The sequence below is a fragment of the Streptomyces sp. NPDC107454 genome (assembly GCF_055582885.1).
The window spans coordinates 286682-397328 of the sequence record NZ_JBVJPA010000012.1; the positions used below are offsets into that span (position 1 = coordinate 286682).

The following is a 110647-nucleotide window of genomic DNA, read 5'->3' on the forward strand; positions in this document are numbered from 1 at the left end:
GTGGACCAGGTCCTTCGAGGAGTACGCCTTGAAGCTCGTCCCGCTCCAGCCCGCGTAGCCGTCCGTCGTCGGATAGATCCAGTACTAGCCGTCCAGGTAGTGGACGTCCGGGTCGGCGTTGAGGCCGGACAGGACCGGGCTGCGGTCGGGTACCGCCTCGACCGTCCAGGTCCGGCTCGTCCCGTCCGGGGCCGTCACGGTGTAGGTGCGCGGGGTGCGGAAGTCCCGCGGTGTGCCCGGGGCCGGGCTGACCTTCGCGCCCGCGCCGACCGCGAGGGTGGGGGCCAGGTGCCTGAGGTCCGCGTCCGGCTTCATCGGCAGGACGGCCTTCGAGGCCGACTCGGTGACGATCGCATACCCGTTCTGGCCCTTCGCGGTCGCGTCCACGACCGAGGTGCCGGTCACCGGGTAGGCGGCCAGCAGCCGGTCGTACTCCGCCCGCGTCACCGGCATCACCGTGCCGTGCCGGGGGCTCGCGGGCAGCTGGTAGTTCGTCGACATGGTCCACTTGCCCGAGTCGAGGTCGGTCGTCTCGAAGGGGACGTAACCGCGGCTGCCGTACTCGTCGATGAACAGGTACCACTTGTTCTCGGTGTTGGACTTGAAGACCGTCGGGCCCTCGCCGCGGTCGATCGAGCCGCTGCCGATGCAGTCGGAGACGAAGTCGTACCTGGTGTTCGTCAGGGAGGTCGACTTCTCGCCGGTGATGAACTTCGAGCAGGGGCTGGAGGAGCTGGGATCGCGCTCGTCCTTGGTGTAGCGGTAGTAGCTGCCCTTGTTCTTGATGACCGTCGAGTCGATCACCGAGTAGCCCGGGTCGTCCCAGACCTTCGGCTCGCTGAAGGTGCGGAAGTCCTTCGTGGTGGCGTACAGCATCTTGTTGTACGTCGATCCGGTGTGGTCCGGGTCGTCGTCGGCGTACAGCTTGGACGCCCAGAAGACGACGTACTCACCGAGCGAGTCGTCCCAGTAGGCCTCCGGCGCCCAGGTGTTGCCCGCGCTGTCGGGGGCCACCTTCACCAGGCGCTGGTCGGTCCAGTGCACCAGGTCGGTGGATTCCCAGATCATGATGGACCTGCTGCCGTGCCGCTGCACGTAGTCCCAGCTGCCGCTGGAGTTCTGGTACATCTTCAGGTCGGTGGCGATGAGGAAGAACTTGTCGCCCTTGGGGGAGCGGATCACGAAGGGATCGCGCAGCCCCTTCTCGCCGATGGTGGACGTCAGGACGGGATTGCCCGCGTTCAACTCCCGCCAGTGCAATGGGTCGTTGCCGCGGCTCAGGGCGTAGCGGATCTGCTCGCCGTCGGCCGTGCCCTCGCCGGTGAAGTAGGCGAAGAGATAGCCGGCGTACTTCGGTTCGTTCACGTGCGATGCTCCCGATGGTGACGGTGACGCGGGGCTCGGTGGGGCGGCCAGCAGGCCCAGGAGGAGCGCGAGGACGGGGATCAGGAGCGCGCGGGCGGTGCGGCGTCGCATGACACATCCTGTCGGAGACTGGTGGATTCTGTGGGGGAAGCGCTCTCGGAGTGTTGCCAGTGGGGGACAGCGCGTCAATTGATGAAGGCGGCATGACGGCCGGCGAAAGTTTCGACCTTTTTCGTGAGCCCCCGGCAACGTTTCCCGCCACCGCGGCGACCAGTGAGCAGAAGCGGGCCGGGGCGGCCCCTCCGGCCCGCTTCGTCTCCCGTCCCCCTAGGAAAGGAACGCCCCGTGCTTCTGAGCACCGGACGCCACCGCAGGACCCGTACGCTCTCGATCGCCGCGGCGGTGGCCGTCGCCGCGGGAGCGGGTGGCGTCTACCTCGGCCTCGCGAACAACGGCTCGGCGCAGGCCGCCGCCACCACGGTCACCGTCTCCACCACCGCGCAGCTCCAGACGGCCGTCGCGAATGCCGCCGCGGGCACGACCATCCAGGTGCGCGGCGGCACGTACTACCCGACGGCCACGCTGAAGTCGACGGCGAACGGCACCGGTTCCACGCGGATCACGCTCACCGCGTACGGCAGCGAGAAGGTGAAGATCGACGGTTCCAAGCTGGCCGCCGGTTCCTGGCTGGCGGGGATCTACGGCGACTACTGGACCGTCCAGAACATCACCTGGCAGAACTCGCCCGCCCAGGGCTTCGTCGCCACCTCCTCCGTCGGCGGCGTCTTCAAGAACCTCGTCACCGCGAACAACGGCGACTCGGGCTTCACGCTGCGCGGCGACGGCACGACCGGCAACCTCGTGCAGAACCTGGACAGTTACGGCAACTACGACGCCGCGAACCACGGGCAGAACGCCGACGGCATCGCCATCAAGTTCGGCTCCGGCACCGGCAACAAGGTCACCGGCGCGCGCCTCTACAACAACGCGGACGACGGCCTCGACCTCTGGCAGTTCTCCTCGCCCATCACCATCGAGCACTCGTGGTCGTACGGGAACGGCAAGAACCGCTGGAACGACTCCGCCTTCGAGGGCAACGGCAACGGCTTCAAGCTCGGCGGCGGCGGGGCCTCGGTCGCCCACGTCGTGAACAACGACGCCGCCTGGGACAACGCGGGCAACGGCTTCACCGAGAACTCCAACACCGGGGCCATCGTGCTCAACCGCAACACCGCCTACGCCAACACCGACGCGGGCTTCTACTTCGCCACGGGCAAGGCGCGGCTCGCCAGGAACCTCGCGGTGAGCAACAAGGGCGGCCTGGACAAGCTCGGTTCCGCCACGGTCTCCGCGGCCAACAACTGGGACAGCGGCACCTCGACGCCGTCCTTCAGGTCGACGGACGCGACCACGGCGTACGGTGCCCGCTCGTCGAGCGGTTCGCTGCCGGCGACCACGTTCCTGACGACGGGCTCGACGACCATCGGCTCGACCATGAACTGACGTACCCACGTACTGACGTACGAGGGAAAGTGAACGCCCCCGCCGGTCGTCACCGGCGGGGGCGTCCCTCTGACTGGCTCCGAGGGGGGCTCAGGCCAGCAGATCCCTTACTTGTACGTGATGTCAGATGACGTGAACCTGCAGAAGGTTCCGTCCGCGCCGGTGCCGAGTTCGGTGGGCTCCTTGCCGCTGCTGTTGCCCTTGAAGCGCACGCAGGTCTTGAGCTTCTTCTTGGTGTCGCCGGTGACACGGATCTTCGACAGCGTCGCCGTGTCACCGAAGTTGGAGTTGATGCCGACCAGCGCCTTGCCCGGAGCGGTCGCGTCGATGTCGCTGAGCACGATCGTGCGCTTGACTTGCGTCTTGCAGTTGCCGCAGGAGCGCGCCAGCTTGCCGAAGTTCTCCACGTGGAAGCCGGTGATGGAGAGCGTGCCGGCGCCGTTGAACTGGAACACCTTGTCGGAGGCCTTCTGCGCGCCACCGCCGATCACGTTGTACTTCGCGGACGACGCCTTGCCCTTGAAGGTGGCCGCGTCCTCGCCGACGTCCAGCCACCACACGTTCTGCAACGTGCAGCTGCCCAGGCAGTGCACGCCGTCGGCGGCCGGGGTGCCGATGATGACGTTCTTGAGGACCGCGCCGTCCTTGAGCTCGAAGATCGGGCCCTGGTTCTCCGACTGGTCGGAGGTGCCGAGGGAACCACTGCCGAAGAACTTCGTCAGCTTGCCGTCGTAGGTGCCCGAGACCGAGATCGTCTTCGAGACGGCCTTGCTGCCCTTGGCCGTCGGCCAGACGGAACTCGCGCCCGCGGTGCTCAGCATCGACGTCGTGACGAGCGCGGCCCCGGTGATGCCGAGCGCGATGACCCCACCGATCACGGACCGCCGCCCGGTGAGGCGGCGACGGTGCCGGACGCGCTGTTCAACTCGTGCAGTCATGAGGCGGATTTCCTTGCGGGGAGGGGACGTGTTCGTCTCCTGGTCGCCGCAGGTGAGGAAAGGGTTGCCGCCGTCCGCGGGTTTTTCCGGGGCGATTTTCTACGAGTCGCCGTCGGTGCCGCTCGCGGCGGCGAAGTCGCCCGCCACCGACGGCGTCCCGTCCGCGCTCCTCGCGTCCGCCGAGTAGCGGTCGTCCTTGGCGTCCCGGCCGCCGCGGGTGTGGTTGTACTGGCCCGCGAAGACCCACTGGCCGGCCGCGAGGGTGTGGCCGTCCTTGAGCACCCAGGTGTAGACGAGGAAGCCGTCCTTCTCGGTGACCGTCGTCGTGAAGTCGCTCTCGGGTGCCGAGCGCCAGGAGCCCGCGTCGCTGACCCCGCCGGTCTGCCGGATCTTCAACTCGACGGTGAGCGAGCTGAGTTTGCCGGCGTTCTTCAGGGTCACATTGCTCTGCGCCCAGAAGTCGTTGCTGTGCGGATCGACCGAGCCGTCGGACCACAGCGAGCCGTCCTGGTTGCCCGCGGCGGGCGCCTTGGGAGCGGCGGGCGAGGAGTGCGCGGCCGAGGCGGTGTCCGAGGGGGAGGCGCTCGCCTTCCCGGACGGCTTCGAGGCACCCGAGGTGTGCGAGGGGTGCGGCACGACGGGCGCGCGGCTCGTCGCGTCCGGGGAGACGACCGGGGTCGGCGAGACCGCGACCGTCTGCTGCGGCGGGCTGTTCTCCTGCACCGCCGCGGCCACCCAGTAACCGCCGACCGCGAGGACGCCCGCCACCGCGGCCGTGGCGCCGACGATCCGTCCCCAGCCGAGCACCGGCGGACGTGCCGCGCGCCGGGGACGACGCTCGGCGGCGCCGGACATCCCGCGCTCGACCCGGGCCAGGATGCGCGCGCGGTCGGGCACATGCGCCTCGGCCGCCTCGTGCAGCCCGGCGCGCAGCTCGTCGTGCACGTCCTGCGCCTTCCTCATCGGTCCCTTCCTCCGGCTCCACCCGTGGGCAGCACACTTGCGTGCACCCGCATCGGGGCCTCTTCGGTGCCGAGGAGCCGCTTCAGTTCGGCCATGCCCTTCGACGTCTGGGACTTAACCGTACCCACGGAAACACCGAGGGCGAGCGCCGTGTCCTTCTCCGAGAGGTCGAAAGCGTGCCGCAACACAACACATGCGCGCTTACGGAACGGCAGCCGGCGCAGCGCCTCCTGGACGTCGATCTTCCCCGCTATGTCGGGGTTCTCGGTCTTGTCCTCGCGCTGCGACCAGAACAGTGTGATCCGTCTGCGCTCGCGCACCGCGCTGCGGATCCGGGTGCGGGCCAGGTTCGCGACGACACCGCGGGCGTACGCCACCGGGTGGTCGGCCGCGCGCACCCGGTCCCAGCGGTGCCACAGCGCGAGCAGCGCGTCGGCCGCCAGATCGTCGGCGGCGTCCGCCTCGCCGGTCAACAGATGGGCGAAGCGGGCGAGTTCGGCATGGTGCCGCTCGAAGAAGGCGTGGAACTCCACGGAGGCTGCGTCGTCGACGACAGTGCCCACGGCTACCTCTCCTTGCTGCGGCTTTTGAGCAACCGGTGCGGGTGCGTGCGTATACGGCCCCCGTGCGCCACCCGTGAAGGAATGGTGCCCCTGTGGGGCGAGATGCGTGAGCGTACCAGCGATGCGTACAGGGCTTCGAACAGCGTATGGCGGGCCGAACTCGATTCCGTAACACGGCGAAAACCTGAAAGCGGTTCAACGCGGGAACAATCCAGCCAGCATCCGCACACCCAGCACGCAGGCCACAAGGAGTAGCAGCCATGTCCGAAACCCAGAAGGTGGCCGACCGGCCAAGTGCCGCGCCACCAGCGGCGAACAGCGTCGACCGGTTCTTCAGGATCTCCGAACGGGGCTCCACCTTCGGCCGGGAGATACGCGGCGGATTCGCCACGTTCTTCACCATGGCCTACATCCTTGTCCTGAACCCGATCATCCTCGGCAGCGCCAAGGACAAGTTCGGCCACCAGCTCGACAGCGGCCAACTCGTCACGGCCACCGCCCTGGTGGCCGCGGTGATGACCGTCATCATGGGCGTGGGCGGCAATCTGCCCCTCGCGATCGCCGCGGGCCTCGGTCTGAACGCCGTCGTCGCCTTCCAGATCGCCCCGCTGATGAGCTGGCCCGACGCGATGGGCCTGGTGGTCATCGAAGGCGTGATCATCTGCGTACTGGTCCTCACCGGACTGCGCGAAGCCGTCATGAACGCCATCCCGCAACCGCTGAAGCACGCCATCGGTGTGGGCATCGGACTCTTCATCGCCTTCATCGGCTTCGTGGACGCCGGTTTCGTCAGCCGCATCCCGGACGTCGCGAACACCACCGTGCCGGTGCAGTTGGGCGCGACCGGTTCGCTGACCGGCTGGCCCGTGCTGGTCTTCTGTCTCGGCGTGCTGCTCACCATCGGACTGATGGCACGCAAGGTCAAGGGCGCCATCCTGATCAGCATCGTGACGATGACCGTGGTCGCCGTGATCATCAACTCGGCCGCCGACATCAAGAGTTGGGGCCTGACCACGCCGAAGATCCCCTCCGACGTGGTGGCCACCCCGGACTTCGGTCTCGTCGGACACTTCAGTCTGTTCGGCGGCTTCGGCGAGACCGGCGCCCTGACCGTCGTCCTGCTGATCTTCACCCTGATCCTGTCGGACTTCTTCGACGCCATGGGCACGATCGTCGGCATCAGCGCCGAGGCCGGACTGCTCGACGAGGAGGGCAAGGTGCCCGGCATCGGCCGGGTGCTGTTCATCGACGGTGCCGCGGCCGTCGCGGGCGGCGCGGCCTCCGCCTCCTCCAACACCGCCTACATCGAGTCCGCGGCCGGCGTCGGCGAGGGCTCGCGCACCGGCTTCTCGAACCTGATCACCGGCGGCATGTTCGCCCTCGCCCTGTTCCTGACCCCGCTGCTCACCATCGTCCCGCTCCAGGCGGCGGCCCCCGCTCTGGTCGCGGTCGGCTTCCTGATGATGACGCAGGTCAAGCACATCGAATGGGACAGCTACGAGATCGCGATCCCCGCGTTCCTGACCATCGCGGCGATGCCGTTCACCTACTCGATCACCAACGGCATCGGGGCCGGCTTCGTCGCCTACGTCCTGATCAAGGCGGTGCTCGGCAAGATCCGTGAGGTCCACTGGCTGCTGTGGGCCGTGTCGGCGCTGTTCCTGGTGTACTTCGCGATCGATCCGGTGAGGCAGCTGTTCGGCGTGAAGTGACCGTACGGGCATGAAGTGACCGCACGAAGGAAGGGCCGCCCCCAGGTGTGCGGGGCGGCCCTCCGTCGTGCGCGGTGCCTCAGTTCTTCAGCGCCGCCCGCATCATGGCCTTGGCCACCGGCGCCGCCAGGCCGTTGCCGCTGACCTCGGACCTCGCCGCGTCGGACTGCTCGACGATGACCGCCACGGCGACCTCCTTGCCGTTCGAGTCGGACTTCGCGTACGACGTGAACCAGGCGTACGGCGTCTTGCTGTTCTTCTCGCCGTGCTGGGCCGTACCCGTCTTGCCGCCCACGGTCGCGCCGGAGATCTTCGCGTTCGTGCCCGTGCCCTCGGTGACGACCGTCTGCATCGCGGACTGGAGCTGCTCGGCGGTCGTCGAGCTGACGATCTCCCTGGTGTCGGTGATGTCGTCGTAGTCCTTCACCACATTGCCGCTCGCGTCACTGGTCTGCGACACCATGTGCGGCGAGACGAGCTTGCCGCCGTTGGCGATGGCGGCCGACACCATGGCCATCTGCAGCGGGGTCGCCGTGACGTCGTACTGGCCGATGCCGGTCAGCGCCGTGGACGACTTGTCCATGTTCGAGGGGTAGACGCTCGGGTACGCCCGCACCGGCACGTCCTGCGAGCTGTCGTTGAAGCCGAACTTCTCCGCCATCGCCTTGACCTTGTCCTGCCCGAGGTCGACGGCCATCTTCGCGAAGACGTTGTTGCACGAGTACTGCAGCGCCACCCGGATCGAGGCGTCCTTGCAGGGCGCGGAGGCGCTCTCGTTCGACAGGGGGGTCCTCGTGTTCGGCAGCGTGTACGGGTTCGGGCTGTCCGTACCGGCGTCCACGTTCTTGTACAGCCCGTCCTCCAGCGCCGCCGCGGCGACCACCAGCTTGAACGTCGACCCCGGGGGCAGCGGCTGGCGCAGCGCCCGGTTGGTCATCGGCTTGTCCGCGTCCTTCGTCAGCTTCGTCCAGGCGGCCGAGTCACCGGTGCTGAGCTGCGTCGGGTCGTACGACGGAGTGGAGACGACCGCGAGGATCTTCCCGTTCTTCGGGTCGATCGCGACGGCTCCGCCCTTCTTGCTGCCGAGCGCCGCGTACGCCGCCTTCTGCACGTCAGGGTCGATGGTCGTGACCACGTCACCAGGGCTGGCGCGCTTGTTGGTGATCGTGTCGAGGGGGTTCTTCAGCTGGTTGTCCGTACCGTCGAGCAGGCCCTTGAAGACGCCCTCCAGCTGGGTCGCCCCGAACACCTGGGAGCTGTAGCCCGTGACCGCCGCGTACAGACTGCCGTCCGTGTACGTCCGCTTGTACTTGAGGTCGCTGCCCTTCGTCTGCGCGGAGCCGGTGATCGCCCGGCCGGCCACGATGATGTTCCCGAGCGGGTTCGCGTACTGCTCGATCGCGTTCCGTCGGTTGCTCTTGTTCTCCGCGAGTGCCTTGCCGTCGTAGAACTGCACCCAGGTCGCCCTGATCAGCAGGGAGAGCACGAGCAGCAGAGTGAAGACGGCGGTACGCCTGATCGTCTTGTTCATCCCGCTCAGAAGGACGAGCGGAAGGGAGCGAATCGTTCCCTTCCGTCCTGACTTCTCATGCGCTGTTCATGAAGTCCGGCTCAGCCCTCCAGGATGAGCACGACCTCGTCCGTGTCCTCGCCGCGCGCGTGCGCGTATCCCCGGTCGCTCGCGGTGACCTTGAACCCGCACTTCTCCAGGACCCGCCGCGACCCCGCGTTGTCGGCCGCCGCCCGCGCGTGCAGCGGGCGTTCGGGCACCTCCGCCAGCAGGTCCCGCAGCGCGGCCGTCGCGATGCCCCGGCCCCAGTACGCCCGGTCGATCCAGTAGGTGACCTCGCGCTCGCCGGGCTCCCCGTACACCGCGGCGCTGCCCACGACATCGCCGTCCACGAGGATCGTGCGCAGCACGGCGGACGAGGCGCGCACACGCTTCCAGTGGGCGTCGAAGGCGTCACGGTCGGCCGGGTCCCTGGGGGTGAACGCGGCCATCCGGAGGGATTCGGGGTCGTTCGTCTGCCGGTAGAAGACCGGCAGATCGCTGTCGTGGACCGGGCGGAGCGCGATCTCCATGGTTCAGAGCCTCCGGGTGGCGAGCGTCAGCCGGTCGCGGGCGTCGAACAGGGCGTCCTTGACCATCTGCTCGTGCGCGGGGGTGAGCCGGGCCACCGGGACCGAGCAACTGATCGCGTCCCGGGCGGGTGTGCGGTAGGGGATCGCGACGCCGAAGCAGCGCAGCCCCAGCGTGTTCTCCTCACGGTCCACGGCGAAGCCCTGCTCCCGGACCTGGTGCAGCTCCTCGATGAGCTTCTCCCGGTCGGTGATCGTGTGCTCGGTCAGGGCGGGGAGCGTCTCGGGCAGCATCTTGCGGACCTGCTCGTCGGTGTGGGTGGCGAGCAGCGCCTTGCCGAGCGAGGTCGAGTGCGCGGGGAGCCGGCGGCCCACGCGGGTGAAGGGGCGCAGGTAGTGCTGCGACTGGCGGGTGGCCAGGTACACGACGTTCGTGCCGTCCAGACGCGCCAGGTGGATGGTCTCCGTGGTGTCGTCGGAGAGCCGGTCCAGGGTCGGGCGGGCCGCGGCGACCACCTCGTCGCCGTCGATGTACGAGGTGCCGACCAGCAGCGCCCGTACGCCGATGCCGTAGCGCGTGCCCGTCGCGTCCGTCTCGACCCAGCCGAGCTCCACGAGGGTGCGCAGCAGCATGTAGAGGCTGGATTTCGGATAACCGACGGCCTCCTGGACCGCGGCCAGGGAGTGCATACCGGGCCGGCCCGCGAAGTACTCGAGCAATTCCACGGTCCGTACCGCGGACTTGACCTGCGCTCCGCCGCCTGTCTCGCCTGCCGACATCGCCCTTGACCCCCTCGTTCGACGGGAAATAGTCTCCGCATCATATTCACCATCAGAGACAGCGTTCAGTATATCGAACACCGCTGGTGGGTGAGACAAGAACTGCGGCATTACATCTGGAGGGACCCGCGGTGGCAGCAGCACCAGTCTGGAGTGTCGACCCCCGTACCGGGAAGCAGCGCGAGCAGGTTGCGGTGGAGGCCACGGCCCAGGAGGTCGACGAGGCCGTCCGCGCCGCGCACGCCGCCCGGGGGGCCCTCGTCGACCGCACCGTGCGCGCGGCCTTCCTGAGGACCGCCGCGGACCTGCTCGAAGCGGCCAAGGAGCAGCTCGTCGAGGCCGCCGACGCGGAGACCGCGCTCGGCCCGGTCCGGCTCACCGGCGAACTCGCCCGCACCTGCTACCAGCTGCGGGCCTTCGGCGGCATCGTCGACGAAGGCGCGTTCCTCGACGTCGTCATCAACCACCCCGACGACACGGCGACCCCGCCGATCCCGGACCTGCGCCGCTACAAGGTGCCGCTGGGTGTCGTCGCCGTCTACTCCGCCTCCAACTTCCCCTTCGCCTTCTCCGTCGCGGGCGGCGACACCGCGAGCGCGCTGGCGGCCGGCTGCCCGGTCGTGGTCAAGGCCCACCCCGACCACCCGGCGCTCTCCGAGCTGGTCGCGGCCGTACTGCGCCGGGCCGCCGCCCGGCACGACATCCCGGGCGGTGTCGTCGGCCTCGTGCACGGCTTCGAGGCGGGCGTCGAACTCGTCAGGCACCCGCTGGTCGCGGCGGCCGGGTTCACCGGCTCCATCCGCGGTGGCCGTGCCCTGTTCGACGCGGCGGCCGCGCGCCCCGTGCCGATCCCCTTCCACGGCGAGCTGGGCTCCCTCAACCCCGTCGTGATCACCGAGGCCGCGGCGGCCGAGCGCGCCGAGGCGATCGGCGCCGGGCTCGCGGGCTCGATGACGCTGGGCGTCGGCCAGTTCTGCGTGAAGCCGGGCCTGGTCCTGGCGCCCGCGGGCGCGGCGGGCGACCGCCTGGTGAAGTCCCTGACCGACGCCGTCAGCGACACCGACGCGGGCGTCCTGCTGGACCACCGCATGCGCGACAACTTCATCGCGGGTGTCGCCGAGCGCGCCGGGCTCCCCGGCGTAGAGAGCCCGGTGACCCCGGGCTCGGGCGGCGAGCACACGGTGAGCCCCGGCTTCCTGACCGTGCCCGCGCAGAAGCTCGCCACCGAGGGCGAGCACGACCTGCTCCTGGAGGAGTGCTTCGGCCCGCTCACGGTCGTCGCCCGCTACGAGGACGAGTCCGAGGCCAGCGCGGTCCTCTCGCGTCTTCCCGGCAACCTCACCGCGACCGTGCAGTTGTCGGCGGAGGAGGCGGCGGGCGAAGGCCGCGGCGCGGAGATCCTCGCCGAACTGACCCCGCTCGCCGGGCGCGTCCTGGTCAACGGCTGGCCCACCGGTGTCGCCGTCGCCCCCGCCCAGCACCACGGCGGCCCCTACCCGGCAACGACGTCGACCTCCACGTCGGTCGGCGGTACGGCGATCGAGCGCTGGCTGCGTCCGGTGGCGTACCAGAACGCGCCCGAGGCGCTGCTGCCGCCGGAGCTGCGGGACGACAACCCGCTGGGGTTGCCGCGACGCTACGACGGTCACCTGGAGCGGTAGCGCTCCGCGCCTCTTTCGGGGCGCGGCGGTGGGCCTGAGAGGATGGGTGGATGGACGTCGAACTTCCCGAACTTCCTTTCCCCCTCCGTACCTACGGGCCTGACGGGCACTGGTCGCACGAGGACGGCATACTCACCGGCTGGGCCGGCCCCCGTCAGGACCGTTTCGTACCGCCCACCGACGAGGCACTGGACCCCGCCTCCGACGCGCCCCGTCTCCTCGGGGCGCCGGAGGGGGACTTCCAGCTGATCGCCCGCGTCACGGTCGGCTTCGGCGCGGCCTTCGACGCGGGGGTCCTCTACGTCCATGTGGGGGAGCGGGCCTGGGCGAAGCTCTGCCTGGAGTACTCCCCGGACGTGCCCACCGTCTGCACGGTGGTCACCCGGGGGCACTCCGACGACGCCAACTCCTTCACCGTGGAGGGCAGTTCCGTCTGGCTGCGGATCAGCCGCACGGGTCGGGCCTTCGCCTTCCACGCCTCCCGCGACGGCAAGCGCTGGACGTTCATCCGGCTCTTCACCCTGGGTGAGGAGAAGGAGACGTCCGCCGCGCTCGTCGGCTTCATGACGCAGTCGCCGATGGGGGAGGGGTGCGTGGTGACGTACGACGGCATCGAGTTCCGCCCGAACTGGCCCAAGGACCTGAGAGACGGCAGCTGACCGTGGGTGGGGGGCCGGCCGCGCGGCGGGAACCGTGGCCCCCCTCCCGCACGTCCTCCGCTGCATGATCAGCACACCTCACACGACGGGCCCCCTCGTCATCAGAACCGCGCTGCCCAGCGAGGCCGCCGCCATCGCCGATCTCCATGTCCGCGCCCGCGCCACCTACTACGCGGACGGCCTGCCGGAAGACGGCTTCGACTGGATGGCACGCTGGCGCGGTGCCATCGAACGCCCCGACGGCCACGTCCTGTGCGCGGTGCGCGACGGACACCTCGTGGGCATCGCCTCCTTCCGCACCGCGGAGGACGCCCCCGCCGACACCGTGAAGCTCTTCCAGTTCCACGTCGCTCCCGACCGCTGGCGCGAAGGCATCGGCACCGCACTGCACACGGCCTGCGCCGAACAGTGGCGGGCCGACGGCAAGCACACCGCCACCCTCGACGTGCACGTCGACAACGCCCGCGCCCAGGCCTTCTACGCCCGCCAGGGCTGGGTCCCGGACCCGGAGAACCCGCCCGCCGAAGGCGATCACCACCTCTTCATGCGCTACGCCGTCACCGGGGAATGAAACCGGCCGTTTGAACGTTCACCTACTCCCGCCCCGGAGGGGCCCGTATTCGTACGACCTGGAGAGAGCCGAAGACATGCGCGTCGAGATCTGGTCGGATATCGCCTGTCCCTGGTGCTACGTGGGCAAGGCCCGCTTCGAGAAGGCGCTGGACGCCTTCCCGCACCGTGACGAGGTCGAGGTCGTGCACCGCTCCTTCGAGCTGGACCCCTCTCGCGCCAAGGGCGACATCCAGCCCGTGCTCAAGATGCTGACCAAGAAGTACGGCATGAGCGAGGCACAGGCGCAGGCCGGCGAGGAGAACCTGGGCGCACAGGCCGCCGCCGAGGGCCTGGCGTACCGCACCCGGGACCGCGACCACGGCAACACCTTCGACATGCACCGCCTCCTCCACTTCGCCAAGGAGCGGGGCCGCCAGGACGAGCTGATCGGTCTGCTGTACAAGGCGAACTTCGCCGAGGAGCGGACCGTCTTCGACGACGACGAGCGGCTCGTCGAGCTGGCCGTCGCCGCCGGGCTCGACGCCGACGCCTCCCGCGAGGTGCTGGCCGACCCGAAGGCGTACGCCGACGAGGTGCGCGCCGACGAGCGCGAGGCCGCCGAGCTCGGCGCGAACGGCGTGCCGTTCTTCGTCCTGGACCGCAAGTACGGCGTCTCCGGCGCCCAGCCCGCCGAGGTCTTCGCACAGGCCCTGACCCAGGCGTGGGGCGAGCGCCCGCCGCTGAAGCTGATCCAGGACGGTGCCGCCGACGCGGAGGCCTGCGGCCCGGACGGATGCGCCGTACCGCAGCCGTAAGCCGTCCGGCACGGCGGTGAAAGCGCAGGTCGGCGCGGACGTATAAGCAGTCCTTACCGGAACCACGTAAAACTCCGTAATGGACGAGAGATGCCCGGGGCCGCACAGTGGTCCCATGGAGACCTTCGAGAGCCTCGTACGAGCCGAGTTCGCCCCGAAGAACACCTATCTGAACACCGCCGGCTGCGGACTCCTGCCGGCGCGCACGGTCGAGGCCATGCGCGCCGCAGTCCAGTCCGTCGCCGACGGACGGCCGTCCGACATGTTCGACGACGTGGAGGCCGCCCGCGCCGCGTTCGCCCGGCTGGCCGGGGTCCCCGCGGGCCGGGTGGCGGCCGGGGCCTCGGTCGCCGTCTACAGCGGACTGATCGCCGCCTCGCTGCCGCCGGGCGCCGAAGTCCTCACCGCGGAGGACGACTTCAGCTCCGTCGTGAACCCCTTCCACGTCCGTGGCGACCTCAAGCTGCGCGCCGTACCGCTGGAGCGGATCGCCGAGTCCGTGCGTCCGGGCACCGCGCTCGTCGCGGTCAGCGCCGCGCAGTCCGCGGACGGGCGGATCGCCGATCTGGCGGGCATCGCCCGGGCCGCGCGCGAGCACGGGGCGCGGACGTACGTCGACGTCTCCCAGGCCGCCGGCTGGCTGCCGATGGAGGCCGACGCGTACGACTTCGTCTCCTCGGTCGCCTTCAAGTGGCTTGTCTGTCCTCGGGGCGTGGCCTTCCTGGTCGTTCCGCAGGACCTCGGCGGGCTCACCCCGGTGTTCGCCGGCTGGGTCGCGGGTGAGGCGCCCTGGGACAGCTGCTACGGCCCGGTGGCGGAACTCGCCCACTCGGCGCGGCGGTTCGACGAGAGCCCCAGCCTCTTCTCGTACGCGGGCGCCCGGCACTCGCTGGAGCTCATCGAGGAACTGGGCGTGGCGAACGTACGCGCCCATGACCTCGCCCTCGCCGACCGTTTCCGCGCCGGGCTCCAGGGGCTCGGCCACGCGCCGGTGGCCGCCCCCGCCTCGCCGATCGTGTCCGTGCCCGGACTCGGCCGACGGCAGTGGGAGCTGAGCGAGGCCGGGGTCGAGGTCTCCGACCGGGCGGGCAACCTGCGCGCGGCCTTCCACCTGTACAACACCCCCGCCGACGTCGACCGACTGCTGGACGTCCTGTCCGGCTGACCCCGACGGGGGCTCCTTCACACTCGCGGCCGCGTCACGCTCGCGGTCACGTCACGCTCGCGGTCACGTCACGGGCGTGAAATCACGGGCGCCGATGAACTCGGGCCTGCGGACCGGCGCCGCGAACGGCTCCACCGCCGCGTTCTCCACGCTGTTGAACACGATGAAGACGTTGCTGCGCGGGAACGGGGTGATGTTGTCCCCGGAGCCGTGCATGCAGTTGCAGTCGAACCAGGTCGCCGAACCGGCCCGGCCCGTGAAGAGCTTGATGCCGTGCCGGCCGGCGAAGCGGGTCAGCGCCTCGTCGGACGGGGTGCCCGCGTCCTGCATCTGGAGCGACTTCTTGTAGTTGTCCCGCGGGGTGGCTCCCGCACAGCCGAGGAACGTCTTGTGCGACCCCGGCATGATCATGAGGCCGCCGTTGGTGTCGCGGTTCTCGGTCAGCGCGATCGACACGGACACGGTCCGCATGTTCGGCAGTCCGTCCTCGGCGTGCCAGGTCTCGAAGTCCGAGTGCCAGTAGAACCCGCCGGCCCCGAAGCCCGGCTTGACGTTGATCCGCGACTGGTGGACGTAGACGTCCGAGCCGAGGATCTGCCGGGCCCGCCCGACGACCCGCTCGTCCCGTACGAGCGCGGCGAAGACCTCGCTGATCCGGTGCACCTCGAAGACGGACCGGATCTCCCGCGTGGCGGGCTCGACGATCGAGCGCTCGTCGGCGCGGATCGCCGGATCGGTGACCAGCCGCTCCAACTCGGCCCGGTAGAGGGCGACGTCGTCCTCGCCGATCAGCTCCTCGATCGCGAGGAAGCCGTCACGCTCGTACGCCTGGAGATCGGGCACGGAGAAGGGCCCCGGCGTGCCGGGCGTGCCCCAGACGACCGGCTCCTGGCGGGGGACGGACACCTCGGCGGCGCCGCGGCTGGGGTAGAGATCGGTGACGGTGGCGGGACTGGTCGTGGTGGTCGTGGTCATGGGGCTTCAGACCTCCTCGGGTTCGGTGAGCTGGGGGTCCCCCCAGGCATTCGGCTCTGGGGGAGGGTAGACGCCGTTCTCGTCGTGGTCCTCCCGTCCGGTGACGGGCGGATTGAAGACGCAGACGCACCGGAAGTCGGTCTTGGGGCGCATGGTGTGGCGCTCGTGGCCGTCGAGCAGGTACATCGTGCCCGGCGTGATCCAGTGCGTCTCACCGGTCTCGTCGTTGGTCAGCTCGGCCTCGCCCGCCACGCAGAGCACGGCCTCGATGTGGTTCGCGTACCACATCGACGTCTCCGTACCCGCGTACAGGACCGTCTCGTGGAGGGAGAAGCCCACCTTCTCCTTGGCGAGGACGATGCGCTTGCTCTCCCAGGTACCCGTCGCGGCCTTCACATGCCGGTCGGTGCCTTCGATGTCCTTGAACGAACGGACTATCACGGTGGTGCCGTGCCTTTCTGTCAGACGGTTTCGCGTACGGCGCGGGCGAGGGTGCGCAGGCCCTCGTCGAGCTCGTCGGGGGTGATGGTGAGCGCGGGGAGGAGTTTCACGACCTCGCTCTCCGGGCCGGAGGTCTCGATGAGCAGCCCGAGTTCGAAGGCGCGCTGCGCGACGCGCCCCGCACGCTCCTTCTCGTGGAACTCGAGGCCCCAGACGAGACCGCGACCCCGGTACTCCTTCACGTCGGCGAGGTTCTCCTCGGTGAGGGAGATCAGGGCCTGCTCGATCTGCTCGCCGCGGGCACGGGTCTGCTTCTCCATGGCGGACCCGTCGGACCAGTACGTCTCCAGGGCCGCGGCGGCGGTGACGAACGCGGGGTTGTTGCCGCGGAACGTGCCGTTGTGCTCGCCCGGCTCCCAGATGTCCAGCTCGGGCTTGAACAGGCACAGCGACATGGGCAGCCCGTACCCGCTGATGGACTTGGACACGGTCACGACGTCGGGCACGATCCCCGCCTCCTCGAAGGAGAAGAACGCTCCCGTCCGTCCGCAGCCCATCTGGATGTCGTCGACGATGAGCAGCATGTCGCGCCGCCGGCACAGGTCGGCGAGGGCGCGCAGCCACTCGGGCCGGGCGACGTTGATGCCGCCCTCGCCCTGCACGGTCTCGACGATGACCGCGGCGGGCTGGTTGAGCCCCGACCCCTGGTCCTCGAGCAGCCGCTCGAACCAGAGGAAGTCCGGCACCTGGCCGTCGAAGTAGTTGTCGAACGGCATCGGGGTCCCGTGCACGAGCGGGATCCCGGCGCCGGCCCGCTTGAAGGCGTTTCCGGTCACGGCCAGCGAGCCCAGCGACATCCCGTGGAAGGCGTTGGTGAAGGACACGATCGCCTCGCGCCCCTTCACCTTCCGCGCCAGCTTCAGCGCGGACTCGACGGCGTTGGTGCCCGTCGGCCCCGGGAACATGACCTTGTACGGCAGGTCGCGCGGCCGTAGGACGAGGTTCTGGAAGGTCTCGAGGAAGGCGCGCTTGGCGGTCGTCGACATGTCGAGACCGTGGGTGACGCCGTCGCGCTCCAGATAGTCGATGAGGGCCCGTTTGAGTACGGGGTTGTTGTGCCCGTAGTTCAGGGACCCCGCACCGGCGAAGAAGTCGAGGTATTCGTGCCCGTCCTCGTCGGACATCCGGCTGCCCCGGGCCCGGTCGAAGACGGTGGGCCAGCTGCGGCAGTAGCTGCGCACCTCCGACTCCAGGGTCTCGAAGACGCTCAGGTCGGGCTGGATGATGCTCACGGCGAATCGCTCCTCGGTGCGTGGGGGAGGGGGAGAAGTCAGGGGGAAGCCAGGCGGATGTCCGGGTCGGCCGGGGGCCCGCCCGGGTTCAGCCGGGGAGCGGACCGATCCGGTAGAGCACCTCGGGGTCGTGCGGTCCGTCCGGGAACTGCCCGGTCTCGAACAGCACTTCGTGCTCGACGCGTGCGCCGTGGCGTCGCGCGTACGAGGTGAACAGGCGCTCGGAGGCGGTGTTGCCGGGCGTGATCGTGGTCTCGACGGCGGTGATCGTCCGCTGCTGCGCGACCCGTGCGGTCAGCCCGTCGAGCAGGGCCGCGGCCAGTCCGCGTCCGCGGTGGGCGGCGTCGACGGCCACCTGCCACACGAGCAGGGTGCCCGGGCGCTCGGGCCGGACGTACCCGGTGACGAAGCCGACGGGCACGCCGTCCGCGTCGCGCGCCACCGCCGACGTACCGGCGAAGTCACGGCACCACAGCAGATAGCTGTACGAGGAGTTCAGGTCGAGGGTTCCGGAGTCCTTGGCGATATGCCAGAGCGCGGCTCCGTCCGCCACCTTCGGACGGTCGATCCGAAGGCCCTCCGGCATTTCCAGGAATTCCGCTTGCAGGTCTGCTTGTGCGGCGGTCATGCGGATTGAATTTACCGAGGGAAATCTCGAATTGCATCGTCGTCCGGGGTTACGTACGACGTCCCGTTATGTTATCACGCGCCCGTGAGAGTCCGGTGCTGCGCGTGATGTAAAGGGATGGTTTGCCCGGAAAATAGGGGAGGAAGTGGACGCGTTGTGGAGTGCGTCACAGACACGTAATCGCCACGAGACGTGCCCGAATTACGTCGGTCGGCGTTCGCGAAATCTTTGCGTTTAGGGACCGGGAAATCGGGCAGAAGAATACGGGAAGCTAATATTCGACTTAATGCAAGAATAAGCTTGGCGAGCGCCTCGTCAATTGATGTATTGATTGAGCCCGCCACGGGAGAAAGGGTGGGCGGGGGCTTGACCGATGGCCGGGACGCAGCCCCGCCCTCAGGGGCGCGGGGAACTGCGTGACCAGCCCCCGCCCACCCGCGGCCGGAGAACCCACCCGGGGTCCGGGGCGGAGTCCCGGGTCCGGGGCTAGGACCACGCCTTCGTCGTCGCGCGGCGTGCCGCTTCCAGGTCGGTCATGAGGCCGGACTCGGCCATCGCCGCCCCCAGCGCCGCGAGGCAGGAGTGCACGACCCCCGGCGTCGCATCGGGACCGTAGTGGTTCACCCGGATCATCTCCTTCGCCAGCGCACCCCCACCTACGACCAACGGCAACACCGGATCCGCGGCCAACGCCTTCGCGACCAGCACCCCCGCGTCGACCCCGGACGGCGCCCGCAAGGTCGTGGCGACCGGCGCCGCGTCCCCCGCCTCGTACACGTACGGTTCCAGCCCGCCACCGAGAGCGACCGCCCCCGCCCGCGTGGCCGCCGCCGCCAGGGCGTGGCGGCGCATCACCGCGTCGAGCCCCTCCGCCTCGATCCGCTCGACACACGCCTCCAGCGCCAGCATCTCCAGCTGCGCCGGCGCGTGCAGCAGCGCCTTGCGCCCGCCGTCGACCCACCGCTCCTTCCAGTCCAGCAGGGAGAGGTAGGACCGACGCGGTGCCCCGGGATTGGCGGCCATCCGCGCCCACGCCCGCTCGCTCACGGACACGGCCGACACTCCGGCAGGACCGCCCATCGCCTTCTGCGCCCCGATCACGCACAGGTCGACTCCCCACGCGTCCGGCAGCACCGGCTCCGCGCCGATCGAGGCGACGGCGTCCAGATAGAACAGCGCGCCGTGCGCACGCACCACCTCGCCGATCTCCGCGACGGGGTTCGTGTTGCCCGTCGCCGCCTCCGCGTGCACCAGCGAGACGAAGTCGATCGCCGGATGCTCGGCAAAGGCGTCACGCACCTGCGCGGCCGTCACCGCCGTGTGGAACGGCACCGCGAGATCGATCACCGTCGCCCCGCAGTCCCGCAGCCAGTCCCCGAAGGTCTGCCCGTACGGCCCGGTGATCACGTTGAGCGCGGTGGTGCCGGGCCCGGCCGTGGCGCGAATGGCACCCTCCAGGGGCAGCAGCGCCTCGCCCTGCATGATCACGACGTCCTGCTCGGTGGAGAGCAGTCGCGCCACGCGGTCCTCGATCGCCGCGAAGTGTGCGGCGCTCAGCGGGGCGAGGTCCAGGAAGGGATGGGTCACGGCGGTGCTCTCTTCGCTCACGGGTTCCAATGCGCAGCCCCGAGCGTATCCGGCGCCCTTGTCCCGCCTGTAGCGATCCTCGGTCGTAGGGGCGGACACCCCCAGGTCATACGGCCGGACGGGCCCACGAGGCATGACTTCCGAGGCCGAACGGCCCAACAGCCATCGGATTGGTTTGAGTGAGTCAAACTTTTCCTTATAATCGGAATCCCCCCTTCCCCCCACAGGAGGTCTCCGTGAACTCGGTCCTCGCCCGCCGGACGCGCATTCTGGCCGCCACCACCGCCACGGCCGGGCTGCTGCTCGTGGCCGGCTGTTCCTCGGGCGGCGGAGGCGGCCAGAGCAGCGCCAAGGGCGTTCCCCTGGTCAAGGCGGGCCAGGTCACGACCTGCACCCACCTCCCGTACCCGCCGTTCCAGTCGGAGATCAACGGCAAGGTGCAGGGCTTCGACGTCGCGCTGATCGACCTGGTCGCTGGGGACCTCGGTGTGAAGCAGGCCATCGTCGACACGCCCTTCGAGAACTTCAAGACGGGCGCGTTCCTCAACTCCGGCCAGTGCGACCTCGCCGCGGCCGGCATGACGATCACCCCGGAGCGCAAGAAGAACGTCGACTTCTCCGACCCGTACTTCGACGCCACCCAGGCCGTCCTGGTCGACAAGAAGAGCGGCGTCAACTCCCTCGCCGACGTCAAGGCCAAGGGCAAGAAGCTCGGCGCCCAGGCGCAGACCACGGGCGAGGAGTACGCGGCGAAGCAGGGCTTCGACTCGGTCTCCTTCGAGTCCTCCGACGCGGTCCTCAACGGCCTGCGCACCGGCCAGGTCCAGGCCGTCATCATCGACTACCCGGTCGTCCAGGGCTGGCTGAAGGACAAGGCCAACGCCGAGGCCTTCAAGGTGGTCGACAACCTCAACACCGGTGAGCAGTACGGCTTCACGGTCAAGAAGGGCAACACCAAGCTCCTCGCCGAGATCAACAAGACGATCAAGCAGGCCAAGGCCGACGGCACGTACAAGAAGCTCTACGAGAAGTGGATCGGCCCGTACCCCGCGTCCGCGGCCACCGTCTCCCCGTCCGCCTCATGAGTGATGCCGACGCACGACTCCAGCCCCGGAAGTCCGGCCTGACCCGGCGCCAGAAGCGCGCCCTCTCGCGCGGCGCGCAGTACGTCGTCTTCGTCGCCGCCGTGATTGCCTTCGCGGTCGCGGCGGACTGGGGGCGTCTGAAGAACCAGTTCGCGCAGTGGGACCTGGTCAAGCAGATGTTCCCGGACGTCATCACGCTGGCGCTGAAGAACACCGTGCTCTACACGATGTCCGGCTTCGTCGTCGGTCTCGTGCTCGGCCTGGTCATCGCCCTGATGCGGCTGTCCCCGGTGGGCCCCTACCGCTGGCTCGCCGGCATCTACATCGAGATCTTCCGCGGCCTGCCCGCCCTGCTGATCTTCGTCTTCGTGGGTGTCGCCGTGCCCCTGGCGTTCCCGGGCACGGAGATCCCCGGCGGTACGTACGGCAAGGTGGCGCTCGCGCTCGGCCTGGTCTCGGCCGCGTACATGGCCGAGACGATCCGCGCGGGCATCCAGGCGGTGCCCAAGGGACAGATGGAGGCGGCCCGGTCCCTGGGCTTCTCGCACGCCCGGGCCATGGTCTCGATCATCATCCCGCAGGCGTTCCGCATCGTGATCCCGCCGCTCACCAACGAACTCGTCCTCCTCTTCAAGGACTCCTCGCTGGTGCTGTTCCTCGGGGTCACCCTGGAGGAGCGCGAGCTCACCAAGTTCGGGCGCGACCTGGCTAGCCAGACCGCCAACTCCACACCGATCCTGGTCGCGGGCCTGTGCTACCTGCTCGTCACCGTGCCGCTCGGATTCGTCGTACGCCGCCTGGAGGCCAAGGCCGGGGAGGCCACCAAGTGACCAGCACCAGCACCAGCAGTAGTTCCAGCACCAGCACTCCGGAGATCCACGTCCGGGACCTCCACAAGTCCTTCGGCGACAACGACGTCCTGCGCGGTATCGACCTGGAGATCGGACAGGGCGAGGTCGTCTGCGTCATCGGACCCTCAGGCTCCGGCAAGTCCACCCTGCTCCGCTGCGTGAACCTCCTGGAGGAACCCACCAAGGGGCAGGTCTTCGTCGGCGGCAGCGAGGTCACGCACCCCGACGTCGACATCGACGCCGTACGCCGCCGGATCGGCATGGTCTTCCAGCAGTTCAACCTCTTCCCGCACCTGTCGGTGACCGAGAACCTCACGCTCCCGCAGCGCCGGGTGCTGAAGCGGGACAAGGAGGCGGCGGCCAAGGTCGCCGCCGAGAACCTGGAGCGGGTGGGCCTGTCCGAGAAGGCGGACGCCTACCCCTCCTCCCTCTCCGGCGGCCAGCAGCAGCGCGTCGCGATCGCCCGCGCGCTCGCCATGGGGCCCGAGGTGATGCTCTTCGACGAACCGACCTCGGCGCTCGACCCGGAGCTCGTCGGAGACGTGCTCGCCGTCATGCGCAGGCTCGCCCACGAGGGCATGACGATGATGGTCGTCACCCATGAGATGAGCTTCGCGCGCGAGGTCGCCGACCGGGTCGTCTTCATGGACGGCGGCGTGATCGTCGAGGACGGCGCCCCCGCGCAGGTCATCGGCAACCCGAGCCACGAGCGCACCCGCCACTTCCTGTCCCGGCTGCTGGACCCGGCGATGGCGGACGTCGAGGAGGACAGCGCCCCGTAGGGGAGCGGGGCTGTGACACTGTGCGGCTCCGCCGCGTGGGCGCGACCAGCCGCGAACCACCCGCAGCGGCAGAACTAAGGTTCTCCCCATGAGCGATCAAGCGGTGCTGCATGTGAGAGGCAGGGTGCTCGTCGGCGCCGACGACGTGCGGGACGAGCTGTGGGTCGTCGGCGGCCGGATCTCCTACGAGCGCCCCGGCGCCCGCGACATCCGTACCGTCGAGGGCTGGGCCCTGCCCGGTCTCGTCGACGCGCACTGTCACGTCGGCCTCGACGCGCACGGGCCCGTCCCCGACGACGTCTCCGAGAAGCAGGCGCTCACCGACCGCGAGGCCGGCACCCTGCTCGTCCGGGACGCGGGCTCGCCCTCCGACACCCGCTGGATCGACGACCGCGCCGACCTCCCGAAGATCATCCGTGCGGGCCGGCACATCGCCCGCACCCGCCGCTACATCCGCAACTACGCGCACGAGATCGAGCCGGAGGACCTGGTCGCGTACGTCGCCCAGGAGGCCCGGCGCGGCGACGGCTGGGTGAAACTGGTCGGCGACTGGATCGACCGCGAGACGGGCGACCTCAGTGCCTGCTGGCCGCGCGAGGCCGCTGCGGCGGCGATCGCCGAGGCGCACCGCCTCGGCGCACGCGTGACCGCGCACTGCTTCGCGGAGGACTCGCTCAGGGACCTGGTCGAGGCGGGCATCGACTGCGTCGAGCACGCGACCGGCCTGACCGAGGAGACGATCCCCCTCTTCGCCTCCCGAGGGGTCGCGATCGTCCCCACGCTCGTCAACATCGCCACCTTCCCGCAGCTCGCCGCCGGGGGAGAGACGAAGTTCCCGCGCTGGTCGGCGCACATGCGGGCACTGCACGAGCGCCGCTACGACACCGTGCGCGCCGCCTACGACGCCGGAGTCCCGGTCTATGTCGGCACCGACGCGGGCGGTTCACTCGCCCACGGTCTGGTGGCCGGCGAGGTCGCCGAGCTCGTCACCGCGGGCATCCCGCCGGTCGAGGCGCTGTCCGCGACGACCTGGGGCGCCCGGCGGTGGCTCGGGCGGCCGGGGCTCGACGAGGGCGCGCCCGCCGACCTCGTGGTGTACGAGGGGGATCCGCGCGCGGACGTACGGGTGCTGGCGGCTCCGCGCCGGGTCGTGCTGAACGGGCGGGTTGTCGGCTAGGTCCTGTCGTCGGAGAGGCCGGCCGAGAGATCGGCCGAGAGGTCGTCGCTCGTCCGGTTGACGGAGCGTTACGCGTCCGCCGGTCGCCTCGTTACGCACCACCGTGCGCGCTCCGGAGCGTCGACCGGCGTGTTCGGGGCGGTGCTGTTGAGTGGGTGACAGCGGGGAACATCCGTGCCCAGCGGCGTCGGAAGATTCGAACGAACTCCCGGAAACCCCACGTTGGAGTGAAGTCGCGTCAGGTTGCTGACTGTTCACTCTCGGTGCGTAATTCTTGCCGGGTCCCGAGCTGTTCTCTCCTGGGGGTCCCACCCTTGAACGCCAACACCAACTTCCGCATGCCCGCACGCCGTTTCACCGCCACCGCGGCGGCCACCGTCCTCGCCGCCGGTCCGGTGGTGCTGGCCGGTGCGGGTGCCGCGCACGCGAGCGCCGACCACGGGCGCGCGAGCGCCGTCGTGCTGCGTACCGGGCTCGACGTGTCCCTGCTCAACAAGACCGTGAACGTCCCGCTCGCGGTCTCCCTCAACGAGGTGCGGGCGCCGCGGAGCGCGGAGCGGACCGCGCTGACGGCGAGGCTGGACGGGGTCGACGGCGGTCAGCCGTTCAGTGTGCTGCGGGCGGATGTCGCCTCCGCGAAGGCGACGGTGTCCGCGTCGGGGGCCGAGGCGTCCACGAACCTCACCCATGCGCGGATCCATGTCCCCGGGCTGCCGTTGCTGTCCCTCATCGAGGTCGGGCAGGTGACCTCGAAGGCGACCTGTGAGGCGGGGCGCAAGCCCGTGGCTTCCGCCACCCTCCTGGGCGGAGTGACCGTCCTCGGCAAGAAGGTGACACTGACGGTGGGCGGTCCGACGGAGGTGAAGGTGCCGGGGGTCGGTGAGGTCCGGATCGACTTCTCCAGGACGCGGACCACGTCCCGTACGGCGGCCGCGTCCGCGCTCGAACTCAAGGTCTCCGTCAACCCGTTGAAGCTGAACGTGGCGGATGTGGAAGGCACCCTGACCCTCGGGTCCGTCACGTGCGAGTCCCCGTCCGCGCCCGCTGTCTCCGTGTCCGCCCCTCCCCCCGACATCAAGCCCCAGGGGGCACCGGCGGAGTCGGGCCTCGCCGAGACCGGTGGCGCGTCGACGACTCCGTACGTGGTGGGGGGCGGGGTCGTACTCCTGGCGGTGGGCGGAGCGGCCGTCGCCGTGGCCCGCCGCCGTGCCTGACCCCGACCCGAACGGCCTCGTCCTCGAACGCCGGATGGGCTGAATGATGCGCGCAAGCGCTCCTGAGGGGCGCGGGGAACGGCGCGGCCGACCCCCACTCACCCGCAGCCGAAACCCTCCGCACCCACCCTCATCCCCCAGCCACGACCATCGCCCGATCCAGCGCCTGGAGGAATCCATTGACGGTGGCCCGGTTTCGTATGGCCAGGCGGAGCCAGTCGTCCCCCAGTCCCGGAAACGTGTCCCCGCGCCGCACCGCGAACCCCAGCCCCCGCAACTGACGCCGCACCACCAACGCCCGAGGCAGCCGGATCAGCACGAACGGACCCTCGGCGGGCTCGACGACCCGCAACCCGTCGGGCTCGAACTCCCTGAGCCCCGCGACGAGATGGGCCCGGTCGGAGGCGACCCGCCGAGCCGCGTGGGCGGCCTCGGCGAGCGCCCGGGGCGACACGCACACCTCGGCCGCCGCGAGGGCGGGCGTGGAGACGGGCCAGAGCGGCTGCGCACGGGACAGCTCGCGGACCGTGTCGGGCGCGGCCAGGACGTACCCGATCCGCAACCCCGCCAGCCCCCACGTCTTCGTGAGGCTGCGCAGCACGACAAGCCCGGGAACGTCCGTCCGCCCGGCCAGCGCCTCCCGCTCACCCGGCACCGCGTCCATGAACGCCTCGTCGACCACCAGCGTCCGCCCGGGCCGCGCGAGCGCGGCGATCGCGGCCGCCGGGTGCAGCACGGACGTCGGATTGGTCGGGTTGCCGATCACGACGAGGTCCGCGTCCTCGGGTACGGCCGCGGGGTCCAGCCGAAACCCGTCCGCCTCACGCAACAGCACCCGGTCCACCGTGTGGCCGGCATCCCGCAGCGCCGCCTCCGGCTCGGTGAACTGGGGGTGGATCACGACCGGCTGACGGACCTTCAGGGCGCGGGCCAGCAGCACGAACGCCTCCGCCGCGCCCGCCGTCAGGAGCACCCGCTCCACCGGCACCCCGTGCCGCGCCGCCACCGCCGCCCGCGCGGCCCGCCCGTCCGGGTAGGCCGCGAGGCCGTCCAGCGACGCGGCGACGTGCTCGCGCAACCAGGCCGGCGGCGTCTCCGCACGGACGTTCACGGCGAGATCGGTGAGTGCCGAGCCGTCGTCCCGCACCTCGGCGTCCCCGTGGTGCCGCAGATCGTGCGCGTCGTCGGCGCGCGAACCGCCGCCGTACGCGTCGCCGCCGTGCGCACCCTCAGTGTGCATGCGCGTGCCCGCCGTGGTGGTGCCCGTGGTGATGTCCCTCGTGGTGGTGCCCGTCGTCGTCCGGGTGGAAGTGCGGCTGCTGGGGGAGGCCCACCTTGTCCTCGAAGCCGGGCAGCGCGATGCGGTAGACGCAGGAGTCGCAGTTCATCCGCAGGTCGCCCTCGACCGCCTCCCGGTACCGCTCCATGACCAGGTCGAGCAGCTCCGGCTCGGGGCCGATGACCCCGGCCGAGCGCACCTCGACGTCCGGGTGCGCGGCCGCCCAGCCCTCGGTCTGCTGTCGTACCCGGTCCGGGAGGATGCCCGTGAACAGGAAGTAGGGAAGGACCACGATCCGCCGCGCGCCCAGCTTCACACAGCGGTCCAGGCCCGACGGGACGTCCGGCGCCGCCAGCGACACGAACGCCGTCTCGACGCCCGCGTACCCGCGTCCCTCCCACAGCAGCCGCGCCGCCTTGTGCACCTCGGCGTTGGCGTCCGGGTCGGTGGAGCCGCGCCCGACGAGCAGCACGGTGACGTCGGACCGGTCCTGCGGCGTACGGACCGCGGAGCCGAGCGCCTCGTCCAGCCGCCGCTCGAGCACCGCAAGGAGCGACGGGTGCGGGCCCAGCGGGCGCCCGTAGGTGTACGAGATCCCGGGGTGCCGCTCCTTCTCACGGGCCAGCGCCGCCGGGATGTCCCCCTTGGCGTGCCCGGCGGACACCAGCATCAGCGGGACGGCGGCGAACCGGCGTACCCCCTGCTCGACCAGTTCGGTCACGGCGTCACCCAGCGGCGGCGGCGACAGTTCGATGAACCCACCGGCGACGGGCAGTTCGGGGTGACGGTGCCCCAACTGCCGTACGAAGTCGCGGAAGGCCTCGGCTCCGGCCGCGTCCCGGGTGCCGTGACCGGCGATGAGCAGGGCGGGGGGCGGGGTGGTCACGAAAACTCCTTGGTTGCGGGGTGGTACAGCAGGGCGTTGAGCGCGGCGGCGGCGACCGCCGAGCCGCCCTTCTCGGACACGTTGCTGACGGCGGGCAGCCCGCTGTCGCGCAGCGCGGCCTTGGACTCGGCGGCGCCGACGAAGCCGACGGGCAGACCGATGACGAGCGCCGGGTCGGCGTCGAGGGTCAGCAGCTCCTCCAGGGCGGTCGGCGCACAGCCGATCACCCAGAGCGCGCCGGGCCCGACGTCCTCGTACGCGAGCCGGATCGCGTGGGCCGAACGGGTCAGCCCCGGGCCGGACTTGGCGTCCCTGAGGCGGCAGACGGTGTCGCGGCGCGTGATGCCCGCCGCGACCATCTCCACGTCCACCACGACCGGTGCTCCGGCGTGCAGCGCCGTGTGCGCCTTCGCCAGGGCGCTCTCGTCGGTGACGAGGTCGTCCGCGTAGTCGAGGTCGGCCGCGGAGTGGATGACCCGCTCCACGACCGCCCGCGTCAGCGGCGGGAAGTGCGAGGTGTCCAGGCGGGCACGCAGCCGCCGGAAGGACTCCTGCTCGATGGGGTGCACGACCCGGTTCTCCGGGAACACCTGGCTCACTCGGCTCACTTGGGCTCCTTCTGCCAGCGGTAGCCGCGCGGTGTCACCATGCGCCCGGCGATCTCACGCGTCGCCGTGTTGCCCACGGTCACCACGGTCATCATGTCGACGATCGCCGGATCCAGGGACCCCAGCGACGTCACCCGGCTCGACTCGTCCGGCCGGGAGGCGTTGCGCACGACCCCGACCGGCGTCGTCGGCTCCCGGTGCTCGGCGAGGATCGTGAGCGCCTTCGGGAGCTGCCAGTCACGGCCCCGGCTGCGCGGGTTGTAGAAGGTCACGACGATGTCGGCCTCGGCGGCGGCCCGCACCCGGCGCTCGATGACCTCCCACGGTGTGTGCAGGTCGGAGAGGCTGATCGACACGTGGTCGTGGCCCAGTGGCGCGCCCAGGATCGCTCCGGCCGCGAGCGCGGCGGTCACGCCCGGCACCCCGACCACGTCGATGTCGTCGGACGCCTCGGCCAGTGCCGGTGACGCCATCGCGTACACGCCCGCGTCCCCGCTGCCGATCAGCGCGACGGCCTGCCCGCGCCGTGCCTCGGCGACCGCCGTGCGCGCCCGCTCCTCCTCGGCTCCGAGCCCGGACTCCAGGATCCGGGTGCCGGGCCGCAGCAGATCGCGGATCTGGTCGACGTACTGGTCGAGCCCGACGAGCACCGACGCCCGCCGCAGCTCCTCCTTCGCCCGCGGGGTGAGCAGGTCACGGGCACCGGGCCCGAGCCCGACCACCGCGAGCCGGCCGCGCGCCACGCGGCGCACGACGGCACAGGTGGCCATCGCGGGCCGCCCGTCCGCACGCGTCGACTTCCGCTTGGGTACGAGGAGTTCACCGCCGCGTGCGAGGGCGGCGGCCTCCGCAACGGAGGGGGTGCCGACGGCGGTGAGCGGCGCGTCCGAGGGGTTCGGCACGTCCACCGTCGCCAACTCCTCGGCGGTGTACGTCACCACGGGCACCCCGAGCCGTCCGGCGGCCTCGATGATGCCGGGCTCCTCGGCCTTGGCGTCGACGGTGGCCAGCTCCGCGACGGACCTCGCGGACAGCCCGGCGTCACGGAGCACGTCCTCGACGAGGCCGAGGATCTCCGCCACCGGGGCGCCCTTGGACGCGCCGACCCCCACCACGAGGGAGGGCGGCCGCAGCACCACCTCGCGCTCGCCGGGCGCCACGGCCCGGTCGGTGACCCGAATGCCGTACGTGCCCTCCGTCGCGACCGGCAGGGGCGGCAACGGCCACGCCAGGTCGGCCCGCAGAGCGACGGGTTCGCCGTCCAGCAGCGCCCGGGTGACCGCGGCGACCTCCCCCTCCACGGGGAAGCCGAGCGTGTCGAGACCCGGCACCGCGACCGCGTCCGTCGCCGTCGTCACCACCGGCTCGGCCCCCAGCAACTCGCCCACCTCGCGGGCGAGTTCATTGGCGCCGCCGCCATGACCGCCGACGAGCGACACGGCGAACCGGCCGCCCTCGTCCACGCACACGACCCCCGGGTCGGACGTCTTGTCGCCCAGCAGCGGCGCGATCAGCCGCACCACCGCGCCCGTGGCGAGGAAGCACACCAACTGGTCGCACTCCGCGAAGGCCCGCCGCACGGCGTCCCCGACGGACCCGTCGTACACCCGCGTACGGGTGGGCCAGGCCGCGGCCAGCCGGTCACGGGCCGCCGTGCCCGCCGCCGTGGCGGAAATCAGGCCGATCACTGGTGGACTCCTTCGGTACGTGCCGGAGGCCGGACGCCCCACAGCAGAAAAACGGGGTTGGTGGCCGCGAGCCGGGTGACGTTCCCCGGCAGCGGCGCGAGCCGGGAGGACTGCAGCAGTACGCCGTCGCAGTCGAACCCGGCGGCGGTCAGCGCCTCCCGGGCCGCCGGCACCCGGTCGAGCGCGGCCATGGCGACGACGACGGCCCGTCGGGCCCGCCGCGCGCAGACGGTCACGATGGCGGGCAGCTCGCGCCCCCCGCCGCCGATGAACACGGCGTCCGGATCGTCCAGGTCGGACAGCACGGTCGGCGCGGCCCCGTGCACCACCCGGACGTCGACGCCGTGCGCCTCGGCGTTGGCGAGGATCCGGTCGCAGCCGTCCCGTGTCTTCTCGATCGCGGTGACGGCGGCCCCGAACCGCGCGCACTCCACGGCGACGGAGCCGGAGCCCGCGCCGACGTCCCAGACCTGCTCGCCGAGGCGCGGCCCGAGCCGGGCCAGCGCCAGCGCCCGCACCTCGAACTTGCTGATCATCGAGTCGCGGTGGGTGAACTCGCGCTCGTCCAGAGCCCACCGGTCGGGTCCGGCCGGGGGTCCGGCGACCGTCCGCACGGGGACGAGGGCCCGCGACTCGTCGAGGCACAGGACGACACTCACCGCCGTGCCCCAGTCGCGGCCCGCGGCCTGAGCCGGGGTGACCCGCTCGACCCGCTCGTGTGCGGGGTCGCCGAGGGCGCTCGCCACGACGAGGACGCGCCCGGCGCGGGGGTGGACGAGGGCGGCGCCCAGCTCGGCGGGCCCGGAGCCGGGGCCGGTCAGCACCGCCACCTTCGGGTGGGAGCGGCAGACCTGGACGGCTGTGCGCAGCGCGCGCCCGTGGGCGCTCACCACCACCGCGTCGTCCCAGGGCAGCCCGAGCCGCGCGAAGGCGGTCGCGACGGACGAGACACCGGGGCGCACGTCCAGCCGCTCGGCCCCGAACCGCTCGGCCAGCGCCCGCACGATCCCGAAGAACCCGGGGTCACCGGAGGCGAGCACGACGACACGCCGCTCCTTTTCCAGGCATCCCTCGATCGCGTCAAGGGCGGGCGCGAGCGGCCCGAGGACGATCCGCTCCATCGCGTCCGGCAGCCGCGCGGCCGCCAGATGGCGTCGGGCGCCCACGACGAGCCCGGCCTCGGCCAGCGCGTCCGAGGCGTCCGTGGGGAGCGGTGCCCCCGTCCCCGTACCGAAGACGGTGATCACGAAGGACTGCCCTTGCGGGCCGCGCGCAGCTCCGCGCGCGCCTGCGGATCGGCCCTGCGGAAGCCGTGGAAGTGGCCGGGGTGGTAGAGGTGCGAGCGGGTGCCGGTCGCGTCGAGGGCGGGGCCGACCAGGAAGAGGGTGTGCTTCCAGAGCTTGTGCTCCTTGACGGTCTCCTCCAGCGTCTCGATCGTGCACTTCACGATCAGCTCCTCCGGCCAGGTCGCCTGGTAGGCGACCACGACCGGCGTGGACGTCGGATAGCCGCCCTCCAGCAGCTCCCGTACGAGCTGTCCGCTGCGGGCGGCCGACAGGAACAGCGCCATGGTCGTGCCGTGCCGCGCGAACTCCCGCACCTCCTCGCCGGGCGGCATGGGCGTCTTGCCGCCGCCGAGCCGGGTGAGGATCACGGACTGCGCGACCTCGGGGATCGTCAGCTCGCGCTGGGCGAGCGCGGCCACGGCGGAGAAGGAGGAGACGCCGGGAATGATCTCGGTCTCGACGCCGAGGTCCGCACACCGGTCCAGCTGCTCCTGCGTACCGCCCCACAGGGCCGGGTCGCCGGAGTGGATGCGGGCCACCTTCAGCCCGTCGGCCGCCGCCCGTTCGTACACGGCCACGACGTCCTCCAGGGACATCGTCGCCGAGTCCAGGATCTCCGCCCCCTCGCGCGCGTGCTCGAGGACCTCGGCCTGCACCAGGCTGGCCGCCCAGATCACGACGTCGGCCTCGGCGATGGCGCGCGCGGCGCGGAACGTCAGCAGGTCGGCGGCGCCGGGCCCTGCCCCGACGATGGTCACCTTGCCGGTGGGGGCATCGGCCATGGGAATCGGTCCTCTCCTACGGATGAATCGGGTGCTGCGAGAAGTCGGTGGGCGCGTCAGTGAGTGCGAGGTTGTCGCCGGATGTGCGCGAACGGGGTGCGATCGGATACGAAGGGTTCATGGCGGTCTTCGTCGCGCTCGGCGCGTTCCTGATGACGCTGGCCGGCGGCTGGACGGCACAGCGGGTCACCGACCGCCGCCATCTGGTGCTGGGCCTGGCGGGCGGGCTGATGCTCGGCGTGGTCGGCCTGGACCTGCTCCCGGAGGCGCTGAACGCGGCGGGTGAGGAGGTGTTCGGTGTGCCGGCGGCCCTGCTGCTGTTCGTCGCCGGGTTCCTGCTGGCCCATTTGGTGGAACGTCTGCTGGCCGCCCGGCAGGCCGCGCACGGCGGCGAGGAGCACGACGGACGCGCGCCCGAGGTGGGCCTGACGGCCGCCGCGGCGATGGTCGGGCACAGCGCCATGGACGGCGTCGCGATCGGCGCCGCCTTCCAGGTCGGCGGCGGCATGGGCCTTGCGGTCGCGCTCGCGGTGATCGCCCACGACTTCGCGGACGGCTTCAACACGTACACGATCACGAGCCTGTACGGGAACGCGCGTCGCAAGGCGATCACGATGCTGTTCGCGGACGCGGTGGCCCCGGTGATCGGCGCCGCCTCGACCCTGTTCTTCACCATCCCGGAGAAGGCGCTCGGCGGCTATCTCGGCCTCTTCGGCGGCGTACTGCTGTACCTCGCCGCCGCCGAGATCCTCCCCGAGGCGCACCACGAGCACCCGGCCCGCTCGACCCTGCTGTGCACGATCGCGGGGGCGGGGTTCATCTGGCTGGTGGTGGGTCTCGCCGGAAGCGGGTGATCTTCCCGGGCTCACAGTTTCCCGCCGCGTGTGCCGTCGCGCCGGGCGGGCGCGATGAGGGTGGAGAGGTACGGCAGCGGTCCGCCGTCGAGGTCGGCGGCGGGCCGGATGGACTCGCCCTCCAGCCCGAGCGCGGACCCCCACACGGCGTCGTCGAGCCGCCCCGTCACCCGCAGCGCCTCCGCGACCTCCTGCGCCTGCCGCCCGAACTTGTACGCGACGACGGTCCCGGGCCCGTTGAGGGCGTCCTTGAGCACGGCGGCCCCGGCGGTCACCGGAACGAGGGTGAGCGGCTCGGTCCCTTCCGTGAGCACGGCGCCGGACCGCGCCGCCAGATCCTGCATGGCGGTGATACCGGGCACGGTCTCGACGACCGTGCCGGGCACCAGTTCCCCGATGGTCTGCGCGAGATAGGTGAAGGTCGAGTACACGTTCGGATCGCCGATGGTCGCGAAGGCGACGGACGCGTGCCGCCGGAGCAGCTCCGCGACCCGCGTGCCCGCGGCGTCCCAGGCGGCCTCGCGCCGCCCCCGGTCGGTCCGCTCGTTGAGCGCGAACACGACGCGGACGACCTTCTCCCCGGGCACGTAGTGCAGGACGGTGGCCTCCGCCCGCCCCGGCTCCCCGCCGTCCTTTCCATCGGGCGCGGCCATCACCGGTACGACCACGACCTCGGCGGCACGCAGCGCGTTGACGCCCTTGACGGTCACCAGCTCCGGGTCACCGGGACCGACCCCGATTCCGATCAGCTTGCTGCTCATGACGTCCGGCACCTCTCCACGAACCGACGGGCGACACCGGGCCGTGCCGCCCAGTGCGTGTGCAGATAACTCGCGTGCACACCTTGTTGTACGAAACCTTCGACGCGCCGCTCAGGGGCGCGCACCCCCCAGGCGGGAGCCGCCCCGGCGGCCGGCTCGACGACGGTCCGGTGGAACTCGTGCCCCCGCATCCGCGTCCCGGCGACGGCGAGCGCGCTGTCACTCACGGCCACCGCGTCCCGGTAGCCCAGGGTGAGCCGCTCACTCATCCGGGCCGAGACGTCGAGCACGCCGCACATGGGCTGCCCGTCGAGCTCGCGCGAGAGATACAGCAGCCCGGCACACTCGGCGGCGACGGGCGCCCCGCCGAACGCCAGCTCGGCCACGGCCTTGCGCAACGGCTCGTTGGCGGACAGCTCGGGCGCGTACACCTCGGGAAACCCCCCACCGATGACCAACCCGCCGATGCCGTCCGGCAGTTGCTCGTCCCGCAGCGGGTCGAAGGCGACGACTTCGGCTCCCGCGGCGGCCAGCAACTCGGCATGCTCGGCGTAGGAGAAGGTGAAGGCGGCCCCACCGGCAACGGCCACCCTCTTCACCCCGGTGGGAGCTTGGTCCTTCGGCCCGTCCGGCGTTCGGGCAGCGAGCACCTCGGCCGCATCCCACGCCGCACCCGCCAGCTCACCCGCACCACGCGCCAACGCGTACAAGGCGTCCAGATCACACCCGCGCCGCACCTGCTCGGCCATCGCCCCCACGGCGTCCACGGCGTCCGCGCGCCGCTCGGCAACCGGGACCAACCCCAGGTGCCGAGAAGGCGTGTCCACCTGCGGAGCGCGCCGCAAGGCACCGAGCACCGGCACCCCGGACGCGTCGAGAGCCTCCCGCAGCATCGACTCGTGCCGCTCGGACCCCACCTTGTTGAGGATCACCCCCGCGACCCGCACCTCGGGATCCCAGGAAGCGAACCCGTGCACCAGCGCGGCCACCGACCGGGACTGCGACGACGCGTCGACGACCAGCACCACCGGCGCCCGCAGCAACTTCGCCACCTGCGCCGTGGACGCGAGCTCACCCTCCCCGGCGGCCCCGTCGTACAGCCCCATCACCCCTTCGACGACCGCGAGATCGCAGCCGCGCGCCCCGTGCGCGAACAGCGGCGCGATCAACTCCGTGCCGCACAGATACGCGTCGAGGTTCCGCCCCACGCGCCCGGTGGCGAGCGCGTGGTACCCGGGGTCGATGTAGTCGGGCCCCACCTTGTGCGGGGACACGGCGAGCCCCCGTGAGGCGAAGGCCGCCATCAGCCCCGTGGCAACGGTGGTCTTTCCGCTCCCGGACGAGGGCGCGGCGATGACCAGCCGAGGGACGGACATCACCACTCGATGCCCCTCTGGCCCTTCTGGCCGGCGTCCATCGGGTGCTTGACCTTGGACATGTCCGTCACGAGATCCGCGAACTCGACGAGCTTCTCGGGAGCGTTGCGTCCGGTGATCACGACATGCTGGGTCCCGGGCCGGTCCCGCAGCACGGCGACGACCTCGTCGACGTCCACCCAGCCCCAGTGCATGGGGTAGGCGAACTCGTCCAGCACGTACAGCTTGTACGTCTCGGCGGCGAGGTCACGCTTGACCTGCTCCCAGCCCTCGCGGGCCTTCTCCTCGTTGTCCATCTGGGAGTCGCGCTGCACCCACGACCACCCTTCGCCCATCTTGTGCCAGTCGACGGACCCGCCCTCGCCGGAGGCGCCGAGCACGCGCAGCGCGTTCTCCTCCCCGACCTTCCACTTCGCCGACTTGACGAACTGGAACACCCCGATGGGCCACCCCTGGTTCCAGGCGCGCAGCGCCAGCCCGAAGGCGGCGGTGGACTTGCCCTTCCCGATCCCCGTGTGCACCACGACCAGCGGCCGGTTACGGCGCTGACGCGTCGTCAGCCCGTCCTCCGGTACGACACTCGGCTGCCCCTGCGGCATTACGCGGCCCTCCTCGAAGTCCCCTGCACATCGCGTACGAGCCCGGCGATCGCGTCGGCCCGCAACTCGTCCAACGTCACCGCCGTGCCGCCCAGTTCACCCGCGAGCCGCCCCGCGAGTCCGAGCCGCACGGGCCCCGCCTCGCAGTCGACGACCACGGAGGCGACCTGGTCGGCCGCGAACAGCCGCGCCGCCCGTTCGGCGAGCGCGACGGGCTCAGGGCCGCCGGTGGCCCGCCCGTCGGTCACCACGACGACCAACGGCCTTCGGGCGGCATCCCGCAGCCGCTCGACCCGCAGCACGTCGTGCGCGCGCAGCAGCCCGGCCGCGAGCGGCGTCCGCCCGCCCGTGGGCAGCGACTCGAGGCGGGCGGCGGCCGCGTCCACGGACGAGGTGGGCGGCAGCGCCACGTCGGCCGCAGACCCCCGGAAGGTCACGAGCCCCACCTTGTCCCGCCGCTGGTACGCGTCGAGCAGCAGCGACAGCACCGCGCCCTTGACGGCACTCATCCGCTGCCGCGCCGCCATCGACCCGGAGGCGTCCACCACGAACAGCACGAGGTTGCCCTCACGCCCCTCCCGGGTGGCCTGGCGCAGATCGTCCCGCCGTACGACGAGACCGCGCCCCGACCGCCCCCGCGCCCGCTGATGGGGCGCCGCCGCCTGCACGGTCGCCGCCAGGTGCAGCTTGGTGAGCGCCCCCTGGGGGCGCCGCGACCCGGTGGTCCGTCCGTGCTCGGTGCGCGCCCGCGAACGCCGCCCGGCCGCGCCCTCGCCGAGCCCCGGCACGCTCAGCACCTTCGTGCGGAAGGGTTCGGCGGCCCGTACGGGGGACTGCTCACCGGCGCCCTGTGCGCCCGGCGCCCGCTCGTCGTCCGAGGGCTCGCCCCGCGCCGGGACGTCACCGGCGGGGGAGTCGCCGTCCGGCCCGTCCTGAGGCGGCTGCCCACCCCCACCGGGCCCGTCCGGATCCGGGTCCCCGTCCGGATCGTCGTCGGAAGAACCCTCCTGGGACGAATCCTCGTCCGATCCCCCGAACTCCTCCAGCGTCTCGTCGAGCTTGTCCTCGTCGAGCCCCGGCGCGTCGAAGGGGTTGCGCCGCCGCCGGTGCGGCAGCGCGAGCAGCGCGGCCTGACGTACGTCCTCCGCCAGCACGTCGGTCCGTCCCGCCCACGCGGCGAGCGCGGTCGCGGTCCGTGCCATGACGATGTCGGCCCGCATGCCGTCCACCTCGAAGGCCGCGCAGGTCGCCGCGATCTGCCGCAGCGCCGGGTCCCCGAGCCGCACGGACGGCAGCAGCTGCCGCGCCGCCACGATCCGGGCCCGTACGGCGGACTCCTCGTCGGCCCAGCGCGCCGCGAAGCCCGCCGGGTCGTCGTCGTGGGCGAGCCTGCGCCGCACGACCTCGACCCGCTGATCGGGCTCCCGGGAGGCGGCCACCTCGACGGTCAGCCCGAACCGGTCGAGCAACTGCGGCCGCAGCTCGCCCTCTTCGGGGTTCATGGTCCCGACGAGCAGGAAGCGTGCCGCGTGCCGTACGGAAACACCCTCGCGCTCGACATACGAGGCGCCCATGGCGGCGGCGTCAAGGAGCAGGTCGACCAGGTGGTCGTGGAGGAGGTTGACCTCGTCGACGTACAGGATCCCGCGGTGCGCGTCGGCCAGCAGCCCCGGTTCGAAGGCCTTCACGCCCTCCGCGAGCGCCCGCTCGATGTCGAGCGCGCCCACGAGCCGGTCCTCGGAGGCACCGACGGGCAGCTCGACCATGCGGGCCGGCCGGGTCTCGAAGGCGCCCGGCTCGTGCGGACCGTCGGGGCAGGCCGGGTCGGGCCCGGCCGGATCGCACGAGAACCGGCACCCGGCGACGACGTCCACCCCCGGCATGAGCGCCGACAGGGCCCGTACGGCCGTGGACTTGGCCGTGCCCTTCTCACCGCGGACGAGCACACCGCCCACGGCGGGCGACACGGCGTTCAGCAGCAGCGCGAGCCGCAGGTCGTCCTGGCCGACCACGGCCGTGAACGGGAACGGGGTACTCACTGGGCGTCGCCCTCCAAGTCGCCTTCGAGCTCCAGATAGGTGGCACGCAGCCGCTCCAGCGTGTCCGCGTCCGGCTCGGCCCACAGCCCCCGGTCGGCGGCCTCGAGGAGCCGTTCCGTGATGCCGCGCAGCGCCCACGGGTTGGACTTCTTCATGAAGTCCCGGTTCTCCGCGTCGAAGACGTACTCCGCGCTGAGCTTCTCGTACATCCAGTCGTCCACGACCCCGGCGGTGGCGTCGTACCCGAAGAGGTAGTCGACGGTCGCCGCCATCTCGAAGGCGCCCTTGTAGCCGTGCCGCCGCATGGCGGCCATCCAGCGCGGGTTGACGACCCGGGCGCGGAAGACGCGGTGGGTCTCCTCGCCCAGCGTGCGGGTCTTCACCTGGTCCGGTACGGCCGAGTCGCCGACGTACGCCTCCGGGCTCGCGCCCGTCAGGTGCCGGACCATCGCGACCATGCCGCCGTGGTACTGGAAGTAGTCGTCGGCGTCGACGAGGTCGTGCTCACGGGTGTCGACGTTCTTCGCGGCGACGGCGATGCGCCGGAACGCGATCTCCATGTCCCCGCGCGCCGCCCGCCCGTCCAGCCCGCGCCCGTACGCGTAGCCGCCCCACACCGCGTACACCTCGGCGAGGTCCGCGTCGGAGCGCCAGTTGCGGGCGTCGATCAGGGGGAGGAGCCCGGCACCGTACGCGCCCGGCTTGGAGCCGAAGATGCGTGAGGTGGCGCGGCGCCGGTCGCCGTGCTCGGCGGTGTCCTCGTCGGCGTGCGCGCGGACGTAGTTGCGATCGGCGGGCTCGTCCAGCTCGGCCACCGCGCGCACCGCGTCGTCGATCAGGCCCACGACGTGCGGGAACGCGTCCCGGAAGAAGCCGGAGATGCGGACCGTGACGTCGATGCGCGGCCGGCCCAGCTCCGCCAGGCCCACCACGTCGAAACCGGTCACGCGGCGCGAGGCGTCGTCCCAGACCGGGCGGCAGCCGAGCAGTGCGAGGATCTCGGCGATGTCGTCGCCCTGGGTGCGCATCGCGGACGTGCCCCAGACCGTCAGACCGACGGACTTCGGGTACTCGCCCGTGTCCTGAAGGTACCGCTGCACCAGGGAGTCGGCGAGCGACTGCCCGACCTCCCAGCTCAGCCTGGACGGGATCGCCTTGGGGTCGACGGAGTAGAAGTTGCGGCCGGTCGGCAGGACGTTCACCAGCCCGCGGGTCGGTGAGCCCGACGGGCCCGCGGGGACGTAACCGCCGTCCAGGGCACGCAGGATGTGGGTGATCTCGTCCGTCGTCCGGGCCAGGCGCGGCACGACCTCACGGCAGGCGAACTCCAGCACCGCGACGGCGTCGGGGAGTTCGACGCCCAGCACCTCCCGTACGAGAGCGGCGCTCTCGGACGTCACCCAGCCGCGCTCCTCCATGCCCTCGGCCATCCGGCGGCACAGCTGCTCCAGCAGGTCGATCGCGTCGGCTCCGGTCCGCGCCGGCCCCTCGACGAGGTCCGTCAGCTCGACCGGCACCTTCACCGGCGCGCCCGGCTCGGCGAGCAGTTCCTTCTCGACCAGGCCGAAGTACTCGGCGAGGCAGGCCCGCAGCCCCGGCAGCGCGTTCGCGGTGCCGCCCCACACCTGGGAGGCGCGCAGCACGGCCAGCACGAGGTTGACGCGCGGCTCGGCCTCCGGGCCGCCGCCGAGGATGTGCAGACCGTCGCGGATCTGCACGTCCTTGATCTCGCACAGATAGCCGTCGATGTGCATCACGAACTCGTCGAACGCCGCGTCGTCCGGCTGGTCCTCCACATGCAGGTCGTGGTGGAGTTCGGCCGCCTTGACCAGCGTCCAGATCTGCGCGCGGACGGCCGGGGCCTTCGTCGGGTCCAGGTCGGACACCAGCGCGTACTCGTCGAGGAGCTGCTCCAGCTTGGCCAGGTCGCCGTAGGTGTCGGCGCGGGCCATCGGCGGCACGAGGTGGTCGACGACCGTGGCGTGGCCGCGCCGCTTGGCCTGGGTGCCCTCGCCGGGGTCGTTGACGATGAAGGGGTAGATGAGCGGGAGTTCACCGAGGACGGCGTCCGGCGCGCAGCCGCCGCTGAGCCCGAGGCCCTTGCCCGGCAGCCATTCCATCGTGCCGTGCTTGCCCATGTGCACGACGGCGTCGGCGCCGAAGCTGTTTTCGAGCCAGCGGTACGCGGCCATGTAGTGGTGCGACGGAGGCATGTCCGGGTCGTGGTAGATCGCGATCGGGTTCTCGCCGAAGCCGCGTGGCGGCTGGATCATCACGACGACGTTCCCGAACTGCAGGGACGCGAGCACGATGTCGTCGCCGTCGACGTAGAGGGAGCCGGGCGGCTCGCCCCACGCGTCCAGCATGCCTCGCTTGAGTTCCGGGTCCAGCTTGTCGAACCAGGCCCGGTAGTCGGCCAGCGGCACCCGTGCGGGCGCGGCGGCCAGCTGTTCCTCCGTGAGCCATTCGACGTCGTGGCCACCGGCGTTGATGAGCCGGTGGATCAACTCGTCGCCGTTGTCCGGGTGCCCTTCGACGACGTACCCGGCGTCCCGCAGCGCGTCGAGCACCCGTACCGCCGAGGCGGGCGTGTCGAGGCCGACCGCGTTGCCGACGCGGGAGTGCTTGGTCGGATAGGCGGTGAAGACGAGCGCCAGCTTTTTGTCGGCGTTGGGCTTGTGCTTCAGCCGGGCGTGCCGTACGGCGATTCCGGCGACGCGCGCGGCCCGCTCGGGGTCGGCGACGTAGACCGGCACCTCGTCGGGGCCCTGCTCCTTGAAGGAGAAGGGGACGGTGATCAGACGGCCGTCGAACTCGGGGATCGCGACCTGCATCGCCGCGTCCATGGGGGAGAGGGCGGCGTCCGACGCGTCCCAGGCACTCCTGGACGAGGTCAGGCAGAGCCCTTGCAGCACGGGGACGTTCAGGTCGGCGAGCGCGCCGATGTCCCAGGCCTCCTCGTCGCCGCCCGCGGACGCCTCCGAGGCGTGCGTGCCGCCCGCCGCGAGCACGGTGGCGACCAGCGCGTCCGCCGTGCCGAGGATCTCGTACAGGCCCGCGTCCGCGCCGCGCAGCGAACCGCAGTACACGGCCAGCGCGTTGGCGCCGCGCGCCTCGATCGCGTCGCACAGCGTGTCCACGAACGCGGTGTTGCCGGACAGCTGGTGGGCCCGGTAGAAGAGCACGCCGACGGTCGGGCGGCCCTCGACGAAGGCGCGCTCGCCGTGGACGCCGTACTCCGGCATCTTCCGCGGCTCCTCGAAGCCCTCACCCGTCAGCAGCACGGTGTCGGACAGGAACCGGGCCAGCTCGGTGAGGTTGTCCGGGCCGCCCTCGACCAGGTAACGCAGCGCCTCGGCGACGACACCGGCGGGCACGGACGACTCCGCCATCAGTTCGGCGTCGGGTACGGACTCCCCGCCGAGCAGCACGGTGGGGATGCCCGAGGCCTTCAGCTTCCGCAGGCCCTCCTCCCAGGCACGCTTGCCGCCCAGGAGTCGTACGACGGCGATGTCCGCGCCCTCGACGAGGGACGGCAGTTCGCCCTCGACGTCCACCCGGGTGGGGTTGCCGATCCGGTACGGGGCGCCGGAGGCACGCGCCGCCAGCAGATCGGTGTCGGCGGTCGACAACAACAACACTGTGCTCATGCGGGCGCTCCCGGTGGAATGAAAGGCAGTCCTTGCGGCGCGCCCGACTCGATGAGCCGCCACAGCGCGTCCGTGTCCGCGTGTTCCTCGATCAGATCGCCGAGCCGGTCGAGCTGCTCCTCGCGCAGCGCCGCGAACGACGTGTCGGCGGCCGGCACGAAACGACGGCCCGCGGCGGCCGCCACCTCGCGCAGGAAGGCGCGCCGGAAGCCGTCCGACTCCAGCGAGCCGTGCCAGTGCGTGCCCCAGACGGCGCCGACCCGGCACCCGTCCAGGAACGGTTCACCGCCCGTCACATCGGCGACGCCGTGATGGATCTCGTAGCCCTCGACGTGCTCGCCGAGCGCCTCCCCGACGGGCCGGGTCAGGGTCTTCTCGCGTGCGAACCGCACACGGACCGGCAGGAGTCCGAGCCCGTCGACATGACCGGCGCGCGACTCGACCTCGTCCTCGATGTGCTCGCCGAGGAGCTGGAATCCGCCGCAGATGCCCAGCACGGGCCGCCCTTCGGCCGCTCGGCGCAGGATGGCGTCCGCGAGTCCGCGCGTCCGCAGCCACTCCAGCGCCTTGACCGTCCCCCGGGTCCCGGGGACGACGACGAGATCGGCGTCGGCCAGCTCCTCGGCCCGGTCCACGAACCGCACGACGACACCCGGCTCGGCGGCCAGCGCGTCCACGTCCGTGAAGTTGGACATCAGCGGGATCGCGCAGACGGCGACGCGCAGCACGTCCTCGCCGACGGGGGAGGTGACCTGGGACTCCCGGACCGCTCCCCGCAACGACACCCGCAGCCCGTCCTCCTCGTCGATGCCGAGGCCGTGCCGGAACGGCAGGACGCCGTACGTACGCCGCCCGGTGAGGCCGTGGAGCATGTCGAGCCCCGGCTCCAGCAGGGAGACGTCCCCCCTGAACTTGTTGACGAGGAACCCGGCGACGAACTCCTGGTCCTCGCGCGACAGCAGCGCGACCGTCCCGAAGAACGAGGCGAACACACCCCCGCGGTCGATGTCGCCGACGACGAGCACGGGCAGCCGCGCATTGCGCGCGATCCCCATGTTCACGATGTCGGTCCGCCGCAGATTGATCTCGGCAGGACTGCCGGCCCCCTCACAGATCACCGCGTCATACGTGCCCCGCAACTCGGCGAGACAGTCCAGCACGGTGGTGAGCAGGGCTTCCTGACGCCCGCCGTGGTAGCCACGGGCCGTCATCTCACCCACGGGCCTGCCCATGAGGACGACCTGACTGCTGCGGTCGCTGCCCGGCTTGAGCAGCACGGGGTTCATGAGCGCGGTCGGCTCCACCCGGGCGGCCTGTGCCTGCATGGCCTGCGCGCGCCCGATCTCGGCGCCCTCGCGCGTCACGAACGAGTTCAGCGACATGTTCTGCGCCTTGAAGGGCGCGACCTTGACGCCTTGGCGCACCAGCCACCGGCAGATCCCGGCGGTCACGACACTCTTGCCCGCGTCGGAGGTGGTCCCGGCGACGAGCAGCCCTCCGCTCATGACGTACGCCCCTTCCTGAGAAGCCTCTGTACGAGCAGCCGCCCGCCGGCGCTCACGCCGAGGGCGAGCCAGCCGACACGGCGTGACAGCCGTACGGCCCGCTCGATGTCGTTGACGTGCACGGCGCGTCCGGCGCCGTTGAGCTCGGGCCGGTGCTCGACGCGCCCGCCGTAGGAGAGGGTGCCGCCCAGGCGCACCCCGAGCGCCCCCGCGAACGAGGCCTCCACGGGCCCGGCGTTGGGGCTCGGATGCTTGACGGCGTCGGCGCGCCAGGCTCGCAGGGCCCCTCGGGGGCTGTCACCCGCGACGGCGGCGAGCACGGCGGTGAGACGAGCCCCCGGCCACCCGGCGACGTCGTCGAGCCGAGCCGAGGCCCACCCGTACCGCCGGTACCTGGGCGACCTGTGACCGACCATGGCGTCAAGGGTGTTGACGGCCCGAAAGCCCACGAGCCCGGGGACTCCGGCCACGGCGCCCCACACCAGGGCGCCCACCACGGCGTCGGAGGTGTTCTCGGCGACGGACTCCACGACGGCGCGCGCGATGCCGTCGGCGCCGAGGGCCTGGGGATCCCGTCCGCACAGATGCGGCAGCCGCTCCCTGGCGATCCCGGTCTCCCCGTCCGCGAGGGCGTCACCGATCGCCCGGGCCTCCCGCCCGAGTGTGGTGCCCCCGACGACGGCCCAGGTGGCGGCGGCCGTCAGTGCGAGGGACGCGGCACGTGAGGGGCGTACGGCACGGGAAGCGACGGCGGCGAGTCCGGCGGCACCTCCCACACACACGGCGGTGTGCAGCGCGCCCCACCCGCGGTGGTCCCGCCACAGCGCCCGCTCCACGGCTGCCGCGCTCCGCCCGAACGCGGCGACCGGATGCCCCCGGCGGGGATCGCCGAGCAGCAGGTCACCGAGGAGGCCGGCGGTGGCGCCGTACGCGAAGACGCGATCGGCACGCACGGGGTCAGCCGACCGTAAGGTCGGGTGGAACCGTCGCTAGCAGGGCACTTGGGCAGCCGCACATGGCGTTATGTCCTCACTCAGGGTGTCCGCGCCCTGGTTCGACGAGACCGGCGGGGAGAGTTCCTGGCTCCCGGGGAGTTCCTTCCCCGGTCACAGTGGCGGGACCGCGCCGGATTCACACCGGCTTCCTCTTCTGTCGCCGTACTTGGCTCCGGCAGTCCACCACGGGTTGGAAGACCCGTCAACTTGCTGTTGACCTGCGCGGGGAGAGTGTGCGAAGGCCCACATACAGGTGGGGTGCGGGACGGTGATCCGTCCCGCACCCCACGTGAAGTGGCGCCCGTTTTGGGTTACTTGCCGACGATCAGGAAGATGCCGTACGCCACCGCCGCGGCGCACGCCGCGAAGCAGACGTACGCGCCGGTGACCGCGAGGGTCGCGGAGCCGCCCTGGGCGGACGCGGACTCGCGCTTGGAGAGTCCGACGATGCCGAGGGTGAAGAGGCCGACGAGGCCGACGGTGGTCACGAGGCTGACTCCGAAGACGGAGCCGAGGGCTGCCCAGTCGATGTGCATGCTGTTCTGTCCTTACACCGTGGCCGGGCGGGTGGGCTCCGCGTCCGGGGACGGGATGGTGGTCTTCAGGTCGCCGGACAGGCCGCCGGTGACGGGGCCCGCGGGCGGCGGGGTGACGGCGGCGACAGCGGCGGTGACGACGCCCGCGGGTTCGGCGGTGCCGTAGTCGATGGCATTGACGTTGTCGACGGTGACCGGCTGGCGGCGGGAGAGCTTCCAGATGGTGCCGGCGCCGGCGACGAGCAGCGCGCCGGTGAGGACGATGCCCCAGGTGCCCTGCTTGGTGAGGAACTCGGCGGAGGCACCGGCCAGACCGGCGGCCGGCAGGGTCAGGACCCAGGCGACGAACATCCGGGTCGCGGTCGACCAGCGGACCACGCCGCCCTTGCGGCCGAGGCCCGAGCCCATCACGGCGCCGGAGCAGACCTGGGTGGTGGAGAGGGAGAAGCCGATGTGCGAGGAGGCCAGGATGGCCGTCGCGGCGCTGGTCTGGGCGGCGAAGCCCTGCGGCGGCGCGAGGTCCGTGAGGCCCTTGCCCAGGGTGCGGATGATGCGCCAGCCGCCCAGGTAGGTGCCGAGCGCGATGGCCGTACCGGCCGAGACGATGACCCACAGCGGGGGGTTCGAACCCGGGGCGATGACGCCGCCGGTGACCAGGGCGAGGGTGATGATGCCCATCGTCTTCTGGGCGTCGTTGGTGCCGTGCGCCAGGGAGACCAGGCCGGCGGAGGCGATCTGGCCGGCGCGGTAGCCCTTGGCGGTCGCCTTCTCGTCGGCGCGGTTGCCGATCCGGTAGGTGAGCCGGGTGGCCAGCGTCGCGGCGAGTCCGGCCACGATGGGCGCGGCGACCGCGGGGATCAGCACCTTGGTGACGACGGTCGAGCCGTTCACCGACGACCAGCCGGCCGACATGACCGCGGCGCCGATCAGGCCGCCGAACAGTGCGTGGGAGGAGCTGGAGGGCAGACCCAGAAGCCAGGTCAGCAGATTCCAGAGGATGGCGCCGACGAGCGCCGCGAAGATCACCTGGACGCGTATGCCCTCTTCGTTGATGATCCCGCCGGAGATCGTCTTGGCGACCTCCACGGAGAGGAAGGCGCCGACGAGGTTCAGCACGGCGGACATGGCCACCGCCGTCTTGGGCTTCAGAGCGCCGGTCGAGATGGTGGTCGCCATCGCGTTGGCAGTGTCGTGGAAACCGTTCGTGAAATCGAACACGAGAGCGGTGACGATCACGATTCCGAGGAGGAGCGTGATGTGTTCCATTTACCCAGGCTTCTGTTGGACGTCAGTGGCAGGTGGACCGTAGGCAACCTGAGTGAACGGAAGATGAACTGGGGCGGGCGTCGGGGTGTATCAAACGGTGGACCGCCCCTCCGCTTGTGATGACCAGTGTGCGGGAGGGCGGCCCGACGGTTTACCAGGTGTTCGAACGGAGGCGGAATATCGGGTTCCGCCGGAGGTGGTTGGAGGGCTTCTAGCCCGCGGCGAACTGCTTGAGTCGGCTCATGGATCCGTTGAAGAGATTCTGGTCACCCGGGAGCGTCCCGCTGTTGTCGTACTGCCAGAACGTCCACGTCGACCAGCCGGCCGGCAACGCGCCCGTGTCCGCCGAGTCGTAGCGGGCGAGCCAGAGGGCGTGGTTCGCGGCGAAGGCGCCGCTGCCGCCGGTGCAGGTGTTCCACCAGTGGGTGGTCGTGTAGATGACGGGACGGCGACCGGTCTCCCGTTCGAGTTCGTCACTGAACGCCTGGATCCAGCTCACGATCCTGGCCTTGCTCAGGCCGTAGCACTTGTGCTTCTTGTCGTACGGGTTGTACTCCATGTCGAGCGCGGGCGGCAGCGTCCAGCCGTCCGCGCGCCAGGCGCCGCCGTTGCGCACGAAGTACGCGGCCTGGGTGGCGCCGGACGACTTGTCCGGCACCGCGAAGTGGTAGGCGCCGCGCAGGATCCCCGCGTCGCGCGCTCCGTCGTACTGCCGGCCGAAGTACGGATTGCGGTACGTGTGGGACTCGGTCGCCTTCACATAGACGAACCGGGCGCCCTTCGCTTTCGCGCTCTGCCAGTCGACGTTCTTCTGGTGCGAGGAGACGTCGTGGCCCTTGGGTTTGGCCGCCGCGGCGACCGGGGTCCCGGCGAGGACGGTCCCCGCGGCGGTGAGCGCCGCCACGGCGGCCGCCGCCGCGCGGACGCGGGCACGGCGAAGAAGTGGTTTGTGGTCACGAGCCATGTTTCCCCCCGGAATGGCGACGTGCGTGACAAATCCCCCAGAGGTTATTGGAAGATCGTTGAAAGCCCGTCGATCGCCAGCCAATCACCCCGGGAGGGCGATATGTACAGCTATGTACCCTTACGGACGCTTGTCTTCCGCCCTAAAGTGCCCTCACCGACAGGGGGTTGACGTCCCTGCCTGGCAGGATCGCCCCATGGCTGAGCAGCGGCGGGACGCACGGGAAGCGCGGGACGTGGGGGAGAGCGCGCCGGGCGCGCGCGAGCGGGAGGTGGCGGCCGCGTGGGGCGAGCTCGTCGCGACGGCCCGCCGGACGGTGGCCGACGGGCTTGTCGTCGGTACGTCGGGCAACGTCTCCGTCCGGGTCGGCGACACGGTCCTGGTCACACCGACCGGAGTGCCCTACGACCGGCTGGGGCCCGAAGACGCCGTCGGGGTGGACCTCGAGGGCCGGCAGGTCCTCGGTTCGCTCGTTCCGACGAGCGAACTGCCGATGCACCTCGCGATCCACCGCGCCACCGACGCGCGGGCCGTCGTCCACACCCACGCCGCGCACGCGACGGCCGTCTCGACCCTCGTCCCCGAACTCCCCCTGATCCACTACATGGCGGGCGCCCTCGGCGGACCGGTCCGAGTTGCCCCCTATGCGACCTACGGCACCCCGGAGTTGGCCGAGAACATGCTCCAGGCCCTCACCGGCCGCACGGCCTGCCTTCTCCAGAACCACGGCACCATCGCCTACGGAGCCTCGCTGTCCCAGGCGTTCGACCGCACCGCCCAACTGGAGTGGATGTCCCGCGTCTGGCTCCTGGCGTCGTCCGTGCCCGGCCTGTCCCCGACGCTGCTCTCGCCGGAACAGGCGGTCGAGGCGGGGGAGCGGCTGGGACGCTACGGACAGGACGGCGGGGCCGGACCCCGCTGATCCGGCGCGGCGTACCGACCTGGCGGTGCGGCGTACCGATCCGCTCGTGCGGTGGTACCGGATCTGGTGGTGCGGCGTACCGACTCGCTCGTGCGGTGGCACTGGATCTGGTGGTGTGGGTTGTGCCGACCTGGCGGTGCGGTGGTACCGGATCTGGTGGTGCGGCGTACCGACTCGCTCGTGCGGTGGCACTGGACCTGGTGGTGTGGGTTGTGCCGACCTGGCGGTGCGGTGGTACCGGATCTGGCGGCGCGGCGTACCGACCCGCTGGTGCGGTGGTACCGGATCTGGTGGTGCGGCGTACCGACCCGGCGGTGTGGTTTGTACCGGCCGGGCGGTCCCGGTGCGCGCGGTGCCGGAGAGTGAGCCCGCGCACTCCGAGGCGGGAGTCCACCGCCCGCTCCCGGCTGGCCGACCGGGGGCCGCGCCGGGAGACTGAACCCGTGCGTACTGTCAAAGCGACGGCCGCGGCCGTCACTGTAGCCCTCGCCGCGGGCGCAGCCTCCGTGGCGGCGGGCCGGTTCGCCAGCGACGCCGCACTGAAGGCGCCGCCCGGCAGGCCACTGCCCACCGAGCCCCGGCTCACCGTGCACTCCACGGCCGCGGGCCGGATCACGCTCACCCGCGACCTGGCCTCCCTGCGCCCGGGACGGTACGGCCTCACGGGCGACGGCTCCCACGCGGTCGTCGGTCCCGTCCTGGACGACGCACGCCACACCGCCGACACGGTCGTACGCCGCCTCGAACGCGTCACCCACGGCACCCTGGAGCCCGGCGACAAGGCATGGCTCACGCCGAACCTGCACATCGGCAACCCCAGCAGCGCCCTCGGTCTCGACCACGCCGACGTGGACGTCCCCGGCGAGCTCGGCCCGCTGCCCGCCTGGTTCGTGCCCGGCACCCGCGACACCTGGGTGATCACGGCGCACGGGCTCGGCACCACCCGCGAGCACCCCATGAACGTGATGGAGTTCCTGCACCGCAACCAGCTGCCCGTGCTCGACCTCGCCTACCGCGGCGACCTCGGCGCACCCCGCTCCCCGGACGGCCTCAGCCACCTCGGCGAGACGGAGTGGCGCGACCTGGACGCCGCCGTGCGCTACGCCGTGCGCTACGGCGCCGACCAGATCGTCCTGTACGGCTGGTCGATCGGCGCCACCATGGCCCTGCGCACCGCGGCGCACTCCGCCCTGCGCGAGCGGATCTCCGGGCTGATCCTGGACTCGCCCGTCCTCGACTGGGGAGCCACGCTGCGCGCCCTCGCCTCGGCCCGCCACACGCCCAGCGCCCTGCTGCCCCTCGCGGTCCGTGCCGCGCAGGGCCGCACCGGTCTTTACGGCGACCGCATCCAGGAGGCCGCCGACCCCGGCCAGCTCAAGGTCCCGACCCTGATCGTGCACGGCCCGGACGACACCATCGCCCCCTGGGGCCCCTCGCGCCGCCTCGCCGAGAGCCGCCCGGACCTGGTCACCCTGCACACGGTCCCGAACGCCTCCCACGGCGCCATGTGGAACGCCGCCCCCCACTACGAAGAGGCCCTACGCCGCTTCCTCACCCCTCTGATGTAGCCACCCCGTCCCTACGACCGCATGCCCCGGCGGAGCCACCCCGCAGGGCCCTCCGGCGGAGCCGCCCCCCAAGGCTTCCGGTTGGGCCCCGGTCAACTCGTGTGAGGCTTCGCTCACACGTGTCGAGCCCCCTCGGAACCCTGTCCATTGGCCACCCCTGTCGCCTGCTGTGACATTCCGTTTGGGTTTTCGGACCGTCAACCGGAAGACTGCACCCGTGACGTCCCGTAACCCGCGCGACTCCAGGCTCCGAATCGTCCGCTCGCGCCCCCTGGCTTCCGCCCCTCGAGCGGTGACCCAGCGCAGCTCGCGCCGACCCGCACCCCGGCCCCCCGAGGGCACCCCGCCCCCCGCTGAACTGGCCCGCATGGCCCGCACCGGCCTCGCCGCCGCGGCCCGTGTCGCCCGCTGGGCCGACGCCTCGCTCGGCCCGGGGAGCGACGGCGCGACCCCCGACGGCAAGGGCACCCTCGCCGACGCGACCGCGGAACGGGCCGCCGAGGAGTTGGGCCTGACCCCGGCTCAGGTCCGCGCGGACTGGGACACCGCACGCCTCGCCGGCCTCGTCGAGGTGCACGGCGACATCGCCCGCCCCGGCTGGCGACTGCGCGCCTGGAACCGCGACGACAGCGCCGTCCTGCGCGGCTGGGTCGCCCTCTTCGACGCCTGGTCGCTCGCCCACCCCGAGCCGGCCGACCGCGAGGCCTCCGCCGTCGCCGAGGTCGTCTCCGCGATGCCCCAGGTGCTCTCCTTCCTCCAGCTCTCCGCCGGGCCCGTCCCCATGGAGCAGCTCCTCGACCTCCTCGAACAGCGCGTCACCGAACTGCGCACCGAGCGCTGCGAAATCCCCTACGGCCCTCAGCCGGAGCCCGTCGCGGAGGCCGCCGAGATCGCGGACGCCCCCCTCGATCCCCTCCTCGACTGGGCCCTGCACGCGCTCGCCTCCGTCGGCGCGCTCACCTGCGCCGACGGGCAGGCCACGCTGACCCCCCTCGGCAGCTGGGCGGTCTGGGTCAAGCTGGAGCAGATCTGCGTCGCCGCGCAGAGCCCCGCGGGGAACATCGAGCAGCCCGCCTCGGACATGCTCCGCGGCTGCGCCCAGCTGCGCCCGAACGCGGCCCGCGCCGAGTACCGCGCCTGGCTCGCCGCCCGTCCCGTCGGCAGCGCCGTCACCGAACTCCTCGAAGCCGCCCGCGGCGAGGACGCCCTCACCCGCGGCCTCGCCTTCGAAGCGCTGCGCGTGGTCGGCGCCCCCGCCGAGCCCGACGTACGCGCCGTGGCCGACGAGTCCTGGCTGCGCCCCTACGCCCTGCTGTGGCTCGCCGAGCACGACGGCCACGACCCGGAGGACGCCCACGAGGTCCTCACCCGCGAAGAGTCCACCTGGCTCTGGGTCGACACCGCCGCCGCCGTCGCCGACCACGGTGAGGCGCCGCTTCTCGTGCGCCATCTGGAGTCCGCGGTACAGCCCACCGTGCCCGTGCTCCTCGACGAGGTGCGCGCCGTCGGCCATCCCCGCACCGTCCAGGTCCTGGTCGCGCTCGCCGCCGCCCACCCGGACCCGGCCCTCGCCAAGGCCGTACGCCGCGCCGCCTTCCAGGTCCACACCGGAGGCAGCTAGGGCCTGTCGTTCGGATCAGGCCTGGGCCTCGGGGTCAGCCCCGTATCTCCGGGGCGTACGTGCCGAAGCTCCAGATGTTGCCCTCGGCGTCCCGGGCCAGGTAGTCCCGCGAGCCGTAGTCCTGGTCGGTCGGGGGCATGAGAATCTCCGCGCCGTGGTCCAGGGCGCGCTGGTGGTGGGCGTCGACGTCGTCCACGACCACGTACACCCCCGCGGGGCCCGCGTCCTTCATCGCGCCGTCGAAGACGCCACCGCGGCCCTTGGAACCGAGCATCACCACGCCGTTGCCCTGGACCAACTCGGCGTGCATCACCGTGCCGTCCTCACTCTCGTACACCGAGGCCTCCGAGAAACCGAAGGCCTCCGTCAGCTGCCGGATCGCCGCTTTCGCGTCCGCGTACAGCAGCGTCGGGTAGATGCTCGGGCGCCCGCCGTCCGTACCTGCCATGCCGATCACTCCCACCGGAACTCGTCCTGCTGGGCCGGAATATCACCCGCTGCCCAGTCTTGCACCGGCCACTGACAACGCCCCGGAGAGCCGACGCCACCCGGAACGCGCCGCATCCGCGGGCTTCTCCTCGCCCCGTCCGACCTCTCAGCGGAAGGTGTTGCACTGCGCCATGTCGCCGGTGCGATAGCCCTGGTAGAACCACTGCTGCCGCTGCGCGGACGAACCGTGCGTCCACGTCTCCGGGGTCACCCGGCCCTGGAACTCCCGCTGGACCCGGTCGTCGCCGACGGCGGCCGCCGCGTCCAGTGCGTCCCGGATGTCGACCGGAGTGAGGCTCTTGAGCAACGGCCTGCCCGTCGACGGGTCCTTCGTCGTCGTCGCGTGGTGCGCCCACACCCCGGCGTAGCAGTCCGCCTGCAGCTCCACCTTCACCGAGTTGCTGCTCGCGCCCGTGACACCGCTCTGGGCCCTGCCCAGCGTCCCCATCAGGTCCTGCACATGGTGCCCGTACTCGTGCGCCACCACGTACGCCTGCGCGAACGGCCCGCCGCTGGAGCCGAACTTGGTCCGCAGGTCGTCGAAGAATCCCAGGTCCAGATAGACCTTGCGGTCAGCGGGACAGTAGAAGGGCCCGACCGCCGAGGTCGCGGTGCCGCACGCGGTGTTCACCCGCCCGCTGAAGAAGACGGTCCGCGAGCGCGTGTACGTACCGCCGCGTCGTGCGAACTCCTGCGCCCAGAAGTCCTGCACGCTGTTGACCACCGCCACTGTCCGGCAGTCCTCCCTGGCGTTCGCGTCCCGCCCCTTCCGGCAGGTCTGCTTGAGCTGGTCGAGCGAGGAAGTGGTCACCGCGGGCTGGTCGTTGCCGGAGGACAGCCCGAGCTCCTCGGGCCCGACTCCGAAGAACAGCCCGAGGATCAGGGCGATCAGACCCGCGATGCCACCCCCGACGGTCGCCCTGCCACCAGGGATCCGGCTGCCGCGCGCATCCTGCACGTCGGAGGTGTCCAGGTCGGCGTCGTCGTCGAACTGCATGGGGCACACCACCCTCCGCGTACGGCTTCACACCTCGGCGTACCTCGCTTCGTGGCGCCATCCTCGTACGCCCTCACGGGTCCGGCGCCGGGCGGAGGGCCGAACGGGCGACACGCCCCCGCCGCCCGCCGTGTCCCGACGGGCGCTTTGACCGCCCACGCCTACGCTCTGCGCCTGATCCGTGCGCCTGGACGGCCGGACAGGTCCTAGGAGCGGCGAGCGGTGCCGATGGGGGCGAGGTGATGGCTGTGCCGGTCGAGGCGGCAAAGGCGCAACAGTCCGCCCCGGCGACCACGGACCCCCCGGCCCCCCGGCTCCGTTCCCCCGCCGCCCGCCGCCGCGCCGCCCGCGCCCTGCTCCCCGTCGCCGTCGCCCTGCTGCTCACCGCCGCCCACGAAGCGCGCCCCGCGCCCTACGGAGACCGCCTCATCGCCCACACGCGCGTGGCGCACGGGCACGGGACACGACAGCCCCCGCTGCGCGCCACGAAGGCGGCCGTCGAGGCCTACGACGGGGCGACCGGCCACCCCCGCTGGACCTACGCGCGCGAGGGGCGCCGTCCGGTGGCCGTGCTGCCCGCGCGCGGGCACGCGATCGCGCTGTGGGACGACGGACTGGTCACCGACACCGCGCGCGGCGACGGCAGCGCCGTGCGCTGGCACCGGGCCCTTCCCGGGGCCGCGGGGTGGCTCGCCGACCACGGGGCGAGTGGGGTGCTGCGGTCTCTGGGCCCCCGCATGCTCGCCGTGATCACCCCACGGCGCGTCGCCGCCTACCGCATCGCCGACGGCGACCTGCGCTGGACGCTGCCCGCCCGGTACGGCTGCTCCTTCGCCCCCGAACGTGCGTTGCGTCACGGCGAGGCGCTCCTGATCGCGCAGCCCTGCGTCACCGGCGACAGCTGGACCGCCGAGCTCGTCGCCGTCGACGACCTGGGCAGAATCACCCCGCACCGTACGCCACTGGGCAACGCGTGGCAGGGCGAGCGTCACAGTGCCGGACCCGCTCACCCACGGAAAGTGGTTGCACGGCCCCGTTAGACTGGGGCCCATGGCCATTCTCCTCGCGCATTAGACGGCGGGAACGTCCTCAGCCGTCCACCCCGCCAACCACCCTGCCCTGGAGTCTGTCCGTGATCTCCGCCTCCGGTATCGAGCTGCGCGCCGGCGCCCGCATCCTCATCGAGTCCGCCACCTTCCGCATCACCAAGGGCGACCGTATCGGCCTGGTCGGCCGCAACGGCGCGGGCAAGACGACCCTGACGAAGGTCCTGGCCGGCGAGGGCATCCCGGCCTCCGGCACCGTCGCCCGCTCCGGCGAGGTCGGCTATCTGCCCCAGGACCCCCGCACCGGTGACCTCGACGTCCTCGCCACCGACCGCATCCTCTCCGCGCGCGGCCTGGACACCCTGATCCGCAAGATGCGGGAGAACGAACAGCGCATCGCCAACGGCTCGGGCGCCACCCGTGAGAAGGCCATGCGGCAGTACGAGCGCCAGGAGACCGAGTTCCTCACCAAGGGCGGGTACTCCGCCGAGGCCGAGGCCGCCACCATCGCCGCCGCGCTCAACCTGCCCGACCGCGTGCTCGGCCAGCCCCTGCACACGCTCTCCGGCGGTCAGCGCCGCCGTGTCGAGCTGGCCCGCATCCTGTTCTCGGACGCCGACACGCTCCTGCTCGACGAGCCGACCAACCATCTCGACGCCGACTCGATCGTCTGGCTGCGCGACTACCTGAAGACCTACCGCGGCGGCTTCATCGTGATCTCCCACGACGTCGACCTCGTCGAGACGGTCGTCAACAAGGTCTTCTACCTCGACGCCAACCGCGCCCAGATCGATGTCTACAACATGGGCTGGAAGCTCTACCAGCAGCAGCGCGAGGCCGACGAGAAGCGCCGCAAGCGCGAGCGGCAGAACGCCGAGAAGAAGGCCGCCGCGCTGAACTCGCAGGCGGACAAGATGCGGGCCAAGGCCACCAAGACGGTGGCCGCGCAGAACATGGCCAAGCGCGCCGACAAGCTGCTGGCCGGCCTCGAGGCGGTCCGCGTCTCCGACAAGGTCGCCAAGCTGCGCTTCCCGGAGCCCGCGCCCTGCGGCAAGACCCCGCTGATGGCCGAGGGCCTGTCGAAGTCCTACGGCTCGCTGGAGATCTTCACCGATGTCGACCTGGCCATCGACAAGGGCTCGCGCGTGGTCATCCTGGGCCTCAACGGCGCCGGGAAGACGACCCTGCTGAAGCTGCTCGGCGGCGCCGAGCAGCCCGACACCGGTGAGATCATCGAGGGCCACGGCCTCAAGCTCGGGTACTACGCGCAGGAGCACGAGACCCTCGACCCCGAGCGCACGGTCCTGGAGAACATGCGCTCCGCCGCCCCCGACCTGGACCTGGTCGAGGTCCGCAAGACGCTCGGCTCGTTCCTGTTCTCCGGCGACGACGTCGACAAGCCGGCCGGCGTTCTCTCCGGCGGCGAGAAGACCCGGCTCGCGCTCGCGACCCTCGTGGTCTCCTCGGCGAACGTCCTCCTCCTCGACGAGCCGACGAACAACCTGGACCCGGCCAGCCGCGAGGAGATCCTCGGCGCGCTGCGCACCTACAAGGGCGCCGTCGTCCTCGTCACCCACGACGAGGGCGCCGTCGAGGCGCTCCAGCCCGAGCGGATCATTCTGCTGCCGGACGGCGTCGAGGACCTGTGGGGCTCCGACTACGCGGACCTCGTCGCCCTCGCCTGAGCCCTCGTACGGCCTCCGGGACCGCCCCGGGGCTGCCGTCAGCACGACGTGATCGAATGACTGATCCACTGCGTATGGATCATTCGGCCGATCCGTGATCCATCATCTGTGTGAGATCTCCTCGTACCGAGGTGTGTCCTACATCCATTTCGCGGCCGAGTCCTTTGTTCCCAAGGGCTCGGCCGTCTTGCGTCGCTGACCTGGCACTTCACGGAAGAACCCGTTCGGTCGTACGGACAGAGCAGTGCGGACCCTGTGATTCCACTTGTGAGCACGGGCTCCTGTCGTCAAAACCGTGTCTCACGGACCTTGCCGAATGGGTGGCCATGAAGCCCTTGAGGGGTGATCATGAGAAGTCCAGAGCGCACTTCCCATGAGGAGGCACGGGTGGCCGAGACTCTGAAGAAGGGCAGCCGGGTAACCGGCGCCGCGCGCGACAAGCTCGCGGCAGACCTGAAGAAGAAGTACGACTCCGGTGCGAGCATTCGAGCGCTGGCCGAAGAAACCGGCCGTTCGTATGGCTTCGTGCACCGGATGCTCAGCGAGTCGGGCGTCACGCTGCGAGGGCGTGGCGGAGCGACGCGGGGCAAGAAGGCCGCCTCGGCCTGAGGCCGGGCGTCCCCATCGGCTTCGGTGGTGACCACCCGGTCGGTCGGGTGATCGACCGGGTGGTTACTGTGCAGTCACTTAGGTGTGTTCCTCGTGCCCTTCACGAGGTACGCGTCTGATCCGACCGCACCCATCGGAGGCAGCTCATGGCTTCGCCCGACAAGGATCTTGACCCCGTACTCGACAAGGACGGCGTACGGCTCACCGTCGACGACGCGATCGCCACGGTGACGCTGACCAATCCGGCCAAGCGCAACGCCCAAAGTCCTGCTCTGTGGCGGGCGTTGACGGAGGCCGGGCGGTCGCTGCCGGGCACTGTCCGTGTGGTCGTGCTGCGTGCCGAGGGCCAGTCGTTCTCGGCCGGGCTCGACCGGCAGGCGTTCACGCCCGAGGGGTTCGACGGCGAGCCGTCGTTCATCGACCTCGCGCGCGGGGCCGACGCCGAGCTCGACGCGACCATCGCCGAGTACCAGGAGGCGTTCACCTGGTGGCGGCGCAGCGACGTCGTGTCCATCGCCGCCGTGCAGGGGCACGCCATCGGTGCGGGTTTCCAGCTGGCGCTCGCCTGTGACCTGCGCGTCGTCGCGGACGACGTGCAGTTCGCCATGCGCGAGACCAGCCTCGGGCTCGTTCCCGACCTGACGGGAACGCATCCGCTGGTGAGCCTGGTCGGATACGCCCGTGCGCTGGAGATCTGCGCCACGGGCCGTTTCGTGTCGGCCGAGGAGGCCGAGCGCATGGGGCTCGCCAATCTCGCGGTGCCTGCCGACCAGCTCGAGGATGCCGTGCGGGACCTCGCCGGTGCGGTGCTGGCCGCGCCTCGGGACGCGGTCGTCGAGACCAAGGCGTTGCTGCGGGGGGCGCAGGAGCGGACGTACGAGGAGCAGCGGGTCGCCGAGCGCGCGGCTCAGGCCCGGCGGCTGCGGGATCTCGCCGGTCTGGGGGAGTGAGGTCGTCCTCCCTACGCGACGGACGTCACCAGTGCCGTCACTGACGGAGTGTCGGGGAGGGCGTCCGCGACCGCCGTTCTGACGGCTCTTGCGACGTCCACCGTCCGCTCCGTCGCCGCGACCGCCAGTTCGACGCGGACGTGGCGGCGGGCGAGGGCGGGATCCTTGCCGGGGACGTTCTCGATGTGTACCGGACGGCCCAGGACGTCCGTCAGGTGGAGTACCCCCGGCACGGACAGGGCGGCGGTGGCCGCCCGGGTCTCGTCGGGCGCCGTCGGTACGGCGGCCGGAGACGGGGCGGCGTGACGTACGGGGGTCGGCGGCGCGGAGACGTCCCCCAGCTCCGTCACCTTCAGGTCGATCTCCGTGACCGTCAGGCCGAGGGGTTCGGCCGCCTCGGCCAGGGTCACGCGCAGACGGGCCGCGGTCGCGGGCAGCGGCTCGACGCCGGGGGCCGTCGGATCCGCCCCGGCCATGAACTCCGCGACGATGCGCAGGGGGCCGGGCGGCAGCGCGCTGGGCGGCGGCGGTACCACGGGTTCGTGGACCAGGTCCGGGTCCGCGAGGGCGATCCGGAGCGTGCCGAGGCGGACACCGGGCACGCCGGCCGCCGCGCGCCGCAGGTACGCGTCGGCCGCCTCCTCGGCGATCCAGGCGCCGTCCCGCGGATGCCCGAGCGGCAGCAGGCGCCCGAGCCCGAGCTGCCGCCGTACCGCCTGCGTCCATCGATCCGCGGTCATTGCTCCAGCCTGCCGCATCCCTGGCGCGCGAGCGCGCAACCGCACCTACTGTGGGCAGGGAGGACGACCGAAAGGGACGTACGGCGATGACCGACATGACGGAGCAGAACCGGACGGACAGCCCCGGGAGCGAGAAGGAGGCCCCCCAGAGCCGCAAGCCCGGTGTCACCAAGCGCGGCGGCGGTGATCCCGCGACGCGGGGGCGGACCACGATCGCCGACGGTGTGGTGGAGAAGATCGCCGGGCTCGCCGCCCGGGACGTGCTCGGCGTCCATGCGATGGGCAGTGGGCTGAGCCGGACTTTCGGGGCCGTGCGCGACCGAGTGCCAGGGGGGTCGAAATCCGTCTCGCGCGGCGTCAAGGCCGAGGTCGGGGAGGTCCAGACCGCGCTCGACCTGGAGATCGTCGTCGAGTACGGCGTGTCGATCGCGGACGTCGCCCGCGCCGTGCGCGAGAACGTCATCGCGGCCGTGGAGCGCATGACGGGACTCGAAGTCGTCGAGGTCAACATCGCGGTGAGTGATGTGAAGCTTCCCGAGGAAGAAGACGAGGAGCCGGAGGCGCGGCTCCAGTGACCGGCCCGGCCGCGCAACGGCCCACGACACCGTGGCTGTCGAACCGCTGAGGAGCGCACCATGAGCTTGGCCGTGATCGGCATGATCGCCGGAATGGCGCTGGGCTTCGCCGGGTACTTCGGGGGCTTCGGGGCCTTTCTCCTCGTGGCCGCCCTGGGAGCCGTCGGGTTCGTCGTCGGACGGTTCCTCGAAGGGGACCTGGATCTCGGTGACTTCTTCCGTCCCCGCGACGACCGGCGGCGGTGACGCCCGTGACCGGCCCGCTCGGCGACACCCGACGGCCCCCGACGGCCGTCGAGGCGGCCGAGCGCGGCGCGACCCGGATCGCCGACCGGGTCGTGGCGAAGATCGCCGCGCAGGCCGCCCGCGAGGCCCTGGACCCGCCGCCCCCGGACGCCGTCCCCCCGCACACGACGGTCGTGGTCCACCACGAGACCGCCCGCGTCCGCGTCCACCTCGAACTCGGCTACCCCTCCGACATCGGCGCCCGCTGCAACGCGGTGCGTCGTCATGTCGCCGAGCGGGTAGACGCGTTGACGGGGATGGAAGTGCCGGAGGTGACGGTCCACATCGAGCGGCTGCACCTGGTACCGGCGACCGCCGCGGCACAGGGGAGGACGCGATGAGCGAGCCCCATGGCTCCGAGAACACCACCCGACGCATGCCCGTCCTGGAGAAGACCGACGCGGGCCCACCGGCCGAGGACGAACTCGACCAGTCCGCCTCCGCGGCCGACTACGACCCGCCGCCCGCCGTCGACGACGCGAACGGCGGGCAGGGCCGGTTCTGGTCGGCACGCCGCGTCCCCGCGGGGATCGTCGCGCTGCTGGTCCTCGTGGGTGCGGGCATCCTGCTGTACGACGTCGCGGCCGTACGTGCCCACCGGCCCGCCTCGCACTGGCGCAGGTTCCTCGCCCGGCAACTCGCCGAACGGCCCCTCGACGACACCTGGGTGCTCGTCGGTGCCGGTCTCGCCGCGGTCCTCGGACTCTGGCTGATCGTCCTCGCGGTGACGCCGGGGCTGCGCGACGTCCTGCCGATGCGGCGCACCCATCCCGACGTACGGGCCGGGCTGCACCGGGGCGCCGCCGCGACGGCGCTGCGCGACCGGGCCATGGAGGTCTCCGGGGTGCGCTCTGTCCGGGTACGGATGGGGCGCAGGAAGGTCGACGTGCGGGCGGTCTCGCACTTCCGCGCACTCGACGACGTACGGGCCGACCTGGACGCCACGCTCGCCGACGGCATCCGGGGACTCGGGCTCGTCCGGTCGCCCGCCCTGTCGGTGCATGTCGCGCGTTTCAGCCGGAAGGGGTGACGGCGGTGCTCAGGATCGTCAACCGTGTCCTGCTGGGAATCGTCGGGTTCGCGCTGCTGGTTGTCGGCGGCTCCGTGCTCGCCGTCGGACTGGGCGTGCGGCCGCCCTCCTGGTGGATCCACGACGGGCGGCACGACGTGCTGCTGAGCGCCGCCGAGCGGACCCGGTGGCGGGACCAGGGCTGGTGGTGGCCGACCGTCATCGCCGTGCTCGCCGTCGTCGTCCTGCTCAGCCTGTGGTGGCTGTCGGCCGTACTGCGGCGGCGCCGGCTCGCGGAGGTGCTCGTCGACACCGGTGACGGTGAAGGGGCGCTGCTGCGCGGGCGGGCCCTGGAAGGCGTACTGGCCGCCGAGGCGGGACGGCTGGACGGTGTCGAACGGGCCGAGGTCCAGCTGACCGGGCGGCGCGGCGCTCCCGGGACCCGGGTCCAGCTCCTGCTGGAACCGCACGTCGATCCCGGGCAGGCGCTGCACCTGCTGACGGCGGAGGCCCTGGCGCACGCCCGGGACTCCGCGGGCCTCGCCGCGCTCCCCGCGGAGGTGCGCCTGCGCGGGGTCAAGCACCGGGCCGAGAGGGTGAGTTAGTCCCCCAGGTGGCGCCCGAGCGGACTCAGAACCCGCTCCGCACGCCGCCGTCCACCGGCATCATGAGGCCCGTCAGATACGACGCGGCGGGCGAGAGCAGGAACGCCGCCGTGCGGCCGAACTCCTCCGGGGTGCCGTAGCGGCGCAGCGGAATCCGCGACTCGTTGGCCGCGCGGGTGGCCTCCGGGTCGGCGGAGAGGCCGTCGAGCTCGCGCACGCGGTCCGTGTCGATGCGGGCCGGGAGCAGGCCCACGACACGGATGCCGCGCGGGCCCAGCTCGTCGGCGAGGGACTTGGCGAAGCCGGCGAGACCGGGGCGCAGACCGTTGGAGATGGTCAGGCCCGGGATAGGCTCGTAGACCGAGCCGGAGAGCACGAAGCCGATGACGCCGCCCTCGCCGAGCTCCGCGGCGGCCGCGCGGGCCAGCCGGACCGCGCCCAGGAAGACGGACTCGAAGGCGGCCGTCCACTGCTCGTCCGTGTTGTCCGCGACGAACCCGGGCGGCGGGCCGCCGACGCTGATCAGGATGCCGTCGAAACCGCCGAAGTGCTCGCGGGCCGCCGCGATCAGCCGGCCCGCGGCCCCCGGATCGGAGTTGTCGGCGGCCACCCCGACCGCGTTCGGGCCGAGCGCGGACGCCGCGTCGGCGGCGGTCTTCTCGTCGCGCCCCGTGACGATCACCTTCGCGCCGTCCGCGGTGAGCTCGCGCGCGGTGGCGTTGCCCAGGCCACGGGTGGCTCCCGTGACGACGTACACACGGTCCTTCAGTCCAAGATCCATGGCCCCCATCCTCCCCTATCAGGTCGCCCCGGTTCCTCCCGGATGCGCTTCACCGAACAGGTGGAAGGCGGTCCCCACCAGGCCGAGGTGGCTGAACGCCTGCGGGAAGTTGCCGAGCTGGCGGCGCGCGACGGGGTCGTACTCCTCGGACAGCAGCCCCACGTCGTTGGCCAGGCCGATCAGCCGTTCGAACAGCTCGCGGGCCTCCTTCGTACGGCCCGTCATGTGCAGCGCGTCCGCGAGCCAGAACGAGCAGACGAGGAAAGTGCCCTCGCCGCCGGGCAGCCCGTCGACGTCGACGCCCTCGTCGCTGTAGCGGCGCAGCAGGAAGCCGTCGCGTGCGAGCTCGGCGCGCACCGCGTCGATGGTGCCGACGACCCGGGGATCGTCGGGCGGCAGGAAACCGACGCGGGGGATGAGCAGCAGTGACGCGTCCAGTTCGCGTGACCCGTAGGACTGCGTGAAGGTGTTGCGTTCTCTGTCGAAGCCGTGCTCGCACACCTCCTTGTGCACCTCGTCGCGCATCGTGCGCCAGCCCTCCAGGTCGCCGACGAGCTCCGGTTCGCTCTCCAGCGCCCGGACGGCGCGGTCGGCCGCCACCCACGCCATCACCTTCGAGTACACGAAGTGCCGGCGTGGGCCGCGCACCTCCCAGATTCCCTCGTCCGGCTGCCGCCAGGCGGTTCGCAGGAACTCCATCAGGGCGCACTGCAGGCGCCACATGTGCGGTTTGGACGGCAGGCCCGAGCGCCGGGCCAGCGTGAGCGAGTCGATGACCTCGCCGTACACGTCCAGTTGGAGCTGCTTCACGGCCTCGTTGCCGATCCGGACCGGGTACGAGCCCCCGAAGCCGGGCAGCCACGGCAGCTCGAACTCCGGCAGCCGGCGCTCACCGGAGAGGCCGTACATGATCTGCAGGTCCGCGGGGTCGCCCGCGACCGCGCGCAGCAGCCAGTCGCGCCAGGCCTCGGCCTCCTCGTGGTACCCGGCCGACAGGAGCGCGCCCAGGGTGAGGGTCGAGTCGCGCAGCCAGCAGTAGCGGTAGTCCCAGTTGCGGACGCCGCCGAGTTCTTCCGGGAGCGAGGTGGTGGGGGCGGCCACGATGCCGCCGGTCGGGGCGAAGGTGAGGGCCTTCAGGGTGATCAGGGAGCGCACGACGGCGTCGCGGTGCGGACCGTCGTAACGGCAGCGCGCCGCCCACGCCTGCCAGTCCTCGACGCTGGAGCGCAGTGCCTCGTACGGGTCGACGAGCGGCGGGCGCGACCGGTGCGAGGGATGCCAGGTCAGGACGAAGGCGACCTTCTCACCCGCCTCCACGGTGAACTCCGAGTGGGTACGGAAGTCCTTGCCCCAGGTGCGTACCTCGGGTTCGCTGCGCAGCCACACCGAGTCCGGGCCCGCGACCGCCACTCGCTGGCCGTCCGCCTTGCGCACCCACGGCACGACGGAGCCGTAGTCGAAGCGCAGTTGCAGTGTGCTGTGCATCGTCACCCGGCCGCTGAGCCCTTCGACGACGCGGATGAGATCGGGGGCGTGCTCGCGCTGTGGCATGAAGTCGCTCACGCGGACCGCGCCCTCGTCCGTCTCCCATTCGGAGTCGAGCACGAGCGTGTCCTGCCGGTACGCCCGCCGGGTGCAGGGGCCCGCCCCGGCGGGTGAGATCCGCCAGCGACCGTGGTTCTCGTCGCCGAGGATCGCGGCGAAGCAGGCGGCCGAGTCGAACCGTGGCAGGCAGAGCCAGTCGACGGATCCGTCCCGGCCCACCAGCGCGGCGGTCTGTTCGTCCCCGATGAGCGCGTAGTCCTCGATACGTGGGTGCACGTGGGGCGAGTTCCCGGCGAAGGCCGGGGCCAATCGGGCCGGGGGCCGACCGGGTGACACCGGTCGAGGAGGTACGGGCGCGGCGGGCCAGGGGTCAGGCGGCCACGGTGGCCGCTTCCGGCACGGCCGCGGAGGCAGCGGCCTCGGCCCGGTCGCGGCGCTCCCGGCGGACCAGGATCAGCCAGCCCACGGGCACACCAGCGGAGAACAGCCACCACTGGATCGCGTACGCCATGTGGGGACCGATGTCGTTGTGCTCGGGGTCGGGGATCAGTTCGGGGGAGTCACCCTTGGGCGTGGGCGCGGTCTGCTCGATGTACCCGCCGAGGACCTGCTTGCCGAGGCTCCTGGCCTGCTGCTCGCTGTTGATCAGCATGACCTGGCGGTCGGGCAGGCCCTGGATGTTCTTGATGCCGCTGTCGCCGGTCGTCTCGTCGGGCATCAGCCGCCCGGTGACGGTGATCTCGCCCTTGGCGGGCGCCGGGATCTTCGGGAACGCGGTCTGTGAGCCGTTCGAGTCGATCCAGCCCCGGTTGACGATCAGCACCCGGCCGTCGTCCAGGTCGAAGGGGGTCAGGACGTGGTAGCCGACCTCGCCGTCGGCGTTGGTGCGGCGCCGCACGACGACCTCGTGCGCGGTGTCGAAGGTGCCCTTCGCGGTCACCCGGCGGTACAGGTCCGCGTGCTTGACGTGCTGCCCCGGCGCGGTGACCGACTCGGCGGGCACCGGCGTGGCCGTCAGCGACTGCGAGATGACCTTGTTCAGCGCGACCTTGTGCTCATGACGGTGCAGCTGCCAGAAGCCCAGCTTGATCATCGTGGGGATGAGCAGGAGGGCCACGAGGGTGAGAATCACCCACTGCCGGGACAACAGGAAGCGGTACACCCCACGACCGTACAACTCGGTCGTGGGGCGTATTCAGGGGGGTGCGCGTCGACACGGCGGGAACGTGTGCTCCCGGACCGTTGCGCCCGGCTCTCAGACCTTGTCGATGATGCCCACCTTGCCCTCCGCGCGGGCGCAGTGCGCGCCGCAGAACCAGTGGCCCTCGACCTCGACACCCTGGCCGATGATCTGCACGCGACAGTGCTCGCAGATGGGGGCCATCCGGTGGATCGCGCAGGAGAAACAGTCGAAGACGTGCACCGCGCCCTGCGCGTGCACCTCGAAGGTCATGCCGTAGTCATTGCCGCACACTTCGCATCTCGCCATGCGCCACAGGGTGAGGTGCCGACGCGGCGCGGGCGAGCGGGCGCCGGGCGAGTCGCCCGGCAATCACCCGTACGTCCGTCAGCGACCCCGGCCCCTCTTCAGCCCCGGGGTCACTTCTCCGAGGCCGGCGCCACGTCCCGCAGCAGCTGGCCGAACGCCGCCTCGTCGATCACCGGTGTCCCGAACTGTTTGGCCTTGACCACCTTGGACGTACTGGAGTCCGGATCGTTGGTGACGAGCAGGCTGGTCAGCCGGGACAGACTCGTCGCGACATGCAGGCCGGCCTCGACGGCACGGTCCTCCAGCAGCTCGCGGTCGACGGACGTGTCCCCGGAGAACGCGACCCGCATGCCCTGCTTGAGTGGTTTGTCCGCTTCGTAGCGACCGGGGTTGGGATAGGGGCATGCGGGGCGTTTGCGTGAGGGCCGCCAACTCCCGGACGGGTAGCCACCGGACGAGTAGCCACCGGGACCGGACTGCCGTCCGATCCGCGGTGCCGCGGGGCTCTCGGACCACTCCTTGAGCGGCCGGCACTCCAGGAGCGGCAGCCGGATGCCGTCCCGCGCGGCGGCCCGCAGGCTCGGCCGGAACGCCTCGGCCAGCACGCGCGCGTCGTCCAGCGCGTGGTGCGCCCGCTGCTGTACGACACCGAAGTGCGCGGCCAGCGACTCCAGCTTGTGGTTGGGCAGCGGCAGGCCCAGCTCCTTGGAGAGCGCGATGGTGCACAGCCGCTGACGCACCGGCGCCTCACGCTCCGCGCGCGCGTACTCCCGCGCGATCATCGACCAGTCGAAGACCGCGTTGTGCGCCACGAGCACCCGGTCGGCGAGCCGGTCGGAGAACTCCTCGGCGATGTCCTGGAAGAGCGGGGCCCCTTCGAGCACCTCGGTCGTCAGACCGTGGATCCAGACCGGGCCCGGGTCCCGCTCCGGGTTGACCATCGTGTACCAGTGGTCCTCGACCTCGCCGCGCGCGTCCAGCCGGTAGACGGCGGCCGAGATTATCCGGTCGTCGCGGGCAAGGCCGGTGGTCTCCACGTCGACGACCGCGTACCCCTGCGGATACGCGGCCGGCCAGGGGGCTGGTGACGCTGCGGTCGTCAGGTCTTCGAGCATGGTCACTGAGGATACGGGCCCTGACTGACAGTCCGGTCCCCACCTTCCAGGAACCGACGGACGGTCCGGCCCCCGGAGTTGACGCGGCCGGCGGGGGACAGGGGTGCCCTTTGTGGCGCGGGTCACCGGTTGGTCCGGCCCGGCGCACGACCCGGGCGCATGGCTGACGCATGGCTATGGACCTTTCGACGCTGTCCTGCAAGCGTGCTCCGCGCCCCAGCAGGTAGCGCCTACGAAGGGCGGTACGGACATGGCACGAGTGAGGTACGGCGCACGGACCGAGGCGGAGATCGCCGCCGCGCGCACCGCGAGCGCCAAGCTCCCCGACATCTGGTCCACGGGTGTGGTGGCCGTCTGGGAAAGTGATCCGGACGCGGTCGCGGCGGTCCTGCCACCCCCGCTCAAACCCACCGGGCGCCCCCTGGTCCGGGTGAACATCAGCAAGGTGGACCTGCCGGGCTATCCGCTCGGCGCGGGCTCGTTCGCCGTCGCCGCGGCGCACGACGGCGTCGAGGGCTGGTACCCGCTGGTCATGCCGATGACCCACGAGCGGGCGCTCATCGGCGGCCGCGAGGTCTTCGGGGAGCCCAAGAAGCTCGGCGAGGTCACCGTGGAACGCGACGGCCTCGTCGTACGGGCCGCACTCGCCCGGCACGGCATCGCCTTCGTCGAGGTGCGCGGCGCGGTGAGCGGTGACCTGCCGCTGCCCGAGCCCGCCCGGAAGACCGACTTCTACTTCAAGTTCCTTCCCGCGGTGGACGGTTCGGGCTTCGACGTCCACCCCGTGCTCGTGCACTGCGTACGCAACGAGAAGGTGCGCAGGCTGGAGCGCGTCACCGGGGACGTCGTGCTGCGCGAGTCGATGTACGACCCGGTCGCCGACCTCCCCGTACGCGAACTGGTCGAGATCACCCTCGGCGAGAAGACCACCGACCAGACGGGCCGGGTGGTCGAACGCGTCAGCGCCCAGGCCCTGTTGCCGTACATCCATCAGCGCTACGACGATCCGCGGCAGATCCTCGACGGGCCGCCGGAAGGGAGCGCCTGATGGAACTCCGGGCGGGGCAGGTCGCCGTCGTCACCGGCGCGGCGAGCGGTATCGGGCTCGCGATGGCGCGCCGGTTCGCGGCGGACGGTCTGAAGGTGGTCCTCGCGGACGTCGAGGAGGGTGCCCTGGAGAAGGCCGCCGCCACGCTGCGGGAGGACGGGACGCAGGTGCACGCGCGCGTGGTGGACGTCTCGGAGCGCGAACAGCTCGACGCGCTCGCCGCCGAGACGTACGAGAAGTACGGCGCCGTGCATGTCCTGTGCAACAACGCGGGAGTCGGCTCCGGCGCCGAGGGTCGCATGTGGGAGCACGATCCGAACGACTGGAAGTGGGCCTTCGCCGTCAACGTCTGGGGTGTCTTCCACGGCGTCCAGGCCTTCGTGCCGCGGATGATCGCCGGGGGAGAGCCGGGCCACGTCGTCAACACCTCGTCCGGCGACGGCGGGATCGCCCCGCTGCCGACCGCCTCCGTGTACGCCGTCACCAAGGCGGCCGTCGTGACGATGACCGAGTCCCTGTACGCACATCTCAAGGCGGAGCACGCGCGCGTGGGCGCGTCGGTGCTCTTCCCCGGGCCCCACATGCTGCGTACCGGCCTGTGGGAGTCGCACCGCAACCGGCCCGAGCGCTACGCGAAACAGCGCCCCAGGAAGACCCCCTACCGCAGCCTCGACCAGTGGGAGGCCGCGATGAAGGAGGCGGGGCAGGAGGTGCGGTTCACGCCGGTGGAGGAGGTCGCCGACCTGGTGGCGGACGGCATCCGGGAGGACCGGTTCTGGCTGCTGCCCGCGAGCGAGCACAGCGACCGGCAGATCCGGGCCAGGTCACAGTCGATGCTCGACCGGGCCGACCCGTCGTACCTAGAGCACTTCATCCTGGACTGAGGAGGCGGGCGATGACCGAGCGGGACCCCTATCTGATCATCTCCTCCGACTGCCACGCCGGACTCCCGACCGAGGAGTACCGGCCCTACCTGGACTCCCGGTTCCACCGGGACTTCGACGAGTTCCTCGCGGGCCAGGGCCGGCGCCGCGAGGAGATGAACCGGCTCGGCATCCGCAACGAGGCGTTCGCCGACCGCTGGTTCCAGGACAACGAGGAGGGCCTGCGAGGCGGTTGGGACACCGCGCAGCGCCTCAAGGAGCTGGACGGCGACGGTGTGGCGGGGGAGGTGGTCTTCCCGGACGCCGACGCCGTGGACAGCCGCACGGCGGCCCCCTTCGGCGTGGGCCTCGGTCTCTCCGGCGACCACGACCCGCAGCTCGGCATGGCGGGCGCGCAGGCCCACAACCGCTGGCTGGCGGAGTTCGTCGGGGAGAACCCCGAACGGCACTGCGGGGTCGCCCTGTTGCCGATCACGGCGGCCCCCGACGCGGTCGTCGCCGAGGTGTACCGCGCCAAGGAGTCGGGACTCGGAGCCCTGATGATCCCCTCCATGTGGGTCGACAAGGAGCCCTACCACGACCGCCGTTACGACCCCGTGTGGGCGGCCGCCGCCGAGTGCGCGATGCCGGTGGTCACGCACTCCGGCGCGGCCCCGCGCCACGAGTACGGCGACCACCTGGGGATCTTCGTCTCCGAATGCACCTGGTGGCCCGCGCGCCCCCTGTGGTTCCTGCTCTGGTCGGGCGTCTTCGAACGCCACCCGGGGCTGAGGTTCGGGGTCGCGGAGTCGGGCTGCTGGTGGCTGCCCAACCTCCTCTGGTTCATGGACCGCCTCTACCTGGGCGCGCACGGCGGCAAGAAGCTGTCGCCCTTCGAGGAGCTGAAGCGGCCCCCGCACGAGTACCTCGACCGCCAGCTCTTCATCTGCGCGACGAACACCAAGCGCCGCGAACTCGCGCAGCGCTACGAGATCGGCGTCGACAACATCCTCTGGGGCAGCGACTTCCCGCACCCCGAGGGAACCTGGCCCGACACCCGCGCGTGGCTGCGGCGCACCTTCCACGACATCCCGGTCGCGGAGACCCGCCGCATGCTCGGCCTCGCGGCCGCCGAGGTCTTCGGCTTCGACGTCGAGCGGCTGACCCCGCTCGCCCGGCGCATCGGCCCGACCCCGGCCGAACTCGGCCAGAGCGAGGACCAGACGGCCGTGGCGGCGTCCTGGGCACGCTCGCGCGAGGTGGGCCGCCACTGGCTGACCGACCACGACTTCCCGGTCCTGGGGACGACGCCGTGAACGCCCCCACGAACGACCCCGTGACCGACCGCTACACCGTGATCTCGGCGGACTGCCACGCCGGAGCGGACCTCCTGGACTACCGGCCCTACCTGGCGAAGGAACACCACGAGGCGTTCGACGCGTGGGCGGCCACGTACGTCAACCCGTACGAGGACCTGCTCGCCGACACCGCCGACAAGAACTGGAACTCCGCACGGCGCCTGGCGGAGCTGGAGGAGGACGGCATCGTCGCGGAGGTGGTGTTCCCCAACACCATCCCGCCCTTCTTCCCGTCGGCCGCCCTGATGGCGCCGGCCCCCACCGCCGAGGAGTTCGAACGGCGCTGGGCGGGCCTGCGCGCCCACAACCGCTGGCTCGCGGACTTCTGCGCCGCCGCGCCGGGCCGCCGCGCGGGTGTCTTCCAGATCCTCCTGAACGACGTGGAGGAGGCGGTGAAGGAGATCAGGTGGGCCTCCCGGGCGGGCCTCAGGGGCGGCCTGCTGCTCCCCGGCACCCCACCGGGCTCGGGACTGCCCGAGCTGTACTCGTCGACGTACGACCCGATCTGGGCGGTCTGCGAGGAGCTGGGCGTCCCCGTGAACCACCACGCGGGCTCGGCGTCGCCGCCCCTGGGCGAGGAACCGGCGGCCCGCGCGGTCTTCATGGTCGAGACGACCTGGTTCTCCCACCGCGCGCTCTGGCACCTCGTCTTCGGCGGCGCCTTCCGCCGCCACCCCGGCCTGAGACTGGTGCTGACCGAGCAGGGCTCGGGCTGGATCCCCGGGGTGCTCGACATGCTGGACTACTACCACGGGAGGCTGTCGGCGGCGGCGGCGAAGAGGGCGAAGAGGTCGACGGCGGAGTCGAAGTTCGGCGCGGGACTCGCGGAGGCGATGGGCAAGGGCCCCTCGGACGTCTGGCGGGACAACTGCTTCGTCGGCGCGAGCTTCATGCGCCCGCACGAGGTGCCGCTGCGGGCGCGGATCGGCGTCGACAAGATCATGTGGGGCAGCGACTACCCGCACGACGAGGGCACCTACCCCTACTCCCGGGAGGGCCTGCGCTGCGCGTACGCGGGCGTGCCGCGCGAGGAGGTCGCCGCGATGGTCGGCGGGAACGCCGCCCGGGTGTACGGCTTCGACCTCGACGCCCTGGACGCCCTCGCGGCGAAGGCGGGGCCGACCGTGGCGGAACTGGCCCAGCCGCTGACGCGACCCCCGGCCGACGCGACGAGTCCGGTGTTCGCGCGGGGAGCGTCAGTACGGGTCTGGTGACGCGCCAGGTGGCATCCTCCCCGTGTGACAGCACCCACGCACGACGAGGCCCACGAAGGCACCATCGGCTCCCGCCTGAACTGGCTGCGCGCCGCGGTGCTGGGCGCCAACGACGGCATCGTCTCCACCGCGGGCCTCGTCGTCGGCGTGGCCGGCGCCACGGACGACCGCTCCGCGCTGCTCACGGCGGGCCTCGCGGGGCTGCTGGCCGGGTCCATGTCGATGGCGGCGGGCGAGTACGTCTCGGTCTCCACCCAGCTGGACTCCGAGAAGGCCGCCCTGGCGCTGGAGCGACGCGAACTGCGCGAACAGCCGGCTGCCGAACTCGAGGAGCTGACCGAACTCCTGGAGCAGCGCGGCCTGACCCGCGAGGTGGCCCGCGAGGCGGCCGAGCAGCTCACGGAACGCGACGCCCTGAAGGCCCACGCACGCGTGGAGCTCGGCATCGACCCCGACGACCTCACCAACCCCTGGCACGCGGCGTGGGCGAGCTTCCTCTCCTTCACCGTGGGCGCCCTCCTCCCCCTCCTCGCCATCGTTCTGCCACCGGCGGCCTGGCGCCTGGGCGTCACCGTGCTCTCGGTACTGGCCGCCCTGGTCCTCACCGGCTGGCTGAGCGCCCGCCTGGGCTCGGCGGACCCGCGCCGCGCGGTACTGCGGAACGTGGGCGGGGGTGCGCTGGCGATGGGGGTCACCTATGCGGCGGGGGCGCTGCTGGGGGCGGCAGGGGTGTGACGAGCGACGAGTGGACATCTGGCCAGCATCGGTCCGGACCTGTCGGCGTTCTTGGCGGAGATCGCCAATAAGCAAGCGCGTACCCTCGGTAATACTTGTGGGTAACAACGTCTAGCCGCGGCCGAGCTGCGGTTCTACGGTGCATCCATGCCGAACCTGCCCGATGTCGTGCTGTGGTCTATACCCGCCTTTGTGCTGCTCACCGTGATCGAGGTGGTGAGCGTCAGGATCCATCCGGACGACGATGCCGCGGGGTACGAGGCGAAGGACGCCGCGACGAGCGTCGGCATGGGGCTCGGGAGTCTCGTCTTCGACTTCCTGTGGAAGATCCCGATCGTCGCGATCTACACGGCGATCTATGAACTGACGCCGCTGCGGGTGCCCGTCCTGTGGTGGACCGTTCCGCTGATGCTGCTGCTGGGGCAGGACTTCTTCTACTACTGGTCGCACCGCGGGCACCACGTCATCCGCGTCCTGTGGGCCTGCCACGTGGTCCACCACTCCAGCCGGAAGTTCAACCTCACCACCGCGCTGCGCCAGCCCTGGACGACCTGGACGGTCTGGCCCTTCTACGTGCCGCTGATCGCCCTCGGCGTGCACCCCGCCGCGCTGGCGTTCTGCTCGTCGGCGAACCTCGTCTACCAGTTCTGGATCCACACGGAGCGGATCGACAAGATGCCCCGTTGGTTCGAGTTCGTGCTCAACACGCCCTCCCACCACCGGGTCCACCACGCCTCCCAGGGCGGCTATCTGGACCGCAACTTCGGCGGGATCCTCATCGTCTGGGACCGGCTCTTCGGATCCTTCGTCGCCGAGACCGAGCGGCCCGTCTACGGACTCACCAAGAACATCGCCACCTACAACCCCCTGCGCGTCGCCACCCACGAGTACGCCGCCATCGCCAGGGACCTGAAGGCGGCGACCGGTTGGCGCGAGCGGGCGGGGCGGGTCTTCGGCGGGCCCGGCTGGCAGCCGGTGCCGAAGTCCGCGGGGCACAAGCCGGCCACGGAGCCCGTCGCGTGAGCCCACGGCACGCGCGCGTGCTGCTCGTCTCCTTCGGCGTGGCCGCTGCCGTGGACCTCGTCTCCCTGGCCGTCGGGTTCACCCCGGGGCACCTGGTCGCCAAGCCGCTTCTGATGCCCCTGCTCGCCGCCCACGCGGTCGTACGCGGCGGACCGCGGCTCCTGGTGGCCGCCCTGCTCTGCGGCTGGGGCGGCGACGTACTGCTGCTGTCCCATGCCGACCCGGCCTTCCTCGTGGGGATGGCCTCCTTCGCGGCCGGTCACGTCTGCTATCTCCTGCTCTTCAGAAGGCCGGATTCGCCGCATCGCCCTCCGGACGTGCGTGGGCCGTCGGCCTGGCTCGGTGGCGCGTACGTCCTCGCCCTCGTCGTCACCGTCACCCTCCTGTGGCCCGATCTGCCCGCCGGGCTGCGTATCCCCGTCGCGGGCTACAGCCTGCTGCTGACCGCGATGGCGGCCACAAGCACCCGGCTCGGGCCCGTCGCGGGCGCGGGCGGGGCGCTCTTCCTGCTGTCCGACACCCTCATCGCCACCGGCGTCGCCGACTGGCCGCAGCTCCCGAGGCCGGACTTCTGGATCATGCTGACCTATGCCGCCGCCCAGTTCCTGCTGGTCAGCGGAGTGCAGGGCACCCTCGGCGCGCATACCGCGGCGAGGGCGGCGTACGGTGAGATGCGCTCAACCACCCCCTGAGCGCATCTCACCCAGCCGATCGGCCGAGAAGGATCCTCGTCATGCGCGCCACCACCATCCACGCCCCGTTCGACATGCGCGTGGAGGACGTCCCCGAGCCCCTGGTGAAACTGCCCACCGACGCGGTCGTGCGGGTGCTGCGGTCCTGTATCTGCGGCAGCGACCTGTGGGCCTACCGGGGCGACGCGGCCCGGCAGGCGGGGCAGCGGATCGGGCACGAGTTCCTCGGCATCGTCGAGGAGACCGGCTCCGAGGTGACCGGCGTCCGCCGCGGCGACCTGGTCGTCGCGCCCTTCATGTGGTCGGACGGCGTCTGCGACTACTGCCGCGAGGGCCTCACCACCTCCTGCGAGCACGGCGGCTTCTGGGGCGCGGTCGGCTACGACGGCGGTCAGGGCGAGGCCGTGCGCGTCCCCTTCGCCGACGGCACCCTCGTACAGCTGCCCAAGGAGGCGGCCTCCGACGACCACCTGCTGTCGGCCCTGCTGACGCTCTCCGACGTCATGGGCACCGGTCACCACGCGGCTCTCGGCGCGGGAGCCCGCAAGGGCGCCACCGTCGCGGTCGTCGGGGACGGCGCCGTCGGGCTGTGCGCCGTGCTGGCCGCCAAGCGGCTCGGCGCCGAGCGGATCATCGCGCTCGGACGCCACCAGGCACGTACGGACATCGCGCGTGCCTTCGGCGCCACGGACGTCGTCGCCGAACGCGGCGAGGCGGCCGTCGAGGCCGTCCGCGAGCTGACCCGCGGCCAGGGCGCGCACGCCGTCGTGGAGGCGGTCGGCACCGAGCAGTCCATGCGGACGGCCGTGAACATCACCCGCGACGGCGGCGCCATCGGCTTCGTCGGCGTGCCGCACGGCAGCGGCACGGGCCTCGACCTGGGCGTGATGTTCGACCGGAACATCGCGCTGCGCGGCGGTGTGGCGCCGGTGCGGGCGTACATCCCGGAGCTGCTGCCCGACATCCTGGACGGCACCATCGACCCGTCGCCCGTCTTCGACATGACCGTCGGCCTGGAAGGCGTGCCCGAGGGCTACAAGGCGATGGACGAGCGCACCGCCCTCAAGGTGCTCGTCACCAACGGCTCATGACCACCTGATCGGCAGCGGAAGCGCCGTCAGCAGCCCCGACACCGCCACGACCAGGCCCAGTGCCACCACCTCCGCGCGAGCGGGCACACAGGCGCTGAGCCGGTCGGCGGCCCGGCGCAGCCGCAGCCGCGCGAGCAGCGCCAGCACGGCGACGGCGGCCACCAGCACCAGCTTGGCGAGCAGGGTGCGCCCGTACGACGTCGCCGTCAGCTGGTCCAGGACCGTGCCGGGCGGCATGCGGCGCAGTGCGCTCCACACGCCCGTCGCGGTGAGCGCCGCCAGCAGGACGGCGGCCACGCGCGCGTAGAGGCCCAGAAGCGCCGCGCCGGCCACGTCCGCCGAAACCGCCGTCCCGGCCGTCCCCGTCGTCTCCGCGGCCTCCGCCTGCGAAGAGGCGCGCCAGGCGCGCAGCATCCGCAGCACGTGCAGCAGGCCGCCCGTCCACAGGGCCGCGCAGGTCACGTGAACGAGCGTCAGACCGGAGCCGACGAGCGGGCCGTGCTCCGGCGCCGCGTGGGCGCGCAGCGCCTCCGCGAGGGCCACCGCGGCCAGCGGCCACACCTGGGTGGCCGGTCTCCGTGACAGGGCGCAGAGCCCGGCGGCCAGGAACGCGTTGACCTCCAGGAGCGCCAGCTTGCCGTCCCGACTCTCGTAGAGCCCGCCGACGTCCATGTCGGAGAGGTGATGCGGCAGCAGATTGCCGGTGGCCACCACCGAGGCGAGCCCCAGCGCGGCGACGAATCCGACCGCCGCCGCGTAGGGCGCCCAGCTGTGGGGCGCGTGCTCCAGCGGCGCGCCCGGCACCCGGCGGGCCAGCCGGGCCGCGAACAGTTCGCCCACGGGGACGCACAGCGCGGCGAACAAGGCCGCGCGCAGCAGGGCGATGCCGCCGACGCCGGGGGCGGCCGCCTCGCCGGTGCCGTCCAGCGCGGAGCGCGGACCGAGCAGCGGGATCAGGGCGGCCACGGCCACCAGGACGAGCAGGGCGACGGCGCGTCCGGCGGGGCGTCGCGCCGGACCACGCGCGCCCGCCGCCTCGGCTGTCGGTCGTATCAAGGTCACCCCAAGATCTTCACCAGTCGGCACAGAACCGGGCAAGTGCAGGGAAACAAGCGGTGGTTCGGCATTCCGCCCATAGGTACGTTTCCTGCCGACGCCTCGCTCACGCCCACCGGGCCGGGTCCGTCCCCCAACGTCCGGGCGGCCGCGCCCAGTCGCGGGGCCCGTCGGCGAAGGAGACGGGCGACCGCGCGTACCTGAGCCGGCCCAGGTCGCTGTCGGTCTCGGCGAGCCAGGAACCCGGTTCGTACGAGGCGTCGGCGGGCTCCTCGTCCCGGTGCGCCGACGCGTCCACCAGCCACGCGGCCGTCCGCGCGAGCGCCAGCCGGACGAGCCGCGTCCCGCCCTGCCGGGTCTGCTCGGTGAGCGACCGGAGCACCGCGGCGGCCAGCAGGTACCCCGTACCGTGGTCGAGGGCCTGCGCGGGCAGCGCACCCGGCCGCTCCGCCGACCCCTCGATCTGCGCGATCCCGGTGGCGACCTGCACCAGACTGTCGAAGCCCCGCCGCCCGGACCACGGCCCGTACCCGCCCCACGCCGACAACTGCGCCACCACCAGACCGGGCCGCCGCTCGGCCAGTGCCCCCGGGGACAGCCCGAACCGGTCCAGTGCGCCGGGCCGGTACCCGGTGACGACGACATCGGCCCCGGCGAGCAGCTCCTCGAAGGCCGAGCGGTCCCCGCGCGCCGACAGGTCGAGCGTGGCGGACCGCTTCCCGAAGTCCATGTCGGCGTGCTGGTCGTCGATTTCGGGCAGGCGCGGACTGTCGATCCGCAGGACGTCCGCGCCGAGGAGGGCGAGCGTGCGCGTGGCCACCGGGCCCGCGATGACCCGGGTGAGGTCCAGCACGCGGACGCCCGCCGCGGGCAGCAGCGGACCCCCGGCGAGCGGGGCGAGCCGTCGTGCGGGAGCTGTGTCCAGCCGCTCGCGGGTCACCAGCGGGTGTGCGGCGATCGCCCGCCCCTGGGGGTGCGCCGCCCACTGGCCGGGCGTGCGCAGGGCGATCGCGAGCCCGCCGGCCGCGTACACCGTCTCCTCCACCTCGATGGCCGATCGCTCGGCGAGCACCTCGGTGAGGGAGCCCCGGCCCCCCGGCACACCCAGCGCGCTCAGCAGCCGCTCTTGGTGGTGCGGATAGTTCGCGTGGGTGCGGACCCAGCCGTCCGCCGTCCGCCAGAACCGGGACAGCGGCGCGAAGTTGACCGGCTCACGGCCGTCGACGCGCAGGTGCCGCTCACTGTGGAAGGCGGTGGCGACGGCCACGTCGTCGACGCGCACCCCGGGCACCTTCCCTCCGGTGCGGCCCGCGGTCAGCTCGGCCCCGGCGAGGGCGCAGACCGCGACACACGCCCGGGCCGTCCCGCGCACCGGCAGCCGTGCGGGCAGCACCCCCTCCCGTGCGACGGCCGAGATCTGTGAGAGGAGTGCGGGGTCGCCGCCCAGAGCGGCCCACGCGAAGTCCGTACGAGTCATGACGGCACTATGCCGGGTGTACTGGATCAACAGGGGAAAGGGGGCCGGGGCAACCGCCCGGCCCCCTTCGCTCACGCGGTCACTTCGTGACCGCCCTCAACGCGTTGACGGTGCCCCAGCCGTAGAACCCGTTGTGGTTCTTCGTGCCCTCGCACACCGCGTCGACCTTGCCGTCGCCGTCGATGTCGTAGGGGTCGGTGCACGGCGTCGCGTCGGCCTCCGCGTACAGCAGCGCCTTCACCAGGGCGGCGGAGGCGTGCGGGTGGGTCGACTTGATGAGGGCGGCGACGCCCGCGACGTGCGGGGACGCCATCGACGTGCCGGCCATGTAACCCCATGTGCCGCCGGGCAGCGGGCCGAGGATCAGGCCGCTGGTGGCGGGCGGTGCCGGGGTCTGGTAGCGCGTCGAGTCGCCGCCCGGCGCGGCGACGTCGATGACGCCCAGGCCGTGGTTGGAGAAGGACGACTTGATGCCCTTGGCGCCCGTCGCGGCCACGGTGACCACACCCGGCAGCTGGGTGGGGATGTCGTAGCACTTGGAGGGGTCGATCACCCGGTCGGAGGGCGTGCCGTCGTTCGGGGAGACCGGGTCGGTGATCGAGTCGGCGGCCAGGTCGTAGTTCTCGTTGCCCGCCGCGGCGACGTTGACGGTGCCCTTGTGCTCCGCGTACTGCGAGGCGCGGGTGATCGCGTCGACCAGGGCCTTCTGGTCCGGGTCGTCCTTGCAGTTGAAGTACCAGGGGTCGGTGTAATAGCTGTTGTTGGTCACGTCGACGTGGTGCTCGGCGGCCCACACGAAACCGCAGACGACGGCCTCGGTGTAGAAGTAGCCGGCCGTCGTGGCCACCTTGATGCCGGCGACCTTCACGCCGGGCGCGACCCCGGTGATGCCGACGCCGTTCTTGGCGCCCGCGATCTCGCCCGCGACATGCGTGCCGTGCGGGCTCTCCGCGGCGGTCGGCCGCCAGGCCCCGTCGGTGGTGTCCGGCTTGCCCGTCACACAGTTGACCGAGGCGTCGCGGTCGAAGTTCGGCGCGATGTCGGGGTGCGTGTCGTCGACACCGGTGTCGATCACGGCGACCGTCACCTTGCTGCTGCCGAGGGTCTTCTCGTGCGCCTTGTCCGCCTTGATGGCGGGCAGGTCCCACTGGAGGGACTCCAGCGGGTCCTGCCCGGCGGCGGCCTCGGCGCTCGCGGCCTTCTCCTGCGCCGCGGTGAGCACCTGGGGCGCGCCCATGTCGGTGGTCGACTGCGCGGGCAGCGGCGCGTTGCGCGTGTTGCCGGCCGACTGCACGCCGCGTACGCCGCGGATCGTCTGGGCGAAGTCGGCGTTCGAGGAGTGCACGACGATCACGCCGATCCGGTCGTACGACGTCACTATCGTGCCGCCCGCCTTGGCGATGGCCTTCTTCACGGAGGCGGAAGTGCCGTGCCCGGGGCGGACGTTGACGACATAGCTGAGGGCGGTCGCGTCCGCCGTCGTCGTGGCGGTCCGCGTGGCGGAGCTGTCGGTGTCGGCCGCCGAGGCGCTGACGTTCGGCAGGAAGGCGAGTGCCGTCGCCGTGGCCATCCCGAGCGGGAGGGCTATGGCGCGGCGGGAGCGCTTGCGAGGCGCGGTCATGGAGTCTCCAGTTCATTCGCGGTACGAGCGGTACGAGCCGTGCGGAAGCTCATGTGACGTCCGGCCGGACTTACTTGACGGGACTTACTTGACCGCGCGCAGCGCGTTGACGATGCCGGCTCCGTAGAAGCCGTTCACGTGCTTGCCGCCCACGCAGGTGGCGTCCACGACGCCGTCGCCGTTCCCGTCGTAGGGGGCGGTCGGGCAACCGGGGTTGTCCGCCTCGGCCTTGAGGAGCGCCTGGAGCTGGGCCGGCGAGGCCCAGGGGTACCTGGACTTCAGCAGCGCGGCCACGCCCGCGACGTGCGGCGTCGCCATCGACGTGCCCTGCAGGAAGCCGTACTGGTTGTTCGGCATCGTCGACAGGATGCGGCCGTTCTTCGACGGCGTGTCCGGGATCTGGTACTTGTCGCCGCCCGGCGCGGCGACATCGATGACGCCCTTGCCGTAACTGGAGAAGTACGACTTGGCACCGGTGACGCCGGTCGAGGCGACCGTGACGACGCCCGGCAGCTGGGTCGGTACGTCGAAGCACTTGTGCGGGTCGACCGTGCGGGTCACGGCGGTCGAGTCGTCGGGGCTGGAGGCGTCGGTGAGGGCGTTCGAGTCGAGGTCGTCGTTGGAGTTGCCCGCCGCGGCGACGTTGAGGGTGCCCTTCTTCTGGGCGTACAGCTGGGCCCGGTTGACGGCGTCGACGATGGCCCTCTGGTCGGGGTCGTCGAGGCAGTTGTAGAGCCACGGGTCCACGTAGTAGCTGTTGTTGGTGATCTCCACGCCGTGGTCGGCGGCGAAGACGAAGGCGCAGACGACGCTCTCCGGGTAGAAGAGCTGGCTCGCGTCCGGCTCGGCCACGGTGATGCCCGAGACCTTCACACCGGGCGCGACACCCGCGACACCGATGCCGTTGCGGGCGGCGGCGATCTCCCCCGCGACATGGGTGCCGTGATAGTGGTCGGCGTCCACGGGGCGCCACGCGCCGTACGTGGTGTCCGGCTTGCCGCCCACGCAGTTCGCGGACTGCGAGGGGGAGAAGTTCGGTGCGATGTCCGGGTGGGTGTCGTCGACGCCGACGTCGATCACGGCGACCGTCACGCTCTTGCTGCCCGGGTTGGTCTTCGCGGCCTTGTCGGCGCCGATCGCGCGCAGGTCCCACTGATCGGCTTCCAGGGGCTCCTCGCCCGAGGCGGCGGTCCTGGAGACCTTGGCGGCCTCGGCGGCGGACAGCATCTGCGCCGCGCCCTCGTCCGTCGTCCCCGCGGCCGTCAGCGGCGCGGTCCGGGTCGCGCCCGCCGACTGCACCCCGCGCACGGCGCGGATCCGCTTGCCGAAGTCCGGGTTGGCGGAATGGACGACGATCACGCCGATCTTCTCGTAGGCGATGACGACGGTGCCGCCCGCCGCGGAGATCGCCTTCTCCACCGACTCGATGGTGCGGTGGTCCGTCCTGGTGTTGACCACGTACGCGAGGTCGGGACCGTCCGCGCTCGTCGTGGCGGACGCGGTCAGCGGGGCGGCCGACGCGGCGCCCGGCAGGAAACCGAGCGAGGCGGTGAGGGACAGGACGACCGGCACCGCGAGGGCGAGGCGACGTCTGGAACGCAGATGAGCCATGGGATCTCCACATCATCCGGAAACGAAAGCCGCCCGAACACAGGTGGTGCTCGGGCAGGTGCGTGAGGGTGCTGAGGCTGGTGCGGGTGGCGCTTCGGCAGGTGCATGACGAGTACTGCAGGCCGAAGCTATCTCCCGTCCCAGCTGGTCAGCAACGACTTCCCAAAGAAACCGCAAATGACTTCCGAAAGAAGCCGGGAGCGACTTGCGAAAGACGCCGGGGGAGTTGAACCGGTCCACGCGTGGCGCCGTGACCTTGAGCAGGGAGCCCGAGGACGATCGAGCCCCCTGTCGGATCACGCACCGGGGTAAATTCGTCACTCCCGGTCACGTGATCCAGGTCACTGTGAGGTCGCAACCGTATGTCCGTACCCCAGCCGTCCCCGTCCGCGAGCCCCGACTCGCCCCCGTCCACCGTCGTAACCGCACCCGCAACGCGAGGAGACTTCGTGGCTACCGACGCACCGCCCCCTTCGAAGGCCGATCCCCGGCTGCCCTCGACCGAGCAGTTCGTCGAGGTGCAGGAGAGCGCCGAGTTCGCCGAACTGCGCCGCTCGCACCGCTCCTTCGCCTTCCCGCTGACCGTCGCCTTCATCGCCTGGTACCTGCTGTACGTCCTGCTCTCGAACTACGCGGGCGACTTCATGGGCACCCAGGTGGTCGGCAACATCAACGTCGCCCTGGTCCTCGGGCTCGCCCAGTTCCTCACCACGTTCCTCATCGCCTGGTGGTACTCGCGGTACGCCGCCGCGAAGCTCGACCCCAAGGGCGAAGCGATCAAGTCCCGGCTGGAGGGCGACGCATGAGCCCCGTACAGACGACCGTGCTCGCCGCCGGTGAGGCCAGCCAGCACCGGCCGCTGATCATCACCCTCTTCGCGGTGTTCGTCGCCGCGACCCTCGTCATCACCGTCTGGGCGGGCCGCCAGACCAAGGACGCCGCCGACTTCTACGCGGGCGGACGACAGTTCACCGCCTTCCAGAACGGCCTGGCCGTCTCCGGCGACTACATGTCCGCGGCCTCGTTCCTCGGCATCGCGGGCGCGATCGCCCTCTTCGGGTACGACGGCTTCCTCTACTCCATCGGCTTCCTGGTCGCCTGGCTGGTGGCCCTCCTCCTGGTGGCCGAGCCGCTGCGCAACTCCGGCCGCTACACCATGGGCGACGTACTGGCGTACCGGATGCGCCAGCGCCCGGTCCGTACGGCCGCGGGCACCTCCACCATCGTCGTGTCGATCTTCTACCTGCTGGCCCAGATGGCCGGCGCGGGCGTCCTGGTCTCGCTGCTCCTCGGCATCACCAGCGACGGCGGCAAGATCGGCATCGTCGCCCTCGTCGGCGTCCTGATGATCGTGTACGTCACCATCGGCGGCATGAAGGGCACCACCTGGGTCCAGATGGTCAAGGCCGTCCTGCTGATCATCGGCGCCCTGCTGCTCACCTTCCTGGTGCTGCTGAAGTTCAACTTCAACATCTCCGACCTGCTCGGCAAGGCCGCCGACAACAGCGGCAAGGGCGCGCCCTTCCTGGAGCCCGGCCTCAAGTACGGCGCCACGTCCACCACCAAGCTGGACTTCATCTCCCTGGGCATGGCGCTGGTCCTGGGCACCGCGGGCCTGCCGCACATCCTCATCCGCTTCTACACCGTGCCCACGGCGAAGACCGCGCGGAAGTCGGTGAACTGGGCGATCGGCCTCATCGGCGCCTTCTACCTGATGACCCTCGCCCTCGGCTTCGGCGCCGCCGCGCTGATCAAACCCGACGAGATCATCGCCTCCAACAAGGCGGGCAACACCGCCGCGCCACTCCTGGCACTGCACCTGGGAGGCGTCGACTCCAACTGGGGCGCCATCCTGCTCGCCTCCATCTCCGCCGTCGCCTTCGCCACGATCCTCGCCGTCGTCGCCGGACTGACCCTGGCCTCGTCCTCCTCGTTCGCGCACGACATCTACGCGAACGTCATCAAGAGGGGGCAGGCCACGGAGAAGCAGGAGATGACCGCCGCCCGCTACGCGACGGTGGGCATCGGCGCCGTGTCCATCCTGCTGGGCGCCCTCGCCCGCGACCTGAACGTCGCAGGTCTGGTCGCGCTCGCCTTCGCGGTCGCCGCCTCCGCCAACCTGCCGACGATCCTCTACAGCCTCTTCTGGAAGCGGTTCACCACCCAGGGCGCGCTGTGGTCGATCTACGGCGGTCTGGTCACGGCGGTCGGACTGGTGCTGTTCTCGCCGGTGGTCTCGGGCAAGCCCACCTCGATGTTCCCCGACGTCGACTTCCACTGGTTCCCGCTGGAGAACCCGGGCCTCATCTCGATCCCGGTCGGCTTCCTGCTGGGCTGGCTCGGCACGCTCCTGTCCAAGGAGGAGCCCGACGCCGGCAAGTACGCCGAGCTGGAGGTGCGGTCCCTGACGGGCACCGGAGCACACTGATCCCCCTCGCCGACGGCCGCGTCGTAGATCTCTACGACGCGGCCGCGCCGCGTCTCGTGGGATCCGGCCGGGGTTGATGTCAGCCGTGTCACGTAGGCTCGTCCGTGTCGAGTAGAAGTGATCCGCAACGAGGGAGGGGGCCCACGTGCTCATCGACACCTATGGCCGAGTGGCCACCGACCTGCGCGTCTCACTGACGGACAGGTGCAATCTCCGGTGCACGTACTGCATGCCCGAAGAGGGTCTGCAGTGGCTGGGCAAGCCCGACCTGCTCACGGACGACGAGATCGTCCGTCTCATCGAGATAGCGGTCACCCGCCTCGGCATCACCGAGGTCCGCTTCACCGGCGGCGAACCCCTGCTGCGCCCCGGCGTCGTGGGCATCGTGGAGCGGGTCGCCGCGCTCGAACCCCGCCCCCAGATGTCCCTGACGACCAACGGCATCGGCCTCAGACGCACCGCCGCCGCCCTGAAGGCCGCGGGTCTGGACCGGGTGAACGTCTCGCTGGACACCCTGCGCCCCGATGTCTTCAAGACCCTCACCCGCCGTGACCGCCACCAGGACGTCATCGCGGGCCTCGAAGCCGCCCGCGACGCCGGCCTGACCCCCGTCAAGGTCAACTGCGTGCTGATGCCGGGCCTCAATGACGACGAGGCCCCCGACCTCCTGGCCTGGGCGGTGGAGCAGGACTACGAGCTGCGCTTCATCGAGCAGATGCCCCTGGACGCCCAGCACGGCTGGAAGCGCGAGGGCATGGTCACCGCGGGCGACATCCTGGCCTCGCTGCGGACGCGTTTCGCGCTCACCGAGGAGGGCGCCGACGAGCGGGGTTCCGCCCCGGCCGAGCGCTGGCTCGTGGACGGCGGCCCGCACCGCGTCGGCGTGATCGCCTCGGTCACCCGCCCGTTCTGCGCGGCCTGCGACCGTACGCGCCTGACGGCCGACGGCCAGATACGCAACTGTCTGTTCGCCACCGAGGAGACCGACCTGCGCACCGCCCTCCGCTCGGACGCCCCCGACGAGGAGATCGCCCGCATCTGGCGCCTCGCGATGTGGGGCAAGAAGGCGGGCTCGGGCCTGGACGACCCGTCGTTCCTCCAGCCGGCCAGACCGATGTCGTCGATCGGCGGCTAGGGCGGCTGGGGCCAGGCCCTGGGTGTCGCGAACCGCCGTGCCGAGGCGAGCTCAGACCCCTGGGTCCTCCCAGTCCTCCAGCCGCACCACGTCCTTCAAGAAGCCCCGCACGTCGAGGAACGTGGACAGGTGCTCGCGGTGCTCCTCGCAGGCGAGCCACGTCTTGCGCCGCTCGGGCGTGTGCAGCTTCGGGTTGTTCCAGGCGAGTACCCACACGGCATCGGTGCGGCAGCCCTTGGCGGAGCACTGCGGAGTGCTGGGGGCCGGGGACATGTCGGGGAGCGGGAAAGTCACGCCTCAACCCTAAACGGCCCCGAAAAGGCGACGCCGAGCAGCCACGGGGGGAGCTGCCCGGCGTCGGTCTGTCGCTCCGACGGGGGATGCGGAGCGCGTACGAAGTATGTCACGGCTAGCCCGCTGCCCGGCACCGGAACAACATGATTGATCTGAGCTTTTCTTGAGCTTGGTGCGCGATCGGATTCCGTTTTCGGCGGATCCCCCGTGGTCAGGTGAGGGTCGAGTCGGGCTCGGCCCGCTCGTGCGGGCCGCCTCCCGGACGCACCCCGGGGTCGGTCACGACATCCTCCGGGACGGATTCCGCGGAGGCGTCCGGGCGCGGCGGCGCGATCATCGCGGGGCCGGGCACGTTGACGAACGTCGACGGCAGCGACGGCGCGTTCTCCCGTCCGGCGTTGGCGATCACCACGGCGATGTAGGGGAGGAGTATGCCGAGCGCCAGTGCGACGATTGCGACGTGCCGCTCCACGTTCCAGAGGGTCGCGGCGAGGATCACGGCGACCGTACGGACGGACATCGAGATGACATAACGGCGCTGCCTGCCGCGGACGTCCTCGTCGAGTCCCTGCCTGGCCCCGGTGATCCGGAAGACCTGGCCTTTGCTCTGCTTCCGCATCACGTTCCACCACCTGCTCTGTGTCGGACTCTCCCCGGCCCGTACCCGGTCCGAACCCCATCTGGAAGCAGGTCCGAACACGTCCCACGTTACGCCGCGGCTCCGTCGCCTTCGAGACCGGGGCAGGTCCGGTCCGGGTGGACATGATGCGCCGTACCGCGTACGGCCGCGCCCGACATGCGCCGTATGGCGCACACGCCGAGACTGGGCGTAATGCTCACGCAGAGCCGTACTAGGAGGCAGACATGGGCTGGTTGTGGGCGATCATCGTGGGCTTCGTGCTGGGCCTGCTGGCCAAGGCGATCCTTCCGGGCAAGCAGCACAGCCCACTCTGGCTGACCACCATCTTCGGCATCCTCGGAGCCATCGTCGGCAACGCGATCGCCCGGGCGCTCGGCGTCGCCGAGACCCGAGGCATCGACTGGAGCCGCCACGCCTTCCAGCTCGTGGCCGCGATCATCATCGTCTTCCTCGGCGACATGGCGTACATGGCGCTGCGGGGCAACAAGCAAAAAGCCTGACGGGCGGGTAGGAAGCCCGGTTGATCAGGTACGACGAAGGGGCGGTCTCCGCACGGGAAACCGCCCCTCATCGTGTCCGGACCTCTGCGACTCGTGTCCGGACCTCTGCGACTCGTGTCCGGACCTCTGTGACTCGTGTCTAGGCCTCTGTGACCTCCACCGCCGCCAGGTTCTTCTTGCCCCGGCGCAGTACCAGCCAGCGCCCGTGCAGCAGGTCCTCCTTGGCGGGGACCGCGTCCTCGGCGGTGACCTTGACGTTGTTCACGTAGGCACCGCCCTCCTTGACCGTGCGGCGCGCTGCCGACTTGCTGGCCACCAGGCCGACCTCCGCGAAGAGGTCCACCACCGGGCCGAGCTCGGCGACCTGGATGTGCGGCACCTCGGAGAGCGCCGCGGCCAGCGTCCTGCCGTCGAGCCCGGTCAGCTCGCCCTGGCCGAAGAGAGCCTTGGACGCGGCGATCACCGCGGCCGTCTGGTCGGCGCCGTGCACCAGCGTCGTCAGCTCCTCGGCCAGCGCGCGCTGGGCGGCGCGGGCCTGGGGGCGCTCCTCGGTCTGCTGCTCCAGCTCTTCCAGTTCCTCGCGGGACTTGAAGGACAGGATCCGCAGGTACGTCGAGACGTCCCGGTCGTCCACGTTCAGCCAGAACTGGTAGAACGCGTACGGCGTCGTCATCTCGGGGTCGAGCCAGATGGCACCGCCCTCGGTCTTGCCGAACTTGGTGCCGTCCGCCTTGGTCATCAGCGGTGTCGCCAGCGCGTGCACGTTGGCGTGCGGCTCCAGGCGGTGGATCAGGTCCAGGCCCGCGGTGAGGTTGCCCCACTGGTCGCTGCCGCCCTGCTGCAACGTACAGCCGTGGCGTCGGTACAGCTCCAGGAAGTCCATGCCCTGCAACAGCTGGTAGCTGAACTCCGTGTAGCTGATGCCTTCCTCGGACTCCAGGCGCCGGGCCACGGAGTCCTTCGTCAGCATCTTGTTGACGCGGAAGTGCTTGCCGATGTCCCGCAGGAACTCGATGGCCGACAGGCCGGCCGTCCAGTCCAGGTTGTTCACCGTCACCGCGGCGTTCTCGCCCTCGAAGGACAGGAACGGCTCGATCTGCGAGCGCAGGCGCGTCACCCAGTTCGCGACCGTCTCCGGGTCGTTCAGCGTGCGCTCGGCGGTCGGGCGCGGGTCGCCGATCTGGCCCGTCGCGCCGCCGACCAGGGCCAGCGGGCGCAGGCCCGCCTGCTGGAGACGACGCATGGTGAGGACCTGCACCAGGTGCCCCACGTGCAGGCTGGCCGCGGTCGGGTCGAAGCCGCAATAGAACGTGACGGGACCGTCCGCGAGCGCCTTGCGCAATGCATCTTCGTCGGTGGACAGGGCGAACAGCCCCCGCCACTTCAGCTCGTCGACGATGTCCGTCACGGTTCTCGTATCTCCTTGGGTGGTCTCGTGAATCAGGTACGAGGTTATACGCCCTGGCTGACAGAGCTCATATTGAAGTCGGGCACCCTCAGCGCGGGCATCGCGGCCCTAGTGAACCAGTCGCTCCACTCACGGGGCAGCGTCTTTTCCGTGCGCCCCGCCTCCGTGGCCCGCGACAGCAGGTCCACCGGCGACTCGTTGAACCGGAAGTTGTTCACCTCGCCGACGACCTGGCCGTTCTCGACGAGGTAGACGCCGTCCCGGGTCAGTCCCGTGAGCAGCAGCGTCGCCGGGTCGACCTCGCGGATGTACCAGAGGCAGGTCAGCAGCAGACAGGGCCCACGATGGTCCGTGGCGGCGACCATCTCCTCCAGGGAGCGGTCCTCGCCGCCGTCCAGGATCAGGTTGCCGATGATCGGGGCGACGGGCAGCCCGGTGAGGCCCGCGCTGTGCCGGGTGGTGGACAGATGGGCCAGCGTGCCCTCGCGCACCCAGTCCGTCGCCGACAGCGGCAGCCCGTTGTCGAACACGGAGGCGTCGTCGCCCGAGGAGTGCGTGAGCACGAAGGGCGCGGACTCGAGCCCCGGCTCGTTCGGGTCGCTGCGCAGGGTCAGCGGCAGCTCGGTGAGCTTCTCGCCGACGCGGGTGCCGCCGCCGGGCTTGCTGAAGACGGTCCGGCCCTCGGCCGCGTCCCGGGCCGCCGCCGACCACATCTGGTAGATCAGCAGGTCCGCGACGGCGGTCGGCGGCAGCAGCGTCTCGTAGCGGCCGGCGGGCAGCTCGACACGCCGCTCGGCCCATCCGAGCCGGGTCGCGAGCTCGGCGTCGAGGGCGGCCGGGTCGACGTCCTTGAAGTCACGCGTGGACCGCCCCGCCCACGCCGAGCGCGTCCGGTCGGGCGACTTGGCGTTGAGTTCCAGCGTCCCGTTCGGCTGGTCGTGGCGCAGGCGCAGCCCCGTCGACGTACCGAGATAGCTGGAGACGAGCTCGTGGTTGGCGAAGCCGTACAGCTCGCGCCCGCCCGCACGCGCACGGGCGAAGGACTCGCCGAGCGCCGGGGCGAAGTCGGTGAAGACGGCGGAGGAGGTCTCGGCGGGCGCGTCGGTGAAGTCGGGGGCCTCCGGCACGCCGGTGACCAGCGGCTGGGCGTCCTCGGCGGGGCTCGCGCCGCGTGCCGCCGCCTCCGCGGCCCGTACCAGGGGCTCCAGCTCGTCCGCGGTCACGGCCGCGCGCGAGACGACCCCGGAGGCCGTGCCCTCGCGGCCGTCGACGGTCGCGATGACGGTCAGGGTGCGCCCGCGGGTGACCCCGTTCGTGGTCAGCGCGTTGCCGGCCCAGCGCAGGTTGGCGGTCGAGTGCTCGTCGGCGATCACGACGCAGCCGTCGGCGCGGGAGAGTTCGAGGGCGCGCTCGACGACCTCGTGCGGCTTGTTCGTACGGGCGCTCATCGACCGGCCTCCTGAGTGGTGTTGAGGATATTGACCCCCTGGAAGAGAGCCGAGGGGCAGCCGTGCGAGACCGCCGCGACCTGACCCGGCTGGGCCTTGCCGCAGTTGAAGGCACCGCCCAGGACGTAGGTCCCCGGACCACCCACCGCGGCCATCGAACCCCAGAAGTCGGTCGTCGTGGCCTGGTAGGCGACATCCCGCAGCTGCCCGGTGATCCGACCGTTCTCGATCTTGAAGAACCGCTGGCCGGTGAACTGGAAGTTGTACCTCTGCATGTCGATGGACCAGGACCGGTCACCGACGACGTAGATGCCGCGGTCCACGCCCCCGATCAGGTCCTCGGTCGAGAGCCCCGCGGGGTCCGGCTGGAGCGAGACGTTGGCCATGCGCTGTACGGGCACATGCCCGGGGGAGTCGGCGTAGGCGCACCCGTTGGACCGGTCGAAGCCGGTCAGCTTCGCGATCCGCCGGTCGAGCTGGTAGCCGACGAGGGTGCCGTCCTTCACGAGGTCCCAGGACTGCCCCTCGACGCCCTCGTCGTCGTACCCGATGGTCGCGAGGCCGTGCTCGGCGGTGCGGTCACCGGTGACGTTCATCCGCTCGGAGCCGTACTTCAGCTTGCCGAGCTGGTCGAAGGTGGCGAAGGAGGTGCCGGCGTACGCCGCCTCGTAGCCCAGCGCGCGGTCCAGCTCGGTGGCGTGGCCGATGGACTCGTGGATCGTCAGCCACAGGTTGGAGGGGTCGACGACGAGGTCGTACAGCCCCGCCTCGACGCTCGGCGCCCGCATCTTCTCGGCGAGCAGCTCCGGGATCCGCGCGAGCTCGGACTCCCAGTCCCAGCCGGTGCCCGTCAGGTACTCCCAGCCGCGTCCGACCGGCGGCGCGATGGTGCGCATGGAGTCGAACTCGCCGCTGGACTCGTCGACGGCGACCGCGGTGAGCTGTGGGTGCAGCCGTACGCGCTGCTGGGTGGTCACGGTCCCGGCGGTGTCGGCGTAGAACTTGTTCTCGTGGACGGTCAGCAACGAGGCGTCGACGTGGTTGACGCCGTCCGCCGCGAGCAGCCGCGCGCTCCAGTCCGCGAGCAGCCCGGCCTTCTCCTCGTCCGGTACGGAGAAGGGGTCGATGTCGTACGACGAGATCCACGTCTTCTCGGCGTGCACCGGCTCGTCCGCCAGCTCCACGCGCTCGTCGGACCCCGCCGCCCTGATCACCTGGGCCGAGAGCTTCGCCATCGCCACGGCCTGCGACGCGACCTTCGCGGCCGCGTCCATCGTCAGATCCACACCCGACGCGAACCCCCAGGTCCCGCCGTGCACCACCCGCACCGCGTACCCCAGGTCCGTGGTGTCCGACGATCCGGCGGGCTTGGCGTCCCGCAGCCGCCAGGACGCGCTGCGCACCCGCTCGAACCGGAAGTCCGCGTGTTCGGCCCCCAGTGCCCGCGCCCGCGCGAGCGCGGCGTCGGCCAGGGCCCGCAGCGGCAGTGCCGTGAAGGCTTCGTCGATGGAATGAGGCACGGAGGTCTCCCTGCTGTCGTGGCCTGTCGGGTCCGATCATGTCGCGCGGGCGGGTCCGCGGGCCACATCTTTCGCTCCGCGTATCGAGGCTTTCTGTAGGAATCCGACAGTGAGTCCCCCGCGCCACTGTCGGTGCCCGATTCTCCGGGAGGCGGGGGGGACCGATAGGTTTCCAAGGAAGGCGCCTGTCTTGCAGGGGTTTCAGACAGCTATCGAAAGGGTGATCCGTTGAGCCGCTCGGTTCTCGTCACCGGAGGCAACCGGGGCATCGGCCTCGCCATCGCCCGCGCTTTCGCCGATGCCGGCGACAAGGTCGCGATCACATACCGCTCGGGTGAGCCGCCGGCCGCCCTCACCGCATTGGGCTGCCTCGCCGTCAGGTGCGACATCACCGACACCGAGCAGGTGGAGCAGGCCTACAAGGAGATCGAGGCCGAGCACGGCCCCGTCGAGATCCTGGTCGCCAACGCGGGCGTCACCAAGGACCAGCTTCTGATGCGGATGTCCGAGGAGGACTTCACCTCCGTCCTCGACACCAACCTCACCGGCGCCTTCCGGGTCGTCAAGCGTGCCAACCGCGGGATGCTCCGTGCCAAGAAGGGGCGGGTCGTCCTCGTTTCGTCGGTCGTGGGGCTGCTCGGCTCCGCGGGGCAGTCGAACTACGCCGCCTCCAAGGCCGCCCTGGTCGGCTTCGCGCGTTCACTCGCCCGTGAACTCGGCTCGCGCAACATCACCTTCAACGTCGTCGCGCCCGGTTTCGTCGACACCGACATGACCAAGGTGCTCACCGACGAGCAGCGTGCGGGCATCGTCGCCCAGGTGCCGCTCGGCCGGTACGCGCGGCCCGAGGAGATCGCCGCGACGGTGCGGTTCCTCGCCTCGGACGACGCCTCGTACATCACTGGAGCCGTCATTCCGGTTGACGGCGGACTGGGAATGGGTCACTGATCACCATGAGCGGAATCCTCGAGGGCAAGCGCGTCCTGATCTCCGGTGTGCTGATGGAGTCCTCCATCGCCTTCCACGCCGCCAAGCAGGCCCAGGAGCAGGGCGCGGAGATCATCCTGACCGCGTTCCCGCGGCCCACGCTGACCGAGCGCATCGCCAAGAAGCTCCCCAAGCCCACCAAGGTCATCGAGCTCGACGTGACCAACGACGAGCACCTGGCGCGTCTCGCGGACGTCGTCGGTGAGGAGCTGGGCGGCCTCGACGGCGTCGTGCACTCCATCGGCTTCGCGCCGCAGGACGCGCTGGGAGGCAACTTCCTCAACACGCCGTTCGAGTCCGTCGCCACCGCCATGCACGTCTCGGCATTCTCCCTGAAGTCGCTGACCATGGCCTGTCTGCCGCTGATGCAGAACGGCGGTTCGGTCGTCGGCCTCACCTTCGACGCGTCCTTCGCCTGGCCGCAGTACGACTGGATGGGCCCGGCCAAGGCCGCCCTGGAGGCCACCAGCCGCTACCTCGCCCGCGATCTGGGCAAGCAGAACATCCGCTGCAACCTCATCTCCGCGGGCCCGCTCGGTTCGATGGCCGCCAAGTCCATCCCGGGCTTCGGCGAGCTGGCCTCCGTGTGGGACAACCGCTCTCCCCTGGAGTGGGACCTCAAGGACCCCGAGCCGGCCGGCAAGGGCGTCGTCGCGCTGCTGAGCGACTGGTTCCCGAAGACCACCGGCGAGATCATCCACGTGGACGGCGGACTGCACGCCATCGGCGCCTGATTTCCCCCATGTGGCCGACGCCCCGTTTCCCGCAGTGCGGGGAGCGGGGCGTCGCCCGTTCGGCCTAGTCGGCCGGGCGTCCTGGGCCTCGCACCACGCACGCTGGGACTACGCACCGCCCCGCAGCCGTACGGCCGAGGAGGTCCCCGTTGTGCGCCTGTCCCGCCGTTTTGCCCCGGTGTTCGCCGCTGTCGCCTTCATGATGGTTCTGCCGTACGACGCCGTGCCCCACACGCGCGTAGTGCACGGCAAACTCCCCGTCCCCCAGCCTTTCGGCGCTGAGTGTCGCACCACGGTCCAGGGTTCGCACGTGACCGCGTACTGCCACAACCCCTACCCGGAGACCGACCGGGTCGCCCTGCACATCGAGTGCGACCGCTGGTGGGACATCGACACCGACACCGACCCGGTCGACGCGGGCCCCGCGATGACGGTCCGGCTGGCCGGCCGCTGCTGGGAGGAAGTCCGCTCGGCGTGGGTCAGCCACCAGAGGTGACCGTGTTCGTCAGCTGTCGGAGGCCAGGGGCCTGAGCCGTCCCGGACGGCACTGGAACGGATAGCCCCCGGCTTCCGCGCCCGCCACCTCCGCTTCCCCCGCGCGGATCGCGTCGACGAGTCGCGCGTGGTCCATGTACGTCTCGGGCGTCAGCTTCCCGCCGACGTCCTCGCGCAGCCAGTCGCGCAGCACCTCGCCCAGGTCGGCGTACATCGCCGTCATGACGTCGTTGTGGGACGCGGCCACCACCGCCAGGTGGAAGGTCGCGTCGGCGGCCACGAAGGTTTCCGCGTCACCCGACTCCCAGGCCTCCTCCCGCCGTACGAGCAGCGCGTCGAGCTGCTTGAGATCGCGCTCGGTGCGCCGCTCGGCGGCCAGCTTCGCCGCGCTCGACTCCAGCGTGGCGCGCAGCTCGGCGATGTGCCGCGGATCGGCGTCGGCGAAGCGCCGGTGCATCACGCCCGCGAGCTCGCTGGTCGCCACGACATAGGTGCCCGAGCCCTGGCGGATGTCGAGCAGACCGTTGTGGGCCAGCGCGCGGACGGCCTCGCGGACGGTGTTGCGGGCGACGCCCAGCTGGTCGACGAGCTCCGGCTCGGTGGGGATGCGGGAGCCGACCGGCCATTCCCCCGAAGTGATCTGGTTCCGCAGCTCGGCGATGACCTGCTCGGACAGCGCCGAACGGCGGGGGTGGCTCAGCGGCATGACGGTCCTTCGTACGGGCCCGGTGTGATCGTTCGCGCGGGGCCGGAGAATCCGGAGATTAACGCAAGGGGATTGGACAGCCAATCATCCCATGATTCTATGATGGCCTCATGGTGAGCGAGGAGACCCGGACGACGACGTCCACCCCCGTACGTAGTTCCGCCGAGAGCGCGGAACCCCGATCGCACCCCACACGCGCGTGGGCGACGCGGCTCGTGACGGTCGGCATCGTCCTCACGGCCCTCAACCTGCGCCCCGCCATCACCAGCTTCGGCGCACTCCTGGAGGACGTGCGCGACGGGCTCGGCATGAGCGGCAGCGTCGCCGGACTGCTCACCTCCGTCCCCCCGCTCTGCTTCGCCGTCTTCGGCGTCATGGCGCCGCGCCTCGCCCGCCGCTTCGGGCCCGGCGCGGTCGTCTGCGCCGGAATGATCGCCATCACCGCGGGACTCGCGATCCGGCCCTACACCGGCAGCGCGGCCGGCTTCCTGGCCGCCAGCGCCCTCGCGCTGATGGGCATCGCCGTCAGCAACGTCCTGATGCCCGTGATCGTCAAACGCTGGTTCCCGGACCGGGTCGGCTCCATGACCGGCCTCTACTCGATGGCGCTCGCCCTGGGCACCTCGGCCGCGGCGGCCGTGACCGTACCCGTGACCGACGCCCTGGGCGGCGGCTGGCAGTCGGGCCTCGCGGTGTGGGCGGGCCTGGCAGCGGCCGCCGTACTGCCCTGGATCGGGCTGGTACGCGCCGGGGGCGCCGATTCCCGCGACGGTGAGCGGACACGGGCGGCACACCCCGCCCCGCGGGAAACCGGCGGACTGCGCATCACCCGCAGCCGGACCGCCTGGGCGCTCGCCGTCTTCTTCGGACTCCAGGCCACCGCCGCGTACATCACGATGGGCTGGATGGCGCAGATCTTCCGCGACGCGGGCGTCTCCGCGGGCACCGCGGGCCTGCTCCTCGCCGTCACGATGGTGATGGGCGTGCCCCTGGCCTTCGTCATCCCGCGCCTCGCCACCCGCATGCCCCACCAGGGGCCGATCGTGGTCGCGCTCGGTGTCTGCGGCCTCGCGGGATACGCGGGCCTCTACCTCGCCCCGGCGGGCGGAGCCTGGGCCTGGGCGCTCCTGCTCGGCGTCTCCAACTGCGCCTTCCCGCTGGCCCTCACCATGGTCGGCATGCGGGCCAGGACCGGCGCGGGCGTCGCCCAGCTGTCGGCGTTCGCGCAGAGCACCGGGTATCTGATCTCGATCCCGGGGCCCCTCCTCGTGGGCGTGCTCTACCAGCACAGCGGCGGCTGGGGGCTGCCGATAGCGCTCATGGCCGCCCTGATGATCCCGCAGATCGCGGTGGGCGTCCTGGCCGGCCGCGACCGTACGGTGGAGGACGAGGCCGCGCGCGACTCGCGCGCCTGAGCCCCCCGACGGCGAAGGCAGGGACGAAGGGTGCGAGACTGGCCGTATGGCGCTCGACCCGAACCCCCAGAACGGCCAGAAGAAGCTGCTGCTCGTGCTCGGCGCGATGCTGGCCATCACCGTGATCATCGCCGTCATCGCGTCGATCGCCTCACCCTGACCACCACCGCCCGCCACCCGGGGGACACCGGTGGTGGGGCTAGCCCCCCTGTCCCCTAGGGGGTGAGTGTCAGGGTCAAGTGGGTGGATCACCGGATGGGTTGACGGCCCAGAAATCCGTAACTTCGAGTTGTGGCCGCGAGGACGCGGACCACGGAGCACTCGAGGCCCCACGGAGGCGGCATGTCGGCCCGTACGCACACCCGGCCCCACCCGGCGACCCCGGGCGGCATGGACATCCGGCTGCCCTGGTGGGCCCTCGCCCTGCCCGCCCTCGCCTTCGTCGCCCTGCTCCTGCTGATCCTGAACCCGGCGGACGCGCACGCCGCGGGCGGCGACCCCGCGATCACCCACCTCTTCGAGCGCGTCCAGCAGACGGTGCTGCACCAGACCCCCTGAGCACGCCCGGGAGAGCAGGTCAACTCTCAGCGCCGCATGGCGTGTTTCATGCGAAGCTGGGACCCATGAGCGTCGCAGAACCCCGCAGGATTGTCCTCTTCCGGCATGCGAAAGCCGACTGGCCGCAGGTGTCCGACCACGAGCGGCCGCTCGCTGACCGGGGCCGTCAGGACGCCGCCGTCGCCGGACGCAAGCTGGCCGACACCGGGATCCCTTTCGATATGGCCCTCTGCTCCACGGCGACCCGCACCCGGGAGACCTGGAAGCTCGCCGTCCACGAGCTGCCGCACCGGCCGAAAACCGTCTATGAGGAGCGGCTCTACGAGGCCTCGCCCGGCGAACTGATCGCCGTACTCAACGAGACCCCGGACGACGCGCACAACGTGGTCCTGATCGGCCACAACCCCGGCATCCAGGGCCTCACCGAGGTGCTGGCCGGACAGGCCGAGGGCGACACCCGAGCCCGGATGGCCGCCCACGGCTTCCACACCGGCGCCTTCGCCGTGCTCTCCGTCGAAGGCTCCTGGAAATCCCTGGAGCCCGGAGTGTGCACGCTGACCGACTACTGGGCGCCGACCGAATAACCCACCCGACAAGGACGGGGGCCCGGCACCAGTGCGGTGCCGGGCCCCCGTCGACGTATGTCCGGGCTCAGTGGTCGCCTGTCCGGGCTCAGTGGTCGCCGAGGTGCATGTCCGCCGCCTCGACCTCTTCGCGGGTGACACCCAGCAGATACAGCACGGTGTCCAGGAAGGGGAAGTTCACCGCGGTGTGCGCGGCCTGGCGGACGACGGGCTTGGCGTTGAAGGCGACGCCGAGACCGGCCGCGTTGAGCATGTCGAGGTCATTGGCCCCGTCGCCGATCGCCACGGTCTGGGCGAGCGGCACCCCCGCCTCGGCGGCGAACCGGCGCAGCAGCCGTGCCTTGCCCGCGCGGTCCACGATCTCCCCGGTGACCCGGCCCGTCAGCTTCCCGTCGACGATCTCCAGGGTGTTGGCCTGCGCGAAGTCCAGCCCGAGCCGCTCCTTCAGATCGTCCGTGACCTGCGTGAATCCGCCCGAGACGACACCGACTTGGAAACCGAGCCGCTTCAGCGTACGGATCAGCGTGCGCGCGCCCGGTGTCAGCCGCACCTCCTCGCGCACCTTGGTCACCACCGAGGCGTCCAGCCCCTTGAGCAGCGCCACACGCGCGTGCAGCGACTGCTCGAAGTCCAGCTCCCCGCGCATCGCGGCCGCCGTCACCTCGGCGACCTGCCCCTCGCACCCGGCGTGCGCTGCGAAGAGCTCGATCACCTCGTCCTGGATGAGCGTCGAGTCCACATCCATGACGACCAGGCGCTGCGCCCTGCGGTGCAGCCCCGCCGCCACCACCGCGATGTCCACTCCGAGCGCCGCGGCCTCGGTCACCAGCGCGGTGCGCAGCGCCTCGGTCCCCGTACCGGACACGGCGAACTCGACCGCCGTCACCGGGTACTTGGCGAGCCGGAAGATACGGTCGATGTTGCCGCCGGTCTTGGTGATCCGGGCGGCGATCGCGGCCGTCGACTCCGCCGTGAGCGGATGCCCGAGCACGGTGACGAGGGACCGCCCGAGGCCGCGCGGCCGGTTGTCGCCGAGGCCGGAGATGATCTCCGCCTGCATCTTCATCGACTCCGCCCAGCTGTGGACGGTGGCCCGCAGATCGCCCTCCAGTCCGGCCGGCGGCTCGGTCACGAGCGCGCAGAGCACGATCCGGCCACGGGTGACGACCTGCTCGATGTCGACCACCTCGACGGAGTAGGCGGCGAGGGTGTCGAAGAGTCCGGCCGTGATACCCGGCCGGTCCTTGCCGAAGATCTTGACGAGGAGAGTGGGGACCTCGGGGGTCTGCGAAGCGCTCATGGTGTCTCCACCGTATCCGGCACCCAGTGCCCCCCGCCCCTGAGGTCCGCCCAGCGGACGGGGAACACTGGATGGCGGAGCGGTGTCGAGCGCGTTGCCCGGCAACGACGATCAGTTCTGCCGCCCCGGCCCCGGCGGCGCGGAAGGTCCCTGACCGGGTGGCGGCTGCGGCGGAGGCGGCACCTCGCGCCCCCGTGGCCGCCGCTTCTGCGGCCCAGGTGGCGGCGCCATCGGCCGGACGACCGTCGGCGCGCCGTACACGTCGTCGGGCGAGCGCGGCCGTTCGGACGGCCGACCGTCGGCGGGTTCCCGCAGCCCGTCGGGCAACCGCAGATAGGGGTTGGTGTCGGGGTTCGCCGGCCGGTACGGCGCGCCCGGGGCGTACGGCCCGGGCCCCGGGGGGAGGTCAGGGGCGGGCGCGGCCACCGGGGGACCGGCGTCACCCAGTGCCAGCGGCGCCGCCCGCCGTCCCGCGGCCCCGCTCGCGTACGCCAGCAGCGCCCCCGCCGCCCCCGCGCCCGCACCCCAGACGGCGCCGAGCAGCAGCGCCACGCCCAGATGCCCGTGCAACCGGATCCCGGCGCCGAACGCGTCGATTCCGAACACCGACAGCGAGGCGTCCACGGACACGTCCGTCAGCCACGCCAGCAGCGGCAGCGCCAGTGCCGTCACGATGCCGAGCCGAAGAGCGCAGCGCCCGGCGAAACCGAGGGCACCCCGTCCTCGTGCAACGGGAGCATCCGGTGTTCCCACCGAAGCCGCATCCCGCCCCCGTACAAAAGGCGTACGCGAGGCGGCGAGGACGCCCGCGAACAGCATCATCACCGCGGTCGCGACCCCCAACAGCCACACCCGTCCGTCGAGTTCGGCGAGCCGGCCCAGGGTGACGGGCTGATCGGAGTCGACGCTCAGCAACTGGTCCAGCGGGTGCGGGAGCAGCTTGGCGAGCTCGCCGGTGGCCTTGCCGTCCCAGGGCACGAAGAGGCCGATCGGGATGCCCAGCCACACCCCGTTGGGCGCGCCCAGCAGCGCGGCACCCGCGATCAGCTTGGGATGGGGATCGCCGATCGCCGCGTACGCCGCCGCCGCGAGGCCCGCGAGGACCGCCACCAGGAACACCGTGACCAGCGCGGACGCGGCCGGGCGCACCGTCCGGTGCACGCCCTCCCAGCCGCGCGGCAGCGGGGAGCGCCGGGAGGCGAGCAGCGCGATCACCAGGATTCCGGCCGCCCAGGCCGCGCCGCCGAGCAGCGTGGGCACCGTGTCGACGGTGAAGCCCACGGCCGCCTGCGCCTGCACCAGGTCGCCGATCTTGCCGGGCAGCAGTCCGCCGAGGTCCCCGAGTCCGCCGGGGAGCTTGTCGGTGATGTTCCCGAGGCCGCCGCCGCCCGTCACCCGGTCGAGGCCGAGCTTGCTCCCGTCGATCGTGATGATGTCGTGCCCGGCCCAGGCGAGCCCGCCCAGCGTCGCCACGAACAGCACGACCACCGCGCCCGCGCGCGCGAGGAGTTCGGACGGCGCGATCACAACTCCCGCCCCGCGCAAGGAACGCAGGAAGAAGAAGGAGAGCAGGAGCGCGCCCACGAGCCCCACGCCCAGTGGCGTGATCTGTATGGCCGTGTGCGCCTCCGCTCCCTTCAGACCGAAGGCCGACACATCGCCGGACGGTTTGACCGCACCATTGGCCCCAAGAGCCACCACCGCCGCGGTCATCGGCCCGAGCGAGCCCGCCGCGTCCGCGCCGACCAGATGCAGACCGAGCGCGGCCGTGCCCGCCATCGCGATCAACGCCCAGCTCACCGAGGCGATCGCGGACAACAGCACATCCCCCCACGGCAGTCGCCCGCCGTGCCTCGCGGTGTCGATGCTCATCGTCAGACCCCCCGATCCGCGCCGCGGTGTCATCACCGCGGATGTCCCCCTCGCGTGGGATTACCACTCTCCGGGCCGGTTTCAACCCCGTCAACGGAAACGGGCAACCCGCCCGTACGCGCTCTTCACATGGCCCGACTTTCGGTCAGGTGGCTGCTCCTGAAATAGTTCCCCCCGATGTTCGACATCCCTAGACTCCCTGTGATGGGGGAACTTCGGGGGACAACTCAGTGGGGCATGGAGTGCCGGAACTCGTACTGGAATTGAATGGACGGACCTGGACGCTCGATGCGTCCAGGCCATACACCCTCGGACGTGATCCGCAGGGGGACGTCGTGCTCGACGACGCCAGGGTCTCCTGGCGTCACGCCACGATGAGCTGGGACGGCCGGAGTTGGGTCATCGAGGACCACGGCAGCACCAACGGCACCTTTGTGCAGGGGCAGCGGATCCACCGGATGGAGATCGGCCCCGGTTCGGCCGTGCACCTCGGCAACGCGACCGACGGCCCGCGCCTGAACCTCTCCGGCGCCGCGGCCGCCGTCGCGCAGCCTCAGCAGCAGCCCTACGCCGCGCAGGGCGCGAGCCCCGGCTGGGCGCAGCAGGCACCGCCGCAGCAGCAGACGCCGGAGAAGAGTCACCAGCAGCCGCAGCAGCCCGCGGCGCGCGTGCCGCAGCAGCAGGGACCCGGTGGTGGCGCGGGGGCGCCGCCGGTCTACGGCGACCGCAGCCCGACCACCTTCCACCAGCTCGACCTCGGGCGGGTGATGCGCATCGGCCGTGCGCTGGAGAACGAGCTGGTCGTCTCCGACCTCCAGGTCTCGCGCCACCACGCCGAGTTCCACGCGACGCCCGGCGGCCGCTTCGAGATCCGCGACCTCGGCTCGCACAACGGCACCTACGTCAACGGTCAGCCGATCGCCAAGGGCGGCTCGGCGCTGCTCGGCCCGAACGACATCGTCGGCGTCGGCCACTCGACGTTCCGCCTGGTCGGCGACCGGCTCGAGGAGTTCGTCGACACCGGTGAGGTCTCCTTCTCGGCCCGCCATCTGACGGTGACGGTCGACGGCGGCAAGCAGATCCTCAAGGACGTCTCCTTCGGCGTCCCCGAGAAGTCGCTCATCGCGGTCATCGGCCCCTCGGGCTCCGGCAAGTCGACGCTCCTGAAGGCGCTCACGGGCTACCGCCCCGCCAACCAGGGTGACGTCCTCTACGACAACCGGAACCTGTACAAGCAGTTCGCCGAGCTGCGTCAGCGCATCGGTCTGGTCCCGCAGGACGACATCCTGCACAAGGAACTCACCGTCAAGAAGGCCCTCAAGTACGCGGCCAAGCTGCGCTTCCCCGCCGACACCACGGCGGCCGAGCGTGAGGCCCGCATAGACGAGGTGCTGCGCGAGCTGAAGCTGGACATCCACAAGGAGAAGAAGGTCACCTCCCTCTCCGGCGGCCAGCGCAAGCGCGTCTCGGTGGCCCTGGAGCTGCTGACCAAGCCGTCGCTGATCTTCCTGGACGAGCCGACCTCCGGTCTCGACCCGGGCATGGACCGCGATGTCATGCAGCTGTTGCGCGGCCTCGCCGACGACGGCCGTACGGTCCTCGTCGTCACGCACTCCGTGGCCGAGCTGGCGATCTGCGACAAGCTGCTGGTGATGGCGCCGGGCGGCTCGGTCGCGTACTTCGGTCCGCCGGAGGAGGCCCTCAACTTCTTCGGGTACGAGACCTGGGCCGACGTCTTCTCCGCCTTCGAGAACTACCGCGACTACGACTGGGCGGGCCGCTGGAAGGGCTCGCAGCACTACCAGATGTATGCCGCGGACATCGACGCCGTCGCTCCGCAGTCGGCCAATGTGACACCGCCGCAGGCGATGAAGCCGCCGAAGCCGCAGGGCTGGTTCTCCCAGCTCAGCACGCTGGTACGGCGCTATGTGTCGGTGATCGTGTCCGACAAGGGCTTCCTGGCGCTGACAGTGATCCTGCCGGCCGTGCTCGGCGCGGTGAGCCTGCTCATCGACCCGGACAAGACCCTGCTGGTGAACCCGCAGGTGAACCCGAAGACGGGCGTGCACGTGCCGAACGGCACGGCCACCACGGTGCTGCTGATCCTCGCGGTCGGCGCCTGTTTCGCGGGCGCGGCGAACTCCGTCCGTGAGCTGATCAAGGAACGGGTGATCTACGAGCGGGAGCGCGCCACCGGGCTGTCACGCTCGGCGTACCTGATGTCCAAGGTGGTCGTGCTCGGCGTGGTCACGGTGCTGCAGGGCGCCATGGTCGGCGCGATCGGTTTCACCAGCCGCACCAAGCCCACCGAGGGCGTGGTCTTCGGCCATTCGGTGCTGCTGGAACTCACCATCCCGATCATGGCGCTGGGCTTCGCCTCGATGATGTTCGGCCTGGTCATCTCCTCGCTGGTGAAGACGGCCGAGAAGACCATGCCGCTGCTGGTCATGTTCGCGATCATCCAGGTCGTGTTCACCGGCTGCCTGTTCATCCTGAACGGCAAGATCGGCGTCAACGAGTTCTCGTACCTGATGCCCTCGCGCTGGGCGGTCGCCGCCGCCGGCGCCACGCTGGACTTCAACAACATCAGTCCGAACACGGACGACCCGTCCAGCACCGACCCGCTGTGGAACCACACGGCGTCCGCCTACGGCATGGACATCGTCGCGCTGCTCGTCCTCGCCGCCGTCTGCGGCTTCTTCGTGGCCCGCTTCCTGCGCCGCCACGAGCCCGAGGTCATGCGCAAGTAGTCCCGCGCGCACGAACGCCGAAGGGCGGCACCCCAACACCGGGGTGCCGCCCTTCGGCATACTCGTCAGAGGTCCGCGCAGGCCTCAGTACGCGCTGTTGACGTTGTCCATCGAGCCGTACTTGTCGGCCGCGTAGTTGGCGGCGGCAGTGATGTTGGCGACCGGGTCGTAGATGTTCCACGAGGTGCCGGGCACGTGGTACGCCTTGAACGTCGGCGGAATGACCTGCAGCAGGCCCTTCGACGGGATGCCGTTGATGGCGTTGATGTCCCAGCCGTTGATGGCCATCGGGTTGCCCGAGGACTCGCGCATGATGTTGCGGTGCAGCCCGTTGTAGGAGCCGGGGATGCCGTGCTTCTTCATGATGTCGAGCGACTGGCGGATCCAGCCGTCGAGGTTGTTGGCGTACGTCTTCGTGGCGTACGTGTTCGTGGCGGCGGTCTTCATGGCGACCGTCTTCAGGGCGACCGTCTCGATCGCGGGGCGCTGCACGGAGCGGCTCGCGGCCTGCACCTTGCGCACGTTCTCGGCGGCCTTCTTGGCGGCGGCCGCGTCGGCGGCCTTCTTGGCGGCGTCGTCGGCCGCCTTCTTCGTCGCCTCGATGGCCTGCGTCTTCAGGCTCGCACCGGCCTGCTGGTCGGTGACACGGGCCTGCACGTTCTTGATCGGCTGCTGGCTGAACGCGACCGGGGCCGCGGAGACGGCGGCGTCGCTCGTGGTGGCCTGCGTGTGGTTCGGCGCCAGCGAGAACGCGAGGGTCGCGGCACCGAGGGTGGCGACACCGGCGACCGAGAGCTTGTGGAGCTTCGTCAGCTTCGGACTATGGCCAGGAGTGCGGGTGTTCTTGGTCATGGCTGATGGACCTCTTCGAATAGCGCGGAGGTCGCTCCCGGTCCGGTGGGGGACAGAGTGTTTCCGGATCTGGCGCCGGGGGCCGAAACCCTCGGTGCTGAGCGACGGGTGCCATTCTTAGCGGCCGCAAAATACCGTGGCAAAGGTGTGACGTACGACGGAAGGTAGTAGGGCCAGTAGGGGCAAATCGGGGCAGACTGTCACGTCTGCCCCGCTCACTATGCCCGCCTTTATCTCCTATGCACCTTCGTACGTGATGTGCGCCCTATGTGCGGGCTCACATCGGCCCTATGGAATTCTCACGGGCAGTTGCTGGAGCAACGCTCAGTGTGAGAGCCTTCTTCCGGGAGGATGAGGTGCACGTCCCCGAACTCGTGCCAGAGATAGAGCCCGTTCAGCGCCTCGCCGTAGCTGCGCTCGATCGCCGCCCGTCCCGCGATCGCCTCCAGCATCAGCAGATGCGAGGCCTGAGGCTCGTGCAGCCCGGTCAGCAGCCCGTCCACCACCCGCACACCCCGCTCCGGGGTCACCACGAGGTCCGTCCAGCCCTTCCGGGCCCGGACCACCCCGCCGGCGTCAACGGCCGACTCCACGGCGCGTACGGCCGTCGTACCGACGGCGAGGATCCGCCCGTCTCCCGCTCTCGCGGCGTTGATCAGCCGGGCCGACGCCTCCGGCACCTCGTACCGCTCCGGATACGGCGGCTCATGGGCCTCCGCCGACGCGACACCGGTGTCCAGCGTGATCGGCGCGAACTGCACGCCCCGGCTCACCAGCTCCGCCACCAGGCGCGCCGTGAAGGGCCGCGCCGCGCTCGGCATCTCCGCACTGCCGCCGCCGTCGGCAGACGGCAGCGCGAACACCGTCTGGTAGACGGACAGCGGCTGGTCCCTCTGTGTGTAGGAGTAGCGAATGGGGCGCCCGTGGCGCCGCAGCAGCCCGAGCACGTCCGGATCCGACACCCGCCCCCACCACAACCGCGAGCCGTACGGCGTCAGCGGCTCCTCCAGTACGAGGCGTACGTCCCCGGCAAGCCGCACCTCCGTACCCGCGGGTCCGCCCGCGCGCGCACGTGTGGTGCCCCTTCCGTCGGGATCCCGCAGCTCGACGGCCCACCGCCCGTCATCGCCCCGCGTGGAGAAATGCACCACCACGCGCGCGTGCCCGATCCGCCCGTCCACGGCTGCCGCCAGCGTGGCGGAGGTGTTGACGATCAGCAGATCCCCCGCCCGCAGCCGCCCCGGCAGCTCCACGAACGCGTGATGCGACACCTCCGTACCGCACGACACGAGCAGCCGCACGGAATCCCGGTCCCGCCCGGGCCCGCGCTGCTCGGCCGGCACCCGCGCCGACCGCTCCTCCGGAACCCGCACGGTCGTCGTCATCGCACCTCCAGCAGCGCCGGAGCGCCGTAGCGGCCACTGGCAGGGCGTTCGTCCAGCAGCCGCAGAAAGGCCGGAACCACGCTGTCCGGCGTCGGCCGCGCATCGTCGTCGTCCGGTACGGCCGCCGCGTACAGGTCCGTGCCCATGTCCCCCGGGTCCACGGCCCACACCCGCACCCCGGGCTCCTCCACGCCGAGCACGGCCGCCAAGTGGTCCAGGGCGGCCTTGGACGCCCCGTACCCGCCCCATGTCTCGTACGCCTCCGCGGCCGCGTCCGAGCTGACGGCGACGACCGCGCCGGCCGGTGCGGCCCGCAGCAGCGGCAGCGCCTCCTGGACCAGGCCCAGCGCCGCGACCACGTTGACCTCCAGGGCGTGGCGCAGCCCGTCCAGGGTCAGCTCCTCCAGACGCACCAGCGGCTCGGCGCCCAGCGCGCTCGCGTTGTTCACCAGCAGGTCCACACCGCCGAGCCCGCGGGCCGCCGCCACCAGCCCGGCGCGGTGCCCGGCGTCCCCCACATCCCCGGGCAGCGCCTCCACCCGGGTCCCGTACGCGGACAGCGCCCGAGCCGTCTCCTTCAGCACTCCCGCGGTCCTGGCGTCGAGCACCAGATCCCAGCCGCGCGCCGCCAAGGCCGCGGCCAGCGCCCGGCCCAGCCCCTTCGAAGCACCCGTGATGATCGCTACCGGCATGACGTCCGTCCCCTCGTCCCAGCACCGCCACTCCGGGCGGGTGCCTTCAACGTAGGAACCGGGCCGCCCTCGCCGCCTCGTGCGCGGGCCCCAATGACCTGGGGCCCTTCGCCCTAGGCCCACCGGCCTAGACAGCCGCCACCACAGGTCGGATACGCACTGTCACACCCCGCCGGTACGTTGGGGACATGAGCCAAGGCCCCCGGTCCGGTCTGTACGCGGTGAGCTCCGCGCTGCTGGCCATGAGCAGGCACCTCGAGGTGCGCGACGTCCTCAAGACGATCGTCGCCTCGGCCCGCGAGCTGCTCGACGCGCAGTACGCGGCGCTCGGTGTGCCCGACGACCACGGAGGCTTCGCCCAGTTCGTGGTCGACGGGGTCAGCGACGCCCAGTGGAAGGCCATCGGCCCGCTTCCGCGCCAGCACGGCATCCTCGCCGCGATGCTGCACGAGGCCCGCCCCGAGCGCCTCGCCGACGTCCGCAAGGACCCCCGCTTCGAAGGCTGGCCCGCCGCCCACCCCGACATGTCCGACTTCCTGGGCCTGCCGATCCGCGACGGCGACGAGGTCATCGGCGCCCTGTTCCTGGCGAACAAGAACAGGACGAAGGAGAACCAGAAGGACTGCTCCGCACCGGACGGCGGCTGCGGCTTCACCGAGGACGACCAGGAACTCCTCACGATCCTCGCCCAGCACGCGGCGATCGCCCTGACCAACGCCCGCCTCTACGAGCGCAGCCGCGAGCTCACCATCGCCGAGGAGCGCTCCCGGCTCGCCCACGAGCTCCACGACGCCGTCAGCCAGAAACTCTTCTCCCTGCGCCTGACCGCCCAGGCCGCCGCCGCCCTCGTGGACCGCGACCCCGCACGCGCCAAGGGCGAACTGCACCAGGTGGCCATGCTCGCCGCGGAGGCCACCGAAGAGCTGCGCGCCGCCGTCATCGAGCTGCGCCCCGCCGCCCTCGACGAGGACGGCCTGGTCGCCACCCTGCGCACCCAGATACAGGTCCTCGACCGAGCCCACTCCGCGCGCGTGACCTTCGCCGGCCACGGGGTGCGGGCGCTGCCCGCCGCCCAGGAGGAGGCCGTGCTGCGCGTCGCCCAGGAGGCCCTGCACAACGCGCTGCGGCATTCTGGAGCCGGCCGCGTCGATGTCACCCTGGAGAAGCGCGGAACCGGCACCGTCCTGCGCGTCAGTGACGACGGCAGCGGCTTCGAGCCTACGGCGATCCGCGCCGCGGGACGCCACCTGGGCCTGGTCTCCATGCGCGACCGGTCGAGCGGGGTCGGCGGCACCCTCAGCGTGGAATCGGCGCCCGGAAAGGGCACCACGATCGAGATGGAGGTCCCTGGTGGCTGACGCAATCAAGGTGCTGCTCGTCGACGACCACCAAGTGGTCCGCCGGGGCCTGCGCACCTTTCTCGAAGTGCAGGACGACATCGAGGTCGTGGGCGAGGCGTCCGACGGCGCCGAAGGGGTCGCCCGCGCAGAGGAGCTGAAGCCCGACGTCGTCCTCATGGACGTCAAGATGCCGGGCATGGACGGCATCGACGCGCTGCGCAAGCTCCGTGAACTCGCCAACCCCGCGCGCGTGCTGATCGTCACCAGCTTCACCGAACAGCGCACGGTCGTCCCGGCCCTGCGCGCGGGCGCCGCCGGCTACGTCTACAAGGACGTGGACCCCGACGCTCTCGCCGGAGCCATCCGCTCCGTGCACGCCGGGCACATCCTGCTCCAGCCCGAGGTGGCGGGCGTCCTGCTGTCCCAGGAGGAGGCCAACTCGGGCCAGGGGAGAGGCGGATCGCTCACCGAACGGGAGCGCGAAGTGCTCGGCCTGATCGCGGACGGCCGCTCCAACCGGGAAATCGCACGCGCGCTCGTCCTCTCCGAGAAGACCGTCAAGACGCATGTCTCGAACATCCTGATGAAGCTCGACCTCGCCGACCGCACACAGGCCGCGCTCTGGGCCGTACGCCATGGGGCCGCGGGCTGATCGCCCGCGCGGCGGCGGCAACTCGGAGGGTTCCCTTCCGGGCTGAGATTCATACCGTCGTGTGTATGTCACCCGGATGGCGCATCCTCCGGGGATCCCGGCCGTTCTCCAGTGCGTGCCGCGGCGACTGCCGCGGTGATCGCTAGGGAGGGCTCAGAAGTGAAGAACCTGAAGAAGGCCACGGCTGTCGCGATGGTGGCCGGCGGGCTGGTCGCCGCCGGTGCCGGTATGGCGTCCGCGACGGACGGCTCGTGGGCGGGCGGCAACGCCGCGGGCTCCCCGGGCGTCGTCTCGGGCAACGTCATCCAGGCCCCGATCCACATCCCCGTGAACGCGGTCGGCAACAGTGTGAACGTCATCGGCGTCCTGAACCCCGCCTTCGGCAACCTGGGCCTCAACCACTGAGACCCAAGCCCCCACCACCCCCACCGGCCTCCCAGGCTCCCCTGGGAGGCCGCTGCCGTGTCCCCCCGGAGGGGCGCGGGGAACTGCGCGCCAAGCCCCCACCCACCCCCAGCCAACAAGCGCACCCGGAGGTCTGGGGGCGGAGCCCCCAGGTACGGGATGGGACGGGTAGGGGCGGCGGGGGCGCAGACAGCCCTAGCGACCCCCTCGCTCCCGCTCCTCCACGAACGCGTTGTACGCAGCCACCTGCGCCCGCCGAGCCGTCCGCTCAACCGGCCGCAACGCCAACGCCCGCGCCGAGATCTCCGACGCACTCACCGCCCCGCCATGCCCGTTCTCGTACGCGACGGAGATCAGCAACCCCACCCGCTGGGCCAGCTCCAGCACCCGCACCGCACGCGGCGGATACCCGGGCGCCAACACCTCCCGCCCCCGCTCGGCCCGCGCCCGGTACGCGTCGACCGCCGCCTCGGCGACCGGCCCCGACCCCGCCACGTCGAGCCGCGACAACACCTCCGTCGCCTCACGCAGCGCCTCCGCGAGCTCCCGCTCGGCCTCACCGAGCGAGGGCACATCCGCCGGCGGCGCCTCCCGCACGGCGAGGCAGTGCCACACCACCTCGACATGGACATCACCCGCGGGCCCGGCCTCGTACACCTCGGGAACGAGCCCGAGCGCCGCCCCGTGGCAGACCACCGCCTCCTCCGCGTCGAGGGCGCGCGCATTGAAGTCCGGCGGCCCGCTCAGCCCGAGCGGATGCCCCGGCGCGGGCAGCGCGACCCGCAGTCCTTTCACCCCGATCGCGCGAAGCCGGCCGAGGGCGAGCGTGAGCCCGACGGGACCGGACTCACCCGGCAGCCCCTCGACCCGGTGCACCGCGTCCTCACCGACGATGGCGAGCACCGCGTCATCCGGTGAAACAAGTCCGGCCAAAAGGGCATTTCCCCATGCGGCCAGGCGTCCTGAGCGTGGTTCCGAGAGCATGCCTCCACCCTAAGGACCGACCGATGGATGGGAGCGACCGACCGGTGGCGTAGGTTTTCCCTGGGGGCTGCGTCCACAGACGTAAGCGACGGTCGAGACTGCAATGGGAGACAACGCGCTCATGAGCGATGTACTGGAGCTGGAGGACGTGTCCGTGGTCCGAGAGGGCCGGGCTCTGGTGGACCAGGTCTCCTGGTCGGTCAAGGAGGGGGAGCGCTGGGTCATCCTCGGCCCGAACGGCGCCGGGAAAACGACCCTCCTGAATCTCGCCTCCAGCTATCTCTTCCCCAGCCAGGGCACCGCCACCATCCTCGGCGAGACCCTCGGCAAGGTCGACGTCTTCGAGCTGCGCCCGCGCATCGGCGTGGCCGGTATCGCCATGGCCGAGAAGCTCCCCAAGCGCCAGACCGTCCTGCAGACCGTGTTGACGGCCGCCTACGGCATGACCGCGGGCTGGCACGAGGACTACGAGGACATCGACGAGCAGCGCGCCCGCGCCTTCCTCGACCGCCTCGGCATGAGCGACTACCTGGACCGCCGATTCGGCACGCTCTCCGAGGGCGAGCGCAAGCGCACCCTGATCGCCCGCGCCCTGATGACCGACCCCGAGCTGCTGTTGCTCGACGAGCCCGCCGCGGGCCTCGACCTCGGCGGCCGCGAGGACCTCGTCCGTCGCCTCGGCCGCCTCGCCCGCGACCCGATCGCCCCCTCCATGATCATGGTCACGCACCACGTCGAGGAGATCGCTCCCGGCTTCACCCACGTCCTGATGATCCGTCAGGGCAAGGTGCTCGCCGCGGGCCCGCTCGAACTCGAACTCACCTCGCGCAACCTCTCCCTCTGCTTCGGACTCCCGCTCGTCGTCGAGCAGGTCGGCGACCGCTGGACCGCGCAGGGCCTTCCGCTGGCCTGAACACCCGGTACGAGCCCCTTCTCCGCCGATCTGCGCCCTGTCCGCGCCCGGCCCGCGGACCTACCATGACCATGTGAACGACATCAACGCATGGGTGTGGTGGCTCGTCGGCGCGGCCGCGCTGGGCATCCCGCTCGTGGTGACCGCGATGCCGGAGTTCGGCATGCTCGCCCTCGGCGCCGCAGCGGCGGCGGCGACAGCGGGCCTCGGCGGCGATGTCGTCTTTCAGGTACTCGTCTTCGCCGTCGTCTCGTTCGCCCTCATCGCCGTCGTACGACCCGTCGCGGCCCGGCACCGCGCCCAGCGGCCCCAACTCGCCACCGGCGTCGAGGCGTTGAAGGGGAAACAGGCCATCGTCCTGGAACGGGTGGACGGTTCGGGTGACGGCCGGATCAAACTCGGCGGAGAGATCTGGTCGGCGCGCGCTCTCGACGCCGGACAGGCCTACGAAGTGGGCCAGGAGGTGGACGTCGTGGACATCGAAGGAGCCACGGCGATTGTGATGTGACCTCGTGCGACGCAAGTGAACCGAACGCCCCACGTGGCAGACGACGGTCTGTCAGACTCGTCGAGCAAGATCTTCAACAACCATAAGATCTTTCGGACATACCGAGGCGGAGAAGGGTACGGGGAGCATCGATGGCACCCATCATCATCGTCCTGATCATTCTGGTGGTGTTGGTATTCATCGCCCTGATCAAGACCATCCAGGTCATCCCACAGGCCAGCGCGGCCATCGTGGAGCGCTTCGGCCGCTACACACGGACCCTGAACGCGGGCCTGAACATCGTGGTCCCGTTCATCGACTCGATCCGCAACCGCATCGACCTGCGTGAACAGGTCGTGCCGTTCCCGCCGCAGCCGGTGATCACCCAGGACAACCTGGTGGTCAACATCGACACGGTCATCTACTACCAGGTCACCGACGCACGCGCCGCCACCTACGAAGTCGCCAGCTACATCCAGGCGATCGAGCAGCTCACCGTCACCACCCTGCGTAACATCATCGGTGGCATGGACCTGGAGCGGACCCTCACCTCGCGCGAGGAGATCAACGCGGCCCTGCGCGGCGTCCTCGACGAGGCCACCGGCAAGTGGGGCATCCGCGTCAACCGCGTCGAACTCAAGGCGATCGAACCGCCCACCTCCATCCAGGACTCGATGGAGAAGCAGATGCGCGCCGACCGTGACAAGCGCGCCGCGATCCTCACCGCCGAAGGCATCCGCCAGTCGCAGATCCTCACCGCCGAAGGTGAGAAGCAGTCCGCGATCCTGCGCGCCGAAGGTGAGGCCAAGGCCGCCGCCCTGCGCGCCGAGGGCGAGGCCCAGGCCATCCGTACGGTCTTCGAGTCCATCCACGCCGGCGACGCCGACCAGAAGCTCCTCGCCTACCAGTACCTCCAGATGCTCCCCAAGATCGCCGAGGGCGACGCCAACAAGCTCTGGATCGTGCCCAGCGAGATCGGCGACGCCCTCAAGGGCCTGAGCGGCGCCATGGGCAACTTCGGTCCCATGGGCGGCGGTTCGGGCAACGCGGGCACCGAGCGCCGCGAGAAGCCGTCCGTCACCGACTGACACCCTGGTCCCTACGACGATGGGGCCCGCCTCCTGCCTTTCGGCGGAGGCGGGCCCCATCGTCGTAGGAACTGCCGGTCCTAGGCCGCTGGCTGGGCCAGCCATTCCGGGAGGGCGTCGAGGTCGTCACGGCCCAGCGCCAGCAGCATCGCGTCCGCGGGCGTCGGCTCGAACGGCTGCCGCAGCAGCGGCATACCCGCCTGCTCCGGAGTCCGGTCCGCCTTGCGGTGGTTGTCCTCCGCGCAGGACGCGACCGTGTTCAGCCAGGAGTCCCGGCCGCCCTGCGCGCGCGGCACCACGTGGTCGACCGTCGTCGCCCGCCTTCCGCAGTACGCGCACCTGTGCCGGTCGCGTACCAGCACACCGCGCCTCGACCACGGCGCTTGTCTTCGGAAAGGCACCCTTACATACCTGCACAGCCTTATGACCCGGGGCACGGGTATGTCCAGCGCTGCACCGCGCATACGGAGTTCGGGGTGGGCCTGCTCGACGACAGCCTTGTCCTGCAGCACCAGAACGACGGCTCGGTTCAACGTCACCGTCGACAGCGGCTCAAAGCTCGCGTTCAGAACCAGCGTGTCCCGCATCCAGCCCACCTCCCGTGCGCACCGGCCCACCCCCTGGCGGGCTTGGATCAACTCTGGCCGGGCACGCCGAGATGGACAACGCAATAAAAATGCCCGCCCCTGATCACTTCCAAGACCAGAGGCGGGCAAACGTTCAGTGAACGTGAGTCTTCACCGCTTTACGCGGGCGACGCGTACTCTCCCATCAGCTGGGCGCGCGCCAGCGTGTGGAACCGCAGATTGAATCCCACGACGGCCGGCGACACCTCCGCGTCGGGACCGAGCTTCTCCTGATCCACGGCGTACACCGTGAACACATACCGGTGCGCGGGATCCCCGGCCGGCGGCGCCGCGCCACCGAAGTCCTTGGACCCGTAGTCGTTGCGCACCTGAACGGCGCCCTCCGGCAGTCCCTCGAACTTGCCGCTGCCCGCACCCGTCGGCAGTTCCGTCACCGAAGCGGGAATGTCGAACACCACCCAGTGCCAGAACCCGCTCCCCGTCGGGGCGTCCGGATCGAAGCAGGTCACGGCGAAGCTCTTGGTCTCCGGCGGGAAGCCGTCCCAGCTCAGCTGCGGCGAGGTGTTCCCGGCCGCGTAGACCTGAGCGTCCTTCAGCACCCCGCCCGCCTCGACGTCCTCACTGGTGACCGTGAAGGCCGGAACGGGCGGATGGAAGTCATGGGGAAGCGGCGGCCTCTTGAGCTCGGTCACGGCAGAACCTCCTGAACGGTGGAATCTCTCGACCCGAGCCTAGAACCAGCTGCGCTTGCTGCCGACCTCGGACAGCCACTGGTTCAGGTACGCGGCCCAGTCCGTGCCCTGGTAGTCGTGCAGCCCCACCCGGAAAGAGCGGTACGAGTCGCTGCCCTCGGTGAAGAGGCCCGGCTTCTTGTCCATCTCCAGGATGACGTCCATCTCGTGGTCGTCCGCGACGAAGCTCAGCTCGACCTGGTTCAGCCCGCGGTACTGCGACGGCGGGAAGAACTCGATCTCCTGGTAGAACGGCAGCTTCTGCCGGGTGCCCCGGATGTGACCGCGCTCCATGTCCGCGTTCTTGAAGCGGAAGCCAAGCTGGATGAAGGCGTTCAGGATCGCCTGCTGCGCCGGCAGCGGGTGCACGTTGATCGGGTCCAGGTCACCGGAGTCCACGGCACGCGCGATCTCCAGCTCGGTGGTCACACCGATGTGCATGCCCCGCAACGCCTGCCCGTCGATCGTGGTGATCGGCGTCTCCCACGGGATCTCGAGCCCGAAGGGAACGGCGTGCACGGCACCGGCCTGCAGTTCGAAGGCCCCGCCGAGTCGCAGCTTCGTGAACTTGATGTCCTGCTTGTACTCCTGGTCGTCGTGTCCCTCGACCTCGACCTTGGCCTGGAGCCCGACCGACAGCCCCTCGATGGCCTGGTTCACGGACCCGCCCTGGATCCGCACCTCACCCTGCACGACACCACCCGGAACGACGTTGACCTCGGTCAGCACCGTCTCGACCGAAGCCCCACCGGCTCCCAGGCTCGCAAGCAGCCGCTTGAACCCCATGTTTCTTCCTCCCCAGGCAACGCCTGTGCTCCGTCGTACATCCTTCTGGATCCTTGATCCCTACAAACGCGATCCGACCACGGCCGGTTCCGCGCCCTCACCCTTACAAGGAGGGCGCTCCCTGACCACCCGTAGAAACGCACCTGTCCGCACGGACACGCACTCGCGCGGACCCCTACGGCACAGTCCCCCACCCGGCCGCATCCGTCCGGGCCACTGGACTACGCTCATACGCCATGATCGCGGCCCCTGACCGTACGCCCATCACTCGCGACTTCTTCGACCGCCCCGTGCTGGAGGTCGCCCCCGACCTGCTGGGGCGCATCCTCGTGCGCACGACACCGGACGGTCCGATCGAGCTCCGTCTCACGGAGGTGGAGGCCTACGACGGCCCGAACGACCCCGGCTCCCACGCCTATCGCGGTCGCACGGCCCGCAATGACGTGATGTTCGGTCCGCCGGGGCATGTATACGTCTACTTCACCTACGGCATGTGGTTCTGCATGAACCTGGTGTGTGGTCCCGAGGGCAACCCGAGCGGGGTCCTCCTCCGTGCCGGGGAGATCATCGAGGGCGCCGAGCTCGCTCGCAAACGTCGACTCTCGGCCCGAAATGACAGGGAACTGGCCAAAGGGCCCGCGCGCCTGGCCACGGCCCTCGGCGTGGACAGGGCCCTCGACGGCGCCGACGCCTGCGGCCCCGAGGGCTCCCCGCTGACCCTCCTGACGGGCACCCCCGTCCACTCCGACCAGGTACGCAACGGTCCGCGTACCGGAGTGGCCGGTGACGGGGGCGTCCACCCCTGGCGCTTCTGGGTTGCCAACGACCCCACCGTGAGTCCTTATCGGGCCCATGCGCCACGCCGTCGCTCAACTTGACTCGCCCCTGGGGGGTCCGTAATGTAGCCCGAGCCGCTTGACCCGGGTACGGCGTTCAGCCAGCAGCCGGAAGTGGCCAACCCACTACCTACGACTTCCCCTCAGCGGGGGAGAATTCGGCGTGCCTGCATGCCTGAATTCCGGCCCGCGGAACTCGATTATGAGTTGCCGAGGGAATCGGCTAGCGTAGTGAATGTCGAAAGGCCGCGAAGCGAAAGCATTCAAAGCCGGTAGACAGAATCCCTCTCCGACAGGGAATCGGACACGAAAGAGTCTGATAGAGTCGGAACCGCCGGAAAGGGAAACGCGAAAGCGGAAACCTGGAAAGCACCGAGGAAATCGGATCGGGAAACGGTCTGATAGAGTCGGAAACGCAAGAACAAAGCAAGACAGCAAGACCGAAGGGAAGCGC

At 71.1% G+C, this 110647-nt stretch carries 106 protein-coding genes, 1 pseudogene and 1 riboswitch (1 of these 108 only partly in view); of the genes and pseudogenes, 52 read left to right on the top strand and 55 right to left on the bottom strand.

All coding sequences use genetic code 11. The annotated features are described in order from the left end of the window. Positions 1 to 1476: pseudogene (locus ACZ69M_RS30510) on the bottom strand (glycoside hydrolase family 43 protein) (it extends 744 nt beyond the left edge of the window). Positions 1477 to 1710: 234 nt separating this feature from the next. On the opposite strand from ACZ69M_RS30510, the gene ACZ69M_RS30515 reads away from it, so the two are divergent. Further along, positions 1711 to 2868 (top strand): right-handed parallel beta-helix repeat-containing protein, encoded by a 1158-nt coding sequence (locus ACZ69M_RS30515; protein ID WP_470054813.1) that lies wholly within the window; start codon positions 1711 to 1713, stop codon positions 2866 to 2868. A 107-nt stretch (positions 2869 to 2975) separates the two neighbouring features. Here the strand turns inward: ACZ69M_RS30515 and ACZ69M_RS30520 are convergent, their stop codons facing one another. The 3 genes from ACZ69M_RS30520 to ACZ69M_RS30530 all read right to left on the bottom strand — a co-directional run bounded on the left by ACZ69M_RS30520 (position 2976) and on the right by ACZ69M_RS30530 (position 5332). Beyond that, a complete protein-coding gene (locus tag ACZ69M_RS30520; RefSeq protein ID WP_470054815.1) occupies positions 2976 to 3806 on the bottom strand; it encodes a pectate lyase in 831 nt (276 codons plus the stop codon). Between the two features lie 99 nt (positions 3807 to 3905). Further along, positions 3906 to 4769 carry a hypothetical protein gene (locus ACZ69M_RS30525; RefSeq protein ID WP_470054817.1) on the bottom strand — a complete coding sequence of 288 codons (864 nt, stop codon included), beginning with the start codon at positions 4767 to 4769 and terminating at the stop codon, positions 3906 to 3908. Then, the gene (locus tag ACZ69M_RS30530; RefSeq protein WP_470054819.1) at positions 4766 to 5332 is read right to left on the bottom strand and encodes a SigE family RNA polymerase sigma factor; all 567 of its coding nucleotides are present in this window, start codon (positions 5330 to 5332) and stop codon (positions 4766 to 4768) included. The genes ACZ69M_RS30525 and ACZ69M_RS30530 overlap by 4 nt, the downstream gene beginning before the upstream one ends. Positions 5333 to 5592: 260 nt before the next feature. Between ACZ69M_RS30530 and ACZ69M_RS30535 the strand changes: the two genes are divergently transcribed. Then, positions 5593 to 7044 (top strand): NCS2 family permease, encoded by a 1452-nt coding sequence (locus tag ACZ69M_RS30535; protein ID WP_470054821.1) that lies wholly within the window; start codon positions 5593 to 5595, stop codon positions 7042 to 7044. 79 nt (positions 7045 to 7123) lie between these two features. Here ACZ69M_RS30535 and ACZ69M_RS30540 read toward each other — a convergent pair whose 3' ends face one another. The 3 genes from ACZ69M_RS30540 to ACZ69M_RS30550 all read right to left on the bottom strand — a co-directional run bounded on the left by ACZ69M_RS30540 (position 7124) and on the right by ACZ69M_RS30550 (position 9903). After that, on the bottom strand, positions 7124 to 8575 hold the full coding sequence (locus tag ACZ69M_RS30540) for a peptidoglycan D,D-transpeptidase FtsI family protein (protein WP_470054823.1): 1452 nt from the start codon (positions 8573 to 8575) through the stop codon (positions 7124 to 7126). A gap of 80 nt (positions 8576 to 8655) precedes the next feature. After that, the gene (locus tag ACZ69M_RS30545) at positions 8656 to 9126 is read right to left on the bottom strand and encodes a GNAT family N-acetyltransferase (RefSeq protein ID WP_470054825.1); all 471 of its coding nucleotides are present in this window, start codon (positions 9124 to 9126) and stop codon (positions 8656 to 8658) included. A gap of 3 nt (positions 9127 to 9129) precedes the next feature. Continuing rightward, positions 9130 to 9903, bottom strand: a complete 774-nt coding sequence (locus ACZ69M_RS30550; RefSeq protein ID WP_028803360.1) for an IclR family transcriptional regulator — start codon at positions 9901 to 9903, stop codon at positions 9130 to 9132. A gap of 131 nt (positions 9904 to 10034) precedes the next feature. On the opposite strand from ACZ69M_RS30550, the gene ACZ69M_RS30555 reads away from it, so the two are divergent. The 5 genes from ACZ69M_RS30555 to ACZ69M_RS30575 all read left to right on the top strand — a co-directional run bounded on the left by ACZ69M_RS30555 (position 10035) and on the right by ACZ69M_RS30575 (position 14755). Further along, positions 10035 to 11564, top strand: coding sequence for an aldehyde dehydrogenase (NADP(+)) (locus tag ACZ69M_RS30555; RefSeq protein ID WP_470054827.1), 1530 nt, complete (start codon positions 10035 to 10037; stop codon positions 11562 to 11564). Between the two features lie 50 nt (positions 11565 to 11614). Continuing rightward, positions 11615 to 12223 (top strand): DUF1349 domain-containing protein, encoded by a 609-nt coding sequence (locus tag ACZ69M_RS30560; protein ID WP_470054829.1) that lies wholly within the window; start codon positions 11615 to 11617, stop codon positions 12221 to 12223. Positions 12224 to 12287: 64 nt separating this feature from the next. After that, complete coding sequence (locus ACZ69M_RS30565; protein WP_470054831.1) at positions 12288 to 12794, top strand: GNAT family N-acetyltransferase; 507 nt, start codon at positions 12288 to 12290, stop codon at positions 12792 to 12794. A gap of 76 nt (positions 12795 to 12870) precedes the next feature. Further along, positions 12871 to 13590, top strand: coding sequence for a DsbA family oxidoreductase (locus ACZ69M_RS30570; protein WP_470054833.1), 720 nt, complete (start codon positions 12871 to 12873; stop codon positions 13588 to 13590). A gap of 115 nt (positions 13591 to 13705) precedes the next feature. Next, positions 13706 to 14755, top strand: coding sequence for an aminotransferase class V-fold PLP-dependent enzyme (locus ACZ69M_RS30575; RefSeq protein ID WP_470054835.1), 1050 nt, complete (start codon positions 13706 to 13708; stop codon positions 14753 to 14755). Positions 14756 to 14818: 63 nt separating this feature from the next. Here ACZ69M_RS30575 and thpD read toward each other — a convergent pair whose 3' ends face one another. From thpD to ACZ69M_RS30600, 5 genes are all read right to left on the bottom strand, one after another. After that, positions 14819 to 15730 carry an ectoine hydroxylase gene (thpD, locus tag ACZ69M_RS30580; protein ID WP_470054837.1) on the bottom strand — a complete coding sequence of 304 codons (912 nt, stop codon included), beginning with the start codon at positions 15728 to 15730 and terminating at the stop codon, positions 14819 to 14821. A 6-nt stretch (positions 15731 to 15736) separates the two neighbouring features. Next, positions 15737 to 16171 carry an ectoine synthase gene (locus ACZ69M_RS30585; protein ID WP_261686062.1) on the bottom strand — a complete coding sequence of 145 codons (435 nt, stop codon included), beginning with the start codon at positions 16169 to 16171 and terminating at the stop codon, positions 15737 to 15739. Between the two features lie 20 nt (positions 16172 to 16191). Then, entirely contained in the window at positions 16192 to 17463 is a 1272-nt protein-coding gene (gene ectB / locus ACZ69M_RS30590) for a diaminobutyrate--2-oxoglutarate transaminase (RefSeq protein ID WP_470054840.1), read from the bottom strand. An 88-nt stretch (positions 17464 to 17551) separates the two neighbouring features. Further along, positions 17552 to 18091 carry a diaminobutyrate acetyltransferase gene (ectA, locus tag ACZ69M_RS30595; RefSeq protein WP_470054842.1) on the bottom strand — a complete coding sequence of 180 codons (540 nt, stop codon included), beginning with the start codon at positions 18089 to 18091 and terminating at the stop codon, positions 17552 to 17554. 486 nt (positions 18092 to 18577) lie between these two features. Next, positions 18578 to 19678, bottom strand: coding sequence for a pyridoxal-phosphate-dependent aminotransferase family protein (locus ACZ69M_RS30600; RefSeq protein ID WP_470054991.1), 1101 nt, complete (start codon positions 19676 to 19678; stop codon positions 18578 to 18580). A gap of 236 nt (positions 19679 to 19914) precedes the next feature. Here ACZ69M_RS30600 and ACZ69M_RS30605 point away from each other — a divergent pair, with 236 nt between their 5' ends. The 5 genes from ACZ69M_RS30605 to ACZ69M_RS30625 all read left to right on the top strand — a co-directional run bounded on the left by ACZ69M_RS30605 (position 19915) and on the right by ACZ69M_RS30625 (position 24787). After that, a complete protein-coding gene (locus tag ACZ69M_RS30605) occupies positions 19915 to 20763 on the top strand; it encodes a transporter substrate-binding domain-containing protein (RefSeq protein WP_470054844.1) in 849 nt (282 codons plus the stop codon). Continuing rightward, complete coding sequence (locus ACZ69M_RS30610) at positions 20760 to 21593, top strand: amino acid ABC transporter permease (RefSeq protein ID WP_470054846.1); 834 nt, start codon at positions 20760 to 20762, stop codon at positions 21591 to 21593. The genes ACZ69M_RS30605 and ACZ69M_RS30610 overlap by 4 nt, the downstream gene beginning before the upstream one ends. After that, entirely contained in the window at positions 21590 to 22396 is an 807-nt protein-coding gene (locus tag ACZ69M_RS30615; RefSeq protein ID WP_470054848.1) for an amino acid ABC transporter ATP-binding protein, read from the top strand. The genes ACZ69M_RS30610 and ACZ69M_RS30615 overlap by 4 nt, the downstream gene beginning before the upstream one ends. An 88-nt stretch (positions 22397 to 22484) precedes the next feature. Beyond that, positions 22485 to 23573: an amidohydrolase family protein gene (locus ACZ69M_RS30620; RefSeq protein WP_470054850.1), complete on the top strand. Its 1089-nt coding sequence runs from the start codon at positions 22485 to 22487 to the stop codon at positions 23571 to 23573. Between the two features lie 314 nt (positions 23574 to 23887). After that, on the top strand, positions 23888 to 24787 hold the full coding sequence (locus ACZ69M_RS30625; protein WP_470054852.1) for an SCO1860 family LAETG-anchored protein: 900 nt from the start codon (positions 23888 to 23890) through the stop codon (positions 24785 to 24787). A 130-nt stretch (positions 24788 to 24917) separates the two neighbouring features. Here ACZ69M_RS30625 and cobC read toward each other — a convergent pair whose 3' ends face one another. Genes cobC through cobM form a run of 6 tightly spaced genes read right to left on the bottom strand, consistent with a single transcriptional unit; the run spans position 24918 to position 31316 of the window. Beyond that, positions 24918 to 26027, bottom strand: a complete 1110-nt coding sequence (gene cobC, locus ACZ69M_RS30630) for an Rv2231c family pyridoxal phosphate-dependent protein CobC (RefSeq protein WP_470054854.1) — start codon at positions 26025 to 26027, stop codon at positions 24918 to 24920. Further along, the gene (locus ACZ69M_RS30635; protein WP_470054856.1) at positions 26017 to 26952 is read right to left on the bottom strand and encodes a sirohydrochlorin chelatase; all 936 of its coding nucleotides are present in this window, start codon (positions 26950 to 26952) and stop codon (positions 26017 to 26019) included. Before ACZ69M_RS30635 ends, cobC begins: the two co-directional genes overlap by 11 nt. Continuing rightward, positions 26949 to 27551, bottom strand: coding sequence for a precorrin-8X methylmutase (locus ACZ69M_RS30640; RefSeq protein WP_470054993.1), 603 nt, complete (start codon positions 27549 to 27551; stop codon positions 26949 to 26951). Before ACZ69M_RS30640 ends, ACZ69M_RS30635 begins: the two co-directional genes overlap by 4 nt. Positions 27552 to 27556: 5 nt before the next feature. After that, a complete protein-coding gene (gene cobJ, locus ACZ69M_RS30645; protein ID WP_470054858.1) occupies positions 27557 to 29248 on the bottom strand; it encodes a precorrin-3B C(17)-methyltransferase in 1692 nt (563 codons plus the stop codon). After that, the gene (gene cbiE, locus ACZ69M_RS30650; RefSeq protein ID WP_470054860.1) at positions 29245 to 30495 is read right to left on the bottom strand and encodes a precorrin-6y C5,15-methyltransferase (decarboxylating) subunit CbiE; all 1251 of its coding nucleotides are present in this window, start codon (positions 30493 to 30495) and stop codon (positions 29245 to 29247) included. The genes cobJ and cbiE overlap by 4 nt, the downstream gene beginning before the upstream one ends. Continuing rightward, complete coding sequence (gene cobM, locus ACZ69M_RS30655) at positions 30492 to 31316, bottom strand: precorrin-4 C(11)-methyltransferase (RefSeq protein ID WP_075026154.1); 825 nt, start codon at positions 31314 to 31316, stop codon at positions 30492 to 30494. The genes cbiE and cobM overlap by 4 nt, the downstream gene beginning before the upstream one ends. Before the next feature lie 119 nt (positions 31317 to 31435). Between cobM and ACZ69M_RS30660 the strand changes: the two genes are divergently transcribed. After that, a complete protein-coding gene (locus tag ACZ69M_RS30660) occupies positions 31436 to 32170 on the top strand; it encodes a ZIP family metal transporter (RefSeq protein ID WP_403692898.1) in 735 nt (244 codons plus the stop codon). A gap of 11 nt (positions 32171 to 32181) precedes the next feature. Here the strand turns inward: ACZ69M_RS30660 and cobI are convergent, their stop codons facing one another. The 10 genes from cobI to ACZ69M_RS30710 form a co-directional block, all read right to left on the bottom strand. Next, on the bottom strand, positions 32182 to 32931 hold the full coding sequence (gene cobI, locus ACZ69M_RS30665; RefSeq protein WP_470054863.1) for a precorrin-2 C(20)-methyltransferase: 750 nt from the start codon (positions 32929 to 32931) through the stop codon (positions 32182 to 32184). Then, positions 32928 to 34307 carry a cobyrinate a,c-diamide synthase gene (locus tag ACZ69M_RS30670; RefSeq protein ID WP_470054865.1) on the bottom strand — a complete coding sequence of 460 codons (1380 nt, stop codon included), beginning with the start codon at positions 34305 to 34307 and terminating at the stop codon, positions 32928 to 32930. Before ACZ69M_RS30670 ends, cobI begins: the two co-directional genes overlap by 4 nt. Further along, the gene (gene cobO, locus ACZ69M_RS30675) at positions 34307 to 34906 is read right to left on the bottom strand and encodes a cob(I)yrinic acid a,c-diamide adenosyltransferase (RefSeq protein ID WP_054232271.1); all 600 of its coding nucleotides are present in this window, start codon (positions 34904 to 34906) and stop codon (positions 34307 to 34309) included. Before cobO ends, ACZ69M_RS30670 begins: the two co-directional genes overlap by 1 nt. After that, complete coding sequence (locus ACZ69M_RS30680; RefSeq protein ID WP_470054867.1) at positions 34906 to 36945, bottom strand: putative cobaltochelatase; 2040 nt, start codon at positions 36943 to 36945, stop codon at positions 34906 to 34908. The genes cobO and ACZ69M_RS30680 overlap by 1 nt, the downstream gene beginning before the upstream one ends. Further along, positions 36942 to 40595, bottom strand: a complete 3654-nt coding sequence (gene cobN, locus ACZ69M_RS30685) for a cobaltochelatase subunit CobN (RefSeq protein WP_470054869.1) — start codon at positions 40593 to 40595, stop codon at positions 36942 to 36944. Before cobN ends, ACZ69M_RS30680 begins: the two co-directional genes overlap by 4 nt. Continuing rightward, on the bottom strand, positions 40592 to 42100 hold the full coding sequence (locus ACZ69M_RS30690) for a cobyric acid synthase (protein ID WP_470054871.1): 1509 nt from the start codon (positions 42098 to 42100) through the stop codon (positions 40592 to 40594). The genes cobN and ACZ69M_RS30690 overlap by 4 nt, the downstream gene beginning before the upstream one ends. Beyond that, positions 42097 to 43053 (bottom strand): cobalamin biosynthesis protein, encoded by a 957-nt coding sequence (locus tag ACZ69M_RS30695; RefSeq protein WP_470054873.1) that lies wholly within the window; start codon positions 43051 to 43053, stop codon positions 42097 to 42099. Before ACZ69M_RS30695 ends, ACZ69M_RS30690 begins: the two co-directional genes overlap by 4 nt. Positions 43054 to 43154: 101 nt before the next feature. Next, a riboswitch (cobalamin riboswitch) is annotated at positions 43155 to 43295 on the bottom strand. Positions 43296 to 43406: 111 nt separating this feature from the next. Continuing rightward, entirely contained in the window at positions 43407 to 43631 is a 225-nt protein-coding gene (locus ACZ69M_RS30700; protein ID WP_054232266.1) for a hypothetical protein, read from the bottom strand. 12 nt (positions 43632 to 43643) lie between these two features. Further along, positions 43644 to 44897, bottom strand: coding sequence for an inorganic phosphate transporter (locus ACZ69M_RS30705; protein ID WP_470054876.1), 1254 nt, complete (start codon positions 44895 to 44897; stop codon positions 43644 to 43646). A gap of 211 nt (positions 44898 to 45108) precedes the next feature. Then, the gene (locus tag ACZ69M_RS30710; protein WP_470054878.1) at positions 45109 to 45861 is read right to left on the bottom strand and encodes a lysozyme; all 753 of its coding nucleotides are present in this window, start codon (positions 45859 to 45861) and stop codon (positions 45109 to 45111) included. Between the two features lie 196 nt (positions 45862 to 46057). Between ACZ69M_RS30710 and ACZ69M_RS30715 the strand changes: the two genes are divergently transcribed. The 3 genes from ACZ69M_RS30715 to ACZ69M_RS30725 all read left to right on the top strand — a co-directional run bounded on the left by ACZ69M_RS30715 (position 46058) and on the right by ACZ69M_RS30725 (position 49972). Next, positions 46058 to 46783, top strand: coding sequence for a class II aldolase/adducin family protein (locus ACZ69M_RS30715; RefSeq protein WP_470054880.1), 726 nt, complete (start codon positions 46058 to 46060; stop codon positions 46781 to 46783). Between the two features lie 443 nt (positions 46784 to 47226). Further along, positions 47227 to 48351: an alpha/beta hydrolase family protein gene (locus ACZ69M_RS30720; protein WP_470054882.1), complete on the top strand. Its 1125-nt coding sequence runs from the start codon at positions 47227 to 47229 to the stop codon at positions 48349 to 48351. A gap of 217 nt (positions 48352 to 48568) precedes the next feature. Continuing rightward, positions 48569 to 49972: a hypothetical protein gene (locus tag ACZ69M_RS30725; protein ID WP_470054884.1), complete on the top strand. Its 1404-nt coding sequence runs from the start codon at positions 48569 to 48571 to the stop codon at positions 49970 to 49972. Positions 49973 to 50006: 34 nt separating this feature from the next. Here the strand turns inward: ACZ69M_RS30725 and ACZ69M_RS30730 are convergent, their stop codons facing one another. After that, the gene (locus ACZ69M_RS30730) at positions 50007 to 50420 is read right to left on the bottom strand and encodes a VOC family protein (RefSeq protein WP_470054886.1); all 414 of its coding nucleotides are present in this window, start codon (positions 50418 to 50420) and stop codon (positions 50007 to 50009) included. A gap of 147 nt (positions 50421 to 50567) precedes the next feature. Further along, positions 50568 to 51458, bottom strand: a complete 891-nt coding sequence (gene ypfJ, locus ACZ69M_RS30735) for a KPN_02809 family neutral zinc metallopeptidase (protein WP_470054888.1) — start codon at positions 51456 to 51458, stop codon at positions 50568 to 50570. Between the two features lie 242 nt (positions 51459 to 51700). On the opposite strand from ypfJ, the gene ACZ69M_RS30740 reads away from it, so the two are divergent. The 4 genes from ACZ69M_RS30740 to ACZ69M_RS30755 all read left to right on the top strand — a co-directional run bounded on the left by ACZ69M_RS30740 (position 51701) and on the right by ACZ69M_RS30755 (position 55748). After that, on the top strand, positions 51701 to 52498 hold the full coding sequence (locus ACZ69M_RS30740; RefSeq protein ID WP_470054890.1) for a PQQ-binding-like beta-propeller repeat protein: 798 nt from the start codon (positions 51701 to 51703) through the stop codon (positions 52496 to 52498). A 92-nt stretch (positions 52499 to 52590) separates the two neighbouring features. Continuing rightward, positions 52591 to 54189 carry an ABC-F family ATP-binding cassette domain-containing protein gene (locus ACZ69M_RS30745; protein WP_352051702.1) on the top strand — a complete coding sequence of 533 codons (1599 nt, stop codon included), beginning with the start codon at positions 52591 to 52593 and terminating at the stop codon, positions 54187 to 54189. Positions 54190 to 54576: 387 nt separating this feature from the next. Further along, positions 54577 to 54798 (top strand): helix-turn-helix domain-containing protein, encoded by a 222-nt coding sequence (locus ACZ69M_RS30750; RefSeq protein ID WP_006123601.1) that lies wholly within the window; start codon positions 54577 to 54579, stop codon positions 54796 to 54798. A gap of 146 nt (positions 54799 to 54944) precedes the next feature. Then, on the top strand, positions 54945 to 55748 hold the full coding sequence (locus ACZ69M_RS30755) for an enoyl-CoA hydratase/isomerase family protein (RefSeq protein ID WP_470054892.1): 804 nt from the start codon (positions 54945 to 54947) through the stop codon (positions 55746 to 55748). Positions 55749 to 55759: 11 nt separating this feature from the next. Here the strand turns inward: ACZ69M_RS30755 and ACZ69M_RS30760 are convergent, their stop codons facing one another. Then, positions 55760 to 56488: a nucleopolyhedrovirus P10 family protein gene (locus tag ACZ69M_RS30760; RefSeq protein WP_470054894.1), complete on the bottom strand. Its 729-nt coding sequence runs from the start codon at positions 56486 to 56488 to the stop codon at positions 55760 to 55762. Positions 56489 to 56574: 86 nt separating this feature from the next. Here ACZ69M_RS30760 and ACZ69M_RS30765 point away from each other — a divergent pair, with 86 nt between their 5' ends. The 5 genes from ACZ69M_RS30765 to amaP are packed head-to-tail and all read left to right on the top strand — an operon-like array spanning position 56575 to position 58962. Next, entirely contained in the window at positions 56575 to 57063 is a 489-nt protein-coding gene (locus ACZ69M_RS30765; protein ID WP_470054896.1) for an Asp23/Gls24 family envelope stress response protein, read from the top strand. A gap of 60 nt (positions 57064 to 57123) precedes the next feature. Beyond that, positions 57124 to 57309, top strand: coding sequence for a hypothetical protein (locus ACZ69M_RS30770; protein ID WP_054232254.1), 186 nt, complete (start codon positions 57124 to 57126; stop codon positions 57307 to 57309). Next, positions 57306 to 57689, top strand: a complete 384-nt coding sequence (locus ACZ69M_RS30775) for an Asp23/Gls24 family envelope stress response protein (protein ID WP_470054899.1) — start codon at positions 57306 to 57308, stop codon at positions 57687 to 57689. The genes ACZ69M_RS30770 and ACZ69M_RS30775 overlap by 4 nt, the downstream gene beginning before the upstream one ends. Further along, the gene (locus ACZ69M_RS30780; protein ID WP_470054901.1) at positions 57686 to 58378 is read left to right on the top strand and encodes a DUF6286 domain-containing protein; all 693 of its coding nucleotides are present in this window, start codon (positions 57686 to 57688) and stop codon (positions 58376 to 58378) included. The genes ACZ69M_RS30775 and ACZ69M_RS30780 overlap by 4 nt, the downstream gene beginning before the upstream one ends. 5 nt (positions 58379 to 58383) lie before the next feature. Continuing rightward, positions 58384 to 58962, top strand: coding sequence for an alkaline shock response membrane anchor protein AmaP (amaP, locus tag ACZ69M_RS30785; RefSeq protein WP_470054903.1), 579 nt, complete (start codon positions 58384 to 58386; stop codon positions 58960 to 58962). Between the two features lie 25 nt (positions 58963 to 58987). Here the strand turns inward: amaP and ACZ69M_RS30790 are convergent, their stop codons facing one another. The 5 genes from ACZ69M_RS30790 to ACZ69M_RS30810 form a co-directional block, all read right to left on the bottom strand. After that, on the bottom strand, positions 58988 to 59743 hold the full coding sequence (locus ACZ69M_RS30790) for an SDR family oxidoreductase (RefSeq protein ID WP_470054905.1): 756 nt from the start codon (positions 59741 to 59743) through the stop codon (positions 58988 to 58990). 18 nt (positions 59744 to 59761) lie between these two features. Next, entirely contained in the window at positions 59762 to 61564 is a 1803-nt protein-coding gene (locus ACZ69M_RS30795; RefSeq protein ID WP_470054907.1) for a glycoside hydrolase family 15 protein, read from the bottom strand. Positions 61565 to 61658: 94 nt separating this feature from the next. Then, positions 61659 to 62450, bottom strand: coding sequence for an SURF1 family cytochrome oxidase biogenesis protein (locus ACZ69M_RS30800; protein ID WP_470054909.1), 792 nt, complete (start codon positions 62448 to 62450; stop codon positions 61659 to 61661). A 93-nt stretch (positions 62451 to 62543) separates the two neighbouring features. Then, on the bottom strand, positions 62544 to 62777 hold the full coding sequence (locus tag ACZ69M_RS30805; RefSeq protein WP_054232337.1) for a hypothetical protein: 234 nt from the start codon (positions 62775 to 62777) through the stop codon (positions 62544 to 62546). Between the two features lie 110 nt (positions 62778 to 62887). Then, complete coding sequence (locus ACZ69M_RS30810) at positions 62888 to 63892, bottom strand: DEDDh family exonuclease (protein ID WP_470054911.1); 1005 nt, start codon at positions 63890 to 63892, stop codon at positions 62888 to 62890. Between the two features lie 250 nt (positions 63893 to 64142). Here ACZ69M_RS30810 and ACZ69M_RS30815 point away from each other — a divergent pair, with 250 nt between their 5' ends. The 8 genes from ACZ69M_RS30815 (at position 64143) to ACZ69M_RS30850 (ending at position 71916) form a co-directional block, all read left to right on the top strand. Then, positions 64143 to 64940 carry an acetoacetate decarboxylase family protein gene (locus ACZ69M_RS30815; protein WP_385375478.1) on the top strand — a complete coding sequence of 266 codons (798 nt, stop codon included), beginning with the start codon at positions 64143 to 64145 and terminating at the stop codon, positions 64938 to 64940. Continuing rightward, positions 64940 to 65824 carry an SDR family NAD(P)-dependent oxidoreductase gene (locus ACZ69M_RS30820; protein WP_470054913.1) on the top strand — a complete coding sequence of 295 codons (885 nt, stop codon included), beginning with the start codon at positions 64940 to 64942 and terminating at the stop codon, positions 65822 to 65824. The genes ACZ69M_RS30815 and ACZ69M_RS30820 overlap by 1 nt, the downstream gene beginning before the upstream one ends. Positions 65825 to 65835: 11 nt before the next feature. After that, positions 65836 to 67119, top strand: a complete 1284-nt coding sequence (locus tag ACZ69M_RS30825; RefSeq protein WP_470054915.1) for an amidohydrolase family protein — start codon at positions 65836 to 65838, stop codon at positions 67117 to 67119. Continuing rightward, positions 67116 to 68375, top strand: coding sequence for an amidohydrolase family protein (locus tag ACZ69M_RS30830; protein ID WP_470054917.1), 1260 nt, complete (start codon positions 67116 to 67118; stop codon positions 68373 to 68375). The genes ACZ69M_RS30825 and ACZ69M_RS30830 overlap by 4 nt, the downstream gene beginning before the upstream one ends. Positions 68376 to 68399: 24 nt before the next feature. Continuing rightward, the gene (locus ACZ69M_RS30835; RefSeq protein ID WP_470054919.1) at positions 68400 to 69110 is read left to right on the top strand and encodes a VIT1/CCC1 transporter family protein; all 711 of its coding nucleotides are present in this window, start codon (positions 68400 to 68402) and stop codon (positions 69108 to 69110) included. Between the two features lie 147 nt (positions 69111 to 69257). Continuing rightward, positions 69258 to 70133 (top strand): sterol desaturase family protein, encoded by an 876-nt coding sequence (locus ACZ69M_RS30840; RefSeq protein ID WP_470054921.1) that lies wholly within the window; start codon positions 69258 to 69260, stop codon positions 70131 to 70133. Continuing rightward, positions 70130 to 70825: a lysoplasmalogenase gene (locus tag ACZ69M_RS30845; RefSeq protein ID WP_470054923.1), complete on the top strand. Its 696-nt coding sequence runs from the start codon at positions 70130 to 70132 to the stop codon at positions 70823 to 70825. The genes ACZ69M_RS30840 and ACZ69M_RS30845 overlap by 4 nt, the downstream gene beginning before the upstream one ends. Before the next feature lie 41 nt (positions 70826 to 70866). Further along, positions 70867 to 71916 (top strand): zinc-dependent alcohol dehydrogenase family protein, encoded by a 1050-nt coding sequence (locus ACZ69M_RS30850; protein ID WP_470054925.1) that lies wholly within the window; start codon positions 70867 to 70869, stop codon positions 71914 to 71916. Here the strand turns inward: ACZ69M_RS30850 and ACZ69M_RS30855 are convergent. The 4 genes from ACZ69M_RS30855 to ACZ69M_RS30870 form a co-directional block, all read right to left on the bottom strand. Continuing rightward, entirely contained in the window at positions 71911 to 72978 is a 1068-nt protein-coding gene (locus ACZ69M_RS30855) for a CopD family protein (protein ID WP_470054927.1), read from the bottom strand. The genes ACZ69M_RS30850 and ACZ69M_RS30855 overlap by 6 nt on opposite strands. Positions 72979 to 73078: 100 nt before the next feature. Beyond that, positions 73079 to 74449 (bottom strand): CoA transferase, encoded by a 1371-nt coding sequence (locus ACZ69M_RS30860; RefSeq protein ID WP_470054929.1) that lies wholly within the window; start codon positions 74447 to 74449, stop codon positions 73079 to 73081. Positions 74450 to 74528: 79 nt separating this feature from the next. Next, the gene (locus tag ACZ69M_RS30865; protein WP_470054931.1) at positions 74529 to 76070 is read right to left on the bottom strand and encodes a S8 family peptidase; all 1542 of its coding nucleotides are present in this window, start codon (positions 76068 to 76070) and stop codon (positions 74529 to 74531) included. A gap of 84 nt (positions 76071 to 76154) precedes the next feature. Continuing rightward, the gene (locus tag ACZ69M_RS30870; protein ID WP_470054933.1) at positions 76155 to 77681 is read right to left on the bottom strand and encodes a S8 family serine peptidase; all 1527 of its coding nucleotides are present in this window, start codon (positions 77679 to 77681) and stop codon (positions 76155 to 76157) included. Between the two features lie 449 nt (positions 77682 to 78130). Here ACZ69M_RS30870 and ACZ69M_RS30875 point away from each other — a divergent pair, with 449 nt between their 5' ends. The 3 genes from ACZ69M_RS30875 to moaA all read left to right on the top strand — a co-directional run bounded on the left by ACZ69M_RS30875 (position 78131) and on the right by moaA (position 81244). After that, entirely contained in the window at positions 78131 to 78487 is a 357-nt protein-coding gene (locus ACZ69M_RS30875) for a DUF485 domain-containing protein (protein WP_054232238.1), read from the top strand. Beyond that, positions 78484 to 80109, top strand: a complete 1626-nt coding sequence (locus tag ACZ69M_RS30880; RefSeq protein WP_060902212.1) for a solute symporter family protein — start codon at positions 78484 to 78486, stop codon at positions 80107 to 80109. Before ACZ69M_RS30875 ends, ACZ69M_RS30880 begins: the two co-directional genes overlap by 4 nt. Positions 80110 to 80254: 145 nt before the next feature. After that, complete coding sequence (moaA, locus tag ACZ69M_RS30885) at positions 80255 to 81244, top strand: GTP 3',8-cyclase MoaA (RefSeq protein WP_470054936.1); 990 nt, start codon at positions 80255 to 80257, stop codon at positions 81242 to 81244. Between the two features lie 51 nt (positions 81245 to 81295). Here the strand turns inward: moaA and ACZ69M_RS30890 are convergent, their stop codons facing one another. Next, positions 81296 to 81517 carry a hypothetical protein gene (locus ACZ69M_RS30890; RefSeq protein ID WP_352051747.1) on the bottom strand — a complete coding sequence of 74 codons (222 nt, stop codon included), beginning with the start codon at positions 81515 to 81517 and terminating at the stop codon, positions 81296 to 81298. Between the two features lie 232 nt (positions 81518 to 81749). Beyond that, positions 81750 to 82157, bottom strand: coding sequence for a DUF3099 domain-containing protein (locus ACZ69M_RS30895; protein WP_470054938.1), 408 nt, complete (start codon positions 82155 to 82157; stop codon positions 81750 to 81752). Positions 82158 to 82402: 245 nt separating this feature from the next. Between ACZ69M_RS30895 and ACZ69M_RS30900 the strand changes: the two genes are divergently transcribed. After that, on the top strand, positions 82403 to 82678 hold the full coding sequence (locus tag ACZ69M_RS30900) for a GlsB/YeaQ/YmgE family stress response membrane protein (RefSeq protein ID WP_054232233.1): 276 nt from the start codon (positions 82403 to 82405) through the stop codon (positions 82676 to 82678). 139 nt (positions 82679 to 82817) lie between these two features. Here ACZ69M_RS30900 and tyrS read toward each other — a convergent pair whose 3' ends face one another. Genes tyrS through ACZ69M_RS30915 form a run of 3 tightly spaced genes read right to left on the bottom strand, consistent with a single transcriptional unit; the run spans position 82818 to position 87054 of the window. Beyond that, the gene (gene tyrS, locus ACZ69M_RS30905; RefSeq protein WP_470054940.1) at positions 82818 to 84086 is read right to left on the bottom strand and encodes a tyrosine--tRNA ligase; all 1269 of its coding nucleotides are present in this window, start codon (positions 84084 to 84086) and stop codon (positions 82818 to 82820) included. 44 nt (positions 84087 to 84130) lie between these two features. Further along, a complete protein-coding gene (locus ACZ69M_RS30910; RefSeq protein WP_470054942.1) occupies positions 84131 to 85534 on the bottom strand; it encodes a metallopeptidase TldD-related protein in 1404 nt (467 codons plus the stop codon). Then, on the bottom strand, positions 85531 to 87054 hold the full coding sequence (locus ACZ69M_RS30915; protein WP_470054944.1) for a TldD/PmbA family protein: 1524 nt from the start codon (positions 87052 to 87054) through the stop codon (positions 85531 to 85533). Before ACZ69M_RS30915 ends, ACZ69M_RS30910 begins: the two co-directional genes overlap by 4 nt. Before the next feature lie 228 nt (positions 87055 to 87282). Between ACZ69M_RS30915 and fabG the strand changes: the two genes are divergently transcribed. The 3 genes from fabG to ACZ69M_RS30930 all read left to right on the top strand — a co-directional run bounded on the left by fabG (position 87283) and on the right by ACZ69M_RS30930 (position 89271). Beyond that, complete coding sequence (gene fabG, locus ACZ69M_RS30920; protein WP_352051730.1) at positions 87283 to 88002, top strand: 3-oxoacyl-[acyl-carrier-protein] reductase; 720 nt, start codon at positions 87283 to 87285, stop codon at positions 88000 to 88002. A gap of 5 nt (positions 88003 to 88007) precedes the next feature. Continuing rightward, a complete protein-coding gene (gene fabI / locus ACZ69M_RS30925) occupies positions 88008 to 88775 on the top strand; it encodes an enoyl-ACP reductase FabI (protein ID WP_266415549.1) in 768 nt (255 codons plus the stop codon). Positions 88776 to 88926: 151 nt separating this feature from the next. Continuing rightward, positions 88927 to 89271: a hypothetical protein gene (locus tag ACZ69M_RS30930; RefSeq protein ID WP_352051748.1), complete on the top strand. Its 345-nt coding sequence runs from the start codon at positions 88927 to 88929 to the stop codon at positions 89269 to 89271. A 9-nt stretch (positions 89272 to 89280) separates the two neighbouring features. Here the strand turns inward: ACZ69M_RS30930 and ACZ69M_RS30935 are convergent, their stop codons facing one another. Next, complete coding sequence (locus ACZ69M_RS30935; RefSeq protein ID WP_470054947.1) at positions 89281 to 89976, bottom strand: FadR/GntR family transcriptional regulator; 696 nt, start codon at positions 89974 to 89976, stop codon at positions 89281 to 89283. A 110-nt stretch (positions 89977 to 90086) separates the two neighbouring features. Here ACZ69M_RS30935 and ACZ69M_RS30940 point away from each other — a divergent pair, with 110 nt between their 5' ends. From ACZ69M_RS30940 to ACZ69M_RS30955, 4 genes are all read left to right on the top strand, one after another. Continuing rightward, entirely contained in the window at positions 90087 to 91391 is a 1305-nt protein-coding gene (locus tag ACZ69M_RS30940) for a CynX/NimT family MFS transporter (protein WP_470054949.1), read from the top strand. Positions 91392 to 91437: 46 nt separating this feature from the next. Further along, positions 91438 to 91551: an SGM_5486 family transporter-associated protein gene (locus ACZ69M_RS30945; RefSeq protein WP_095855419.1), complete on the top strand. Its 114-nt coding sequence runs from the start codon at positions 91438 to 91440 to the stop codon at positions 91549 to 91551. A gap of 182 nt (positions 91552 to 91733) precedes the next feature. After that, a complete protein-coding gene (locus ACZ69M_RS30950) occupies positions 91734 to 91949 on the top strand; it encodes a hypothetical protein (RefSeq protein ID WP_470054951.1) in 216 nt (71 codons plus the stop codon). A gap of 65 nt (positions 91950 to 92014) precedes the next feature. Next, positions 92015 to 92533: a SixA phosphatase family protein gene (locus tag ACZ69M_RS30955; protein WP_067364588.1), complete on the top strand. Its 519-nt coding sequence runs from the start codon at positions 92015 to 92017 to the stop codon at positions 92531 to 92533. An 88-nt stretch (positions 92534 to 92621) separates the two neighbouring features. Here ACZ69M_RS30955 and serB read toward each other — a convergent pair whose 3' ends face one another. Both serB and ACZ69M_RS30965 read right to left on the bottom strand, forming a co-directional pair. After that, the gene (serB, locus tag ACZ69M_RS30960) at positions 92622 to 93833 is read right to left on the bottom strand and encodes a phosphoserine phosphatase SerB (protein WP_470054953.1); all 1212 of its coding nucleotides are present in this window, start codon (positions 93831 to 93833) and stop codon (positions 92622 to 92624) included. A gap of 111 nt (positions 93834 to 93944) precedes the next feature. Next, complete coding sequence (locus ACZ69M_RS30965; protein ID WP_470054955.1) at positions 93945 to 95705, bottom strand: streptophobe family protein; 1761 nt, start codon at positions 95703 to 95705, stop codon at positions 93945 to 93947. A gap of 242 nt (positions 95706 to 95947) precedes the next feature. Between ACZ69M_RS30965 and ACZ69M_RS30970 the strand changes: the two genes are divergently transcribed. Further along, on the top strand, positions 95948 to 98455 hold the full coding sequence (locus ACZ69M_RS30970; RefSeq protein ID WP_470054957.1) for an ABC transporter ATP-binding protein/permease: 2508 nt from the start codon (positions 95948 to 95950) through the stop codon (positions 98453 to 98455). Between the two features lie 84 nt (positions 98456 to 98539). Here the strand turns inward: ACZ69M_RS30970 and ACZ69M_RS30975 are convergent, their stop codons facing one another. From ACZ69M_RS30975 to ACZ69M_RS30985, 3 genes are all read right to left on the bottom strand, one after another. Beyond that, the gene (locus ACZ69M_RS30975; RefSeq protein WP_470054959.1) at positions 98540 to 99307 is read right to left on the bottom strand and encodes a transglycosylase SLT domain-containing protein; all 768 of its coding nucleotides are present in this window, start codon (positions 99305 to 99307) and stop codon (positions 98540 to 98542) included. A gap of 299 nt (positions 99308 to 99606) precedes the next feature. After that, positions 99607 to 100692, bottom strand: coding sequence for an S-adenosylmethionine:tRNA ribosyltransferase-isomerase (locus ACZ69M_RS30980; protein WP_470054961.1), 1086 nt, complete (start codon positions 100690 to 100692; stop codon positions 99607 to 99609). Next, positions 100689 to 101384, bottom strand: a complete 696-nt coding sequence (locus ACZ69M_RS30985; RefSeq protein WP_470054963.1) for an SDR family NAD(P)-dependent oxidoreductase — start codon at positions 101382 to 101384, stop codon at positions 100689 to 100691. Before ACZ69M_RS30985 ends, ACZ69M_RS30980 begins: the two co-directional genes overlap by 4 nt. Before the next feature lie 188 nt (positions 101385 to 101572). Between ACZ69M_RS30985 and ACZ69M_RS30990 the strand changes: the two genes are divergently transcribed. The 3 genes from ACZ69M_RS30990 to ACZ69M_RS31000 all read left to right on the top strand — a co-directional run bounded on the left by ACZ69M_RS30990 (position 101573) and on the right by ACZ69M_RS31000 (position 103781). Continuing rightward, positions 101573 to 102742 (top strand): GAF domain-containing sensor histidine kinase, encoded by a 1170-nt coding sequence (locus ACZ69M_RS30990; RefSeq protein ID WP_470054965.1) that lies wholly within the window; start codon positions 101573 to 101575, stop codon positions 102740 to 102742. After that, the gene (locus tag ACZ69M_RS30995; RefSeq protein ID WP_054232215.1) at positions 102735 to 103376 is read left to right on the top strand and encodes a response regulator; all 642 of its coding nucleotides are present in this window, start codon (positions 102735 to 102737) and stop codon (positions 103374 to 103376) included. The genes ACZ69M_RS30990 and ACZ69M_RS30995 overlap by 8 nt, the downstream gene beginning before the upstream one ends. Before the next feature lie 159 nt (positions 103377 to 103535). Further along, positions 103536 to 103781, top strand: coding sequence for a chaplin (locus ACZ69M_RS31000; RefSeq protein WP_054232214.1), 246 nt, complete (start codon positions 103536 to 103538; stop codon positions 103779 to 103781). A gap of 195 nt (positions 103782 to 103976) precedes the next feature. Here ACZ69M_RS31000 and ACZ69M_RS31005 read toward each other — a convergent pair whose 3' ends face one another. After that, positions 103977 to 104765 carry a hypothetical protein gene (locus tag ACZ69M_RS31005; RefSeq protein WP_470054968.1) on the bottom strand — a complete coding sequence of 263 codons (789 nt, stop codon included), beginning with the start codon at positions 104763 to 104765 and terminating at the stop codon, positions 103977 to 103979. Positions 104766 to 104886: 121 nt separating this feature from the next. Between ACZ69M_RS31005 and ACZ69M_RS31010 the strand changes: the two genes are divergently transcribed. The 3 genes from ACZ69M_RS31010 to ACZ69M_RS31020 all read left to right on the top strand — a co-directional run bounded on the left by ACZ69M_RS31010 (position 104887) and on the right by ACZ69M_RS31020 (position 107253). Next, a complete protein-coding gene (locus ACZ69M_RS31010) occupies positions 104887 to 105678 on the top strand; it encodes an ABC transporter ATP-binding protein (RefSeq protein WP_352051741.1) in 792 nt (263 codons plus the stop codon). A 73-nt stretch (positions 105679 to 105751) separates the two neighbouring features. Continuing rightward, the gene (locus ACZ69M_RS31015) at positions 105752 to 106186 is read left to right on the top strand and encodes an NfeD family protein (protein ID WP_352051742.1); all 435 of its coding nucleotides are present in this window, start codon (positions 105752 to 105754) and stop codon (positions 106184 to 106186) included. A 131-nt stretch (positions 106187 to 106317) separates the two neighbouring features. Continuing rightward, a complete protein-coding gene (locus tag ACZ69M_RS31020; RefSeq protein WP_054230569.1) occupies positions 106318 to 107253 on the top strand; it encodes an SPFH domain-containing protein in 936 nt (311 codons plus the stop codon). An 80-nt stretch (positions 107254 to 107333) separates the two neighbouring features. On the opposite strand, the gene ACZ69M_RS31025 is transcribed toward ACZ69M_RS31020, so the two are convergent. From ACZ69M_RS31025 to ACZ69M_RS31035, 3 genes are all read right to left on the bottom strand, one after another. Then, positions 107334 to 107840: an HNH endonuclease gene (locus ACZ69M_RS31025; RefSeq protein WP_190170393.1), complete on the bottom strand. Its 507-nt coding sequence runs from the start codon at positions 107838 to 107840 to the stop codon at positions 107334 to 107336. A 158-nt stretch (positions 107841 to 107998) separates the two neighbouring features. Then, the gene (locus tag ACZ69M_RS31030; RefSeq protein ID WP_470054971.1) at positions 107999 to 108532 is read right to left on the bottom strand and encodes a YbhB/YbcL family Raf kinase inhibitor-like protein; all 534 of its coding nucleotides are present in this window, start codon (positions 108530 to 108532) and stop codon (positions 107999 to 108001) included. A 39-nt stretch (positions 108533 to 108571) separates the two neighbouring features. Beyond that, a complete protein-coding gene (locus ACZ69M_RS31035) occupies positions 108572 to 109357 on the bottom strand; it encodes a sporulation protein (protein WP_470054973.1) in 786 nt (261 codons plus the stop codon). A 236-nt stretch (positions 109358 to 109593) separates the two neighbouring features. Here ACZ69M_RS31035 and ACZ69M_RS31040 point away from each other — a divergent pair, with 236 nt between their 5' ends. Further along, entirely contained in the window at positions 109594 to 110235 is a 642-nt protein-coding gene (locus tag ACZ69M_RS31040) for a DNA-3-methyladenine glycosylase (RefSeq protein ID WP_382192712.1), read from the top strand. Positions 110236 to 110647 lie beyond the last annotated feature (412 nt).

Coding starts and splice junctions, on each gene's coding strand:
- ACZ69M_RS30520 (WP_470054815.1), bottom strand. CDS start 3,806: ATGACTGCACGAGTTGAACAGCGCGTCCGGCACCGTCGCCGCCTCACC.
- ACZ69M_RS30525 (WP_470054817.1), bottom strand. CDS start 4,769: ATGAGGAAGGCGCAGGACGTGCACGACGAGCTGCGCGCCGGGCTGCAC.
- ACZ69M_RS30535 (WP_470054821.1), top strand. CDS start 5,593: ATGTCCGAAACCCAGAAGGTGGCCGACCGGCCAAGTGCCGCGCCACCA.
- ACZ69M_RS30540 (WP_470054823.1), bottom strand. CDS start 8,575: ATGAACAAGACGATCAGGCGTACCGCCGTCTTCACTCTGCTGCTCGTG.
- ACZ69M_RS30545 (WP_470054825.1), bottom strand. CDS start 9,126: ATGGAGATCGCGCTCCGCCCGGTCCACGACAGCGATCTGCCGGTCTTC.
- ACZ69M_RS30550 (WP_028803360.1), bottom strand. CDS start 9,903: ATGTCGGCAGGCGAGACAGGCGGCGGAGCGCAGGTCAAGTCCGCGGTA.
- ACZ69M_RS30560 (WP_470054829.1), top strand. CDS start 11,615: ATGGACGTCGAACTTCCCGAACTTCCTTTCCCCCTCCGTACCTACGGG.
- ACZ69M_RS30565 (WP_470054831.1), top strand. CDS start 12,288: ATGATCAGCACACCTCACACGACGGGCCCCCTCGTCATCAGAACCGCG.
- ACZ69M_RS30570 (WP_470054833.1), top strand. CDS start 12,871: ATGCGCGTCGAGATCTGGTCGGATATCGCCTGTCCCTGGTGCTACGTG.
- ACZ69M_RS30575 (WP_470054835.1), top strand. CDS start 13,706: ATGGAGACCTTCGAGAGCCTCGTACGAGCCGAGTTCGCCCCGAAGAAC.
- thpD (WP_470054837.1), bottom strand. CDS start 15,730: ATGACCACGACCACCACGACCAGTCCCGCCACCGTCACCGATCTCTAC.
- ectA (WP_470054842.1), bottom strand. CDS start 18,091: ATGACCGCCGCACAAGCAGACCTGCAAGCGGAATTCCTGGAAATGCCG.
- ACZ69M_RS30610 (WP_470054846.1), top strand. CDS start 20,760: ATGAGTGATGCCGACGCACGACTCCAGCCCCGGAAGTCCGGCCTGACC.
- ACZ69M_RS30620 (WP_470054850.1), top strand. CDS start 22,485: ATGAGCGATCAAGCGGTGCTGCATGTGAGAGGCAGGGTGCTCGTCGGC.
- cobC (WP_470054854.1), bottom strand. CDS start 26,027: ATGCACACTGAGGGTGCGCACGGCGGCGACGCGTACGGCGGCGGTTCG.
- cobM (WP_075026154.1), bottom strand. CDS start 31,316: ATGGCCGATGCCCCCACCGGCAAGGTGACCATCGTCGGGGCAGGGCCC.
- ACZ69M_RS30660 (WP_403692898.1), top strand. CDS start 31,436: ATGGCGGTCTTCGTCGCGCTCGGCGCGTTCCTGATGACGCTGGCCGGC.
- cobI (WP_470054863.1), bottom strand. CDS start 32,931: ATGAGCAGCAAGCTGATCGGAATCGGGGTCGGTCCCGGTGACCCGGAG.
- ACZ69M_RS30670 (WP_470054865.1), bottom strand. CDS start 34,307: ATGTCCGTCCCTCGGCTGGTCATCGCCGCGCCCTCGTCCGGGAGCGGA.
- cobO (WP_054232271.1), bottom strand. CDS start 34,906: ATGCCGCAGGGGCAGCCGAGTGTCGTACCGGAGGACGGGCTGACGACG.
- cobN (WP_470054869.1), bottom strand. CDS start 40,595: ATGAGCACAGTGTTGTTGTTGTCGACCGCCGACACCGATCTGCTGGCG.
- ACZ69M_RS30690 (WP_470054871.1), bottom strand. CDS start 42,100: ATGAGCGGAGGGCTGCTCGTCGCCGGGACCACCTCCGACGCGGGCAAG.
- ACZ69M_RS30700 (WP_054232266.1), bottom strand. CDS start 43,631: ATGCACATCGACTGGGCAGCCCTCGGCTCCGTCTTCGGAGTCAGCCTC.
- ACZ69M_RS30705 (WP_470054876.1), bottom strand. CDS start 44,897: ATGGAACACATCACGCTCCTCCTCGGAATCGTGATCGTCACCGCTCTC.
- ACZ69M_RS30710 (WP_470054878.1), bottom strand. CDS start 45,861: ATGGCTCGTGACCACAAACCACTTCTTCGCCGTGCCCGCGTCCGCGCG.
- ACZ69M_RS30715 (WP_470054880.1), top strand. CDS start 46,058: ATGGCTGAGCAGCGGCGGGACGCACGGGAAGCGCGGGACGTGGGGGAG.
- ACZ69M_RS30730 (WP_470054886.1), bottom strand. CDS start 50,420: ATGGCAGGTACGGACGGCGGGCGCCCGAGCATCTACCCGACGCTGCTG.
- ypfJ (WP_470054888.1), bottom strand. CDS start 51,458: ATGCAGTTCGACGACGACGCCGACCTGGACACCTCCGACGTGCAGGAT.
- ACZ69M_RS30740 (WP_470054890.1), top strand. CDS start 51,701: ATGGCTGTGCCGGTCGAGGCGGCAAAGGCGCAACAGTCCGCCCCGGCG.
- ACZ69M_RS30755 (WP_470054892.1), top strand. CDS start 54,945: ATGGCTTCGCCCGACAAGGATCTTGACCCCGTACTCGACAAGGACGGC.
- ACZ69M_RS30760 (WP_470054894.1), bottom strand. CDS start 56,488: ATGACCGCGGATCGATGGACGCAGGCGGTACGGCGGCAGCTCGGGCTC.
- ACZ69M_RS30765 (WP_470054896.1), top strand. CDS start 56,575: ATGACCGACATGACGGAGCAGAACCGGACGGACAGCCCCGGGAGCGAG.
- ACZ69M_RS30770 (WP_054232254.1), top strand. CDS start 57,124: ATGAGCTTGGCCGTGATCGGCATGATCGCCGGAATGGCGCTGGGCTTC.
- ACZ69M_RS30780 (WP_470054901.1), top strand. CDS start 57,686: ATGAGCGAGCCCCATGGCTCCGAGAACACCACCCGACGCATGCCCGTC.
- ACZ69M_RS30790 (WP_470054905.1), bottom strand. CDS start 59,743: ATGGATCTTGGACTGAAGGACCGTGTGTACGTCGTCACGGGAGCCACC.
- ACZ69M_RS30805 (WP_054232337.1), bottom strand. CDS start 62,777: ATGGCGAGATGCGAAGTGTGCGGCAATGACTACGGCATGACCTTCGAG.
- ACZ69M_RS30810 (WP_470054911.1), bottom strand. CDS start 63,892: ATGCTCGAAGACCTGACGACCGCAGCGTCACCAGCCCCCTGGCCGGCC.
- ACZ69M_RS30815 (WP_385375478.1), top strand. CDS start 64,143: ATGGCACGAGTGAGGTACGGCGCACGGACCGAGGCGGAGATCGCCGCC.
- ACZ69M_RS30820 (WP_470054913.1), top strand. CDS start 64,940: ATGGAACTCCGGGCGGGGCAGGTCGCCGTCGTCACCGGCGCGGCGAGC.
- ACZ69M_RS30825 (WP_470054915.1), top strand. CDS start 65,836: ATGACCGAGCGGGACCCCTATCTGATCATCTCCTCCGACTGCCACGCC.
- ACZ69M_RS30840 (WP_470054921.1), top strand. CDS start 69,258: ATGCCGAACCTGCCCGATGTCGTGCTGTGGTCTATACCCGCCTTTGTG.
- ACZ69M_RS30850 (WP_470054925.1), top strand. CDS start 70,867: ATGCGCGCCACCACCATCCACGCCCCGTTCGACATGCGCGTGGAGGAC.
- ACZ69M_RS30860 (WP_470054929.1), bottom strand. CDS start 74,449: ATGACTCGTACGGACTTCGCGTGGGCCGCTCTGGGCGGCGACCCCGCA.
- ACZ69M_RS30865 (WP_470054931.1), bottom strand. CDS start 76,070: ATGACCGCGCCTCGCAAGCGCTCCCGCCGCGCCATAGCCCTCCCGCTC.
- ACZ69M_RS30870 (WP_470054933.1), bottom strand. CDS start 77,681: ATGGCTCATCTGCGTTCCAGACGTCGCCTCGCCCTCGCGGTGCCGGTC.
- ACZ69M_RS30880 (WP_060902212.1), top strand. CDS start 78,484: ATGAGCCCCGTACAGACGACCGTGCTCGCCGCCGGTGAGGCCAGCCAG.
- ACZ69M_RS30890 (WP_352051747.1), bottom strand. CDS start 81,517: ATGTCCCCGGCCCCCAGCACTCCGCAGTGCTCCGCCAAGGGCTGCCGC.
- ACZ69M_RS30895 (WP_470054938.1), bottom strand. CDS start 82,157: ATGCGGAAGCAGAGCAAAGGCCAGGTCTTCCGGATCACCGGGGCCAGG.
- ACZ69M_RS30900 (WP_054232233.1), top strand. CDS start 82,403: ATGGGCTGGTTGTGGGCGATCATCGTGGGCTTCGTGCTGGGCCTGCTG.
- ACZ69M_RS30910 (WP_470054942.1), bottom strand. CDS start 85,534: ATGAGCGCCCGTACGAACAAGCCGCACGAGGTCGTCGAGCGCGCCCTC.
- fabI (WP_266415549.1), top strand. CDS start 88,008: ATGAGCGGAATCCTCGAGGGCAAGCGCGTCCTGATCTCCGGTGTGCTG.
- ACZ69M_RS30935 (WP_470054947.1), bottom strand. CDS start 89,976: ATGCCGCTGAGCCACCCCCGCCGTTCGGCGCTGTCCGAGCAGGTCATC.
- ACZ69M_RS30940 (WP_470054949.1), top strand. CDS start 90,087: ATGGTGAGCGAGGAGACCCGGACGACGACGTCCACCCCCGTACGTAGT.
- ACZ69M_RS30945 (WP_095855419.1), top strand. CDS start 91,438: ATGGCGCTCGACCCGAACCCCCAGAACGGCCAGAAGAAGCTGCTGCTC.
- ACZ69M_RS30950 (WP_470054951.1), top strand. CDS start 91,734: ATGTCGGCCCGTACGCACACCCGGCCCCACCCGGCGACCCCGGGCGGC.
- ACZ69M_RS30955 (WP_067364588.1), top strand. CDS start 92,015: ATGAGCGTCGCAGAACCCCGCAGGATTGTCCTCTTCCGGCATGCGAAA.
- serB (WP_470054953.1), bottom strand. CDS start 93,833: ATGAGCGCTTCGCAGACCCCCGAGGTCCCCACTCTCCTCGTCAAGATC.
- ACZ69M_RS30965 (WP_470054955.1), bottom strand. CDS start 95,705: ATGAGCATCGACACCGCGAGGCACGGCGGGCGACTGCCGTGGGGGGAT.
- ACZ69M_RS30975 (WP_470054959.1), bottom strand. CDS start 99,307: ATGACCAAGAACACCCGCACTCCTGGCCATAGTCCGAAGCTGACGAAG.
- ACZ69M_RS30980 (WP_470054961.1), bottom strand. CDS start 100,692: ATGACGACGACCGTGCGGGTTCCGGAGGAGCGGTCGGCGCGGGTGCCG.
- ACZ69M_RS30985 (WP_470054963.1), bottom strand. CDS start 101,384: ATGCCGGTAGCGATCATCACGGGTGCTTCGAAGGGGCTGGGCCGGGCG.
- ACZ69M_RS30990 (WP_470054965.1), top strand. CDS start 101,573: ATGAGCCAAGGCCCCCGGTCCGGTCTGTACGCGGTGAGCTCCGCGCTG.
- ACZ69M_RS31005 (WP_470054968.1), bottom strand. CDS start 104,765: ATGCTCTCGGAACCACGCTCAGGACGCCTGGCCGCATGGGGAAATGCC.
- ACZ69M_RS31010 (WP_352051741.1), top strand. CDS start 104,887: ATGAGCGATGTACTGGAGCTGGAGGACGTGTCCGTGGTCCGAGAGGGC.
- ACZ69M_RS31020 (WP_054230569.1), top strand. CDS start 106,318: ATGGCACCCATCATCATCGTCCTGATCATTCTGGTGGTGTTGGTATTC.
- ACZ69M_RS31025 (WP_190170393.1), bottom strand. CDS start 107,840: ATGCGGGACACGCTGGTTCTGAACGCGAGCTTTGAGCCGCTGTCGACG.
- ACZ69M_RS31035 (WP_470054973.1), bottom strand. CDS start 109,357: ATGGGGTTCAAGCGGCTGCTTGCGAGCCTGGGAGCCGGTGGGGCTTCG.
- ACZ69M_RS31040 (WP_382192712.1), top strand. CDS start 109,594: ATGATCGCGGCCCCTGACCGTACGCCCATCACTCGCGACTTCTTCGAC.